The 115343-nt window shown below is 30.8% G+C and carries 102 protein-coding genes and 2 tRNA genes (2 of these 104 only partly in view); 64 read left to right on the plus strand and 40 right to left on the minus strand.

Going from position 1 to position 115343, the window contains the following annotated elements:
- From ABNT61_RS06525 to ABNT61_RS06535, 3 genes are all read left to right on the plus strand, one after another.
- Positions 1-197: the 3' portion of a tetratricopeptide repeat protein gene (locus ABNT61_RS06525; protein WP_348745296.1), read on the plus strand. It extends 526 nt beyond the left edge of the window; 197 of the gene's 723 nt are visible here — the last part of the coding sequence; its start codon lies off the left edge, out of view; it ends in the stop codon at positions 195-197.
- A gap of 107 nt (positions 198-304) precedes the next feature.
- On the plus strand, positions 305-3127 hold the full coding sequence (gene uvrA, locus ABNT61_RS06530; protein ID WP_348745297.1) for an excinuclease ABC subunit UvrA: 2823 nt from the start codon (positions 305-307) through the stop codon (positions 3125-3127).
- Positions 3128-3284: 157 nt separating this feature from the next.
- Positions 3285-3560, plus strand: a complete 276-nt coding sequence (locus ABNT61_RS06535; protein WP_348745298.1) for a hypothetical protein — start codon at positions 3285-3287, stop codon at positions 3558-3560.
- 437 nt (positions 3561-3997) lie between these two features.
- On the opposite strand, the gene ABNT61_RS06540 is transcribed toward ABNT61_RS06535, so the two are convergent.
- Both ABNT61_RS06540 and ABNT61_RS06545 read right to left on the minus strand, forming a co-directional pair.
- Entirely contained in the window at positions 3998-4792 is a 795-nt protein-coding gene (locus tag ABNT61_RS06540) for a hypothetical protein (RefSeq protein WP_348745299.1), read from the minus strand.
- Entirely contained in the window at positions 4789-5349 is a 561-nt protein-coding gene (locus ABNT61_RS06545; RefSeq protein WP_348745300.1) for a sigma-70 family RNA polymerase sigma factor, read from the minus strand. The genes ABNT61_RS06540 and ABNT61_RS06545 overlap by 4 nt, the downstream gene beginning before the upstream one ends.
- 102 nt (positions 5350-5451) lie before the next feature.
- On the opposite strand from ABNT61_RS06545, the gene ABNT61_RS06550 reads away from it, so the two are divergent.
- From ABNT61_RS06550 to ABNT61_RS06570, 5 genes are all read left to right on the plus strand, one after another.
- Positions 5452-5853, plus strand: a complete 402-nt coding sequence (locus tag ABNT61_RS06550) for a hypothetical protein (protein ID WP_348745301.1) — start codon at positions 5452-5454, stop codon at positions 5851-5853.
- 66 nt (positions 5854-5919) lie between these two features.
- Entirely contained in the window at positions 5920-8556 is a 2637-nt protein-coding gene (locus tag ABNT61_RS06555; RefSeq protein ID WP_348745302.1) for a CHAT domain-containing tetratricopeptide repeat protein, read from the plus strand.
- A 534-nt stretch (positions 8557-9090) separates the two neighbouring features.
- Positions 9091-9798 (plus strand): TIGR00730 family Rossman fold protein, encoded by a 708-nt coding sequence (locus tag ABNT61_RS06560; protein ID WP_348713105.1) that lies wholly within the window; start codon positions 9091-9093, stop codon positions 9796-9798.
- A 110-nt stretch (positions 9799-9908) separates the two neighbouring features.
- Entirely contained in the window at positions 9909-12680 is a 2772-nt protein-coding gene (locus tag ABNT61_RS06565) for an aminopeptidase (RefSeq protein WP_348745303.1), read from the plus strand.
- Positions 12681-12798: 118 nt separating this feature from the next.
- Positions 12799-15252 (plus strand): thiamine pyrophosphate-dependent enzyme, encoded by a 2454-nt coding sequence (locus ABNT61_RS06570; protein ID WP_348745304.1) that lies wholly within the window; start codon positions 12799-12801, stop codon positions 15250-15252.
- A gap of 74 nt (positions 15253-15326) precedes the next feature.
- On the opposite strand, the gene ABNT61_RS06575 is transcribed toward ABNT61_RS06570, so the two are convergent.
- The gene (locus tag ABNT61_RS06575) at positions 15327-16088 is read right to left on the minus strand and encodes an SH3 domain-containing protein (protein ID WP_348745305.1); all 762 of its coding nucleotides are present in this window, start codon (positions 16086-16088) and stop codon (positions 15327-15329) included.
- An 85-nt stretch (positions 16089-16173) separates the two neighbouring features.
- Positions 16174-17448, minus strand: coding sequence for a DUF2851 family protein (locus ABNT61_RS06580; protein ID WP_348745306.1), 1275 nt, complete (start codon positions 17446-17448; stop codon positions 16174-16176).
- A gap of 208 nt (positions 17449-17656) precedes the next feature.
- Between ABNT61_RS06580 and ABNT61_RS06585 the strand changes: the two genes are divergently transcribed.
- The 11 genes from ABNT61_RS06585 to ABNT61_RS06635 all read left to right on the plus strand — a co-directional run bounded on the left by ABNT61_RS06585 (position 17657) and on the right by ABNT61_RS06635 (position 29788).
- Positions 17657-18289 carry an NAD(P)H-dependent oxidoreductase gene (locus tag ABNT61_RS06585; RefSeq protein WP_348724277.1) on the plus strand — a complete coding sequence of 211 codons (633 nt, stop codon included), beginning with the start codon at positions 17657-17659 and terminating at the stop codon, positions 18287-18289.
- 96 nt (positions 18290-18385) lie between these two features.
- Positions 18386-19819: a sodium:solute symporter gene (locus ABNT61_RS06590; RefSeq protein WP_348745307.1), complete on the plus strand. Its 1434-nt coding sequence runs from the start codon at positions 18386-18388 to the stop codon at positions 19817-19819.
- A gap of 3 nt (positions 19820-19822) precedes the next feature.
- Positions 19823-22114 carry a tetratricopeptide repeat protein gene (locus tag ABNT61_RS06595; protein ID WP_348745308.1) on the plus strand — a complete coding sequence of 764 codons (2292 nt, stop codon included), beginning with the start codon at positions 19823-19825 and terminating at the stop codon, positions 22112-22114.
- Between the two features lie 4 nt (positions 22115-22118).
- Entirely contained in the window at positions 22119-24458 is a 2340-nt protein-coding gene (locus ABNT61_RS06600; protein WP_348745309.1) for a tetratricopeptide repeat protein, read from the plus strand.
- Between the two features lie 3 nt (positions 24459-24461).
- Positions 24462-24845, plus strand: a complete 384-nt coding sequence (locus ABNT61_RS06605; RefSeq protein WP_348745310.1) for a hypothetical protein — start codon at positions 24462-24464, stop codon at positions 24843-24845.
- The gene (locus ABNT61_RS06610) at positions 24842-26434 is read left to right on the plus strand and encodes a GMC oxidoreductase (RefSeq protein WP_348745311.1); all 1593 of its coding nucleotides are present in this window, start codon (positions 24842-24844) and stop codon (positions 26432-26434) included. Before ABNT61_RS06605 ends, ABNT61_RS06610 begins: the two co-directional genes overlap by 4 nt.
- Entirely contained in the window at positions 26427-27287 is an 861-nt protein-coding gene (locus tag ABNT61_RS06615) for an NAD(P)-dependent oxidoreductase (RefSeq protein WP_348745312.1), read from the plus strand. The genes ABNT61_RS06610 and ABNT61_RS06615 overlap by 8 nt, the downstream gene beginning before the upstream one ends.
- A gap of 12 nt (positions 27288-27299) precedes the next feature.
- Entirely contained in the window at positions 27300-28181 is an 882-nt protein-coding gene (locus ABNT61_RS06620) for a glycosyltransferase family 2 protein (protein ID WP_348745313.1), read from the plus strand.
- 14 nt (positions 28182-28195) lie between these two features.
- Entirely contained in the window at positions 28196-28696 is a 501-nt protein-coding gene (locus ABNT61_RS06625) for a cupin domain-containing protein (RefSeq protein ID WP_348713093.1), read from the plus strand.
- 105 nt (positions 28697-28801) lie between these two features.
- Positions 28802-29242, plus strand: coding sequence for a hypothetical protein (locus ABNT61_RS06630; RefSeq protein ID WP_348745314.1), 441 nt, complete (start codon positions 28802-28804; stop codon positions 29240-29242).
- Between the two features lie 69 nt (positions 29243-29311).
- Positions 29312-29788, plus strand: a complete 477-nt coding sequence (locus ABNT61_RS06635; protein WP_348745315.1) for a hypothetical protein — start codon at positions 29312-29314, stop codon at positions 29786-29788.
- 18 nt (positions 29789-29806) lie between these two features.
- Here the strand turns inward: ABNT61_RS06635 and ABNT61_RS06640 are convergent, their stop codons facing one another.
- The 3 genes from ABNT61_RS06640 to ABNT61_RS06650 all read right to left on the minus strand — a co-directional run bounded on the left by ABNT61_RS06640 (position 29807) and on the right by ABNT61_RS06650 (position 31083).
- Positions 29807-30064, minus strand: a complete 258-nt coding sequence (locus tag ABNT61_RS06640; RefSeq protein ID WP_348745316.1) for a DUF6952 family protein — start codon at positions 30062-30064, stop codon at positions 29807-29809.
- Positions 30065-30066: 2 nt separating this feature from the next.
- Positions 30067-30375 carry a thioredoxin family protein gene (locus tag ABNT61_RS06645; RefSeq protein WP_348713089.1) on the minus strand — a complete coding sequence of 103 codons (309 nt, stop codon included), beginning with the start codon at positions 30373-30375 and terminating at the stop codon, positions 30067-30069.
- 66 nt (positions 30376-30441) lie between these two features.
- Positions 30442-31083, minus strand: a complete 642-nt coding sequence (locus ABNT61_RS06650; RefSeq protein ID WP_132795762.1) for a peroxiredoxin — start codon at positions 31081-31083, stop codon at positions 30442-30444.
- Between the two features lie 291 nt (positions 31084-31374).
- Here ABNT61_RS06650 and katG point away from each other — a divergent pair, with 291 nt between their 5' ends.
- Positions 31375-33576, plus strand: a complete 2202-nt coding sequence (katG, locus tag ABNT61_RS06655) for a catalase/peroxidase HPI (protein ID WP_348745317.1) — start codon at positions 31375-31377, stop codon at positions 33574-33576.
- A gap of 57 nt (positions 33577-33633) precedes the next feature.
- Here katG and ABNT61_RS06660 read toward each other — a convergent pair whose 3' ends face one another.
- Positions 33634-34089 carry a hypothetical protein gene (locus ABNT61_RS06660; RefSeq protein WP_348745318.1) on the minus strand — a complete coding sequence of 152 codons (456 nt, stop codon included), beginning with the start codon at positions 34087-34089 and terminating at the stop codon, positions 33634-33636.
- 38 nt (positions 34090-34127) lie between these two features.
- Positions 34128-34598 (minus strand): hypothetical protein, encoded by a 471-nt coding sequence (locus tag ABNT61_RS06665; protein WP_348745319.1) that lies wholly within the window; start codon positions 34596-34598, stop codon positions 34128-34130.
- Positions 34599-34746: 148 nt separating this feature from the next.
- Between ABNT61_RS06665 and ABNT61_RS06670 the strand changes: the two genes are divergently transcribed.
- The 7 genes from ABNT61_RS06670 to ABNT61_RS06700 all read left to right on the plus strand — a co-directional run bounded on the left by ABNT61_RS06670 (position 34747) and on the right by ABNT61_RS06700 (position 40014).
- Positions 34747-35061 carry a cation transporter gene (locus ABNT61_RS06670; RefSeq protein ID WP_348742674.1) on the plus strand — a complete coding sequence of 105 codons (315 nt, stop codon included), beginning with the start codon at positions 34747-34749 and terminating at the stop codon, positions 35059-35061.
- A gap of 7 nt (positions 35062-35068) precedes the next feature.
- A complete protein-coding gene (locus ABNT61_RS06675; protein WP_348745320.1) occupies positions 35069-35572 on the plus strand; it encodes a DUF6702 family protein in 504 nt (167 codons plus the stop codon).
- 9 nt (positions 35573-35581) lie between these two features.
- Positions 35582-36163 carry a HupE/UreJ family protein gene (locus tag ABNT61_RS06680; RefSeq protein ID WP_348713077.1) on the plus strand — a complete coding sequence of 194 codons (582 nt, stop codon included), beginning with the start codon at positions 35582-35584 and terminating at the stop codon, positions 36161-36163.
- Between the two features lie 219 nt (positions 36164-36382).
- On the plus strand, positions 36383-37585 hold the full coding sequence (locus ABNT61_RS06685; protein WP_348742671.1) for a GTP-binding protein: 1203 nt from the start codon (positions 36383-36385) through the stop codon (positions 37583-37585).
- 17 nt (positions 37586-37602) lie between these two features.
- Positions 37603-38232 (plus strand): ABC transporter ATP-binding protein, encoded by a 630-nt coding sequence (locus ABNT61_RS06690; protein ID WP_348713073.1) that lies wholly within the window; start codon positions 37603-37605, stop codon positions 38230-38232.
- Entirely contained in the window at positions 38232-39587 is a 1356-nt protein-coding gene (locus ABNT61_RS06695; protein WP_348745321.1) for an ABC transporter permease, read from the plus strand. Before ABNT61_RS06690 ends, ABNT61_RS06695 begins: the two co-directional genes overlap by 1 nt.
- Positions 39577-40014 carry a hypothetical protein gene (locus ABNT61_RS06700; protein WP_348745322.1) on the plus strand — a complete coding sequence of 146 codons (438 nt, stop codon included), beginning with the start codon at positions 39577-39579 and terminating at the stop codon, positions 40012-40014. The genes ABNT61_RS06695 and ABNT61_RS06700 overlap by 11 nt, the downstream gene beginning before the upstream one ends.
- Before the next feature lie 47 nt (positions 40015-40061).
- Here the strand turns inward: ABNT61_RS06700 and ABNT61_RS06705 are convergent, their stop codons facing one another.
- The 6 genes from ABNT61_RS06705 to ABNT61_RS06730 form a co-directional block, all read right to left on the minus strand.
- The gene (locus ABNT61_RS06705) at positions 40062-41363 is read right to left on the minus strand and encodes a WG repeat-containing protein (protein WP_348745323.1); all 1302 of its coding nucleotides are present in this window, start codon (positions 41361-41363) and stop codon (positions 40062-40064) included.
- 29 nt (positions 41364-41392) lie between these two features.
- A complete protein-coding gene (locus tag ABNT61_RS06710; RefSeq protein ID WP_348745324.1) occupies positions 41393-42556 on the minus strand; it encodes a sigma-54 dependent transcriptional regulator in 1164 nt (387 codons plus the stop codon).
- Positions 42557-42648: 92 nt separating this feature from the next.
- Entirely contained in the window at positions 42649-43299 is a 651-nt protein-coding gene (locus ABNT61_RS06715; RefSeq protein ID WP_348745325.1) for a hypothetical protein, read from the minus strand.
- A gap of 76 nt (positions 43300-43375) precedes the next feature.
- Positions 43376-44098, minus strand: coding sequence for a mechanosensitive ion channel family protein (locus ABNT61_RS06720; RefSeq protein WP_348745326.1), 723 nt, complete (start codon positions 44096-44098; stop codon positions 43376-43378).
- A 124-nt stretch (positions 44099-44222) separates the two neighbouring features.
- Positions 44223-45551, minus strand: a complete 1329-nt coding sequence (locus tag ABNT61_RS06725) for an ABC transporter permease (RefSeq protein ID WP_348713067.1) — start codon at positions 45549-45551, stop codon at positions 44223-44225.
- A gap of 4 nt (positions 45552-45555) precedes the next feature.
- The gene (locus tag ABNT61_RS06730) at positions 45556-46485 is read right to left on the minus strand and encodes an ABC transporter ATP-binding protein (RefSeq protein ID WP_348745327.1); all 930 of its coding nucleotides are present in this window, start codon (positions 46483-46485) and stop codon (positions 45556-45558) included.
- Positions 46486-46774: 289 nt separating this feature from the next.
- Here ABNT61_RS06730 and ABNT61_RS06735 point away from each other — a divergent pair, with 289 nt between their 5' ends.
- The 7 genes from ABNT61_RS06735 (at position 46775) to ABNT61_RS06765 (ending at position 56364) form a co-directional block, all read left to right on the plus strand.
- Entirely contained in the window at positions 46775-47233 is a 459-nt protein-coding gene (locus tag ABNT61_RS06735; protein WP_348713065.1) for a MarR family winged helix-turn-helix transcriptional regulator, read from the plus strand.
- A 21-nt stretch (positions 47234-47254) separates the two neighbouring features.
- Positions 47255-49663, plus strand: a complete 2409-nt coding sequence (locus ABNT61_RS06740) for a 3-hydroxyacyl-CoA dehydrogenase/enoyl-CoA hydratase family protein (protein WP_348745328.1) — start codon at positions 47255-47257, stop codon at positions 49661-49663.
- 3 nt (positions 49664-49666) lie between these two features.
- A complete protein-coding gene (locus tag ABNT61_RS06745; RefSeq protein ID WP_348713063.1) occupies positions 49667-50857 on the plus strand; it encodes an acetyl-CoA C-acyltransferase in 1191 nt (396 codons plus the stop codon).
- A gap of 31 nt (positions 50858-50888) precedes the next feature.
- Positions 50889-52700, plus strand: a complete 1812-nt coding sequence (locus ABNT61_RS06750; RefSeq protein WP_348745329.1) for an acyl-CoA dehydrogenase family protein — start codon at positions 50889-50891, stop codon at positions 52698-52700.
- 164 nt (positions 52701-52864) lie between these two features.
- The gene (locus ABNT61_RS06755; protein WP_348745330.1) at positions 52865-53368 is read left to right on the plus strand and encodes a hypothetical protein; all 504 of its coding nucleotides are present in this window, start codon (positions 52865-52867) and stop codon (positions 53366-53368) included.
- 7 nt (positions 53369-53375) lie between these two features.
- The gene (locus ABNT61_RS06760) at positions 53376-54122 is read left to right on the plus strand and encodes a LytTR family transcriptional regulator DNA-binding domain-containing protein (protein WP_348745331.1); all 747 of its coding nucleotides are present in this window, start codon (positions 53376-53378) and stop codon (positions 54120-54122) included.
- A 145-nt stretch (positions 54123-54267) separates the two neighbouring features.
- Positions 54268-56364: a DUF2306 domain-containing protein gene (locus ABNT61_RS06765; RefSeq protein ID WP_348745332.1), complete on the plus strand. Its 2097-nt coding sequence runs from the start codon at positions 54268-54270 to the stop codon at positions 56362-56364.
- Positions 56365-56453: 89 nt separating this feature from the next.
- Here ABNT61_RS06765 and ABNT61_RS06770 read toward each other — a convergent pair whose 3' ends face one another.
- Entirely contained in the window at positions 56454-56909 is a 456-nt protein-coding gene (locus tag ABNT61_RS06770; RefSeq protein WP_348745333.1) for an Lrp/AsnC family transcriptional regulator, read from the minus strand.
- 165 nt (positions 56910-57074) lie between these two features.
- Between ABNT61_RS06770 and ABNT61_RS06775 the strand changes: the two genes are divergently transcribed.
- The 3 genes from ABNT61_RS06775 (at position 57075) to ABNT61_RS06785 (ending at position 60352) form a co-directional block, all read left to right on the plus strand.
- Entirely contained in the window at positions 57075-58217 is a 1143-nt protein-coding gene (locus ABNT61_RS06775; protein ID WP_348724226.1) for a histidine decarboxylase, read from the plus strand.
- Between the two features lie 280 nt (positions 58218-58497).
- On the plus strand, positions 58498-59466 hold the full coding sequence (locus ABNT61_RS06780) for a helix-turn-helix transcriptional regulator (RefSeq protein ID WP_348745334.1): 969 nt from the start codon (positions 58498-58500) through the stop codon (positions 59464-59466).
- A 49-nt stretch (positions 59467-59515) separates the two neighbouring features.
- Positions 59516-60352: a type II CAAX endopeptidase family protein gene (locus ABNT61_RS06785; RefSeq protein ID WP_348745335.1), complete on the plus strand. Its 837-nt coding sequence runs from the start codon at positions 59516-59518 to the stop codon at positions 60350-60352.
- A 70-nt stretch (positions 60353-60422) separates the two neighbouring features.
- Here the strand turns inward: ABNT61_RS06785 and ABNT61_RS06790 are convergent, their stop codons facing one another.
- From ABNT61_RS06790 to trxB, 5 genes are all read right to left on the minus strand, one after another.
- Positions 60423-61244, minus strand: coding sequence for a DUF4097 family beta strand repeat-containing protein (locus ABNT61_RS06790; RefSeq protein WP_348745336.1), 822 nt, complete (start codon positions 61242-61244; stop codon positions 60423-60425).
- Between the two features lie 4 nt (positions 61245-61248).
- A complete protein-coding gene (locus ABNT61_RS06795) occupies positions 61249-62163 on the minus strand; it encodes a hypothetical protein (protein ID WP_348745337.1) in 915 nt (304 codons plus the stop codon).
- Positions 62164-62254: 91 nt separating this feature from the next.
- Complete coding sequence (locus ABNT61_RS06800; RefSeq protein WP_348745338.1) at positions 62255-63046, minus strand: HEAT repeat domain-containing protein; 792 nt, start codon at positions 63044-63046, stop codon at positions 62255-62257.
- Between the two features lie 4 nt (positions 63047-63050).
- On the minus strand, positions 63051-63599 hold the full coding sequence (locus ABNT61_RS06805) for an RNA polymerase sigma factor (protein WP_348742656.1): 549 nt from the start codon (positions 63597-63599) through the stop codon (positions 63051-63053).
- Positions 63600-63756: 157 nt separating this feature from the next.
- Positions 63757-64704, minus strand: a complete 948-nt coding sequence (gene trxB / locus ABNT61_RS06810; protein WP_348713050.1) for a thioredoxin-disulfide reductase — start codon at positions 64702-64704, stop codon at positions 63757-63759.
- Positions 64705-64857: 153 nt separating this feature from the next.
- Between trxB and ABNT61_RS06815 the strand changes: the two genes are divergently transcribed.
- From ABNT61_RS06815 to ABNT61_RS06910, 20 genes are all read left to right on the plus strand, one after another.
- Positions 64858-64932, plus strand: a tRNA-Pro gene (locus tag ABNT61_RS06815).
- A gap of 354 nt (positions 64933-65286) precedes the next feature.
- Positions 65287-65511 carry a hypothetical protein gene (locus ABNT61_RS06820; RefSeq protein WP_348713049.1) on the plus strand — a complete coding sequence of 75 codons (225 nt, stop codon included), beginning with the start codon at positions 65287-65289 and terminating at the stop codon, positions 65509-65511.
- A 40-nt stretch (positions 65512-65551) separates the two neighbouring features.
- Positions 65552-66025 (plus strand): glutathione peroxidase, encoded by a 474-nt coding sequence (locus ABNT61_RS06825; RefSeq protein WP_348745339.1) that lies wholly within the window; start codon positions 65552-65554, stop codon positions 66023-66025.
- 68 nt (positions 66026-66093) lie between these two features.
- Complete coding sequence (locus ABNT61_RS06830) at positions 66094-66483, plus strand: TspO/MBR family protein (protein WP_412766934.1); 390 nt, start codon at positions 66094-66096, stop codon at positions 66481-66483.
- Position 66484: 1 nt separating this feature from the next.
- Entirely contained in the window at positions 66485-66952 is a 468-nt protein-coding gene (locus ABNT61_RS06835; protein WP_348713045.1) for an SRPBCC family protein, read from the plus strand.
- Positions 66945-68243, plus strand: a complete 1299-nt coding sequence (locus ABNT61_RS06840) for a deoxyribodipyrimidine photo-lyase (protein ID WP_348745341.1) — start codon at positions 66945-66947, stop codon at positions 68241-68243. The genes ABNT61_RS06835 and ABNT61_RS06840 overlap by 8 nt, the downstream gene beginning before the upstream one ends.
- 156 nt (positions 68244-68399) lie before the next feature.
- Positions 68400-69230, plus strand: a complete 831-nt coding sequence (locus ABNT61_RS06845) for a universal stress protein (protein ID WP_348745342.1) — start codon at positions 68400-68402, stop codon at positions 69228-69230.
- A gap of 76 nt (positions 69231-69306) precedes the next feature.
- A tRNA-Thr gene (locus ABNT61_RS06850) sits at positions 69307-69380 on the plus strand.
- A gap of 90 nt (positions 69381-69470) precedes the next feature.
- Positions 69471-70076, plus strand: a complete 606-nt coding sequence (gene udk / locus ABNT61_RS06855) for a uridine kinase (RefSeq protein WP_348713349.1) — start codon at positions 69471-69473, stop codon at positions 70074-70076.
- 2 nt (positions 70077-70078) lie between these two features.
- Entirely contained in the window at positions 70079-70396 is a 318-nt protein-coding gene (locus ABNT61_RS06860; protein WP_348713041.1) for an FtsB family cell division protein, read from the plus strand.
- Positions 70396-71742, plus strand: coding sequence for a methylmalonyl-CoA mutase subunit beta (locus ABNT61_RS06865; protein WP_348745343.1), 1347 nt, complete (start codon positions 70396-70398; stop codon positions 71740-71742). The genes ABNT61_RS06860 and ABNT61_RS06865 overlap by 1 nt, the downstream gene beginning before the upstream one ends.
- Positions 71735-72415 carry a hypothetical protein gene (locus ABNT61_RS06870; protein ID WP_348745344.1) on the plus strand — a complete coding sequence of 227 codons (681 nt, stop codon included), beginning with the start codon at positions 71735-71737 and terminating at the stop codon, positions 72413-72415. The genes ABNT61_RS06865 and ABNT61_RS06870 overlap by 8 nt, the downstream gene beginning before the upstream one ends.
- 34 nt (positions 72416-72449) lie before the next feature.
- Positions 72450-73070 carry a hypothetical protein gene (locus ABNT61_RS06875; RefSeq protein WP_348745345.1) on the plus strand — a complete coding sequence of 207 codons (621 nt, stop codon included), beginning with the start codon at positions 72450-72452 and terminating at the stop codon, positions 73068-73070.
- Entirely contained in the window at positions 73063-75126 is a 2064-nt protein-coding gene (gene scpA, locus ABNT61_RS06880; RefSeq protein WP_348745346.1) for a methylmalonyl-CoA mutase, read from the plus strand. Before ABNT61_RS06875 ends, scpA begins: the two co-directional genes overlap by 8 nt.
- A 2-nt stretch (positions 75127-75128) precedes the next feature.
- A complete protein-coding gene (locus ABNT61_RS06885; RefSeq protein WP_348745347.1) occupies positions 75129-76007 on the plus strand; it encodes a phosphatidylserine decarboxylase in 879 nt (292 codons plus the stop codon).
- A 108-nt stretch (positions 76008-76115) separates the two neighbouring features.
- Complete coding sequence (ccsA, locus tag ABNT61_RS06890; protein WP_348745348.1) at positions 76116-79271, plus strand: cytochrome c biogenesis protein CcsA; 3156 nt, start codon at positions 76116-76118, stop codon at positions 79269-79271.
- A 49-nt stretch (positions 79272-79320) separates the two neighbouring features.
- On the plus strand, positions 79321-79836 hold the full coding sequence (locus ABNT61_RS06895) for a DUF2892 domain-containing protein (RefSeq protein ID WP_348745349.1): 516 nt from the start codon (positions 79321-79323) through the stop codon (positions 79834-79836).
- Positions 79837-79892: 56 nt separating this feature from the next.
- On the plus strand, positions 79893-81794 hold the full coding sequence (locus tag ABNT61_RS06900; protein ID WP_348745350.1) for a nucleoside-diphosphate sugar epimerase/dehydratase: 1902 nt from the start codon (positions 79893-79895) through the stop codon (positions 81792-81794).
- A 28-nt stretch (positions 81795-81822) separates the two neighbouring features.
- The gene (locus tag ABNT61_RS06905; RefSeq protein ID WP_348745351.1) at positions 81823-82593 is read left to right on the plus strand and encodes a polysaccharide biosynthesis/export family protein; all 771 of its coding nucleotides are present in this window, start codon (positions 81823-81825) and stop codon (positions 82591-82593) included.
- Between the two features lie 10 nt (positions 82594-82603).
- Positions 82604-85015, plus strand: a complete 2412-nt coding sequence (locus ABNT61_RS06910; RefSeq protein ID WP_348745352.1) for a polysaccharide biosynthesis tyrosine autokinase — start codon at positions 82604-82606, stop codon at positions 85013-85015.
- A 33-nt stretch (positions 85016-85048) separates the two neighbouring features.
- Here ABNT61_RS06910 and ABNT61_RS06915 read toward each other — a convergent pair whose 3' ends face one another.
- Positions 85049-85786, minus strand: a complete 738-nt coding sequence (locus ABNT61_RS06915; protein ID WP_348745353.1) for a tyrosine-protein phosphatase — start codon at positions 85784-85786, stop codon at positions 85049-85051.
- Positions 85787-85930: 144 nt separating this feature from the next.
- On the opposite strand from ABNT61_RS06915, the gene ABNT61_RS06920 reads away from it, so the two are divergent.
- Positions 85931-86782 (plus strand): N-acetylglucosamine kinase, encoded by an 852-nt coding sequence (locus ABNT61_RS06920; RefSeq protein WP_348745354.1) that lies wholly within the window; start codon positions 85931-85933, stop codon positions 86780-86782.
- Here ABNT61_RS06920 and ABNT61_RS06925 read toward each other — a convergent pair.
- Both ABNT61_RS06925 and gldJ read right to left on the minus strand, forming a co-directional pair.
- A complete protein-coding gene (locus ABNT61_RS06925) occupies positions 86775-88034 on the minus strand; it encodes a UDP-N-acetylmuramoyl-tripeptide--D-alanyl-D-alanine ligase (RefSeq protein WP_348745355.1) in 1260 nt (419 codons plus the stop codon). The genes ABNT61_RS06920 and ABNT61_RS06925 overlap by 8 nt on opposite strands.
- 83 nt (positions 88035-88117) lie before the next feature.
- Positions 88118-89824, minus strand: a complete 1707-nt coding sequence (gene gldJ / locus ABNT61_RS06930) for a gliding motility lipoprotein GldJ (RefSeq protein WP_348745356.1) — start codon at positions 89822-89824, stop codon at positions 88118-88120.
- 184 nt (positions 89825-90008) lie between these two features.
- On the opposite strand from gldJ, the gene porU reads away from it, so the two are divergent.
- From porU to ABNT61_RS06960, 6 genes are all read left to right on the plus strand, one after another.
- Entirely contained in the window at positions 90009-93389 is a 3381-nt protein-coding gene (porU, locus tag ABNT61_RS06935) for a type IX secretion system sortase PorU (protein ID WP_348745357.1), read from the plus strand.
- A 39-nt stretch (positions 93390-93428) separates the two neighbouring features.
- On the plus strand, positions 93429-94511 hold the full coding sequence (gene porV, locus ABNT61_RS06940; protein WP_348745358.1) for a type IX secretion system outer membrane channel protein PorV: 1083 nt from the start codon (positions 93429-93431) through the stop codon (positions 94509-94511).
- 73 nt (positions 94512-94584) lie between these two features.
- Positions 94585-95067 carry a cytidine deaminase gene (gene cdd, locus ABNT61_RS06945; protein ID WP_348745359.1) on the plus strand — a complete coding sequence of 161 codons (483 nt, stop codon included), beginning with the start codon at positions 94585-94587 and terminating at the stop codon, positions 95065-95067.
- A gap of 228 nt (positions 95068-95295) precedes the next feature.
- A complete protein-coding gene (locus ABNT61_RS06950) occupies positions 95296-96357 on the plus strand; it encodes a ketoacyl-ACP synthase III (protein WP_348745360.1) in 1062 nt (353 codons plus the stop codon).
- A 48-nt stretch (positions 96358-96405) separates the two neighbouring features.
- Positions 96406-97941 (plus strand): glutamine-hydrolyzing GMP synthase, encoded by a 1536-nt coding sequence (guaA, locus tag ABNT61_RS06955; protein ID WP_348713021.1) that lies wholly within the window; start codon positions 96406-96408, stop codon positions 97939-97941.
- Positions 97942-97979: 38 nt separating this feature from the next.
- Complete coding sequence (locus ABNT61_RS06960) at positions 97980-99848, plus strand: LysM peptidoglycan-binding domain-containing protein (protein ID WP_348745361.1); 1869 nt, start codon at positions 97980-97982, stop codon at positions 99846-99848.
- Positions 99849-99908: 60 nt separating this feature from the next.
- Here the strand turns inward: ABNT61_RS06960 and rfbB are convergent, their stop codons facing one another.
- The 16 genes from rfbB to ABNT61_RS07040 form a co-directional block, all read right to left on the minus strand.
- The gene (gene rfbB / locus ABNT61_RS06965) at positions 99909-100958 is read right to left on the minus strand and encodes a dTDP-glucose 4,6-dehydratase (RefSeq protein WP_348745362.1); all 1050 of its coding nucleotides are present in this window, start codon (positions 100956-100958) and stop codon (positions 99909-99911) included.
- A 4-nt stretch (positions 100959-100962) separates the two neighbouring features.
- Positions 100963-101814 carry a dTDP-4-dehydrorhamnose reductase gene (gene rfbD / locus ABNT61_RS06970; RefSeq protein WP_348745363.1) on the minus strand — a complete coding sequence of 284 codons (852 nt, stop codon included), beginning with the start codon at positions 101812-101814 and terminating at the stop codon, positions 100963-100965.
- Between the two features lies 1 nt (position 101815).
- Positions 101816-102370 carry a dTDP-4-dehydrorhamnose 3,5-epimerase gene (gene rfbC / locus ABNT61_RS06975; protein ID WP_348745364.1) on the minus strand — a complete coding sequence of 185 codons (555 nt, stop codon included), beginning with the start codon at positions 102368-102370 and terminating at the stop codon, positions 101816-101818.
- 2 nt (positions 102371-102372) lie between these two features.
- Positions 102373-103248, minus strand: a complete 876-nt coding sequence (gene rfbA / locus ABNT61_RS06980; RefSeq protein ID WP_348745365.1) for a glucose-1-phosphate thymidylyltransferase RfbA — start codon at positions 103246-103248, stop codon at positions 102373-102375.
- Positions 103249-103310: 62 nt separating this feature from the next.
- The gene (locus tag ABNT61_RS06985; RefSeq protein ID WP_348745366.1) at positions 103311-103862 is read right to left on the minus strand and encodes a sugar transferase; all 552 of its coding nucleotides are present in this window, start codon (positions 103860-103862) and stop codon (positions 103311-103313) included.
- A gap of 10 nt (positions 103863-103872) precedes the next feature.
- Positions 103873-104796, minus strand: a complete 924-nt coding sequence (locus ABNT61_RS06990; protein ID WP_348745367.1) for an NAD-dependent epimerase/dehydratase family protein — start codon at positions 104794-104796, stop codon at positions 103873-103875.
- On the minus strand, positions 104789-105967 hold the full coding sequence (locus tag ABNT61_RS06995; RefSeq protein ID WP_348745368.1) for a glycosyltransferase family 4 protein: 1179 nt from the start codon (positions 105965-105967) through the stop codon (positions 104789-104791). The genes ABNT61_RS06990 and ABNT61_RS06995 overlap by 8 nt, the downstream gene beginning before the upstream one ends.
- Positions 105968-105969: 2 nt before the next feature.
- Positions 105970-107553 carry an alginate lyase family protein gene (locus ABNT61_RS07000; RefSeq protein WP_348745369.1) on the minus strand — a complete coding sequence of 528 codons (1584 nt, stop codon included), beginning with the start codon at positions 107551-107553 and terminating at the stop codon, positions 105970-105972.
- On the minus strand, positions 107535-109655 hold the full coding sequence (locus ABNT61_RS07005; RefSeq protein ID WP_348745370.1) for a bi-domain-containing oxidoreductase: 2121 nt from the start codon (positions 109653-109655) through the stop codon (positions 107535-107537). The genes ABNT61_RS07000 and ABNT61_RS07005 overlap by 19 nt, the downstream gene beginning before the upstream one ends.
- Before the next feature lie 35 nt (positions 109656-109690).
- The gene (locus ABNT61_RS07010) at positions 109691-110452 is read right to left on the minus strand and encodes an AglZ/HisF2 family acetamidino modification protein (RefSeq protein ID WP_348742623.1); all 762 of its coding nucleotides are present in this window, start codon (positions 110450-110452) and stop codon (positions 109691-109693) included.
- The gene (hisH, locus tag ABNT61_RS07015; protein WP_348745371.1) at positions 110445-111068 is read right to left on the minus strand and encodes an imidazole glycerol phosphate synthase subunit HisH; all 624 of its coding nucleotides are present in this window, start codon (positions 111066-111068) and stop codon (positions 110445-110447) included. The genes ABNT61_RS07010 and hisH overlap by 8 nt, the downstream gene beginning before the upstream one ends.
- Positions 111065-112201 (minus strand): N-acetyl sugar amidotransferase, encoded by a 1137-nt coding sequence (locus ABNT61_RS07020; protein WP_348745372.1) that lies wholly within the window; start codon positions 112199-112201, stop codon positions 111065-111067. Before ABNT61_RS07020 ends, hisH begins: the two co-directional genes overlap by 4 nt.
- Before the next feature lie 3 nt (positions 112202-112204).
- Positions 112205-113356, minus strand: a complete 1152-nt coding sequence (locus ABNT61_RS07025; protein ID WP_348745373.1) for a glycosyltransferase family 4 protein — start codon at positions 113354-113356, stop codon at positions 112205-112207.
- Between the two features lie 5 nt (positions 113357-113361).
- A complete protein-coding gene (locus tag ABNT61_RS07030; RefSeq protein WP_348745374.1) occupies positions 113362-113967 on the minus strand; it encodes a CatB-related O-acetyltransferase in 606 nt (201 codons plus the stop codon).
- An 11-nt stretch (positions 113968-113978) separates the two neighbouring features.
- Positions 113979-115115, minus strand: coding sequence for an EpsG family protein (locus ABNT61_RS07035; protein WP_348745375.1), 1137 nt, complete (start codon positions 115113-115115; stop codon positions 113979-113981).
- Positions 115115-115343, minus strand: partial view of a glycosyltransferase gene (locus tag ABNT61_RS07040; protein ID WP_348745376.1) — the end only. The gene runs 935 nt beyond the window's last position; 229 of the gene's 1164 nt are visible here — the last part of the coding sequence; its start codon lies off the right edge, out of view; it ends in the stop codon at positions 115115-115117. Before ABNT61_RS07040 ends, ABNT61_RS07035 begins: the two co-directional genes overlap by 1 nt.

The raw sequence follows: 115343 nt of genomic DNA on the forward strand, positions 1-115343 counted from the left end.
TTGAAGAAGCAGATCAAATTTTATCCGGTTTATCTTCAGGTAAATCTAGCTATACAACAAATGCTATTTGGTATTTAGCACTCAGTAAATTAAAACAAGAAAAATATAGTGACTGTAAGTTACTTTTAGAAAAACTTCCGAAAGAGTTTAAACATTATAAAAACGCACAAAAACTCTTAAAAAACCTGCCAGAATAACTTCTTGCTTATAAATATTAACAAATAGGAAAAAAGCTTGTTTACAAATCACTATGGAATAATAAATTCTATTTGGTAACTTTGCTTTTTTGTGTAAAATCCTAACCTTGAAAGAGCAAGAATTCATTGAAGTATACGGAGCCAGAGCTCACAACTTAAAAAACATTGACGTTAAAATTCCTCGTGAAAAACTAGTAGTTATTACTGGTTTAAGTGGAAGTGGTAAATCATCTTTAGCTTTTGATACTATATATGCAGAAGGCCAAAGAAGATATATTGAAACTTTTTCCGCGTATGCGCGTCAATTTTTAGGTGGTTTAGAGCGACCAGATGTAGATAAAATTGAAGGATTATCTCCTGTTATTTCAATAGAACAAAAAACCACAAATAAAAGTCCGCGTTCCACAGTAGGAACAATTACTGAAATTTATGATTTCTTGCGTTTACTTTTTGCTCGTGCTTCTGATGCATATTCCTACAATACAGGAGAAAAAATGGTAAGTTATTCTGATGATCAGATTAAAGAACTTATTTTAAAGGATTTCGAGGGTAAACGAATTGCAGTTTTAGCTCCATTAATTAAATCTAGAAAAGGACATTACCGAGAGTTATTCGAGCAAATTTCAAAACAAGGATTTTTACGTGTTCGTGTTGACGGTGAAATTCGAGAGATCGAAAAAGGTATGAAATTAGATCGATATAAAACCCACGATATCGAGGTCGTTATTGATCGATTGGTTGTTGATGAAAATTCAGACAAACGCTTAGAAGAAACTATTAAAACTGCCCTATATACAGGTGATAACATTCTAATGGTTATTGATGTTGATGATGAAAAACCTAGATATTTCAGTAGAGAATTAATGTGTCCTACAACTGGAATTGCATATCCAAATCCAGAACCTAATACATTTTCTTTCAACTCGCCAAAAGGTGCTTGTGATAAATGTAATGGATTAGGAACTACAAACGAAGTAAACTTAAACAAGGTGATTCCTGACGATTCAATTTCTATTAAAAATGGAGGAATTGTGCCGTTGGGTGAACAAAAAAGCAGTTGGATTTTCAAGCAATTGCAAACTATTGCAGAACGCTATAAATTTAAATTAACAGATCCTATAGCTGATATTCCTAAAGAAGCATTAGAAGTAATTCTTCATGGAGGAAAAGAGTCTTTTAAAATTCAGTCCAAAGCAGCTGGAGTTACACGAAATTATCAAATCGATTTTGAAGGAATTGTTTCTTTTATTGAGAATCAATATAAAAATACTGATAGTTCTTCTATTAAGAGATGGGCAAAAGGTTTCATGGATGAAATTAAATGTTCTTCTTGTAATGGAAAACGATTAAAAAAAGAAGCTTTACATTTTAAATTCACTGGGAAAAACATCAGCGATTTAGCACAAATGGATGTTACTGAATTGGCTAGTTGGTTTTCTAATATCGAAGAGAAAATGTCTAAGAAGCAAGTTTCGATTGCTTCAGAAATCCTAAAAGAAATTAGAACCAGAATTCAGTTTTTATTAGATGTTGGATTAGATTATTTAACTCTCGATCGTACATCTAAATCTCTTTCAGGTGGAGAAGCTCAACGTATTCGTTTAGCAACTCAAATCGGTTCTCAATTAGTTGGTGTGCTATATATTTTAGATGAACCAAGTATTGGTTTACATCAAAGAGATAATCAGAAGTTAATCGATTCTTTAATCAAATTACGAGATGTTGGAAACTCTGTATTAGTTGTGGAACACGATGAAGACATGATTAAAAACGCTGACTATGTTTTAGACATTGGTCCAGGTGCAGGAAGACATGGAGGTGAAATTGTAAGTATTGGAAGTTTTGATGAAATCATCAATCAAACTACGCTAACAACTGATTATTTATCAAAAAGAAAAGCTATTGAAGTTCCTAAAAAACGAAGAGCTGGAAATGGCAAAAAAATAAAACTAACCGGTGCGAGTGGAAATAACTTAAAAGATGTTTCTGTTGAATTTCCTTTAGGGAAAATGATTTGTGTTACAGGTGTTTCTGGAAGTGGAAAATCTACTTTAATTAATGAAACCCTATACCCTATTTTGAACGCACATATTTATAGAGGCGTTAAAGAACCAATGCCTTATAAAAAAATAACTGGTTTAGAACATATCGACAAAGTAATTGATATCGACCAGTCTCCAATTGGTAGAACACCAAGATCAAATCCAGCAACATATACCGGAGTTTTTAGCGAAATTCGAAGTCTATTTTCGAAAACACCAGAAGCTGCAATTCGTGGATATAAACCAGGAAGATTCAGTTTTAATGTTAAAGGAGGAAGATGTGAAACTTGTCAAGGTGGTGGAGTTCGAGTTATAGAAATGAACTTTTTACCCGATGTTCATGTTGAATGTGAAACCTGTCAAGGAAAACGATTCAATAGAGAAACTTTAGAAATACGATATAAAGGAAAATCTATTTCAGATGTTTTAGAAATGACCATCAATCAAGCTGTTGAATTCTTTGAACATATTCCGAAAATCTACAGAAAATTAAAAACCATACAAGATGTTGGTTTAGGTTATATTACTTTAGGACAACAATCAACTACACTTTCAGGAGGAGAAGCACAACGAATTAAATTAGCTTCTGAACTTTCTAAAAGAGATACTGGAAATACATTCTACATTTTAGATGAACCAACTACTGGATTACACTTTGAAGACATCCGTGTATTAATGGAAGTTTTAAATAAGTTAGTTGATAAAGGGAATACAGTTTTAATTATTGAACACAACTTGGATGTTATCAAACTAGCAGATTATATTATTGATGTAGGTATGGAAGGAGGAAAAGGTGGTGGACAAATTGTAACTACAGGATCTCCTGAAAAGGTTGCAAAGCATAAAACAAGTTATACAGCAAAGTTTTTGAAAAAAGAGCTAAAATAAATTTAAATCTTTAACATTATTTTAAGAATTCTTGTGTGAAAATCTCAATATTTTCACACCATTGCAATATATTTCATTTTTTAGCTAAAAGAGACATATATCTTTGAGTGTCTATAAATATTCGGGGGAATATTAACTATCATTTAATTACATAAAAATGAAAAAATCAATTTTAAGCTTTGGAAAAGCAATTAACAGAAAAGATCAGAAAAATATTTTTGGAGGAGGGGATCCTAAAATAGTGGATGGAGTTTTGACTGTCGAAACACCATTCGTTAGACTTGGCCCTGGAGCTCCTGGTTTACCTGATGGCGGTGGTGATAGCAATCTAACTTGTTCAAGCATGCCACAAAACACATGTATTTCTACACCTGGTTGTGTATGGTATGGGTGTTACTGTGAGACTTCTGCGCCTCATATTGCGCCTTGTTAAACAATTTATAATTCAATATACAGAAAAGGAAAGATGTATCTTTCCTTTTTTTTGTTTTTAAATCACTCTCTATCATTTTGTTAACATAAAAACATGTTTTTTTTCATAAATGATGGTAACAATTTCAAAGTAATAGGAACATCATAGTAAATAAGGCTTTCATATAGTTCTTCAATATACTAGAAAGCAATTTATTTTAAATATTTTTTTCTCATTTCGCTTTATGTGAAATCAAAAAAATTGCTATGATGAGAAAACCATGAAAGAAAATTCATGAAAAAGAACCTTATAACTATTTATTATTGGGGAATTTTAAAAGAATAGTTAAACGCGAAGGGAAGGTTACATGAAGAAGTAAATCAGTAAGATATAGAAATCTTACCATGAAAAAAAGCAGTAACTGAGTTACTGCTTTTCTTTTATTTTGAAGGAAATCATTATAATTTCCCTAAAAGTTCTTCTGCTTTAGGAGTATTGAATAAGGATTTTTCAACAATATTCTTAAGCTCCTTTTTAGCTTGTTCAACCTTATTAGCTTTGATATACACCAAACTCTTGTACCAATACGCTTTTTCTGAATCAATTAAATCACTTGATTCCAATTCATTTAAAACTTCGATTGCTTTATCAAAATTCCCTAACTCAGATTCGGCCATTGCTATATAAATATATACGCCACTTACATTCTTATTGGAATATAGTATCTCATCAAAAGTAGAAGCTGCTTTTTCATAATTCTTTTCTTTAAAGAATTTTTCAGCCATTACTAGTTTTTCTTTATTATCCACCGAACCTCTTTCTGCAAATGACGGTAAGTTGTTCAAATCCGCATAAGTAGTGTATAATGTATTTGTATCTAAAACCGATGGTGAAAGTATAGGTCTAAGCGTAAAAAAACTAATAACCACCGCTGCAGCAATTCCTGTAAGTAAACGAATTATTCTACCTCTACTTTCTTTAGAATTTATTGAAGCTTTTTTGATGACTTCCTTAAGGTTCTGAATTTCCTCACTTTTAAACAAAGCCTCATACTCATCTGTCTCTTTAGAGTCAATTGTGTTCACAAAACTCCAATCTTCTTCATTCAAAGATTCAAACAATTGTTTTTCTAATAAGTATTGCTCCTTAAATTCCGAGTCGAATTTAATTCTTTCTAGGAAAGATGTTCTTTCTTCATCAGAAAGTTCATTCCTTAAAAAGTTCTCGATTAATATGTCGTCTTCTAAATTCATAGTTCGCGTAATGAATTAAATCGTTGATCTTGTTTAATTAATTCTGTCAGTTTCTTTTTACATTTAAAAACACGCTGACGAACAACCGTTTCCGAAGTATACTCGGTATTGGCTACAATTTCTGCATAAGGGGTTTTTGCAAAAAATAAGGATAGGATCATTTTACAATTTTCAGTAATTCTATCCAGCATTTCAATAAACAATTCTTGCCTTTTTTGTTCTATAATGGCATTTGCATTGTCTTTTGCTTCACTTACCAGTTCAACCACTTCACTATTTGTTACCCGTTTTTTATGCGTATTTAATTCTCTACGCCATAAATTCTTACAAACGGTAAATAAAAAACCATCAAACGAGGTGTTTATTTGTATTCCATCCTTTTTATGACGAACAGCAATTTGCAATAAAGCCTTTTGAAAAATATCCTCTGCATCTTCGGCATTTCCCTTGTTTTGTACTATAAATCGTTTTACTTGTTTAAAGTTGACATCATATATTTTAGATATCACTTTGGAGTCTCCATTAACAAGTGCATCGAGGTAAAAATTTCCATCCATAAAACACAATTGTAGAGCAAAAATAAAATTTTCTATTTTTGCGCGGGTAACATTTTAGTTTTTTCATTACTAAGATTCAAGGAACATATAAAAATTTAAATTATGAAATTATTAAAATTAGTATTAATCGCGTTAGTAACTGTAGGGATTTACTCTTTTACAACAGTTGAAAAAACAAAAGACCAGCCGATTGATAAAGTTGAGAAAGTATCACAATATGATGGGTGTTTTACTTTAATTTATAACCCTAGAACTACACCAGAAGAAAGACGTCTAGCAAGATTATGGGTTAAATACACCTATGAAATACAATTGTCTCACCTTAAAGAAACATCTTTAGTAAATCGAAAAATCCAAGAAAAGTGGGATTTTATCAATATTCGAACTAGAGTAGAAGTTCAAGACGAGGATGAAGATAAAGAAGATGATTGGAAAAATGCAAATGCATATTTGCACAGTTATTCTATTGGTTGCGAAAATTCTTTAACTCATATTTTTGAATAACAAAAAAAATTGACCAAGCAAACTAAGAATAATATTTTCATTTTGTTCTGTTTAGTTCATATTACTATGAAATTGACAGGACAAAATGACTTTAACTATAATTTAAAAACAACTTCGAATAAACTAGTTCCAGAAAAAACTGCCGATAGTGTTATTAATCAAGCTCATTTGGATAATACAACTAAATTAAAAAAAGCTTTTGAACTATCAAGAATATATTACAAGCAAGGTAATTATGCTTTAGCTATCAAATATGCTAAAATCCAAAACAAATTATCTTTACAAAATAAGATCGTTTTATTTCCTAATCATTATCATAACTCATTTTACTTAATAGGTAAGTATTACATGAAATCAAGGAAATTGGACTCTGCGATTATCTATTATAAAAAAGCATTAGAGTTAAATTTTTATCCAAAAAAAGTAGCTCAATCTTTTTGTCAATTAGCGAACTGTTATAGAATGAAAGGTGAATTACACAAATCTCTTAAGTACTACGGCAAAGGAATTGATTCCCTAATTAAATATAATAGAAAGCGAAGTAGTATACAACATATCATAAACTTATCATCCACCTGCAATCAGATAAAATCGCTCGAAAGTGCGCAGTTAGGCTTATTCTATTTGAAAAAATGCGATAGTTTAATAGATACAGATGAATCTCTTATTCACTTGAGAGACCCAGTTAATCTATCTAAAGGTATTCTTTATACATTACCCTCAAACCGTAACTACAAAAAAGCTTCAAGTTTCTATAGAATAACGTTAAAAAATTACTTAAAATACGGCACAAAGAAACAAATTAGTCTAATCTATTTGAATTTAGGTGAATTGTATTTGAAAGAAAGAAAGGATAGTGCCATTTACTTTCTAAATAAAAGTCTTGAAGAAATCAAAAGCCTGAAAGGAAAGGATTTAATAAACATCAATTCGGAAATATATAGAAATATATCAAATTACAATATTCGCAATAATAAATTTAATGAAGCACTAAATAATATAAACAACTCCCTTAGAAGTAGTTTTGGAATTCATATAGTTAAGAATTTAGTCTTAAATAATTATCATTTTGAAAATGTAGTATCTAGAAAAAATGTGATTTTAGCTTATAAAGGAAAAGTTGAAATTCTAAATTTGTTGTACAATAAGACTAAAGATTCCAAATATTTAAAAGAGTCTATTGAAACGGTTAATACTTGTGATGCCTTTATTAATTATACAATTCAAAACAGTACAGAAATCAATACCAAGTTCTTGTGGAGAGATGATGTATCAGAAATATATAACTACGGTGTATTAGCAGCTTACAATTTGAATGATCATGAGTTATTAAATTCTATCATAGAGAAAAACAAAGCTTTTTTGTTGACTCAAAGTATTAAAGAGAATAATTCCGAGATTTCATTACCCTACGATGTAAAACAACAACTAAAAACATATAAAAGCTCTATATTTTATCTCGAAGAAAAATCTACTTCTCAAAAACAAAAAGACTCCTTATTTAATATTAAACTCGAATTTGAGCGATTTAAAGATTCAATAACTGTTCTATATCCAGAACACTTTTCAAAAAGGAATAATATTCAACCTTTAGCTCTTGAAAACATTAAAACCAATTTAGATTCAAAATCTGTTATACTATCTTATCATTTAGACAGAAACAACAATAATTTATTTGGATTATGTACTTCCAAAACCGGTAATTATTCTTTTAAAAAGGAAATAGATTCAACATTTTACAAATTAGTTGAAAATTATAAACTACTAATCTCAAAACCGCTTACTCAAAAATCTGAATTGCAAGAATTCTACACAACCTCAAATTCTTTGTATAGCTTTCTTTTCCCTACTAAAGAATCAAAACAATTCATTGAAAAGAAAAACATAATCGTTATTGCCAATGATATTTTACAAAACATTCCTTTTGAAGCTTTAAACACCAATACTTCTAATGTAAAATATTTAATAGAAGACCATAATATTAGTTATGCTTATTCAGCATCATTCTTAGAATTCAACAACGCTATTAATCGTGAAACTTCAAAAAATCTAGCTGCTTACGCTCCTATTACTTTTGCAAATCAAAAATCACTAGAAGCAACGAAATCGGAAGTCAACACAATCCAAAACCAAATTGACAGTGATCTTTTCACCTCAACTAATGCAACTAAAAACAATTTCTTAACCAATAGTGGAGATTATAAAATCTTACATTTGGCAACTCATGCCAGTTCTTCTAATAATCCTGCTATTTACTTTTCTAAAGACACATTAAAGTTGCATGAATTGTATACACATAAAACAAATGCTGATTTGGTTGTGTTAAGTGCCTGTGAAACGAATTTGGGAGAAATCAAAAAAGGAGAAGGTGTATTTAGTCTATCTAGAGGATTCTTCTATTCCGGAGCTAAATCTGTAATTTCTTCTTTATGGAATGTGAATGATGTTTCCACATCTAGTATAATGAAAGATTTTTATACTAATCTTGATCATCATCAATCAAAATCTGAAGCACTAAATAATGCCAAACGTAAATATTTAAAAGAACATTCTCTTTCTGAGAAATCGCCTTATTATTGGGCTTCTTTCGTTCTTATTGGAGATATTTCTCCTACCTATCCATCAACGTCTTATATTTTCTATTTACTAGGCTTTGTAGCCTTTGTTTCAATTTTTTTATTTTTTTTCAAAAAAAGAGGGTAACGTTTTACCAACTCGTGAACAGTAGTGTAAATAATCGATAATCAAAAGTTATTAATTGTTTGAATTGCTATACGTTCGAATACATGCTATGAAAAATGAACGTTTAAAATCAATAATGGTTTAATGTATTGACCTTGAAAAACCATTATCTATAATAAGGTCGGGGGAAAATTTATGAAAAAGTAAGGGTAGTAAGAGTTGGGAGGCTCTTATTCGGAGAAAAGCAGCAACTTCAGTTACTGCTTTTTCTTTTTAGTAAAACTCCTTTAATAATCATTACTAATTGAACCTAAGAATCATAAAGCTCAATTATAGACAACTCAAAACCCACGCCTTAACAACTCACTAGCAATAAGTTAAGGTTTATTAAAATATTTTCTATCCATAAATAAATTTGATTTCTAAAAAAAGACGTAAATTAGCAGGCTTCTTTTTTATCATTTTAAAGAAAATTTACTCAAATTAAAATTTTAAAAAGAAGAATAATATTGAAAATAAACGCTCGGATTTAAGAGCTAAAAAATAAAGATTATTATGACAAACGATGATAGAAAAATCCGTGAGAAACTCCAACAAAAAACTTGGAATGAAATAAAAACAAATGACTCTTGGGCTATTTTTAAAATTATGGCTGAGTTTGTTGACGGATATGAACGCTTGAGTAAAATTGGACCTTGTGTATCAATTTTTGGTTCTGCAAGAACAAAACCAGATCATAAATATTATAAACTAGCTGAAGAAGTTGCTTATCAACTTACTCAAAATGGATTTGGTGTAATTACTGGTGGTGGACCAGGAATTATGGAAGCTGGTAACAAAGGAGCAAACAGAGGAAAAGGAACTTCTGTTGGTTTAAATATTGAGCTTCCATTCGAACAACATGATAACCCATGGATTGATCCAGGAAAAAGTTTAGATTTCGATTATTTCTTTGTTCGTAAAGTAATGTTTGTAAAGTACTCTCAAGGATTTGTTGTTATGCCTGGAGGTTTTGGTACTTTAGATGAACTTTTTGAAGCAATCACTTTAATTCAAACTCATAAAATTGGTCGTTTCCCAATTGTACTTGTTGGTAAAAAATTCTGGGGCGGTTTATTAGACTGGATTAAAAACACATTATTAGAAGAAGGAAATATTAGCGAAGGAGATTTAAAATTATTCCGAGTTGTTGATACAGCTGAGGAAGCCGTTGAGCATTTTAATAAGTTCTATGCGAAATATCAATTAAAGCCAAACTTTTAGTTAAATAAAAAAATAAAGTTATCTTTCGACTCGTTGTTTAAAACAACGAGTTTTTTATTTTGAAGATATACAAAGTACTACATATTATCCTCCTAATTCTTCCTCTTTGCTTGGTATCTCAAGAACATAAGATTAAGATTAAGGCACAATTAGACACGTTACATCATACTTTAGATATTGAACAAAAAATTATCTATCACAACAAATCCAAAACAAATCTTCAAGATATTTATCTGCATAACTGGGCTAATAGTTTTAAAGGAAATGAAACTCCACTTGGAAAACGTTTAGTTGAAGATTATAAAAAAGATTTTTATTTCTCTGATGATAATGAAAGAGGATATTCTAAAATTCATTCTTTACAAAGTAAAAATCAAGATCTCGATGCTCAAGAAGTAAGAGGACAAGACGACGTAATTCAAATTCAACTTAACTCTCCTTTACAACCAAATGATAGTATTGAAATTGAAGCAAAGTATACGGTTAAAATTCCTAAAGCAAAATTCACAGGATACGGAAGAACTAAAAACGGTTATCATCTGCGATTTTGGTATTTAACTCCAGCTGTTTTTTACAAAGATTGGCAGTTGATGAGCAATCTGAATATGGATGACTTGTTCGAAGATGTTGCTAATTTCACCATGGAAGTAATTATTCCTGATAATTTTCACCTACAAAGTAACTTATACCAGTACAAAAACTCCAAAGGAAACCTAAGTGATTACTATTTAGTAGGAAACGAGCGTAAAGACATAATTTTAAACATTAGTAAAAATGCTAAACGTTTTAAAACTTTTCAAGCCAAAAACACCATAATTAAAACAGATATTTATAATAGTCGGATTGACAATAAAGCTTCCAATGATATTATAAAAAGACAAATAAAATTTATAGAAAACTATATCGGTAAAAACCCTCACACCGAAATTTTAGTAGACGCTAATACAGTAAATAAAAACTCCTTACGAGATTTATACGGTATTCCTGATTGGTTAAAACCTTATCCTGAAAACTTCAAATGGGAAACTAGATTCTTTAAAGCATTAACAAGTAAATATATTGATGATGTTTTATTGTTGAATAAAAGAAATGACTATTGGCTTACTGAAGGAATACAAACCTTTTTAATGATGGAATACATTAATAAGTATTATCCTGACGTAACTGTATTCGGTCGATTTTCTAATCTATGGGGATTCCGAAAATATAACTTAGCCAAACTCAAACAAAACGATAAGTATCCTTTTCTGTATCAATTTAGTGCTCGTCGATTTTTCGATCAGCCTTTAACAACTCGAGCAGATTCTTTATCAAACTTTAATCGAAAAGTAATTAGTCCATATAAAGCTGGATTAGGAATGCGTTACTTACAAGATTTTATCGGAGATAATAACTTGACTAACTCCTTTAAAGAATTCTATAGAAATCATAGATTAAAAGTAACTACCTCAAAAGAATTTGAGTCGATCATTTCGAAAAACACAGAGAAGGATTTAAAATGGTTTTTTAACGATTATATTAAAACCAGTAAAAAAATTGATTATAAGATTAAGAAAGTAGACTTCTTAAAATCAGAAGATTCTATTGCCGTAACTATCAAGAATAAGAGAAATATAACCGCACCAGTTTCTTTGTACACCGTTAAAGACAAGCAGATAAAATCTAAAATTTGGATCACCGATGTTGATAGTACTAAAACAGTAAAAATAAAAGCGAATGATTTTGATAAACTCGCTTTGAACTATGAACAAATTTATCCTGAATACAATTCTTTAAATAATTTCAAAAATATCAATAACTCATTAATAAGTAAACCGATTCAATTCCGTTTTCTTAAAGATATTGAAGATCCGTATTATAACCAGGTCTTTTTCAATCCGAATGTAAAGTACAACTTATATGATGGAGTTATCCTAGGAGTTAATTTTAATAACAGACCTGTAATCAAACATAACTTTGAATTTAGCGTAACACCAAACTACGCTTTTAAAAGTCAAAACTTAACAGGGTCTTTCTCTTTTGCTTATGATCAGTTTTTTGAAAAGACAAAGATTTATAAAATAAGATATGGTATAGCAGGAAGTAACTTCCACTATGCGCCAGAATTATCATACAATACAATTTATCCTTTTGTAAGTATTCAATTTAAAAGAAATACATTACGAGATGTAGGAACAAAATCAATACTATCAAGAATTGTATATGTAAATAGAGAAATTCAACCCTCGCAACAAGTTATAGAAAGTGATAGATATAGTGTTGTAAACTTTAGATACATCTATAGTCAACCGAATGTAATTAGAAGATTACAATATGCTGTTAACGCAGAACTTGGTAATAACTTCACAAAACTTTCTACAGATATTCGATACTTAAAGTTTTTTGATGAACAACGTAGCTTTAACCTAAGGTTTTTTGGAGGAGTTTTTCTAAGTAATAATTCTGTAGGCGATTATTTCAGTTTTGGATTAAACCGAAGTTCAGATTACTTATTCGAACAAAACTTATTTGGACGTTCAGAAAACCGTGGATTATTTAGTCAACAGTTTGTGATTTCTGATGGTGGATTTAAATCATTTTTCGATCAACCCACTTTTGCCAATCAATTAATGTTATCTGCAAATACAAGTGTTAGTATGTGGAGATGGGTTGAACTCTACAACGATGCTGCTATTTTAAAAAGCAAAAATCAAAATCCACGCTTCTTTTATGAAAACGGAGTTCGACTTAATTTTATCCCAAATATCTTAGAATTATACTTCCCAGTTTATACAAATGAAGGTTTTGAAGTAACTGATTCTGCGTATCCTACGAAAATTCGCTTTGTAATTACCTCAAGCTTAGACAGAATTTACAATTTTATCCGCAGAGGATTATTATAAAAAATTCAACAAAAACTCTAAAAAACCCATTTTTTTACGATTTTATCAAAAAAAACATCGATTTTTAAAATTCATTTAAAAAAACTATCTTTGTTGCAGACCAACAAAAAGTTTATTTATGAGCCAAAGTGTAGAAATTTCTAATTCACAAAAATTATCATTTGAAGACTTTAAAAATGAAGTATTAAATGATTACAAAATTGCCAGATTAAGTAGAGAATGTAGTTTGCTTGGAAGAAGAGAAGTTTTAACTGGTAAAGCTAAATTTGGAATTTTTGGTGATGGTAAAGAAGTTCCACAATTAGCAATGGCAAAAGCCTTTAAAAATGGTGACTTTAGATCAGGATATTATCGTGATCAAACTTTTATGATGGCCATTGGCGAATTAACTGCACAACAATTTTTTGCAGGATTATATGCACATACAGATATTGCACAAGAGCCAATGTCTGCAGGTAGACAAATGGGTGGTCATTTTGCTACACACTCTTTAGATGAAAATGGAAATTGGAAAAATTTAACTGCTCAAAAGAATTCTTCTTCTGATATTTCTCCAACAGCAGGACAAATGCCTAGATTATTAGGTTTAGCTCAGGCTTCTAAAATTTATAGAAATGTTGAAGAATTAAAGGATGCTACTAATTTTTCTAATAAAGGAAATGAAGTAGCATGGGGAACTATTGGAAATGCTAGTACAAGTGAAGGATTGTTTTTTGAAACAATTAATGCTGCCGGAGTATTACAAGTACCAATGGTAATGAGTGTTTGGGATGATGAGTATGGAATTTCTGTTCATGCAAGACATCAAACTACTAAAGAAAGTATTTCTGAAATTTTAAAAGGTTTCCAAAGAGAGAAAGGAACTAACGGTTACGAGATATTTGTTGTGAATGGTTGGGATTACGTACAGTTAATTGATACTTACAACAAAGCTGCAGAAATTGCAAGAGAACAACACGTACCTGTGTTAATACATGTTAAAGAATTAACTCAACCTCAAGGACACTCTACTTCAGGTTCTCATGAAAGATATAAATCAAAAGAACGTTTAGAGTGGGAAAAAGAGTTTGATTGTATTGCTCAAATGAGACAATGGATTCTTGAATTTGAGTTAACTGACGAACAAGGAGATGTTTTACGCTTTGTTGAAAACGAGGAAGAGTTAACAGCTTTAGATAAGTCAATCAAGAAAGAAGTTAGTACTGCGAAACGTAATGCTTGGAATAGTTTTATCAATGAAATTAAGTCTGAAGTAATTACTGCTACTACTCTATTAGATAAAGTTGCTGCTAAAAGTAGTAACGGAACATTTATCACAAAATATAAAAATGATCTTTCGGCTATTTCAGAGCCAATTAGAAAAGATATTTTAAGTGCTTGTAGAAAAGTTTTACGCTTAATTCGTGATGAGAATTTCGCCGAGAAAATCGAATTACAAAACTTTATCAAGGAAAGCATTAAAACTGCTTACGATAAGTATTCTTCTCACTTATTAAATGACGCAGATAACTCAGTTGTAAATTCTGAAGAAGTTAAACCAACATACGATAACGAGAAAAACATTGTAGATGCTAGAGTTATTATGCGTGATAACTTCGAAGCAATTCTTGAAAAGCATCCTGAAGTTTTAGTATTTGGTGAAGACGCTGGATATATTGGAGATGTGAACCAAGGATTAGAAGGTTTACAAGAAAAATTTGGTGAATTAAGAGTTTCAGATACAGGAATTAGAGAAGCTACAATTTTAGGTCAAGGAATTGGAATGGCAATGAGAGGATTACGTCCTATTGCTGAAATTCAATACTTAGATTATTTATTATATGCTTTACAAATAATGAGTGACGATTTAGCAACACTTCGTTACAGAACTTATGGTAAGCAAAAGGCTCCTTTAATTATTCGTACTCGTGGTCACCGTTTAGAAGGAATTTGGCATGCTGGTTCTCCAATGGGAGGAATTATAAATAATGTTCGTGGTATTCACGTTTTAGTACCAAGAAACATGACTAAAGCTGCTGGTTTCTATAACACTTTATTAGAAGGTGATGATCCTGCTTTAGTTGTTGAATGTTTAAATGGTTACCGTTTAAAAGAAGAATTACCGAATAACCTTGGTGAGTTTAAAACTCCAATTGGAGAGGTAGAAGTAATTAAAGAAGGAACAGATATTACAATTTTATCGTACGGATCAACTTTACGTTTGGTTGAGGAAGCCGCAAGAGATTTACAACAAGTAGGAATTAATGTTGAAATTGTTGATGCGCAAAGTTTACTTCCTTTTGATAAAAATCATGATACAGTAAAGTCTTTAGCTAAAACAAATAGATTATTAGTTGTTGATGAAGATGTACCTGGTGGAGCTTCAGCTTATTTACTTCAAGAAGTTCTTGAAAATCAAAATGGATATGTACATTTAGATAGTAAGCCACAAACTTTAAGTGCAAAAGCACACAGACCAGCTTATGGAACTGATGGAGATTATTTCTCTAAACCATCTGCAGAAGATATATTTGAGAAAGTGTATGAGATTATGCACGAAGCTAATCCAACTGAATTTAAGAGTTTATACTAAATTAGATAACTCATAAAAATAAAAAAAGCCAGTTTTTAAAACTGGCTTTTACTTTTTATAGAAATAAGCAATTCTTATTCTTCTACTTTTACATCCTGAACATCGATTTCTTTGTTCTTAGATTCATAATCTCGGATTTTATCTTTGATTAAATCCATGAAAGAAGCTCCAGCAAAATCTGTATTATCAACAATTTCTTGTAAAGCTTTAATTCTATCAGTCATAGTTTCTTTTGCAATTGCTTGACCTGCAAACTTTGCTACAGCAATATCAACTGACTTTTCAGAAATATTAGCAGCTTTTACCCATACCTCTTCGATATATTTTCCTTCTGCTCTTTTACCCTTTACTTGAGCCCAATCATCTTGAGTAGCAACTACTGCAATAATATCCATTGGACTGTATTTAGTATCAGTTTTAGTTAATAAATCAGGGCGCTTATATACATTAGCATCTTGTAACATTACTCCTACTTTACTGTTAACAGCTAAAAAAGTAGAACGCGACCATCCTTCTTTACCATCAATTAACTTGATTTTAAAATACTCTTTTTTAGAAACAGAATCCAATGTAGACTCGCCTGTGAAATAAACCTTCTCTCCTAAACTCATAGAAGTAACCCACTTCCCTTTTGCGTTTGGTGTTTCTCTAACAGATAATTTGTCTAAAACACAAATAGCATCTCCGCTTTTGTCTTCAGCTTCTGTAGTCGAAGTTTCCTCAGTTTTAACTTCAGTTGATTGTTCTTCAGTAGTTTTGTCTGATTTTCCACCTTCTGCTTTACAGCTTACAAACATTGTTGAAAGTGAAACGATAGCAATGATTATTTTTTTCATTTTAAATTGATTTTGATAACAAATATATAATTAAATAATTAAGTTAATTTTTAGCAAAATGTAAAGTTTTCCAGTTCTTTTGTTCTTATTGAGCCTTTACTAACTTATCACCAATTGCGCAATCTAAACATCTTTTGGCATCACAATACCTATTTTTTAATTGTAATAAAGATTGAGAAGTATAACTATTATCACACCTAACTCTAAGTTTCTCAAAATTACTGATTATCGAATTTCTCTCTGGTTTTAATGACTTCACTAAACTCAATAACTCTTCTTCTTTCAGAATTCCCTTACTTTTAAAATAAACGTATTTTAACGGAATAATTGTATTTATAATTACCAAGTCTATAAATGATTTTGACAACTTTTTAGAGGACTTCTTGGATTCTTTTTCAAAGGTGTAATGGGATTTCCAAAACAGGTGAACTTTAATATCAAAAAGGTCATAAAAAAAATCAACATTATCGCTTTTTAATACTTCAGCAAATAAATTCTGATGTTTACTGTATAAAGCTGATAACTGAGCAACTCTAATCGTAGGAAAATTACTGGGTCTCATTCTAAAGAATTGAAAATACTCTTTTTTTAGAGGTTTCAATTGATACTTATGCTTCAGATATTGATATTCATTTTTTAAATTCTTGTAAAAGAAAATATCTACATCATCTTTCAAAAATCCTCCCTGACCAAATAATAAAGCAGAAATTTCAACTTCTTTATGTCTAACCTTCCGTAAAACGGAAAAACTAAAAGATTGAGATAGTTTTAAAAATGCTTCGCTATTTACTTTAAGACCAAAATTCTTAGCTAACATTTGAAATAAAACAGCCTCATAATCATTATTGGTTCTACTCAATAATTCTAGTATAAACTTAGATTTTTGTTCTAATCGTTCAAAGAACAATCGTTCTATCCAATTTTCTAATGTAAAAGAATTTACTTTAGAAATTTGTTTTCCACAAGGAATCCAGTTTGAATTTTGGTAGACCAAAGATTGATAGTTCTTTAAAATATTTCCATCGACTTTATCATTCAATTCTAGCGTTGGAATAGGCTTATTATTTTTCATAAACACCTCTGCATCGTTTTCCCAAACTACATGCAATATAACAGCATCATAATTAGAATCCGTTTCATGTTGATGTACATACCAATCAGAAGATTTTACATGTATTTCAATATTACCATACCATAATTGATTATCAATTTGAATTTTAGCATTTAAGAAATCAGGTCCAGAATTTGTATTGTATACTCCACAGTTTATGATAGTAATTTTTTCATTTTCGGTGGAATATAATTTGGTTTGATGCAACAGTTTATACTGCCACACATAGTGCAGAAATTTTTCTTTCATAGCTTTTTTTTCTTCAATTTTTTCCAGGTCAATTTATAAAAAAAATGTTAAACCTAATCCTTATTAAAACTAGGTATAACTCATTATCAAATCATCTTAAGAGAGTTACCTATTGGGTAAGATTTTACATATCGTCGTATAAGTTTTTTCAATAGTTAACTTCTTTTAAAACCTGTATATATACTTAATTTTGTCTCAAATTAGATCAATGAATACAATTGAAAGTTTACAATGGCGATATGCTGTTAAAAAATTTGACGAAAATAAATCCTTAACTGAAGAGCAAATAACAACACTAAAAGAAGCTTTTAATTTAACTGCAACTTCTTACGGTTTGCAGCCAATTACATTAGTGGTTGTTCAGAATAAAGAAATTCAAAAGCAATTAGTTGAACATAGTTGGAATCAACAACAAGTATTGCAAGCCTCTCATGTTTTAGTATTATGTATCCCAGCAGAATATACTGAAAGAGAAGTAGAACATTATTTTAATCTTGTAAAAGAAATAAGAAACACTCCAGATGAAATTTTAAATCCGTTTAAAGAATTTCTTATGGGTAGTTTCAAACAAAAATCACAAGAAGAATTATACGCTTGGAATAAGAATCAAGCCTACATCGCATTAGGAAATTTAATGACGGTTTGTGCTTTAGAAAAAATAGATTCTTGTCCGATGGAAGGGTTTGTTCCTGAAAAATATGATGAAGTTTTAGATCTTGCTTCAAAAAATTTAAGATCTGTATTAGTAATGCCAGTAGGATATAGAGCTGAAGATGACTTTATGAAAGACTTGAAAAAAGTTCGTAAAGAGACAGATGAAACGGTATTACATATTAGCTAAGACTTAATTGGGGGATTATGTATATAAGGGCGTTGATAACTGAAATTATCTTCAGCCCTTTTTTTATTTTATATTAGTGGCAGAAAAAATTATTAGATGCAACCACTATATATTTTACTTCTTATTATTGGATACTTCAGTGTATTAGTTTTAATCTCTTATATCACAGGAAAATCCGCAAATAATCAAACCTTTTTTAAAGCCAATAATTCATCACCTTGGTACTTAGTTGCCTTCGGAATGATTGGTGCTTCTTTATCTGGAGTTACCTTTATTTCTGTTCCTGGATGGATAGAAGCTCAACAAATGAGCTATATGCAAATGGTTTTAGGATATATTGTTGGTTATGCTGTAATCGGGTTAGTATTACTTCCACTCTACTATAAATTAAACCTGACTTCTATTTACACCTACTTAGAAGATAGATTTGGAAAATCATCATATAAAACTGGAGCTTCTTTCTTTTTAATTTCAAGAATCATTGGAGCTGCTTTTAGATTATTTTTAGTTGCAAACGTTTTACAACTTATTCTTTTTGATGCCTACGGAATTCCTTTTTGGGTGACGGTTACGATAACTATTCTATTAATTTGGTTATACACTTTTAAAGGAGGAATAAAAACAATTGTTTGGACAGATACTTTGCAAACTTTATTCATGTTGATTGCTGTTGGAGTTTGTATTATAATGATAAAAGATGCCCTAGAAATTGATAGCTTGTTGGGTTATATCTCGGAAAACAAACTATCAAAAGTTTTCTTTTTTGAAGATGTAAATGCTGGAAACTACTTTTGGAAGCAATTTTTCTCTGGAGCTTTTATTGCAATTGTAATGACAGGTTTAGATCAGGATATGATGCAAAAAAACCTAACCTGTAGAAATTTAAAAGATGCTCAGAAAAACATGTTTTGGTTCACCATTGTTTTAGTGATTGTAAACTTTTTCTTCTTAGCCTTAGGGGTATTACTAACTGATTACGCTACTGCAAACGAAATCAATGCACATAAAGACAATTTATTTCCAACAATAGCTATGAGTGGTGAATTAGGATTAGCCACTTCTCTATTCTTTTTACTTGGATTAATAGCAGCAGCGTATTCTAGTGCTGATAGTGCTTTAACTTCATTAACAACTTCTTTTAGTATTGACATTTTGGAAATTGATAAAAAAGATAACGAAGAAGAGAAAGAACAAACAAGAAAGAAAATTCATATTCTATTTTCATTAATACTTATTGCGACTATTCTAATATTTAAATATTTTATTGCAGACGCTAGTGTAATCGCTAAGATATTTCAGTTTGCTGGTTATACTTACGGACCATTATTAGGATTATATGCTTTTGGCTTATTCACAAAACTTAATGTTAAAGATAAATTGGTTCCTATAATTTGTATCCTTGCTCCTATCCTTACATTTTTAATTAGTACTTATACAAAAAAGAGCTTAGGTTTTGATTTTGGATTTTTCGTACTAATTTTAAACGGAGCATTAACATTTTTAGGCTTATATTTAATCAAAAGAAAATAATAAATGACGAGTAAAAATCTTCGTTTTATTGGACTTAGTTTGCTTACAATAGTAACACTAGCAATTGTGTATTCAGGTCATTTTGATAATGGGTTTTACTTCGATGATAAGCATACCATCGTAAATAATAACTCCATAAAAACGATTGAGATTGTAGACTTCTTCACTGATTCAAAAACATTCAGTTCGTTACCAGGAAATCAAACGTATCGACCATTAACTACTTTGGAAAACGCAACGGATTATGTTATCGGAGGAGGATTAAATCCTAAAGTATTTCACTCTCATATTTTTACTATTTATATATTTCTTGGAATAGCAATTTACTTCCTAGCTTTACTTCTTTTAAGAAGAAATCAATCCTCAAATTACAACCAATATATCGCTTTACTCATAAGCGCTATGTTTTGTTTTTTATGTGCAAATACACAAACTGTAAATTATATTATTCAAAGAGCAGAAATTACAGCTGCTTTATTCGTTGTACTAGGCTTAATTTTTTATATCCATAATGGATTTTTACGAAAGACATATTTATATTTAATTTTTCCTTTCATTGGTTTCTTTGCCAAGGAAATGGCTTTTATTTTTCCTTTTTTACTTTTTGTTTATATACTCATACTAGAAGAAAAGGTTTATATATTCAATTTAAAATCATCAGAAAATATAAAAGGAATACTAAATACCATCAAAAAGACAGTTCCTGCTTTCGCTGTAATGTTCTTGTTTTATTTCTTGGTGTACAAACCTGCCGTTGCAAACAATTATGTTACTGCAAATAGTAGCGCATTTAACTACTTTATAACGCAACCTATGGCAATTGCGCATTATATGGTTTCGTATTTTTTTCCTTATAATCTATCTCTAGATTCTGACTGGACAGCATATGGATCTATAGCTGATTATAGAGTAATTCTTGGTTTTTTAATCCATTTTGTGATTTTATTTTTTACCCTAAAAGTTAGTAACAAAAAAAACTTGCGCTTATTCTCCTTTGGAATTCTTTGGTTTTACGTAGCACTAATTCCTAGTTCCTCTATCATTCCTTTGTCAGAGGTAATGAATAATCATAGAGCTTTTTTAGCTTACATAGGATTAACTATTGCAGTAGTTTCTATACTTTACAATCTTTACATAAAACTTCAAAACAACAGTTCAATAAAAAAAGTTAATCTTTTAGTTTATGCTTTTCTTTTTATTTTCTTCAGTGGAAATATTTATGGAATCATTGAACGAAATAAAGTTTGGGATAATGAATATTCATTATGGAAAGACAACGCCATTAAAAGTCCTAATAATGGTAGAGGATTAATGAATTTAGGAGTGATATTAATGAGAAATGGTAAGTTTGATGAAGCAGAAAAAAACTTTAAAAAAGCTATAAAAATAGTTCCAAACTATCACTACTTGCATGTTAATCTGGCTATAATAGAAAATCAAAAAGGAAATACAATTGAAGCAGAAAAGTATTTAAAACAGGCAGAAAATATAAAATCTGATTACATGACTTTATACTTTTATGCTGATTTTCTAAAAAAGAACAATAGACTGAAAGAAGCTGAGCAAAAATTATTGAATTCAATAAGACTTTCTGATACCTATCCGAAAAGTTTACATTTACTTTTAGATATTTATCAGGAAACGAAACAATACGAAAAACTTAAAAACCTCAGCGAGGCAATACTTCTAAAAGACCCTACTAACAAAAAGGCGTTAACATCTTTAGATAATGTAAAAGGCAAACTAAAAGAGATTAACAGCTTAAAAGCTAAAATTAAATCAGATCCAAGCTCTGAGGATTATTTAAACCTAAGTCTATTGTATTACAATTCTAAGAACTATAAAGAAGCTAAAAAAGCTAGTTTAGAAGCTCTCAAATTAAATCCTAATTATGCCGAAGCATATAATAATCTTGGAATTGCTAACTTTATGCTGAACGATTATAATGGAGCCCTTAATGCTTACACTAAAGCTATAGAATTAAAACCTGATTATACTTTAGCGAAAAATAACCTTTTGAATACTGAAAACTCAAAATCTAAAATGAGAGATTTTCATATTAATGAAAGTTTAGTTTTTTACAATAATGGTAATTATAAGGAATGTATTAACTCAGCTAAAAAATCAATTGAGATTGAACCAACTTCTGTAGCATACAATAATATATGCACAGCATATAATCAATTAGAAAAATATAAAGAAGCTCTGAAAGCTTGTGAAAAAGCACTTCTTCTGAATAAAAATAACAAAACTGCACAAGGGAATCTCAATTTCGCCAAGAATAAATTAAAGTAATAGAATGATTCAACGATTTTTAAAACTTTCACCAATTAAATTATTAGGATTCTTAATCATTTTAATAATTCTTGCTTATTCTAATCATTTTAATAATAGTTTTAACCTTGATGATAAACACACCATTTCCTTGAACGAAGCATTAGGTGATTTTGACATCAAAGCTTATTTTACAGATGCTGGTACTTTTAGCGCTTATCCTGCTCATAAGGTTTATAGACCAGTTACAACCTTAGAAAACGCTATAGATTATAATATAGCTGGAGGACTTTCTCCAATTCCTTTTCATATTCACATATTACTTGTTTTTATTGGCACTTGTATATTAATATATCTACTAACTAATACTATCCTAAAACATTACTTTAATTACTCAGAGTATCATGCCAAGGTATTTTCCTTTTGCGTTGTAGCATTTTTTGGATTAGCTAAAGCAAATTCCGAAACTGTAAATTATATTATTCAAAGAGCAGAAATAACCTCTGCTTTTTTTATTCTTTTAGGGTTACTAACCTACATTAAGGGAGGTATATGGAAATCAAAATATTTGTATTTAATTTTTCCCATAATGGGTTTTATGTCTAAAGAAATGGGTTTTGTATTTGCTCCCCTCCTTTTTATTTACATTATATTATTTGAAGAAAACATTGAAACGAAATCAATAGCTAAGAAAAGTGAGTTACTGAAAATATTCTCAGCAATTAAGAAAGTTTTACCGGCATTTATAATTACTGTGCTATACTACTTTTTTTATAAGTATATGAGTAATCTGTATCACGGTAGTGACAAAACTTATGAATATTTCATTACCCAACCTATGGTAATCTCTTATTATTTATATAGTTATTTTTTCCCTTTCGACTTGTCTACTATTCCAGACTGGAAATTATATCCAAGCATATTTAATTATAAAAGTATAATAGGTTTTCTTATAATATTCTTTTTCTTATTCATTATTGTAATTACATCTTTTAAGAAAAAAACAAAATTAATTGCATTTGGTCTATCTTGGTTTTTCATTAGTCTCTTACCATCTTCCTCTATAATTGCTTTTGCTGAAACCGCTAATTCTCATAGGGCTTTTATACCTTATATAGGATTAACTATTGCTTTTATCGCTAGCTTAAATGTATTAAGACAATATCTTTTACAGTTTTATGCAAAAGAAGTTATTACAAAAATTGGATTCACACTTTTTTCTATATTAATTCTAACTAATGCTTATGGAACTTATCAAAGGAATAAAGTTTGGCTTAGTTATGAATCTTTATGGCTGGAAATTTTTAAGGACAATCCTACAGAACAAACAGCTTCAAATAATGTTGCTAAAATTCACATGAAAAAAGGTGAATTTGCTAAGGCGAAAGAACTCCTGACAAAAGGTATAAAGTCAAATCCTTATTATTCTTCTTTTTATATAAACCTAGCTATTATTCTGAACATTGAAGGCAATATTGTTGAAGCAGAAAAGAATTTTATAAAGGCTACCACTTTAAAGCATAGTTTGTATGAAAACCCCGAAGCATATTATCAATATGGTAAATTTCTTTTCAAACACCATCGATTAAATGAAGCTATTAAAATTTTAGAAATCGCAATTCAAAAGTCGCCTCCTGGTTTTCCTATAAAAAACAGCGAAGAGTTATTAATGGAGGCTTATCACAAGACAGAAAGTTGGGATAAATTACAACAATCAGTATCAAAATCTAAAAACTCAAAATTGATAGATCGGTACACTTCTATTGTAAAGGACAAAAAAACGATATTCAAAATTGAATTAGAACAAATTAACAAACAACCTAGTAAAGAAAGCTATCTCCAATTAAGCATAAAAAACATTAAAATTAAAAAATACAAAGAAGCGATTACTGCCGCTAAAAAGGCGTTAGAATTAGATAACAACTACAGTGTTGCATACAATAACATGGGGTTTGCCTATTTTTCGTTGAATAACTTTGACTGGGCGATACAAGCTTACAATAGGGCTATCAAAATTAACCCAAACTATGTCTTAGCAAAAAACAATTTGAATATTGCTATTGCTTACAAAGACACTTTTGAAAATCCGTTCAACACACCCAAATCGTTATATCTAAATGAGGAGGATTATATTAAAATTGGTTTACTAAATTATAGCAAAGGACAATACCAATATTGTATTCAAAATAATGTAAAATCAATAGAAATCAAACCTACATCTATTGCTTACAATAATATTTGCACCTGTTATAATCAGTTAAAAGAATTTAAAAAAGCAGAAGAAGCTTGTAAAAAAGCTATTGATTTAAACCCTAATAATAACTTGGCTAAAAACAACTTAAAAGTAGCTATAGAAAACAAATAAAGAATGTCTAGTGAATTCAATAAAATAGCTAATTATCTCTTCAGTATTGATAATGTTCCTGTTGAATTAGGAATGCATTATGAAAAGGCAATACAAGAAAAGAACACACAACTTTCTGGTTATGAACAAAAGGCCTGGAATAGAATGTTAAAAAGTAAATTTTTTTTCGGTATTTACGATAGTGGTTTTAGCCTTTCACAACCCGATTCTAATGTTCGAAAAAAGATTTTTATTGCTTTAGCTATATTGGAAGCAAACGAACATTATCACAAGTACTTTATAAATGAAAAATCATTGTTAAGTGATTTTTTACAACTAACTTATAAAGTTCCATTAGCGCTTATTCAAGCATTATTAGGAATTATTTTAATCCGATTCAAACTATGATGAATACCTCTAAAATATTTGATTATATCGTAGTTGGATCTGGATGTACCGGAGTTCAATCTGCACAAACACTTTTAGAAAATGGTGCTCAAGTATTAATGTTGGATGTTGGAAATGAAGATGAATCTGGTATTAACTTTCCTAATAAAAATTTTCTAAATATTCGTAAGGAAAATACAAATCAAACGGAATTATTTTTAGGTAAAAATTATATCGGTATTCCTTGGGGTGAATTAAAACCTGGTTACCATCTTACTCCTTCTAGAAAATATGTTATTAGAGATACTGAAGAGCTAGCTCCTTATACATCGAACGAATTTGAAGTATTCGAAAGTTTTGCAAAAGGAGGATTAGGAACTGCTTGGGGAACTGGTTCTTATTTATTTACGAAAGAAGAATTAGAAAAATCGGGATTATCTCCAGATGAAATGGATTCAGCCTATAAAACAATGTTTGAAAGGATTGGAATCACCGAAGGGAATCATGCCAATAATTATCCTGAAGAAGTTCCACTTGAAACCGACAAGAGCATTCAAAAAATTCAAAAATCATATCATAAAAACCAGAAATATTTCAATACCAAAGAAATTCACTTAAAACGTACTCCTTTAGCTGTAATTAGTTCACCAAAAGAAAATAGAAAAGCGTATGAGTATAATGATATGGATTTTTGGCACGACAACAATAAATCAGCCTATAGACCTTGGATTACACTTAATGAGCTTAAAAACAATAAGAACTTTTCATATGTAAACAATGCATATGTCTATGGATATAAAGAGGTAGAAAATCAGATAGAAGTTACAATCATTCATACAAAAACTCAAGAAAAAGTAGTTTATTTCTGTAAAAAACTAATGTTAGGAGCTTCGGTATTTGGAACAACTAGAATCGTGCTTAGGTCAACAAATAATTATAACAAGAAACTAAGTTTATTATGTAACTCCTACTTCTATATTCCTTGTATTAATCTAAAAATGTTAGGTAAACTTAACTCAAAAAAGAAAATAGGTTTATCTCAACTCACCTTATATATCAAAAATAAAAAGCATTTAGAGATCGCTAATTTCTTTACTTATAGATCTCTTTTACTCTTTAAACTGGTGAAAGAATCTCCTTTGAATATTAAGGTCTCGCGTTTATTATTTAAGTTTTTGCATTCGAGTATTGTTATTGTTGGATTTCATATTTCCAAAACTCAAAATCATACAGATCAACTTATTCTAGAAAAAGATGACACAACAATTACGAATGATAAACTACGGTTCATTACCACTGAAAACAACGAAGAAAAGACTCAGGAAAAAGGACTGATAAAGCGTCTAAAAAAAATACTTTTTAAATTAAAATGTATTCCTTTAAAAGTAATTCAAACACCCAAAGGTTCTAGTATACATTATGCAGGAACATTACCTTTTTCGAATGATGAAAAACCACTAACAACGAATTTAAATGGTAAACTTTCTGGAAGCAATAATGTTTATATTATAGATGCTTCTTCCTTTACATTTTTACCAGCAAAGGGTGTTACCTTAACGGCAATGGCAAATGCGCATCGTGTTAGTTTAAAATCACTAGAAAATGACTAAAAAAATTATTATTACAGGAACTTCCGGATATGTTGGCAAAGCATTACTGGAACATTTTTCTAGTTTAGAAAATTACTTCATCTATGCGTTTCAAAGAAAAATACCAAAAGAGACAACTAAAAATGTTTCTTATGTAGAATATCACTTAGAACAAGAGTTAAACGATTCTGATTTTAAAGATATTGATATCCTAATTCATTGTGCATACAAACCTCTTTTATCAAATAATGAAGAGGATATCAATTTTAGCGGAACAAAAAAGTTAATTGAAAAGTGTAGAACTCATAATATTAAAATCATTTTTCTCTCAACGGTTTCAGCACAAGAACATATAACTTCAAGATATGCTGTTTCTAAAATGAGTATTGAAAAGTTATTAGATATACAAAAAGATGTAATACTGAAATTAGGATTGGTAATTGGTAATGGTGGATTATTTATGAAGATGTTTTCTTTCATCAAAAAAATACCATTTGTACCAATATTCGATAATGGTGTTCAAAAGTTACAATACATTAGTTTAATTGATGTATGTAAAATATGTTCTTTGATAATCGACGATTTTAAAGTGGGAAATTATGTTATTGTAAAAAAAGAAACACTTACCATGAAACTATTCTATAAGAAAATAGCCAATCATCTAGGTAAAAAACGTTTCTTTATAAGTATTTCAACTTCATTTTTGTTAAGATTATTAGGTTTCACACAGTCAATCGGATTAAAACTCCCTGTTTCTACAGAAAACTTAAAAGGATTAAAAAACATGACTTCATTACCTCAACATTTAATTACAGAAATTACTGATGCAGATTTGAGAGATTTTGATGAAAGTTTACTTACTTTTAAGAAATAATTCAATCATTACATGGAGTTATCAATTGTTATTCCAGCTTACAACGAAAGCGAAAGTATAGAACCAGTATTAAATTCAATCAAAGAGTTTATACAAAATAGACCTTACGAGGTTATTATTGTAAATGATGGTTCAAAAGATAATTCATTATCTATTTTACAAAAATTGAATAGTAGTAATTGGTTTACTATTGTGAATAACAAAGTAAACAAGGGTTATGGAGGAGCCATTAAAGAAGGAATTAAGAAAGCTAAAAGTGAATTTGTTGTAACCATTGATGCTGATGGTCAACACAACCTAGAAGATATTGACAAGCTATTTCATAAACTAAAAGAAGAAGATGCTGATATGATTGTTGGCGCAAGAGACGACAATGCTTCTAGTTTATATCGAAGAGTTGGAAAAAACCTAATACGTTTTATTGCTAAAAAACTAATGCCTATTCATATTAGAGATCTAAACTCGGGTATGAAAGTTTACAATACAAAATTGGCAAAGAAATACATGAGTCATTGTCCTAACTCAATGGCTTACAGTGATACGATTACGTTATTTTTTATACAAACTAGAAACCTTGTTATTGAAGAACCTATAAGTATCAATCAAAGAATAGCAGGAGAAAGTACCATAAATTACAAAACAGCAATTACTACAGTTATTGAAATAGTGAATCTAGTAATGCTATTTAATCCTTTGAAAATATTTTTCCGAATAGGTATTCCAACAATTTTGTTAGGTATTATTTGGGGACTTTTCCGTTGGTTTGTTGTACGAGACGGATTAAGTACTGGTGCTTTACTTGCAATTATTACAGGACTACTTTTATTATTTCTTGGTCTAATTGCTGAGTCTATCCGAAAATTAAGAATGTCATTATTAGAATCTGAAGAATAAACAACTACAATTTAATGAATCAAAAAGATATTATCGAAAAATTCAATCTTCAAAAACATCCTGAAGGTGGTTATTTCAAAGAAACTTATCGCAGTACTGGAAGTATTAAGAATGAGAATTTAGGTTCCATTTTCGAAGGTGATCGTAACTTTTCTACTGGAATTTATTTCTTATTAACTTCAGATAGTTTTTCGGCATTTCATAAAATTAATCAAGATGAAATGTGGCATTTCTACGCTGGAACAACATTAAAACTACATATGATTTCACCTGATGGAGATTATTCTTATGTTTTAATTGGAAATGATATTATTAACAATGAAGTTCCTCAATTTGTAGTTCCTGCTCAATATTGGTTTGCCGCAGAAGTTGTTAAAGAAAGCTCTTTTTCTTTTACGGGATGTACTGTTGCTCCTGGATTTGATTTTAAAGACTTTGTGTTACCCGAAAGAAAAACCTTGATTGAAATTTTCCCTCAGCATGCTGAAATTATAACTCGACTTACGCATTCCTAGTCTCACGGTTTTATTACTCTATTTATTTTATCTAATTGTTTAGGTTGGTATATTTTTTGATTCATAAATGATATCAAATTATAATACTAAATAACCTAAACTACTATGATTAAGAAATTCATTTACATTACTTTTTTACTTTTTTGTGCTAATGTTTTAACTGCACAAAAGATAAAATTACTCAATGGTAACGTGTATTTAAATAACGAAGTAATTATGAAATATGAAAGACGAAATTTTAATTCAGAATTAAAACTATTCTCTCTAGATACCAATGAAGAGATTGCTGATTTTGTTGAATATAGCAGTAGAATTCATATTAATGGAGGATTTAAAAAACTTTATTTCACTAAACAAAACTTCAAAATTGAATCTACTCGATTAAAATCTCGCGGATGGAAATACACTATTAAAGTTCTTCTTGAAGAAAATGTCATTAGTTCTAAAGGAAAAATAGTTCCTAAAAACTTTAAGAGATTCTCTGATAAATACCACGAAAATTTAAACGAAATGATTGATGTTATACAAACTCCAAATTGTAATTAAAATATTCAATCATATTTAACGCAACCTTTTAAACCAGTTTTCATCTTTTTAGTATAAAATCAATTAAAAATGAAAATTCGTATTTATTCAACTATCGGTCTTATTTCAATTTTATTAGCAACTTTAATGATGAGCTGTTCTAATGAAGATGAGATTTTTAATAACTCAAAATTAGAAGGATATTGGAAAGTGGTCTATTATATTGAAAACGGAAATAAAATTACTACAGAGGATCATCCAACTTGGCCAGAGTTTAATAATGGTGAAATTACTCTAAACTTCATGCATTCTGATGTGGAAAATAATAGAGGGAGTATTTCAGGAAAGACAGTTACGAATAGTATAAATGGAACTTACACCATAAAGGAAAACAATAAGATAAGTTTCTCAGTGTTTACAACACTAATAAATGAACCTGAATGGACGAAATTGTTTAAAATAAATCAAGTTGAAAATTACGCAATGGGAAATCATCAATTACTATTGAATTATGATAATACTTCTATCGTTTTAGAAAGGATAAGTTTTGTAAATAAAAAATCCTAAGTTTAAAACTTAGGATTTTTATTTATCTATAGAACCCAATACACGCCCCATAAACTTATTAAGAGCTTCTTTCTTTGGTGTTCCTTCTTTCACCATTTTATCAACTTCAAGAGCTCCGTACATATTGGAAATCAATTCTCCAATAACATCGAGTTCTTCATCCTTTAATGATGGAACTTCAGTTAAAGCTTCTAAAGTTTCAATGGTCTCAATAATATAATCTTGATCATTCTCCTCTATAAAAGATGTCAAGTGTTTTATAACAGGTAATTTCATAGTTAAATTACTTCGCTTACTAATTCTTTTAAAACATCAAACTTATTTGTTTGAACTTGGTTTACAAATTTACCATCAACAAAAGTTGCGAAAGTTGGTAAATTATCTACCGTTGCTAATTGTCTGCTTTCTGGAAACTTCTCAGCATCCGCAAGAATGAAAGAAACGTTCTCATTTTCTGTAGCTAACTTTTTGAATTTAGGCTTCATAATTCTACAGTTTCCACACCATGTTGCAGAATATTGTACAACTACTTTCTTGTTTTCAGCTACGATATTCTCTAAATTATCTTGATTTAATTCTTGTACCATAATTAAAATTGATTGTTAAAAAGAAAAAGCACAGAAAACTGTGCTTTCCCTATTTGTATCTATAAATTAGTTTACAGCTAAGTACTCAGCAGTTGCTTTAGCATTAGGTTGCATTGCAGCTTTACCTTCTTCCCAGTTTGCTGGACATACTTCACCTTTTTCTTGTACGTGAGTATAAGCATCGATTAAACGTAAGTATTCATTCACGTTACGTCCGATTGGCATGTGGTTTACTCCTTCGTGTACAACTGTACCTTCTTCGTCAATAATATATGTAGCTCTGTACGTTACGTTATCTCCTTCTACTTGAACAGTTCCAGTAGCCTCATCGTAAGTCTCGTTAGAAATATCTAAAATTCCTAAAATAGAAGATAAGTTTCTGTTGCTATCAGCTAATAATGGATAAGTAACTCCTTCGATTCCTCCATTATCTTTAGATTGGTTTAACCAAGCAAAGTGTACTTCTGGAGTATCACATGAAGCTCCGATTACGATAGTGTTTCTTTTTTCGAACTCTGGTAATGCAGCTTGAAAAGCATGTAATTCCGTAGGACATACGAAAGTAAAATCTTTTGGATACCAAAATAATACTACTTTCTTCTTGTTATTTACTGCTTCTTCTAAAACATTTAACTTAAACGTATCTCCCATTTCGTTCATTGCGTCTACGTTTAAATTTGGAAATTTCTTACCAACTAATGTTGCCATTCTTTAATTTTTTAAATTGAGTTAATATTTACATTGTTCTTCAAAAACAGCTGCAAAAGTATAGTCTTAGAATTATATTTCAAGACAAATTCTACATGAAATACTTATCTCATCATAAGAAAATTCAATACCATCGAATCCGCATTTATTGTATCTTTATAAGAGACTATAAAACAACCAAATAAACCACTTGAATAGCTTTAAACTATTTTAAAATAAAATATATAGATAAAAACAATTCATGGTTTTATTGTAGTTTTGAAGCACGAACTAACATAAAATTCTATAACAATGAATCACAGTAACAACCACTCAGGCGATATCTCTAAATGTCCTTTTCACAGCGCACAAAAAAAACCTGCTGGAGGAGGAACTACGAATAGAGATTGGTGGCCGAATGAATTAAAATTAAATATACTAAGACAAAATGCTACAAAGAACGATCCTATGGGAGAAGACTTTAATTATGCAGAAGCATTTAATAGTATAGATTACGCAGCATTAAAACAAGATGTTATTGATTTAATGACAGATTCTCAAGATTGGTGGCCTGCAGATTATGGTCATTATGGAGGATTCATGATTCGTATGGCTTGGCACAGTGCAGGAACTTATCGTGTTGGTGATGGTAGAGGTGGCGCTGGTTCAGGAACTCATCGTTTTGCTCCGTTAAATAGCTGGCCAGATAATGGTAATTTAGATAAAGCACGATTATTACTTTGGCCTGTAAAGAAGAAATACGGAAATAAAATTTCTTGGGCAGATTTAATGATTTTAGCAGGTAACTGCGCCCTTGAATCTATGGGATTCAAAACTTTTGGATTCGCTGGAGGAAGAGAAGATGTTTGGGAGCCAGAACAAGATATTTACTGGGGAAGTGAAAACCAATGGTTAGGTAATGATGATCGTTATGATACAAGTGATGGTGAATTAGAAGGTCATTTAGGTGCGGTTCATATGGGATTAATTTATGTAAACCCAGAAGGACCAAATGGAGAACCAGATCCATTAAAATCTGCACATGACATCAAGATTACCTTTGGAAGAATGGCAATGAACGATGAAGAAACCGTAGCATTAGTTGCGGGAGGTCATACATTTGGTAAAGCTCATGGAGCGGCTGATCCTGATAAATACGTTGGTGTTGAACCACATGGAGCTTCTATCGAACAAATGAGTACAGGATGGAAAAACTCATATCAAAGTGGAGTTTTAGATGATACAATTACTAGTGGATTAGAAGGTGCATGGACACCAAATCCTACACAATGGGATCATGATTATTTCGATGTATTATTAAACTACGACTGGGAATTAACTAAAAGTCCAGCCGGAGCTCATCAGTGGACTCCTACTGCAGCTTCAAATGCAAGAATGGCTCCAAAAGCAGGAAACGCTAATGAAAAACAAGCTTTAATGATGTCTACTGCAGATATGGCTTTAAAAATGGATCCTGTTTACCGTGAAATATCTGAACGTTTCCATAAAGATCATGCCGCTTTCGAAGATGCATTTGCAAGAGCTTGGTTTAAATTAACGCATCGTGATATGGGCCCAATCGATCGTTATTTAGGACCTGAAGTTCCGAGTGAAGAATTAATCTGGCAAGACCCAATTCCAAAAGTAAATTACACTTTAAGTGCTTCTGATATTGATTCGTTAAAGAAAATGATTGGCGCTTCTGGATTAACAGTTTCTGAATTAGTAAAAACAGCTTGGGCTTCTGCCTCTACATTTAGAGGATCAGACAAGCGTGGTGGTGCAAACGGAGCAAGAATTCGACTAGAGCCACAAAGAAACTGGGAAGTAAATAATCCTGCTGAATTAAATAAAGTATTAACAGTTTTAGAAGGAATTCAAAAAGAATTTAGTGGAACTGTATCCATAGCAGATTTAATTGTACTTGCTGGTAATGTTGGTGTTGAAGAAGCGGCAAGAAAAGCTGGTCATGATATTACTGTTCCATTTTCTCAAGGAAGAGGTGATGCATCTCAAGAACAAACAGATTTAGAATCATTCAGCCATTTAGAACCTTTAGCAGATGGGTTTAGAAATTATATGAGTCCAAAATTAGCTAATGTGGCTGCTGAAGATTTACTTGTGGATCGTGCAAACTTACTTACACTTTCTATTCCTGAAATGACAGTTTTAGTTGGAGGATTAAGAGTTTTAGGGGCCAACTATGATGGATCTAATCATGGTGTATTTACAGATAACGTTGGAAGTTTAACAAATGATTTCTTCAGTAATATTTTAGATTTCTCAATTACTTGGAGTGCTACTTCTTCAGAAGAAACTGCTTTTGACGGTAGAGATAGAAAAACATTTGCTACGAAATTTACGGGTACTAGAGCAGATTTAATTTTTGGTTCAAATACGGAATTAAGAGCTATTTGTGAAGTTTACGGTGCCAATGACGGGCAACAACGCTTCGTAAATGATTTTGTAAAAGCTTGGAGCAAAGTAATGGACTTAGATCGATTTGATTTGTAGATCTTAAAGTCAAATATCATTATAAAGATAAAATGTCGGAGAAATCTCCGACATTTTTCAATTCAAACTAAAAAAATCATGTGGAAAAACATGTTCTACATCAGTGAAGACACTTTCACTTTTATCGTAAATTTTCCCACTTACTTTTATTGGATCAAGTCCTGACTTATCCAAAATTTCCTGAATTTCCTTTATCTTACTTCTAAGATAACCATTCAGTAATGAGTCTTGACAATAGGACGATTGCCAAAACACATTTTTAAAATTTCTTTGTATTTCAATGGAATCATAAATTTCATTCACTCCTTTTATCTGAGAAAACTCTTTATCCCCAATTGCATCAAGAATGATTCTATTGTCATTAGAGATTACAATTCGTACTTCTGAAATACTTTTATTAACGATTAGATCTTTTAAAGAATCTATTACCTTATCATTAAGTTGAATAGCATTTCCCAGTGAAGTATAAAAATAATTCTCTGAATTAGATGAATGATTTATGATACACTCCATTGCGTCTGTTGGACACACGAAATACAAAGGTTTTTGCATTATACTGCAGGAATAGTGTAAGGAAAAGACGAATGGTGTACATCTATTTTTAATGCTCCATCAACCGACTTATAACCAAAGGTATACTCAACTTTTGCTTCATTTCCATCCAAATCAGTAAAAAAATAATTACCCATTGCAATCGCTCGGTCTCCTTCTAATATAATATCAGAATTTTCAAACCTTACTTTAGTCCATGGCTGAATTGCAAACCCTTTATCTTCATTACATGCTCTTTTATCACCTGCAATGAAATAGGATTCTGCATGCTTTTTGGCTGGTCTAAACTGCTCGATAGCACACTTTGTAGGTTTGAATAATACTGTACCTTTATCAAAGTAATAAAGTTTATCTAAAAATGCGCTAGTAAAGTCTTCACATTCTGATCTCTCTTCTTTCAAAGATCCTATTTTCACAACTCCATTTCCCCATTCCTTTTGGGCCTCTAATACTTGTTCTTTTGTTATCATTTTTAAAGTTATTGGTTTTAAATTTTAATAAATATTAATTGATACAATTTAATTAATGCCACACAGTTGCAAAATAATAAATTTCTTTATAGCAACAAAGTTGCGTTTTAAATGATTTTTATATATTTGAACAGGAAACAAACCGAAAATGAAGAAAAACCTTGTAGCAATATTACTTTTACTCTCCTTTCTTTTTATTTCATGTAATAGAATTAAACCAGAAGAAAGAGTTTTAAATACTAGTGAGAATGATGCCGTATTAGTTGTGAGTATTCCAAAAGCACAATGCGCCAATTGTCAAAAAGTTGTTGAAGGAGGTCTTCAGGATTTTAATGGAGTTAAACAATCCATACTTAATCTTCATACCAAAGAAATATCGGTAGTTTATAATCCGACTTTAATTTCTTCGGATAATCTAGAAAAAAAAGTAAATGAACTTGCCGCTAATATTCCATGTAAATAAGACTATCATGAGACAGAAGTTATCCATAGCATTCTTATTTTTAGTTGTACTTTCTTTAACCTCATTTACACATCCACTAAAAGCAACTTCGTCACTTATCGCCTTTAATGCAGACAGTAAAACTATTAAAGTTGAATGTAAGGTATTTGTTGATGATTTCCTTTCGAGTTTAGGAAGAGACATGAATGTAAACAGATTAACGAAAAAGGACAAATCTGTTATTGAAAAATATTTTGATAATAATTATATCATCAAAGTTAATGGAAAGAAGAATCCATTGAAGTTCGATTCATCTGAATACAGTGAGTCTTTTAATTTATTAACGATAACATTTCAAGAGAGTAATTTGAATTTAAAAAAGGGAGACAAACTGCTTGTTACAAACACATTATTATTTGATGAGTTTGGTTTTTTGCAGTCGAATCGCATGGAATTGAGGTTCCCTCCTTTTTTCAAAGAGGCATATTTCGAAAGCACAAAAGTTAAAGACTCTTTTATTCACACCTTTTAATATTTATTAATGAACAATTTTAGTACTTTTTTTAATAGCGGATGGCATCATATTGTAGACATAAATGCTTATGATCATTTATTATTTGTCATGACATTATGTGCCGCTTTCAAATTAAAAGAATGGAAACAAATATTAATTATTATAACAGCATTCACTATCGGACATAGTGTAACTTTAATCGTGAGTTCCCTAGGCTTTATTCCGGATAATCCAAAAGTTATTGATTTATTAATACCTTTTACCATTATGATTACTGCCATTAGTAACATAAAAAACTATGGTAAAGAAGGTGTATTTTCAAATAGAAACGTAAAATATATTATTGCTTTAGTATTTGGATTAATTCATGGATTAGCCTTTGCGTCTAACTTTAAAGTAATGATGTTTAGCGATAATATTATAAAACCTTTATTCGCCTTTAATTTAGGTATTGAAGTAGGACAATTATTCATTGTAGCATTATTCATGCTGGCTTTATATATATATTCTAAATTCTTGAAAGGAGAACATTTAAAATGGAATGTCTTTGTTTCTGGTGCGGGATTTGGAATTGCAGCAACTATTTTTATAGGAGCGCTTCAACAATAAGAACCTATCTATTATATTAAAATAAAAATCAACCAATCAATCTAAAAATGTCTCTACACCTTCGGGTTACGAGGCATTTTTTCTTTCTAACTTATAGTTTTGTTAAATAAAAAGCAACTTAGTAGCAATAATGTAAATTATAGCTAAATTTGTCAATTTTAAGTTTTATTATAGTTATATAAAAGACCGACTAAAATCAATAAACATCAATTATTTACAATGAAAAAATTACCTGTTACCGTATTAAGTGGTTTCCTTGGCGCAGGAAAAACAACTTTACTAAATCATATTTTACACAATAAACAAGGTTTAAAAGTAGCCGTAATTGTGAATGACATGAGTGAAGTAAACATTGATGCTCAATTTATAGAAAGCGAAAATACACTTTCAAGAACTGAAGAAAAATTAGTTGAAATGTCTAATGGCTGTATCTGTTGTACACTACGCGAAGATTTAATGGTAGAAGTAGAACGATTAGCTGCTCAAAATAAATTTGACTATTTAATTATAGAAAGTACTGGAATTAGTGAACCAATTCCTGTGGCACAAACTTTTAGTTTTGAAAGTGAAGATGGTAATATTGATTTAAGTCGTTTTAGTTATGTAGATACTATGGTAACTGTAGTTGACGCATTTAACTTCTTAAAAGACTTTTCAAGTTCTGATTATTTAGTTACAAGAGAGTTGACCAATATTGAAGGTGATGATAGAACTATTGTAAATCTACTTACCGATCAAATAGAATTTGCTAATGTAATCCTACTTAATAAAACAGATTTAGTTTCTAAGGAAAACCTTGAGGAATTGAAAGCAATAATTCAAAAATTAAATCCAGAAGCTAAGATAATTATGACGGATCATTCGAATGTAGATTTGAATGAAGTTATAAACACCAATCTTTTTGATTATGAGAAAGCGGAAGCTTCTGCGGGTTGGATTAAAGAGTTAGAAAACGAACATACACCAGAAACAGAAGAATATGGTATCGGCTCTTTTGTTTTTAGAAGTACTAAACCATTTCACCCAGAACGTTTTTTACAGTATCTTAACCAAAAATTTCCTCAAAACATCATTAGAAGCAAGGGATTATTCTGGTTAGCATCTCGAAAAAATCAAGCTTTAATATGGAGTTCTGCAGGTGGATCATGTAAGGCAGATAATGCTGGAGTTTGGTGGGCAAGTATGCCTTTTGCTGAACGAATTAATTATGCTGCATTCATGGAAAACCGGGAACAAATCGAAGGAAATTGGGATACAGAATTTGGTGACCGAAAAATAGAACTTGTTTTTATTGGTCAAGGAATCCAAAAAGAAGAAATGATTGATGATTTAAATGATTGCTTACTCACAGATGAGGAAGTAGAATTATGGAAAACTCAATTATTCCCGCAAGAAGATCAATGGCCAATTCAATATGCCTAATTAAAGTAAAATTATAAATGATTCGAACCGAAAATCTAACTTTTCAATATCAAAGTACATCTAAAGAATTTAAATTCCCAGATATAAACATTGATCAAAATAATGATTTATTGATTTTAGGAAAATCTGGAATTGGTAAAACAACATTTTTACATTTATTGGCAGGATTACTTAAACCTCAAAATGGAAAAGTAATTATTGACAATACCGAAACTCAATTGTTATCAAATGCCAAATTAGATAAATTTAGAGGACAAAACATTGGGTTAGTTTTTCAAAAGAAACATGCGATACAGTCACTAACTGTATATAAAAACTTACAAGCTAGATTATTCTTCAGCGGCTCTAAATCTTCTGATTCAGATATCGATTCATTATTAGATCAGCTTGATATCTTGGCTCAAAAACATCAAAAAGTAAATGAACTAAGTGAAGGACAGTTGCAAAGATTAAGTATTGCTATGGCTGTAATTCATAAACCAAAAATTTTATTAGCTGATGAACCAACTTCAAGTTTAGATGATGAAACTTGTAAAATTGTAATTGACCTTTTAAAAACTCAGGCTAAACGAACAGAAGCAAACCTGATTGTTATTACTCATGACCAAAGAATAAAGTCATTCTTCCAAAACCAAATTACGTTATGATGAATGTATGGAAGATTAGTTTAGAGAATATAAAATCTAAACCACTATATACCTTTTTAAGTGTTTTTACACTAGCACTCAGTATTGCCTTACTTTTAGGAATACAACAATTGAAGTCATCTTTTAAGTATCAAACCGAGAATAATTTAGGGGGAATAGATTTAGTTTTAGGTGCAAAAGGTAGTCCGTTGCAATTAGTACTCGCTTCCATTTTACATATGGATGACCCAACAGGAAACATTAAGTACTCTGAAGCCAAAAAGGTCGCCAAAAATAGGATGATTAAAACTGCAGTACCTATTTCTTATGGTGATAACTTTAAAGGTTACAGAATTGTTGGGACTACGAATGAATTCCTTTCTTTATACGATGCTAAAATTAGTAACGGTAAAGGAGTTCAAAAGAGTTTAGACGCTATAATTGGAGCAACTGTTGCTGAAAAACTCGGTCTATCTGTTGGCGACACTTTTTTAAGTTCTCATGGTTTAGTTGAAAATGATATTGATGTGCATGACGATAAGTTCACTGTTGTTGGTATTTTAGAACCAACCTATAAAGTCATTGACAGATTAATTGTTACAAAACTTGAAAGTATTTGGGATGTACATGCCCATCATGACCATGAAGAAGAATCTCATTCTGAACATAAGAATGATGAGAAACATGACGACCACGCTGAGGAACAACATGCCGATGAACATCACGATCATGACGAACATAAGGATCATGACCATGATAAAAACGAAAGTCATGGAAATCACGAAGAACATGCTGATGAACATCATGATCATGAAGAACACAATGAAAATCGAGAAATAACCTCACTGTTAATTTCATTTAAAACTCCTCGAGCACTTTTAACTTTACCTAGAAGAATTAACGATCAAACTAATATGCAAGCCGCACTACCAAAGTTTGAGCTTGATAAATTATACTCGTATACTGGAATTGGTTTCAAAACCATAACATGGATAGCCTACTTAATCTTGTTGATTTCAGGAATGATCATTTTTATTAGTCTATATAAAATGGTAAAAGAACGCTCTTTTGATTTAGCACTTTTAAGAACTTTTGGAGCAAGTAACTTTCAATTGATAAAATTAGTTACTTATGAAGGACTTATGATAGTTTTATCTGCTTTTGTTTTAGGGTTTGGATTAATAAAAATATTACTTCATTTTCTATTTCAATACATGCAGACAGATTATTTAAAAGGTGTTTTACAACCACTAAGCTTTAATGAAATAGTTCCTACAGCAGTATTGGTATTAATAATTATCTTTGTATCGATTGCGGTAGCCATTTACCCAATTTTAAAAATGAAAGTTTCAACAATTTTGAGTAATGAGAAATAGTATTCTACTTATATGCTTTTTGGTTTCATCTGTAATGTCTTTTGGACAAAAAGATGTTACTTGGGATGATTTATCAGATGTAAAATTCACCAATAAGTATTTTCCAAAATATGAAGAGTATTATTTGCATCCTGAGTTTGCTGAATCTATAAAAGCGTTAAACGGAGAGAGAATTACTATAAAAGGATACTTTTTAAGTTTAGACCCTAAAGGACAAATTTACATTCTTTCTAAAGGGCCTATGGCTTCTTGTTATTTTTGTGGAGTTGGCGGTCCAGAAACTGCCATAGAACTTTTGTTTCCTAAAAAACAAAATTATAAGACAGATACTATAGTAAGTGTTACAGGAACTTTATCATTGAATGATTCAGATGTCGATCATTTTAATTATATCCTATCCAACTGCACTGTTACCGTAATAAAATAAATAGTATTATTTTAATTCATAGAAGATAATTATGTTTTCAGAATTTATTATTCCCCAATTAATTCTTCTACTTCAGGTTCTTCTGCTTTCTTAATTCTTTTTCTTTTATTATCCTTATTTACTACGTATTTGTAATTATTATCCTCAACTACAGCAACTCCATCATAAAATCTTCTAACATCTCTGTATATCAATGGTATTACCACTTCGCCTTTTTTATTGATAAATCCCCATTTATCTCCAACATAATGTGCTTTAGAAGATTGAAAATTTCGCTTACCGTAAGCAGCTAAACCATTAAAAAAAGGAGTAATACAACCCACAAACTTAAAATCTATAATGGTTTCATTTTTAGAGTTTATATATCCCCATTTTCCATTCTTTACTACAGGTGCTACTTCTTCTGAAAAAGAATCTGCTTCATCATATTGTAACTCTATTACTATTTCTCCTTTCTTATTTATAAAACCGTATTTACCATTCTTAGCAACATATGCTAACCCTTCATTAAAATACCCTATTTCGTCATAAATAGTAGGACATATTACATCTAAATTCTTATTAAGAAGCCCTATCTTACCTTCTTTTTTTACATAATATATCTTGGCCTTTGTTTTTATATTATGCTCATAAAAAAAACTATGCTTATAACTCATATCATCATATACTGCATCGACAACAAAATTTCCTTTTTTATTAATTAAACCATACTTGTTTTTCACTCGAACTACGGCATATCCATCTTTAAAATCATTTGCATAAGAATATGAAGCTTTAATAATTTCTTTCCCCTTTTTATTTAAAAATCCGTATTTACTATTTACCTTAAAAGAACATATATCAGAATTAAAATTACCATCAATATAGTCATAAACAAACTCTGTTATTCTTTTACCTCTTTTATTAAGTAAAGCATATTTATCATTCTTTTCTACAATAAACAAACTACCCTTATCTATCAAGATTATATTATTGTATAATGGCTTTATTAAAACCTTACCTTTAATATTTACCAAGCCATACTTATCATTTTTTTTAAACATGTATACTTCTGAAGAAAATGTATAACTTAAATCCTCATATTTAGCAGGTAAAACATGTTTACCTTTCATATCTAAAACTCCATGTTTATTATTTAATTTAAAAATAGAATATTCACCTTTAAATCTCTGAGGAAATCCACCTAACTCTTCATATACAGGTTGAATAATAGTATCTAAATTAGCATTAAAATACCCCTTCTTACCATTTAATTCAAAAACATTAATACTATAATTAAGTTGAGAAACAACATAAACTGGGCTTAAAAGTATCCCTATTAAAAGGATATTAAATCTCTTTTTTAACATTATTAAAATATTTTTTTCTAGGTAACTATTTACTTACTAGCAAATAGTTTCACATCATTATCTGAAACTGTTTTTTCACCAAGAATTATTAATCGTTCTACCACATTCCGTAATTCTCTAATGTTTCCAGTCCAGTCATATTCTTGTAATAATTTTATTGCTTTATCCGAAAAATCTTTCTTTGGAGTTCCTTGTTCCTGAGCAATTTTATTCGCGAAGAAATCCACTAATAACGGAATATCATCTCTCCTATCATTTAATGCAGGAACTTTAATAAGTATTACTGCCAATCTATGATATAAATCTTCTCTAAATCTTCCTTCAGCGATTTCCTTTTTTAAATCTTTATTTGTTGCTGCAACTACGCGAACATTTACCTTAATATCTTTATCTGAACCTACTCTCTGAATTTTGTTCTCTTGTAATGCTCTTAATACTTTAGCTTGAGCAGACAAACTCATATCTCCTATTTCATCAAGGAATATTGTTCCTGCATTTGCAGCTTCAAACTTACCTGCTCTATCTTTATTCGCTCCGGTAAAACTACCTTTTACATGACCAAACAATTCACTTTCAATCAACTCAGCTGGAATAGCCGCACAGTTAACCTCAATCATTGGTGCTTTTGCTCTTTCAGACTTTTCATGTAACCAATGCGCTACTAATTCTTTACCTGTTCCATTCGGACCTGTAATTAGCACACGTGCATCTGTAGCAGCAACTTTTTCAATAATATCTTTAATATGAGTAATCGCATCACTTTCACCAATCATTTCATAGTTCTTACTCACCTTCTTTTTTAATCGCTTATTTTCTACGACTAACTCTTTTCTATCAAGTGCATTTCGAACTGTATTTAACAATCGATTTAAATCTGGTGGTTTTGAAATATAATCGAAAGCTCCAAGGCGCATTGTATTTACCGCCGTATCTAAATCTCCATGACCAGAAATCATTACGACTGGAATTTCCGGCTTTAATTTTCTAGCTTTTTCAAGTACCTCTACTCCATCCATCTTCGGCATTTTAATATCACACAACACTAAGTCGTAGTCATTATTTTTTATAGCCTCAATTCCAGCCAATCCATCTTCAGCTTCCTCTACTTGATAGCTATCACTTTCTTCGGAAATAATTTTTTTTAATACTCTACGAATTGCAGATTCGTCTTCTATGATTAATATTTTACTCATCTATATTAAGATTGTTTGATTCTTGATTCATTTATACTAATGATATCATATTTTATGCCATAAGTAAATTTCTAAAATATGTTTCATTAAAATTAGTCTTTATAACTTAAAGAATAAAAATAAGTTTGGGAATTATTATCGTTTGAAACAAATTGAAAGAAGATTTCTCCATCTTTAAGATAATAATCTTTAATGTCGAAATTAGCCAAATCAAACCATACTACTTTATGAGTAACCCTATTGAAGTAATAAAAAATTCCCTCGCCATAATAATTTGATACAACTAAATATTCGTTCTTGTTAATCAATGCCGGAACGTCAGGAAAAGAATAAACTTCCTTCTTGTCTACGTTTACAACAACACTATCCCAAGTTTCATAACCAGATACAAGAAAAAATAAATGATTACTATATTCACTAACCGATTCAACAAATTGGCAATCTCGATCATCCAATTTAGACATATAATTGTAGATTAATATGTCTTTATTTCTACCCTTAATAAGGATGGAATCTTTTGAATAAATGTCAAACATATCAGAGTCGAAACTACCTAAAGTCTTAATTAAGCTCTGCTTTTTAGGAAAGTAGTGATAATCTTTAAATATCTCTTCTATTTTTAAAGTTAGATTTGACCTCTTATCTAGAAAGTCTTTCTCTGAAATAACTTTTAAATATTTTAATACATTATCTGATGTAGATAAAAAGATTGGTTCCTTATCCTGAGCCAGAAGATTTTTCAAACAAAAAACGAATAAAATCAACACCAACTTTTGGACATTATCCTTTCTCATAATTTTTCTAACGTAATTTTTTGAATTATTCCTTTATGACATGAACATCTCTCTGAGGAAAAGGAATAGTAATATTGTTTTCTCGGAATAGTTCATCAATTCTAAAGCGTAAATCGCTTTTAATCATAGCAAGTTGGAAACTATTATAAATACTAAAAACCAACTCAAAATCCAATGAACTATCTCCAAAATTTTCGAATAAGACAAATGGAGCTGGATGCGTTAAGATACTTTTATGTTCTTTAGCAACTTGTAGCAATATTTTTTTCACTAATTGCGTATCGGATCCGTATGCAACACCAACACTAACATAATCTTTAGTAACACTTCCGTTTTGAGTCCAGTTATATAAACTATTCTTCAAATACATATGATTTGGAATAATCAAAACTTTGTTGTCAATAGTAACTGCTCTTGTGGTTCTCAGTTTTATTTCTTCTACTCTTCCAATCTTTTTATCAATCTCAATATAATCTCCAACATGAACACTCTGATCCATAATAATGAAAATTCCTGAAATTATATCTTGGAAAAACGTTTGTAATGCCAAACCAACACCAATCAATAATGCCGTTGACGCCGCAAAAATTGCTGTGATTTGAATTCCTGAACTTTGAAGTGTAATCAGAAAGATAATTATGTAGAGTAACCATTTTCCAAATGAAAAAACGGTATCAAACTTATTTTTATCCTCCTCTTGAAGTTTCTTTTGTATGTATCTTCTAAATAACTTTAACAAAAAAGACACTATTAATATAACCACAAAAAGTATCAGCAAAGATTTCACGCTGATACTTATGTGATCATTATATCTAAAAGAATAATTTAAAATTTTATTTAATTGCTCCATTATCAGTTATAAACTAATACGATTAAGAACTATAACGGATCCATTTCCATAAGTCCTTGTAATTAGCTTTTTTACCATACATTAAAATTCCAACTCTATAAATCTTAGCTGCAATCCATACGGCACTGATAAAAGTAACTATTAAAATTAAAAGAGACAATGCTATTTCCCACCAAGCAACTCCAAATGGAACTCTCATTAACATTACAATTGGCGAAGTAAATGGTATGTAAGAGAAAATTACAGAAATTGGTCCATGAGGATCATTAATTACGGTAAAGAACCCAACATAAACACCTAATATTAATGGTAACATTATTGGCGTCATAAACTGTTGTGTATCTGTTTCATTATCCACAGCAGCACCAATTGCAGCAAACAATGAACTGTATAACATATAACCTCCAAAGAAATAAAAGATGAATAAAATGAACATTTTTAATAATGGAAGTGCTAATACTCCCTGAATTAATCGTTCTATTTTCCCTCCACCTCCGGCGGCTTGCTTCATCGCTTCCATTTGTTCTGGAGAAACTCTTGCAGATTGCATTTCAGTCATATCAATTCCGAAAACTAGAGGTAAGACCATGCTTAAAATAAAAATGATAATTCCCCAAACAAAGAATTGCACCAATCCTGCAGATGCATTTCCAATAATTTTACCCAGCATCAACTGAAATGGTTTTACTGAAGACACAATTACTTCGATAATTCTACTCGTTTTTTCTTCTATAACGCTTCTCATTACTGAAGTTCCGTATATTAAAACGAACATGAATAATAAATATCCAGCTGCTCCACCAGCAATAATACTTGCCACGTTTTTAGCCTTAGACGATTCTTCACCAGAAAAATTAAACATCTTAATATCAGAAGAAATTCTCGCTGCTTTTATTTTTGCTAAATCAATTCCGAACTGAGTAAGTTTTAAGTTTTTTAATCTTCTTTCAATTTTCCCTTCGATCTCTCCCATTACAGATAATCCAGGTGAATCTTTAGAATAAAACTCAATTGATTTTGCTAATAACTCTAAACTGTCTTTTTTAGGAATAATTAAAGCTCCGTAATAATTTCCTTCTTCAACTTTCTTTTTGGTCTCCTCTACTCCTAGTTTAGTATAGTCTTCATAAACTACAGTTTTAGAATCTTTAAAAGTCTCCTTTGTAAAAATTCCTGACTCGTCTACAAAAACAATCTTTTTAATTTTCTCGTCATTCTTTTTCATAAGGAAGTAAACTAATGCTCCCATACCTACCATTAATAACGGACTTAAGAATGTCATAATAATGAATGACTTGTTTTTTACTTTCGCAAGAAACTCACGTTGTATAATTAGTTTTAACTTGTCCATAACTTTATTGGTTTTTATTTACTGCTTGAATAAAAATATCATTAGCACTAGGTACTAATTCTACAAAATGATTTACCTCTCCTTTCTCTGTTAAATATGATAAAAGATCATTCGATGTTTTACCATTTACTAATTTAACTTTCAGTTTTAAACCTTCATTTAACGATTTAAAATCAGCAGGATGTACTTCATAACTCTGTCTTAATTGTTCTTGAATTAAAGCAGGATCATCAGTTTTTAAACCAACCTCAAAGACATTTGTTCTATACTGTCTTTTAATATCTTCAAGTTTACCTTCTAATATTTTGTTAGATTTATGGATTAATGCAATATGATCACACATTTCCTCAACACTTTCCATTCTGTGCGTTGAAAAAATTATTGTTGCTCCCTCATCTCTTAATTGTAAAATTTCCTTGGCAATTAATTGCGCGTTAATAGGATCAAATCCAGAAAATGGTTCATCAAATATCAACAACTTAGGTGTGTGCAAAACTGTTACAACAAATTGTACTTTTTGCGCCATACCTTTAGAAAGTTCTTCAATCTTCTTATTCCACCATGCTCCAATATCAAATTTCTCAAACCAATACTTCAACTTCTTTTTAGCATCGGACTTACTCATACCTTTTAATTGAGCTAAATACAATGCTTGTTCTCCTACCTTCATTGATTTATACAAACCTCTTTCTTCTGGTAAGTAACCAATATTTGCAATATGTTTAGGTGCTAATTTTTCTCCATCTAAAATTACTTCACCACTATCTGGCATTGTAATTTGATTGATAATTCTAATTAATGATGTTTTTCCCGCTCCGTTTGGACCCAATAATCCAAAAACGCTCCCTTTAGGAATGTGCATAGAAACATCATTTAATGCGGTATAATCTCCATAACGTTTTACCACATTATTAATTTCTAATAAGTTATTCATAGGCTAAGTTGATTTTTTAGTTGTAAACAGTCTTGTTTACAAACATACATACTTTTCAAATGATTAGTATAAATAGACTGAAAGATGTTACATAAAGACTCAAAATAAAAATCAGTACGATTTTACAATTATCTAAAAAAATTGCTAATACCTTAAAAATACAAGAGTTATAATCCCATAATCTCAATTTTCTGTATTAATTAATTGTTAATATTTATTATGCATGCATAATTTTTTTTCAATTTACTATGCATGCATAATAAATTTCTGTATATTTGGAATCGCTAATATGGATAAAAGTAAAACAATAGATCATCAATTAAGAGCAACATGGCAAGCTGTCGCTAAAATGTATAATGAGCAAGCCTCAAAACATGATAGTACGATGGCAATGGCATTTGTGTTACTTAATATAGACTTCGAAGAAGGAACTCCTTCTACCGCATTAGGACCTTTAATGGGAATGGAACCAACTAGTCTTTCTAGGATATTAAAATCTATGGAAGACAAAGGATTAATCGTAAGAGTAAAAAATCCTGATGATGGAAGAAGTGTAATTATAAAGCTTACAGAATTCGGTAAAGAGAAAAGAGAAATCTCTAAAGGACACGTTTTTCAGTTTAATAACAAAATACGTGAGAGTCTTACCGAAAACGAAATAAATTCATTTTTTAAAGTAACCGAAATCATAAACAAACTTATAGCCGACAAACAGATATATGATGATATGTCGTCAAAGGCTGTATAAAAAATCAAACCTATTCAAGTAATGAGCAAAAGAAGAATTAAAAAAGTAGCAATTATTGGATCTGGAATTATGGGATCTGGAATTGCTTGTCACTTTGCGAATATCGGTGTTGACGTATTACTTTTGGATATCGTTCCAAGAGAATTAACGGACAAGGAAAAAGCAAAAGGACTAACTTTAGAAGACAAAGCTGTTCGTAATCGTTTAGTAAACGATGCTTTAACAGCTTCTTTGAAGTCTAAACCATCTCCTATCTACAACAAGAAATTCGCAGATAGAATTACAACTGGTAATATTGATGACGATTTACATAAGATTAAAGATGTAGATTGGGTAATGGAAGTTGTTGTTGAACGTTTAGATATCAAGCAAAGCGTATTTGAAAAGGTAGAAAAATATCGTACTCCAGGTACTATTATTTCTTCTAACACTTCAGGAATTCCTATTAAGTTTATGAACGAAGGTCGTAGTGAAGACTTCAGAAAGCATTTTGCAGTTACTCACTTCTTCAACCCTCCTCGTTACTTAAAATTATTTGAAGTTGTTCCAGGACCAGATTGTAAACAAGAAGTTACTGATTTCTTAATGGAATATGGAGATAAGTTCTTAGGTAAAACTTCAGTTTTAGCAAAGGATACTCCTGCATTTATTGGAAACCGTATTGGTATCTTCGGAATTCAATCTTTATTCCACCAAGTAAAAGAATTAGGTTTAACTGTAGAAGAAGTTGATAAATTAACTGGACCAGTAATCGGTCGTCCAAAATCAGCTACTTTCCGTACTGTAGATGTTGTAGGATTAGATACTTTAGTGCACGTTGCTAATGGTATTTATGAAAACTGTCCTAATGACGAAGCTCACGACTTATTTAAGTTACCAGATTTCATCAATACAATGATGGAAAACAAATGGTTAGGAAGTAAGACTAAACAAGGTTTCTATAAAAAAACTGTAAATGCAGAAGGTAAAAAAGAGATCTTAACTCTTGATTTAGATACGATGGAATATCGTTCTAAGAAAAGAGCCTCTTTCGCTACTTTAGAATTAACGAAAACGATTGACAAACCAATTGATAGATTCAAAGTATTAGTTGGTGGTAAAGATAAAGCGGGTGAATTCTACCGTAAGAACTTTGCAGCAATGTTTGCTTATGTTCAAAATAGAATTCCTGAAATTTCAGATGAACTATACAGAATTGATGATGCCATGAAAGCTGGATTTGGATGGGAAAATGGACCATTCGAAATTTGGGATGCTGTAGGTGTTGAAAAAGGTATCGAATTAATGAAAGCTGAAGGTAAAGAACCTGCTGCTTGGGTAACTGAAATGGTTGCTAAAGGAGAAACTGCTTTCTATACTGTTAAAGACGGTGCTACATATTATTATGATGTAAATGAAAAGGCTCAAGTTAAAAAACCTGGACAAGATTCATTCATTATTTTAGATAACATTAGAAAATCTAACGAAGTATTCAAAAACTCAGGAGTTGTAATTGAAGATTTAGGAGACGGAATCTTAAACTGTGAGTTCCAATCGAAAATGAATACTATCGGTGGAGATGTTTTAGCTGGATTAAACAAAGCAGTTGATTTAGCTGAAAAAGATTTTGAAGGATTAGTAGTAGGAAATCAAGGTGCTAACTTCTCTGTAGGAGCAAACATCGGTATGATTTTCATGATGGCTGTTGAACAAGAGTATGATGAGTTAAACATGGCTATCAAATACTTCCAAGATACAATGATGCGTATGCGTTATTCTTCTATTCCAGTTATTGCTGCACCTCATGGAATGGCTTTAGGTGGAGGATGTGAATTATCATTACACGCGGATAAAGTTGTAGCTGCTGCTGAAACTTACATGGGATTAGTAGAATTTGGTGTTGGAGTTATCCCTGGTGGTGGTGGATCAAAAGAAATGGCTTTAAGAGCGTCTGATACATTCCGTAAAGGTGATGTTCAATTAAACGTTTTACAAGAGTATTTCTTAACTATCGGTATGGCTAAAGTATCTACCTCTGCTTATGAAGCTTTTGATTTAGGTTTATTACAACAAGGAAAAGATGTTGTTGTTGTAAATAGAGATCGTCAAATTGCAGAAGCTAAGAAACATGCATTATTATTAGCTGATGCTGGTTATACACAACCAGTTGACCGTAAAGATGTATTAGTACTTGGTAAACAAGCTTTAGGTGCATTTATGGTAGCTACTGACTCTATGAAAGCAAGTAAGTTTATCTCTGAACACGATCAAAAGATTGCTAACAAACTAGCTTATGTAATGGCTGGTGGAGATTTATCAGAACCAACAAAAGTTTCTGAACAGTATTTATTAGACATTGAGCGTGAAGCGTTCTTAAGTCTAACTACAGAACGTAAAACATTAGAGCGTATTCAGCACATGTTAAAAACTGGTAAACCATTAAGAAACTAAACAATGAAAACAGCATATATAGTAAAAGGATATAGAACTGCCGTAGGAAAGTCAAAAAGAGGTGGTTTTAGATTTAAAAGAGCAGATGAATTAGCTGCTGAGACAATTCAATACATGATGGGAAAACTTCCTGAGTTTGACGTAAAGCGTATTGATGATGTAATTGTAGGAAATGCAATGCCAGAAGGATCTCAAGGATTAAACATGGCACGTATCATTTCATTAATTGGACTAGATTCTGTTGATGTACCAGGTGTTACTGTAAATCGTTTTTGTTCGTCAGGATTAGAAACTATTGGAATGGCTGTTGCAAAAATTCAATCTGGAATGGCAGAATGTATTATTGCAGGTGGTGCGGAAAGTATGACTTCTGTTCCTATGACAGGTTTCAAACCAGAATTAAACTATAATATTGTTAATGCTGGTCATGAAGATTATTACTGGGGAATGGGAAATACTGCTGAAGCTGTTGCTCAAGAGTATAACATTTCTCGTGCAGATCAAGATGAATTTGCTTTAAATTCTCACTTAAAAGCATTAAAAGCACAATCTGAAGATCGTTTCCAAGATCAAATCGTTCCTATCGAAGTTGAAGAAACTTATGTTGATGGAAACGGTAAAAAAGCAACTCGTAAGTTTACCGTAACTAAAGATGAAGGACCTCGTAAAGGTTCTACAATAGAAGGATTACAAAGATTACGTCCTGTATTTGCTGCAAACGGATCTGTTACTGCAGGTAACTCTTCACAAACTAGTGATGGTGCTGCATTTGTAATGGTAATGAGCGAAGACATGGTTAAAGAATTAAACTTAGAACCAATTGCTAGAATGGTAAGTTATGCTGCTGCTGGTGTACCACCAAGAATTATGGGAATAGGACCAGTTGCTGCAATTCCAAAAGCATTAAAGCAAGCAGGATTACAACAAAATGATATTGACTTAATCGAATTGAACGAAGCATTTGCTTCTCAATCGTTAGCAGTAATAAGAGAGTTAGGATTAAATCCTGATATCATCAACGTAAATGGAGGAGCTATTGCTTTAGGTCACCCGTTAGGTTGTACAGGAGCGAAGTTATCAGTACAGTTATTTGATGAAATGCGCAAGCGTGAAATGAAGAACAAGTACGGTATGGTAACTATGTGTGTAGGTACTGGTCAAGGAGCTGCTGGTATTTTTGAATTTTTAAACTAACATTTCAAACGAAACAAAAAAATTATTAAAGATGGCTGAAACATTAAATAAAGATATCATAAGAGGAGGACAGTTTTTAGTAAAAGAAACTAAATGTGAAGATGTATTTACTCCTGAAGATTTTTCTGAAGAGCAAACAATGATGAGAGACGCAGTTATGGAGTTCAATGATCGTGAGATCATTCCTCACAAAACTCGTTTCGAAGCTAAAGATTATGCATTAACAGAAGAAACTATGCGTAAAGCTGGTGAATTAGGATTCTTAGGAGTTGCTGTTCCTGAAGCTTACGGAGGATTAGGAATGGGGTTTGTTTCTACAATGTTAACTTGTGATTATATCTCTAGTGGAACAGGTTCATTTAGTACTGCTTTTGGTGCGCATACAGGAATTGGTACTATGCCAATTACATTATACGGTACTGAAGAACAAAAGCAAAAATATGTACCAGCTTTAGCAATGGGTGAAAGATTTGGAGCTTATTGTTTAACTGAGCCAGGTGCAGGATCTGATGCTAACTCTGGTAAAACTACTGCTGAGTTAACTGAAGATGGTAAACACTATAAAATTAACGGACAAAAAATGTGGATCTCAAATGCAGGATTTGCTGAGATTTTCATCGTTTTTGCTCGTATCGAAGATGATAAAAACATTACTGGATTTATTTTAGAATATGACAAGGACAATCCAAACGGAGTAACTTTAGGTGAAGAAGAGCACAAATTAGGTATTAGAGCTTCTTCTACTCGTCAAGTATTCTTCAATGATACTTTAATTCCAGTTGAAAACATGTTATCTGAGCGTGGTGGTGGATTTAAAATTGCGATGAACGCATTAAACGTTGGTCGTATTAAATTAGCTGCTGCTTGTTTAGATTCTCAAAGAAGAGTTATTACTGATGCAGTAAAATATGCAAACGAGCGTAAGCAGTTTAAAACTCCTATCGCTGAATTCGGAGCTATTAAAATGAAGTTAGCTGAAATGGCTGCTAACGCATACGCTGGAGAATCTGCTTCTTATAGAGCTGCAAAGAATATTGAAGACAGAATCGCTATTCGTGAATCTGAAGGGAATTCTCACCAAGAAGCTGAGTTAAAAGGTGTTGAGGAATTCGCTATCGAATGTTCTATCTTAAAAGTAGCTGTTTCCGAAGATATTCAAAACTGTGCTGACGAAGGTATCCAAATTTATGGAGGTATGGGATTCTCTGAAGAAACTCCAATGGAAGCTGCATGGAGAGATGCTCGTATTGCTCGTATCTATGAAGGAACAAACGAAATTAACCGTATGTTATCTGTAGGTATGTTAGTTAAAAAAGCAATGAAAGGTCATGTTGATTTATTAGGACCTGCAACTGCTGTAGGAAATGAATTAATGGGTATTCCTTCTTTTGACGCTCCAGATTTTTCTGAGTTATTCTCTGAAGAAAAAGATATTATCGCTCGTTTAAAGAAAGTATTCTTAATGGTAGCTGGTTCTGCAGTTCAAAAGTTTGGTCCTGCTTTAGAGCAACACCAACAATTATTAACTGCTGCTTCTAACATTTTAATTGAGATTTATATGGCTGAATCTACAATTTTAAGAACAGAAAAGAACGTAAAGCGTTTTGGTGAAGATGCTCAAAAAGAGCAAATAGCTATGGCTAAATTATACTTATACAATGCTGTTGAAATCATTACTCGTAGTGGTAGAGAAGGAATTATTTCTTTTGCTGAAGGAGATGAGCAACGTATGATGTTAATGGGATTAAAGCGTTTTACTAAGTATACTAACTACCCTAACGTAGTGGAGTTACGTAATATTATCGCAGAAAAGTTAAAAGCAGAAAATAAATACTGCTTCTAAAAAAATATAAAACTGCTTTCGAACTCATTAGAAAGCAGTTTGAAAAAAAATTTCTTCAACTTTTATAGGTTTTAGAATTTAGTTGTTTGTTTAGAGATCACTGATTCACTTCAGTGATCTTTTTTTGTAAAAAAGAATTACTTTAGTACTACCAAATAAAGAATATGAAAAAACTGACTTCCCTACTCGTCCTAATCTCTTTAATCGTTCTTAGTTCTTGTGATGATTGTATGAAAACAATAACGATTCCACAATTTTATTTTTTTAACGGACAATCTTACAGTAGAGATATAGCACAGGAAGTTCCATGTGATTTTCCGGACCCAACCGAGCCTGAATTAATTGAACCTCCACTGCTAGGAAATTTTTCATACGAAGTCATCAACTTTACTTTCACTCCAGATACAGGATACAATTCTTTTAAATTAGAGTTTGAGGTTAAACTTAACAACGGAAATAATTTTGATGTTACCGGAATTCCAATCTTTACATTGAAAAACGACGATGTTACAGTTTCTGGTTCATATGACAATAATTTAATTAATTCATGTAATCAAATTTCTGCTAATTCAGAATGTACTGTAACATATTCGGCAGAAGAATCGTTTGATATAGCAATGGTTAATTCAATTGAATTAATTAATGTCGAATATCTATTAACTAATTAAATTATTAATGAAAGTAAAATTAAATCCATCAATTGAACATCACACACTAGTTGCTATTGTTTTAATGATTTGGGCATTCTTATTTGGGATTTTAGCACGTCCATTTGAGCATGGTTACATGGATTTAAAAATTTGGCTAAAAGTAAGTGCAATCTTTAGTATTGCTTTTTTCGCTAGTTATTTTTGTATTGCTATTCTTCAGAATAAAATCTACAACTACATAAGGAAATGGAGCATTGTTTATGAAGCTTGTACGTATATAATTTTGTTCTTCATTTATACACTACTTACCTTCTACCTTTATAGAAGTTCTTTAATAAATGGGATTTATAATTTCAATGAATTCTTTTTCGAAATAAGTATCAACATTATTTTTATTGTTACTCCGATTGTAATCGTTGCTCGCAAATACACGTTGAAACTAATGGTTAAAACAGAAGAAAAGAACATTACCATAAAAGGTGATAATAAATTAGATGTTCTTAAAATTAAACCTTCAAATCTAATTTGTATTTCCAACGCTCAAAATTACGTAGAGATTTATTATCTGGAAGGTGACCAATTAAAAACTAAACTTCTTCGAAGTTCTTTAAAGAAACTTCTGACTGATTTCGACTTTCTAATACAGGTACATCGTTCTCATTTAATTAATCCAGATCACTTTCAATCTTGGAAAGATTCAAATACAATAGAGCTTTCTAAAATAGAATTACCAGTTTCAAAAAGTTATAAAAACAACGTTTTACACCTCTAAATTTTATACCAAAAAACAACTATTTCATACCTAAGCTATTTTTTTTAACCTAAAAAAGGGTTCTTTATACCGCTTTCCAATTCTATATAATCTAACATTTTTTTTGCCACTATTTTTCGATCATTAAACTTTAAAAAAGGAACAAATGAAAAGATTAATTGGTATAGTTCTAATCAACTTTTGTCTATTTATAGGTATTACCAGACCCTTAAAGTATCTACTGGCTGATGGACCTATTGATTCACTTGCTATGAAACCCGAAGAAGTACTCAATAGTTTAACTTATAAAATTGCTTTTTACATACACATTATTACTGGGGGAATTGCTTTGTTAATTGGTTGGATTCAATTTGTGAAAAGAATTAGAACAAAATATCCAAAATTGCATCGAACTATCGGAAAAATTTATGTCGGTTCTATTCTAATAAGTAGTCCTTTTGCATTTTACATTAGCTTTTTCGTAAGAGGTGGATTACCTACAGAAATTGGATTCACTTTTGGATCATTAATCTGGGTTACTGCAACCTATTTAGGTTATCGCGCCATTCGAAAAGGCAATTTAGCTGGACATATTGAATATATAACCTATAGCTATGCTGGAACTTTTGCTGCGGTAACTTTACGTTTATGGTTACCTCTACTTATTTCATATTTTGGTAACTTTAACACCGCCTATGGAATATCTGTTTGGTTAAGCTGGATTCCAAATGTCTTAATCGCTTACCTAATAATCCACAAAAAAGAAAGTATGTTATATTATTATAAAAAATATAGAATTGAAGCTGTTCTTAAGGGAACTGCGGGAATCGTTCTTGTATTTTTTATGCTCTCATATACTAGCGTTCAAACTTGGTTTTACAAAAAACCATCGTTCGAAGGAAAAGCTTTAGAAAGACAAAACAATCTTTCAAACTCCTATTTTTCTAAAGAAAAATTTATTGAAATTGAGGAATACCTAAAAGAAGAATCTGAAACTACAAGTATGATAGTTTTGGAAAATGGAAAGGTTGTTTATGAGTATGGTGATATTTCAGAAGTTTACAACATAAAAGATTCTAAAACGGGGATTATAAGTTTACTTCTAGGTAAATATTTAAAAGAACAAGATTTAAATACAACTATTGAAAGTAATAATATAAATGAGTATTATGGATTACTTCCAATTGAAAAAAATGCTAAAGTAAAACATCTACTCACCTCTACATCAGGAGTGTTTTATTTAAAAAATGAGCGAGCATATTATACGAATCGTACAATAAGAGAAAGAGGAAAAGTTGAACCTGGTGAATATTTCATGTTTAACAATTGGGATTATAACGTTGCTAGTTACTTATTAGAAAAAAAATCTGGAAATAGCTTTGCAAAGGCACTCGAAGATCAATTGGCAATTCCACTGGGTTTTGAGGATTGGAATATTGCAAATCAAAAGGTAATTTTCAATAAGAAAAAGTCGAAGTTTGGAACTCAAGAAATTCATATTTCAACAAGAGATATGGCTAAAATCGGACAATTATTACTCCAAAAAGGATCTTGGAATGGCAAACAAATCATATCGAAAGATTGGATTGAAAAAACGACCTCTACCTCTATTCCAATGGATACTTTAAATTCTAGGCTTGGCAGAGATACATCTAGTCCTCTGCAACAATCGTATGGTTATTTATGGTGGCTCTTTGAACGCTTTTATGATAATCCAGATTTTGAAGGAGCTTTTACGTCATGGGATGAATCTGGCCAATTTATTACTGTTATCCCTAAAAGAAATGTTGTTGTAGCTCATAAAACCAAATTAGACTATTTAACTCATACTCAATTATCAGAACGCACAAAACTTCCTTCTTGGAAATACTGGTGGATTCTTAGAAAATTAATGCTCAACAGAAAATCTATTGCAGAATTTGCGAAAGAAGAAACCTTAGAGGAAGTCATTGAGTTTATAAAAACTGAATACAATAAAGAATCTGAATACGCCATTTCTGAAAGACTGATTAACGAATACGCATTATCTCTAGCGGAAGAAAACAAACATGAAGATGCCGTAAAGTTTTATGAATTGAATCTTCAACTTTATCCCGGACGTGGCTATTATACACATAGAATTTATAATTATCTAGGACAAAGTTTATTTGCATTAGACAGAAAAAAAGAAGCGTTAAAAGCGTTTGAAACTTCATTGGAATGGAATTCAGATAACCCAACAGCGACTAAAATGATCAAAGAATTAAAATCATATTCCAATTAACATAGGAATATCAATTTATCAATATTAGATTTGTTCACACTCAATGGTAATACTACAGGCACTGTCTGTAGTATTATTCTTTTTTAACGTTATCCCAAATTATAAGAAGTAGATTCTTTAAATGAATCTAAAACAAAAGAACTATGAATTGTAGAAATTCCCTCAACAACTGAAAGTTTCTCATTAATGAAAACTTGAAAACTATTCATATCGTTAACGGCAACTTTAATTAAAAAATCAAAATTACCAGAAACATGGTGGCATTCCATTACGGAAGACAGATTAAACATTTTTTGCTTAAATTCATCTATCAAACTCTTCTGATGTTTAAATAGGGTGATTTGACAATACGCGATAATTTGTTTTCCGATAATTTCACGATCAACCAGAGCAACATATTTCTTAATTACACCACTCTTCTCCAATCTCTTTATTCTTTCATACGTTGGAGTAACTGACAATCCAATTTTTGTAGCAATCTCCTTCGTGTTTTGCTTTGCATTATTCTGTAATTCACTTACTATTTTTCTATCAATTGCATCCATAATTAGAAGATATTTCTAAAAAACCAGCAACAACTTATACAAAAAAGAACAATCACTGATTTAAAACATTAAAAATAGATTATTTTTCCTTTTTATCATATTTAATAGTTTATAATTCTACAAAAATATACATTTGCGAAAATTTTATTTCATAGAACAATGAAGATGGATATTACTTTAAATGATCGTTTAAGTAACTTATTAGATAATGTAAAAAATGCACGTGATTCCTTTTTAGGATACCCTGTATCAAAAGATTTTGATTACTCACCATTGTATGATTTCTTACAATATCCTATTAACAATTTGGGGGATCCTTTTGAAGATAGTACGTACAAAGTACATACACATGAAATAGAGCGTGAAGTTGTAGATTTTTTCGCAAAGCTTTTTAGAGCTAACCCAAAAGATTATTGGGGATATGTTACCAACGGTGGATCTGAAAGTAACTTATACGGTTTGTACATCGCTAGAGAAATGTATCCAAAAGCAATGGTGTATTACTCTGAATCTACACATTATAGTGTTAAGAAGAACATTCATTTATTAAATATTCCAAGTATCGTAATTCGTTCGCAGGAAAATGGAGAAATTGATTATGAAGATTTAGAAGACACTTTACGTTTCAACAGACACAAACCTGCTATTATTTTAGCAACTCATGGAACAACCATGAAAGAAGCTAAGGATGATGTTTCTACAATTAAAGGAATCTTAAAAAAATTAGCAATCCAAGATCATTATATACATTGTGATGGAGCGTTATCTGGAACGTTTGGTGCTTTTACAGAACCTCGCAGCCCATTCGATTTTCTTGATGGCGCAGATAGCATTTCTATAAGTGGACATAAATTTATTGGTTCTCCTATTCCAGCTGGAGTCATTGTTACGAAACGGTCATTAAGGGATCGAGTATCAAAAGGAATTTCGTACATCGGATCTTTAGACACAACTATTACAGGTTCACGAAACGGTCATAGTCCATTATTTTTGTGGTATGCTATTCAAAAAATGGGAGTTGAAGGATTAAAAGCTCGCTATGAACATAGTTTAGAAGTAGCAAATTATTGTCGTGAGCAATTACAAAACATTGGTATCAATGCATGGAGTAATCCGGGATCGATTACTGTTGTATTTCCAAAAGTCACAGATCAGTTAAAAAACAAGTGGCAATTGGCAACAGAAGATGATATTACGCACATTATTTGTATGCCTAATGTTACTAAAGCTCAAATTGATTTATTTATTGAAGATGTAAAAACTGAAATGGAAACAGCGCCATTAGAAGAGGAATTAATGTATTATTAAGTATTAACATATCATAAAATCACCACATTGAAAGACCACTATAAAAGTGGTCTTTTTTTATACATACTACTTACCTTAAAGATTATATTTGCTTTTACTGAAGACTAATACTAATCCATTGAAAGAATTCTTTTTATTTATACTCTACTCTGGAATAACACTAAATGTTTTATTGATTTTTTTAGTTCTCAATAGAATCAAAAAACAACCTATTAATAAAGTTCTAGTATTAATTCTTTCTTGTTTGCTGATCCTGTTTTTAATGTTTGCATTTAATTACATGGATAACAAGAAGGTTACCCGTTTATTAGTTCCTGTAGGAAGTATAATTTATATGGCATTAGGCCCAATGCTTCTTCATTACATTAAATCTGTTTATGAAAATTTGGATTTCAAAAAGCTATATAAAAGCTTAATTCCTTTTTTCATCGCAATTCTAATTTATAGTATTCCTTCTTACTTCCTAGAAACAATAGACTCAAAAAATGAACTTTCCTTAGTATATCTAATTTTTATTGTTCCTTTTTTAGGATGGTTATATTTCATTTATTGCTTGTACCAATGCTTTCAAATTCTAAAAAAATATAGACTCGAAGTTCGTAACAATTACTCTTTCACAAAAAACATAGATTTAAAATGGCTTTCCATCTGGGTAAATGGTTTCATTATATTCATTTTTGTTGATCTTATCTCAGGAGGAGTGCTACTTACCAATACTTCTTTCAAGTTCATATTGATATTAAATCTAACCTATTTAACTTCTTTAATTTGGTATATGGGATACTACGGTTTAAATCAAACACAAGTCTTTTTATTTCAAGAAATATCTCAAAAACCTGCTAAACCTCAGCAAAAACAAATAACTCAAGATTTAGAAAGTTTAAAAAAATTAGAAGATAAATTTGAACTATTGTTCACCCAAAATCTACTTTTTAAAGAGCAGAACTTAACCTTACTTCAAACAGCAAAAGAACTAGAAATCTCTGATAAGAAACTTTCCAATTTTTTAAACAGTCATTTGCAAACCACTTTTTATGACTATGTAAATTCTCATAGAATTGAGTATTTCAAAAAAAGTATACAGAACGGAAAATCAAATCATCTTACTTTACTAGCAATTGCTTTTGATTCTGGATTTAATTCAAAAGCAACATTCAATAGAGTATTTAAACAAAAAGAAGGAATGACACCTTTTCAATTCAAAAAACAATTTGAAAAAGGTCTCACTGCATCCAATGAGGCGATTTAAGCCTTATTTATCAATTGTTTTGCTCAAAATTTAAATGAGTAAACAATTTATGAATACCACAATCAACATTAACACAGAACGAAAACACAATTTCAAAAAAGCTAAAAAATTCACTCTTTTTGTATTAGGGATTTCATGGGCAATTGGATTTACAATGCATGCTACTCTAAAAAATTCCAATATTATTTTCAAAGCGATTTTTGAACTAAGCTTGGCAGTAATGCCTGCTATTATTGCTTTTATTTTAAACAAACGAGAAGGAGGAAATTGGACATCACTACGTTTTATTAAACCTTCTTTTAAAAGTATAGCTTTAGCCATCCTTATTCCTTTAATTTATGTCATCGTAGATTTCTATTTACAAATACATTTAGGAATTCGAACGTCACCAGATTGGACTGTATTTGGATCTACATTAAAATTGTTTACAACTTTAACAGTAGGATTTATTGTAATGGTGATATTGGTTATGGGTGAAGAAATTGGTTGGAGAGGATACCTACAAGAGAAACTATTTTCAGCTTTTGGAGAATTGAAAGGTGTATTTCTATTAGGAATTATATGGGGAATTTGGCATTTACCAATTGCTATTAATGGTTATCTTTTCCCAAGTTATCCTTACATCGAAGCTTTCATCACTTATCCACTTGCATGCATCGCGTTTTCTTTAATTATTGCCTATATCGGATTTAATAGGTATTCAATTTTTATTGCTGCCGTTTTGCATGCTGCAAATAACCATTTCAAAGCAAGTTTAATTGCGACCACAGAAGTTATTGATGAATTCAATTACATGCTAATCAGTAATTTTATTTGTGTCGATTTGATTTTAATTTTCGGATTACTGTATTGGAAAAAACTTAAAACAAATACTAAAAACACATAGTGGGAAGATTGCAAAAAAAGCTGCAGATTTAAACATCTACAGCTTTTTTTTATTTCTTTTTCAAATCTATCTAGTTTGATCTTATAATCACATCTCCATTATAATTTTTGAAAACAATTTCCTGTCCTCCCCCATTTATAGCACCGGTAATCCATTTTTCAACCTTTAATCGATATCCATTATCTCTATTTTCACTCTTAGTAAAATTAGATTTTGCTGGCTTCATTTTTAAATCAAAGTCGGTATAAATTTCTCCTCTTTCAGATTTAATTTTCACATCTGCTTTCATTGCCTTTGGAAAAGTAATATCAATATCGCCATTTAAACTACTAAATGCCATCGGTATACCTGGATCAACCTTAATAAAGTTTACTGTAATATCTCTATTCAAAGCGTCAGCTATTACCGCTCCACTAATATCTTTTAATGTAATTTTCCCATTTGCATTACTGATATCCATATGACCATTTACATTCTCCACATAAATTTCTCCACTGTTATAGGTTGATAATTTTAAAGAAAAGTTCTTAGGAATTTCAATTTCAAAATCTGTTATTCCATTTCTATCGGAATCTATATCAATAGCATTATTAAATTCTTTTACACTGAAATCCAATCCTTCATTCGAAATACGTTTTAATCCTTCTAATTTCTTATTTGACTTTCTTCTTTTACCATATCTCCTCTTCTCCGACCTTAGTATTGCTTTTACAATTACTTCTTTAGTATTTGAGCCTTTAACTCGAATTCCTCCATTAAGAATTTTCACTTTTAAAAATCCGGGTTTTGAAGGATCTGTTAATGGAACCTTTACTGTTTCTTGTGCCGATACGCTAATTCCGATTAACATAATCAAGCTAAAAATTACTGCTTTTATATTCTTACTTTTCATACTATTATCTTTTAACAATTGCATCTCCGTTTAACTGATCGAAATGTAAATGAACATCTCCACTCCCTATTTTAAAATGCTTCTGTGAATCTATTTTATATTTTACTCCTTTTTTCTTACGCTTCGTTAATTTTACAACTTTAGGTACTGTATTCTCCACTGGGAAATTAGTATAGAATTTACCATTCATTGTCTTATAACTAATTACTGCATCTAACCCATCTTTAAACTTTATATTTATGTCGCCGTTCAAAGACCTGTACCAGCTTTCTTCTGTTGGATTTTGAGCATAGGTAATATTAATGTCTTTATTCAATGCATTTACATCTGTTTTACCTGAAACATTCTTTAAATCAATTGGTCCATTAATGTTATGTGCTATCAATAATTTTCCGTGAACATTCTCTACAACAACCTCACCTTTATTTATTGCCTTAACATCTATACTAGTATTCTTAGGAATCTTGATTTTAAAATCCAAACGATATTTATACATACGTTTCTTTCTGTGTTTATAACTTCGTCTTGAACTATAATTAAATTCTCTATGTTCAAATATTCCGGTTTCTAAATCAAAATGTGAATATGGAGAACTCAAATAAGCATAAATAGCTTCTTCTTTCTGAGCAGTTTTTACTCCTATTTCTTGTTTTCCTCTTTCCAGCTCTTCTTGAGTGTCTGCATACACTTGTTTAACAACTTCTAGTATTACTTTTGATCCATTATATCCTTCTACCTCAATAGATCCATATACATTATCCACAACTAAAATATTATCAGAACTGTTTGTTGTAAACTGTAATTCTTTCTGAATAATTTCTTTACTATTTAATTTTTTATCCGAGTAATATTCTTGAGCATAATTATAATTACTGATACTTATGGCAATGACTACTAATATGATTTTTATAAACTTCATGACTTAACTTTTTTGATGAATGACTTGATTTTCTTTTCAGTAAAAAGCGACCTAGGACTTGCCAATTACATCAAAACTTTATAACTCTTACTTATATAATACGTTCTATACTCTCTTCCATTTTTTGTTTTACACTTTCATTTGTATCCTCTTCATCGATCAATTTCTCAAATGATTTTATAGCTTCTTTTTCTTGAAGTAATACCATTAAATCGGCTAATGCTATTTGTACTAATGGTGATTCTTGTTTTAAAATTGAAGCAATTAGCCCTTCTCTAACAAGCGGAATATGAGTATAATTCCCTAAAGCTTCAATGGCAGAAAGTCTCACATTTACATTCTCATCGTTATTCAATGTTTTGAATAAGGCCTGCAAAATGGTTTCTGTTACTTTACTTAATTTATTAACCTCACTTACTGCTTGTAATCTTTTATTTGCGGAAGGTTGATCTAATAAAGTTAATACCAATTGAGAGCGAACCGTTTCTGCTTCTTGTTTAACTTTTTGAATATTTGAACCTTCTAAATGAGATGTATTATTCAATCCTTTTCCTAAGAAAAAACCTACAGTTAAAATTGTTAATGAGTATGCTACTTTCTTAAACAAGCTTCCTAAAAGGACCTTTTCAATTTTATTCGCAAAAGAGATTTTTTCTTTCTTAGCTGTTTCAGCATTCAGCATGGTATAAAATTTTATGTCCATTGCTGCTGTAGGTTCTGGAACGTCATCGTACATATTCTCTAAAAATAAACTTGCTTCTTCAAGTTCTTTAATATGTTCAGGATGATCTTTTACAAAATTTTCAATCTCTTTTTGTTTGGCCTCTGATAGATTTCCCAACACATAGTCTGTAAGTACTTCTTTAAATTCTTTATACTCCATCTTTCTATCTTTTTTCTAAGGTTAAATAAATTTCTTTTAATTCGTTTAATGCTCTATGAACTCGAGTTCTAGCGTTTCCTTCTGTGCATCCAACAATTTCTCCTAATTCTTTATACTTTAACTCTTTCAGCTTGCTTAACACAATGAGCTCTTTCTTTTTTGCTGGTAATTGATTTAGTGCAGTTTTTAACAAGTTCACCTTCTCTGATTGTTCAATATTTCTTTCAATACTATCAACCATAAAAACTTCATTAACCTCATCTAAATCAGATGTTCTATTTTTTGTACTTGCCTTAAATTGATCATAATAAACATTGCGTGCTATTCTAAATATCCAAGACAGAAAATTACTTTCTTCTGTATATGTATGTTTATACTTCATCACTCTTATGAACACATTCTGCACAAGATCTTCTGATAAACTGGCATCTTTACTCATTTGATAGAAAAAACCAAACAATCGTTTTTTATATCGTTCGTAAAGTAAACCTAACGTATGGCTTTCACCAGATTTAACTTTTAGCATTAAGGCACTATCCGATAGTGTATTCAATTTCTTAAAGTATTAATTAGTTGTTTCTATTCAGATTAACTTGATTATTTTCTATGTGTTACAAAATAGTACAGATTTTTTTTCAAAAAAATTAAATCATAAAAAAAAGAGACTACCTAAGTAATCTCTTTTAATATAATTTATTTCTAAGAATTGTCTATTCTAAAGCTCCTAAATAACGTTCTGCATCTAAAGCAGCCATACAACCAGTACCAGCAGCAGTTACAGCTTGACGATATTCTTTGTCTTGAACATCTCCCGCAGCAAACACCCCCGGAACATTAGTTTTAGTTGATTTACCATCTGTAATCAAATATCCTGTATCATCCATAGTTAATACTCCTTTGAATAACTCAGTATTTGGAGTATGACCAATTGCGATAAATACTCCAGTAACAGGAATATCATGTTTATCTCCAGATTGGTTGTTTACAGCTCTTACACCTTCAACTACATTATCACCTAAAACTTCGTCAATTTCAGTATTAAATAACACTTCAATATTTTCAGTTTTGTTTACTCTATGTTGCATTGCTTTAGAAGCTCTCATGTAGTCTTTACGAACTAACATTGTAACTTTACTACAAATATTTGCTAAGTAAGTTGCTTCCTCTGCAGCCGTATCACCAGCTCCAACAACCACAACATCTTGCCCTTTATAGAAGAAACCATCACATGTTGCACATGCAGAAACTCCTCCACCAATTAAGCGTTGTTCGCTTTCTAAACCTAAATATTTCGCAGTTGCACCTGTTGAAATAATAACAGTTTCAGCTTCTAACTCAGTAGTTTCATCTACTACTACTTTATGAATACCTCCAACCTCTTCAGAAAAATCTACCTTAGTAACCATTCCAAAACGTACTTCAGTACCAAAACGTTCAGCTTGGTTTTTTAAATCTTCCATCATTGCGGTACCATCCGTACCATTTGGATATCCAGGAAAATTATCAACTTCAGTAGTTGTTGTTAATTGACCTCCCATTTGCATTCCTGTATACATTACAGGTTTCATATCTGCCCTAGCTGCATATATAGCCGCTGTATAACCAGCTGGTCCAGATCCAATTATTAAACATTTAATTCTTTCTACAGTATTTGACATTGGGTATTATTTTAATCGAAGTACAAATGTAATTTTTTTTTAAAAACTACAACTCCTTTATAAATATCTTTTATCAATCATGAAATAATCAAAAATAATTTTCGAATGAGATCAATATATTTAAAAAAACATATATATTTGCAGTCCGAAAAACGGGGTGTAGCGTAGCCCGGTCATCGCGCCTGCTTTGGGAGCAGGAGGTCGCAGGTTCGAATCCTGCCACCCCGACGAAAAACTGTTGATTCTTCGATCAACAGTTTTTTTATGTCTAATTCTCAGATAATCGTTTTGTTAAGGTTAGGTTTTTGTTAAAAACATCTTAATTTCACTACATTTTTTGGTTTTGTTTAATTTTTTTGTAATTTTGATAAACAAAACAATGGTTCATAAAAAAAAATAATCATTATATTGTATAAAACAATGGATTATGTATGGCCAAATATGAAAGTTATATATACATTTGTTGCCCCAAGATTCACAATTAGACCCTATCTAGTGAAAGTACTTAAGGATTTACACGTCTAATTTTACGATTTAATAGCCCAAATTAAATGGGTGTAACTTTATAATTATTGATTAGTTATGACATTAATAGAAAAAGCAACAGAATTCGAGAACAGAAAATTCAAGTTTATCACAACTAGTGATAGAATTTTAGCGTCTAGAGAAGCAAAAGCTTTAATCTTAGAAATTAATGAAGAATACAAAAAAAGTAAAGACAGTAATCTTATGGAAATAATGAAAAGATTAACTGTTGTTAAACAACGTATTGAGAAAAGATTAAAGGGTAAACCTTTAACGGCTTAAATTAAATTAAACTACCCCACGATTTAGTGGTTTTTTAAAAATGTCTGTCCACCAAGTTAAAATAAATAGCCTTCAAGGTAAAGAAATATCATTTTCTGAATTTGAAGGAAAGAAAATCTTATTTGTAAATGTAGCTTCAAAATGTGGTTTTACCCCGCAATACAAAGAGTTACAACAATTGCAAAATGACTTTCAAGATTCTCTAGTTATTATTGGAGTTCCTTGCAATCAATTTGGAGGACAAGAACCTGGCAACTCAGAAGAAATTCAAGAATTTTGCTCTATAAATTATGGAGTAACTTTCCCTATTACAGAGAAAATAAAAGTTAAAGGAGCTGAAAAGCATCAGTTATACGCTTACTTAACCGATAAGAAGTTAAACGGTAAGAAAAACTCATCTGTAAAATGGAACTTTCAAAAATATTTGGTTGATGAAAAAGGTAATCTCATTGATTATTGGTATTCACTAACCAAACCAACCAGTAAAAAAATCACTAAATACTTAACCTCTTGAATAAACTAAAATTTACACTCTTATTTCTTCTTATTAACTTCTCTGCTTTATGGATAGGCAGTTTTTTAATGGGTGAAGGACCAACCGATCAATGGTATCAATCTCTTAACAAAGCTCCTTGGACACCTCCAGGTTGGGTTTTCGGTGCGGCATGGACATTTATTATGATTTGCTTTTCCATATATCTCGGATACCTTTTTAGCATATCGAATACCAAAACTGTAAAAATTACATTCTTAATTCAACTCTTACTTAATATAAGTTGGAACTTCATTTTCTTTAATCAAAAACTAGTTGCATTAGGCGTAGTTGTATTAATATTACTGATTATCACTCTACTTTATTTCTTCGTTAATCTGAGTACAGACATAAAGAAAGTTAGACTATTATTATTACCGTACATAATTTGGCTTTGTATAGCCACCTCATTGAATCTTTATATTCTAATCCATAATTAAAATGAAAATATACCGTCTTCACAAAAAACAAAATCTACCGATAACAATTGATGAAGCATGGGAATTTCTTTCGAGTCCAAAAAATTTAAAAACAATTACTCCTGATTATATGAGTTTCCATATTCTTTCGGGAGCAGAGAAAGAAATGTATCCTGGTCAAATCATACAATATATTGTAACACCAATTTTAGGCATTAAAACCAAATGGGTTACGGAAATCACCCATGTAGTTGACAAAAAATATTTTGTTGATGAACAACGTTTTGGACCGTATGCCTTATGGCATCATAAACACTTCATTAACCCGATTGAAGGAGGTGTTGAAATGGAGGATATAATTGACTATAAAGTTCCTATGGGAATATTAGGTCAATTGGTTCACCCCTTTCTGGTAAAACCGAAACTAGAAGAGATTTTTGAATATAGACAAAAAAAATTAATAGAACTATTTGGACAATACAATGGATAAGATATCTATTTTCTGGTTTAGAAGAGATTTAAGAATTCATGACAACCATGGATTATTCCAAGCTCTACAAAACTCTACTAAGGTTTTACCAATTTTTATTTTTGATGAAAATATACTAGACAAATTACCTAAGAGCGATGCACGAGTTGAGTTTATCCACAATCAACTGCATCAAATAAACTTGGAATTACAAAAAATTGGCAGTGGTTTAAAAGTATTTCATGGAAAGCCTTTAGAAATTTTCAAACAACTAATTTTTAAATATGAAGTAAACTCAGTTTTCGCAAATAGAGATTATGAACCTTATGCTTTATCAAGAGATAAGTCAGTTTTTGAGTTTTTAAAAGAGAATCACATTGAATTTAAAGGATACAAAGATCATGTTATCTTTGAAAAGGATGAGATCACCAAAGATGACGGTTTACCTTATAAAGTATACACACCATATTCTAAAAAATGGTTAAGTACTTTTAAAGATGAACAATCTGATAGTTTTCCCTCGGAAAACTTTTCTCAAAACTTCATAAAACTTGAGGATAACGAACTTCTAACGTTAGAAGGAATTGGATTTACCAGTTCTCCAATTAAAGTACCTGAATATAAAATCACATCTACTTTGATTGATGAATATGAGGCAAAGCGTAATTTCCCAGCGATAAATGCAACTTCTAAACTTGGAATTCATTTAAGATTTGGTACCATCTCAGTTCGACAAGCTGTTACTGAAGCTAGAAAAAGTGAGAACATAACGTTTCTGAAAGAATTAATTTGGCGTGAGTTTTTCATGCAAATTCTTTGGCACTATCCACACACAGTTACAAAAGCATTCAAACCTAAATATGATACTATAGCATGGCGAAATAACAAAGAAGACTTTGAGAGATGGTGTAAAGGAGAAACAGGATATCCTTTAGTAGATGCAGGAATGCGAGAACTGAATCAGACCGGCTTTATGCATAACAGAGTTAGAATGCTAGTTGGAAGCTTTTTATGCAAACATTTACTTATAGATTGGCGCTGGGGAGAAGCTTATTTTGCTGAAAAACTCTTAGATTTCGAACTAGCAAGTAATGTAGGAAACTGGCAATGGGTTGCAGGTTGTGGTGTTGATGCCGCTCCATATTTTAGAATATTCAATCCAACAACTCAAATACAAAAATTCGACAAACAACTTGGGTATATTAAAAAATGGGTTCCTGAATTTCAAGAACTCACCTACCCTAAACAATTGGTAGAACATAAATTCGCCAGAGAAAGATGTCTCGAAACATATAAAGCTGCTCTAAACTAAGTTTAGAGCTTTTTTTTGACCTTATAGAATTGTTCTTCTAATCAACAGAAAAGCGTATTTAGACATCATATAATCGCAAGTTTCTAGCTCTAAAACTGGACTTTCTCCCTTTTTTTTCGTAAATTATAAAAGTGTAACATTCTAAAATCCAATAACATGAAGAGAGTTTTAGTACCCGTAGATTTTTCCAACCAATCTGAAAACGCACTTATAACCGCTGCTAATTTCGCTAAGAAATTTGACTTTGAACTTGTTATTTTACACATGCTTGAAATTTCAAATGCTGTAGTTACAAATAATGTCACTACTAAAGAAACCATTTTTTATTTAAAGCTTATTGAAAAGAAACTTAACGAGTTTCTAGACAAAGATTATTTGAGAGACATTAAAATCACACCTATCATTAAGCACTATAAAATATTCAGTGAATTAAATGAATTATACGAAGAAGAGAAAATTACATTTGTAATGATGGGATCTCAAGGTGCAACAGGATTTAAAGAACTTTTTATTGGTTCTAACGCACAAAAAGTAATTCGTAACTCTGATGTTCCTGTATTAGTTATAAAGAATAAACCAATGCATACTTTTGAAAATGCAATTTTTGCATGTGACTTCTCAGAAGATTCTATTGACGCATACAAGAAAGCAAGAAAATTTGCCAAACGCATTAACTGTAAAATGAAAATGGTTTATGTAAACACACCTTCTAAATCATTTAAAAGTTCTGCAGAAATGCGTGAAATTGTAAGAGAATTCTTTGAAAAAGCAGGTACAAGTGCTCATCATATAAAAGATGTCCAATACATTTCTGACTATACCATAGAATCGGGAATTATAAATTTTGCAAAAAATCATAATGCTGATATTATTGCTATGGCCACCCATGGTAGAAAAGGGCTAGCTCATTTTTTTGATGGTAGTATTACTGAGGATGTGGCTAATCATTCACCACTTCCAGTGTTGTCTTTTAAGATCGAATCATAGATAATTTTAAAAAAATTAAAAAAATATTTGCCAGTAATAAAAATCATACTATATTTGCCACGCTTTAAACGCAACAGCCGATATAGCTCAGCTGGCTAGAGCAGCTGATTTGTAATCAGCAGGTCGTGGGTTCGAGTCCCTCTATCGGCTCAAAAAAAGAAAAAAGACATCAGAAATGATGTCTTTTTTTATGCCCTATTTTTTCTAAATTTGCTCACATATAAAACAACAATGAAAAATATCTTTATCATAGGAATCGCAGGAGGTACTGGAAGTGGAAAAACCACTGTTGTAAATCAAATTATAAACGAGTTACCACCTGATGAAGTTTGTGTAATTTCTCAAGACTCTTATTACAATGCTACTGACAATTTAACTTATGATCAAAGATCAAAAATTAATTTCGATCACCCACGCGCTATTGATTTTGAACTTTTAGTTGAGCATTTAAAACAATTAAAAAATTCCGAAATCATAGAACAACCTGTGTATTCGTTTGTTACACATAACAGAACGAAAGACACCATAAAAACGCATCCGAGGAAAGTAGTTATTGTAGAAGGAATTCTTATCTTTAACAATAAGGAATTACGTGATCTTTGTGATATAAAAGTATTTGTTCATGCAGATGCTGATGAGAGATTGATACGAAGAGTGAAAAGAGACATTACAGAGAGAGGAAGAGATATTAATGAAGTATTAACGAGATATCAAGATACGTTAAAACCAATGCATCAGGAATTCATTGAACCGACTAAGAATTTTGCGGATATCATCATTCCAAATGATCGTTATAATACTGTTGCCATTGATGTTGTAAGATCTGTAATTAGCGAACGTTTATAAGAATGAACTTAAAATCAGTACAAAACAAACCTCTTTTTAAAGTAATAACTAATATTTATGTTATTATACTAACGGTTTTTGTAGTCTGGATGCTTTTCTTCGACGAAAACTCTTACCTAACACACAGGGAGTTCGATAAAGAAATTAAAGAATTAGAAACCTGGATTGATTATCATAAAAAGAAAACAGCTCAGGATAAACAAACTATAAAAAATCTTCAGGATTCATTGGAGCTTGAGCGATTTGCGAGAGAAAAGTATTTAATGAAAAAGAAAGACGAAGATATTTATATAATTGAATTTGATACGATAAAAAAATAATGGGAGCATATTTATTTGATGAGTTTGAAGGTATTTCTGAAAAAGCTTGGAAACAAAAAATACAAGCAGATCTTAAAGGCTTAGATTACAACGATACACTTTTATGGCATACCACTGAAGGTATCACAGTTAAACCTTTTTACACCAAAGAAGATCGTTCGCATCAAGAAATAGCATTACCAAAAAATAACTTCAACATTTGTCAATCTATTTTTATTGATAACGAAGTTGTTGCAAATAAATTAGCAACCGATACAATAAACAGAGGTGCAACCGCTATTGAATTTGTAGCTGACAAAGAATTTAATTACGAAAAGACTCTTCGAAACATTGATGCTACTTTAATCAAAATTTACTTCAAACTTAATTTCTTAGACGCTGCATTTATCAAAAAACTAGTCGCGTTTATAAATTCCTCAAATTGCTACATCAATGTGGATATTATTGGGAATCTAGCTAAAACAGGAAACTGGTTTAAAAACCTAAACGCAGATCACAAAGAATTAGAATCAATTATTGATTTAAGAAATTCTTTAGCTGTAAACTCTTCGGTTTATCAAAATGCAGGAGCTAATTCAGTGCAACAAATTGCTTATAGTTTAGCTCATGCTAATGAGTATTTAAACCATTTCGGTGGAGAAATAGCAGATAAAATTCATTTTAACTTTTCAGTAAGCACAAACTACTTCTTCGAAATTGCTAAACTAAGAGCGTTTAGATTACTGTGGAATTCTCTATTAAAAGAATACGATGTTTCCGAAAAGGAAGCTCATATTTTTACACAACCTACACTAAGAAATAAAACTCTTTACGATTATAACACCAATATGCTTAGAACAACTTCTGAATGTATGAGTGCTATTTTAGGAGGAGCAAATACAATTTCAAATGTTTCTTATGATGAAATCTTCCACAAATCAAATGAGTTTGGAGAACGTATTTCGAGAAATCAACTATTAATATTGAAAGAAGAGAGTGGTTTTCAAAACTCACAACATTTCGCAGACGGAAGTTACTACATCGAAAATATAACTGATCAACTTGCAGAAAAAGCTTTAGAAGTTTTTAAGAGTATAGAAGAAGGTGGTGGTTTTTTGAAACAATTGAAGGAAGGAATTATCCAGAGAAAGATTAATGAATCTGCACAAAAAGAACAAGATCTCTTTGATAAAGGAGAATTAGTTTTACTAGGAACAAATAAGATTCAAAATGAGAAGGATAAAATGAAGAACGACTTAGAGCTCTTTCCTTTTGTTAAAAAACGTTCTGAAAAAACTTTAATACAACCTATAATCGCAAAAAGACTAGCTGAACAAATAGAACAAGAACGTCTAGATAATGAGTAAAAACATCATTCTTTTTATTTTCATGTTTTGTACAAATTCTTTGGTTTTTGCACAGGATGACTTCTATGGATCATTTGGAGATAGAGAAGATGATAAATTAATTCTTGAAATGGTATCGCATTTTGAGAAAACACTTTGTGATTATTACAATATTCAACCTAACAAATCTTCGAACGCTTTTAAAAAGTACATAGAAGATATTTCAAAAGAAGACTTAAAGTTTGCTACGTTTTTAGCAAAATTAACTAACGACAAGAGCTTGAATTTATTAAAAGAATCACATGATGAATTATTCGAATATGTTTGGATTAAAAGTTCAGACAACAGACATAAGTTATCTTCATTAAGCTTTACTCCGTTCACTCCCGAACAAATTAAGGCTTTTGAAGATGAAGAGTATTTCAATGAATTTGTAGAGAAGATTCAAGCGCAGGAATTCGTATACATTCTGAATTATGAAGAGACTTTTGGAGATAAAATAATTCAAGAAAGCAAAAACCAAAACATTAAAGATTTCATTATCACGTTTAGAGAAAATTATATTAATCATCCGTTATTAATAGCTCCTTTACTAAACTTAACCGATGAAGAATATGAAAATCAAGCCGTAAAAACCTTTATTGCATTTGAGTTTTTTTACACATGCTTAAATTCAAAAGTAGCATATGAGTAAATACAGATACATATTATTTTTTACTCTTTGCTATATGACTATTTATTCGCAAAGTGAATCTCCTTTAGAGCAAAGTAGAAATGACATCATCCAATCAATGACAGATGTCTTTGAAAATACAATTTGTGATTATTATAAGATTGAAACTAAAAATTCTCATGAAGCTATTAAACTATTCTTAACTGATTCAGGAGAAGATTTTAAAGACTATAATAAATTCAAAAAAATCGTTACTCCAAAAGCAACGGAGAAACTAAATCAATCTCTAACTGAATTAAGAGATTATATTTGGATTACAAAAAAGCAACGAAGAAAAAAATCTGGTCGTTTAGGACTTGAAGAATTTGATGAAACAACTTTATCTCAAATGACTCCAAGAACTATAAGATATTATAAAAAAATGCAAAGTAACGATAACGATTTAGTTTTGAACTACTTTGACAAATTCTCGGAAAAACTAATGTTAGAATCTAATAATGAAGATATTATTGATTTAATTTTAACATTCAGAGAAGTTCCTAACGATTATCCTTCAATAATTGCTTTAGCTTTGAAGGATTTAACGGAAAAAGATTTTAAAAATAGTTCAGTAAAGACATTTATAGCTTTTGAACTGTATTATTCTTATTTAAACTTACAACTACAAGATGAGTAGAAAAGATATATCAAATATTAAACTAGAGAAGAAATCATCATCAACAAACAAAAGTTTACAACATGAAGATTTCATCGCTGGTATTGCTCCCAATTTAAGAGGACCTTATTCTACAATGTATGTTAGAAGACCTTGGACAATTAGACAATATGCAGGATTTTCTACAGCAGAAGAAAGTAATGCTTTTTATAGAAGAAATTTAGCAGCTGGACAAAAAGGACTATCCGTAGCATTCGATTTAGCAACACATAGAGGATACGATTCAGATCACGAAAGAGTTCAAGGAGATGTTGGAAAAGCTGGAGTAGCTATTGATTCTGTTGAGGACATGAAAGTTCTTTTCGATCAGATTCCTTTAGATAAAATGTCCGTTTCCATGACAATGAATGGAGCGGTTTTACCAATTTTAGCTTTTTACATAATTGCAGCGGAAGAACAAGGTGTAGCTCCAGAATTATTATCTGGAACCATACAAAATGATATTCTTAAAGAGTTCATGGTTCGTAACACCTATATTTATCCACCTACTCCATCAATGAAAATTATTGCTGATATTTTTGAATATACTAGTAATAATATGCCTAAGTTCAATTCAATTTCGATCTCTGGATATCATATGCAAGAAGCTGGAGCAACACCAGAAATCGAATTAGCCTACACTTTAGCAGATGGTTTAGAATACATTAAAACCGGATTGGCCGCAGGTATGGACATCGACACCTTCGCTCCTCGCCTATCTTTCTTCTGGGCAATTGGAATGGACCATTTTAGAGAAATTGCAAAAATGCGTGCCGCTAGAATGTTATGGGCAAAACTTGTAAAACAATTCAATCCAAAAAACCCTAAATCCCTAGCTTTAAGGACACACTGTCAAACCAGTGGTTGGAGTTTAACAGAGCAAGATCCTTTTAATAATGTTGCAAGAACAACTATCGAAGCGATGGCTGCTGCATTTGGTGGAACACAAAGTTTACACACAAATGCTTTAGATGAAGCTATAGCATTACCTACTGATTTCTCTGCTCGTATTGCGAGAAATACTCAGATTTATCTTCAACAAGAAACACACATAACAAAAACCGTAGATCCTTGGGCGGGTAGTTACCATCTTGAACAATTAACCGAGGAAATTGCCAACAAAGCTTGGGAATTAATTCAAGAAACAGAAGAACTTGGAGGAATGACAAAAGCAATTGAAAAAGGAATTCCTAAAATGCGTATTGAAGAAGCTGCTGCGATAAAGCAAGCTAGAATCGATAGCGGACAAGATATAATTGTTGGAGTAAATAAATATCAACTAGAACAAGAAGATCCATTACACATTTTAGAAGTTGATAATGAAGCCGTAAGAAAATCTCAAATTGAGCGTTTGGAAGATTTAAAAGCAAAAAGGAATTCTAGTAATGTTGAACAATCTTTAGCAGATTTAACAGATTGTGCAAAAACAGGTAATGGAAATTTACTAGATTTAGCAGTAAAAGCTGCAAGAAACAGAGCTTCGTTAGGAGAAATTTCTGATGCCTTAGAAGCTGTATTCGGAAGACATAAAGCAGTTCATAAAACAATATCTGGAGTGTATAGTAAAGAAATTAAAGACGATTCATTATTCAAAAAAGCAAGTGAGTTAGCTGATAAATTTGCTGAACTTGAAGGACGAAGACCAAGAATAATGATTGCTAAATTAGGACAAGATGGACATGACAGAGGAGCAAAAGTAGTTGCTACAGGTTATGCTGATTTAGGTTTTGATGTTGATGTTGGTCCTTTATTTCAAACACCAAAAGAAGCTTCAAAACAAGCTATTGAAAATGATGTCCATATTATTGGTATCTCCTCTTTAGCAGCTGGACATAAAACATTAGTTCCTCAGGTAATTGAAGAATTAAAAAATTATGGTCGAGAAGATATTATGGTAATTGTAGGTGGTGTAATTCCTGCTCAAGATTATCAGTTTTTATTCGATGCTGGAGCCGTTGGAGTTTTTGGTCCTGGAACCAAAATTGCACAAGCAGCAATTGACATGCTTGAGATTTTAATTGATAGTACAGAAGAATAATTATGCAAATAAAATTCATCAACAGACAAACAGGAGAAACGCAAACAGAAACTCCACCAGGAGAAGGTTTCTTGAAAATGCTGTACAATAATCCTTTTGGAAAATTAGCGCTACTACCTTTAGTGAAACGTAAATTCTTATCTGAATGGTATGGTAGAAAAATGGATAAACCATCTTCTGTTTCTAAAATTCAAAAATTTGTTGATGATTTAAATATTGATATTAATGAAGCAGAAAAAAAGATAAATGATTTTATTTCTTTTAACGACTTTTTCTACAGAAAATTAAAACCAGAAGCAAGACCAATTGAAGAAGGATTCGTTTCTCCGGGAGATGGAAAATTACTTGCTTTTGAAAATGTTACAGATGTACATAATTTCTTTATAAAAGGAAGAAAATTTACTCTTGAAGAATTTCTAGCCAATAAAGAATTAGCACAAACTTATAAAAACGCTTCACTACTTATTTTAAGATTAGCTCCAAACGATTATCATAGATATCATTTCCCTTATGAAGGAACACCTTCTGAAATGGTTAAAATTAAAGGAGACTATTTATCTGTTTCACCATATGCCTTAGCAGGAAATTTTACAAAAGTATTTTGTGAAAATAAAAGAGAGTATTGCATCCTTGAAACAAAAGATAAAGGAAACATTATCCTAGCTCCTGTTGGAGCTACCATGGTTGGTAGTATAATTCAAACGTATACAGCTAACAAACCCTTAAATAAAGGAGATGAAATGGGGTATTTTGCTTTCGGAGGCTCAACTATTGTAGTTCTTATTGATAAGAACAAGATCAAAATTGATCAAGATATACTCAACAACACTAAAAACAGAATTGAAACATTCGTAAAAATGGGTGAGAAAATTGGGCAGTAGAATTGCCTTAATTTTAACTTAATCTAAACATCAAAAAACAGTTAATTTCTAAAGTTAATTCCTCTAACTTTCCGTAAATTTGCACAGTTTTTATCTACTCATTTTACAATGAAAAAAATCTTAAATATACTTTACTCCACTCGTTTAATGGCTGTCCTATTTATTGTTTTTGCTGCAGCCATGGGAATCGCAACTTTTATAGAAAATGATTTTGGAACTCAGACTGCCAAAAAACTAGTTTATAACGCATGGTGGTTCGAGTTAATAATGTTGTTTTTTGTAATCAACTTTTTTGGAAATATTTTCAGGTATCGCTTGTTGAGAAAAGAAAAATGGACTGTTTTTATGTTTCATATTGCTTTTCTTTTCATTTTAATTGGAGCTGGAATTACCCGCTACATTGGATATGAAGGAATGATGATTATTGACGAAGGAGAAACAACGAATACATTTTTATCTGAAACAAATTACTTAAATGTTATCATTGATGATAATGCCTCGCAAAAAGCCTACGAAGAAAAACTTCTACTTTCTGCTTGGGGTAAAAATTCGTCTGAATTTTCTTTTGTATTCCAACCCAATAAAAACAAACCAAAGCATGAAGTAAATTTTAAACTTGTTGACTTCATTCCTTGGGCAGAGAAAAAATTAATTTTAGATGAAAACGGTGTTGAATATTTACATTTTGTAGAAAGTTCAAGTGGTACAAGACACGATCATTATATAAAAAGAGGAACAATTCAAAACATTCATAACATTCTAGTTGGTTTTGATGCTCCAAATAGAAATGCTACTATTAACCTTTTTTATGTTGACGGAAGTTTAAAAATGACCTCTAAACAAGATGGAAATTGGTTAAGAATGGCTGATCAAAAACAAGGGAAAATTGTAAAAGATAGTGTTCAACATTTTCAATATACAACTTTACATTCTCTTAACGGTTTTCAATTTGTAGTTCCGAAACCTGCAGAGAAAGGAGAAATGAAAACGGTAAGAGGAAAGAAAGACAATAAGAAATTTGACATTGTAATCTTCGATGTTACTACTAACGGAAAAACTGAACGCGTTGAGTTTTCAGGTGGACAGTTTAACACTAAAGGAAAAAAAGAATTCTCTATAGATAATTTAAATTTTAGAGCTTGGTACGGAGCAAAATTACTTCAAACTCCATTTAGTATAAAACTGAATGATTTCCAATTAGAAAAATATCCTGGTTCCGAAAGTGCTTCTTCTTATGCAAGCGAAGTAACTGTAGTTGATAAAAATGAATCTTTTGATTACCGAATTTTTATGAACCATATTCTAGACCATAAAGGATACAAATTTTTCCAAGCAAGTTATCAGAATGCTGGAGAGGCTATTGAACAAACTCATTTATCTGTAAATCATGATTTCTGGGGTACTTTTATAACTTATATTGGATACTCATTATTATATATAGGATTGATTTCTTCATTATTTGCAAAATACACTCGTTTTGACGATTTAAAGAAAGGTCTAGTTAAAATTAGAAAAAAGAAAGCTGCTTTATTTATTCCTCTTTTTCTTCTTTCAACCGTTTGTTTAGCTCAACATAGTGCTCATGGAAACAATACCGACAACAGGTTAAGTGAACAGAAAGTTGATAGTATTCTTAAAGCTAATTTAGTGTCAGTTGAACATGCTGAAAAATTCAGTCATTTAGTAATCCAGGATGCAGGAGGTAGAATGAAACCTGCGCATACTTTTGCTTCTGAATTAGTAAGAAAAGTAGCTCAAACAGATAAGTTCAACGACATGACTCCGAGTCAAGTTTTACTCTCTATTACTGAGAATCCTACTTTTTGGTTACAAGTTCCATTTATTTACTTAGAAGAAGGTAATTCTGAAATTAGAAAAATTCTAGGATTGAGTAAAGAAAGTACTCATGCTCGTTTTATAGATTTCTACGATGCTCAAGGAAACTCTAAGATTGGAAACTTAGTTATAGAAGCGCAAAAGAAGAAAATTCAAAATAAGTTTGAGAAAGACCTAGTAAAAATTGAACGAAGAATCTGGTTACTTTCTCAAGCATTAGGTGGTGGAATTTTAAAGATTTTCCCAATTCCAGGGAATGAAGAAAACAAATGGGTTTCTCAACCAGAAACTGCAACTGCTGGATTCAGAGCTACAGACTCTGTTTTTGTTAGACAGTCATTACCTGTTTACATGCAATTACTTCAAAAATCAAAAAAATCAGGAGACTATACTGAAGCCAATCAAATTCTAGACGGAATTAAAAAGTTCCAAAACAAATATGGATCAGAAGTTATGCCATCAGATGACAAAGTAAATCTCGAAATAGCATACAACAAGATTAATATTTTTACAAAGTTATTCTTACTATATGGACTCTTCGGTTTCTTATTAATTGCTGCTGTAATCTTAAATATTTTCTCTCAGAAAAAATATGTGGGCTACATTGTAAAAGGTTTAATAGCCATTATTATAATGTTATTCATTTTCCACACTTTAGGATTGTTATCCCGATGGTATATTAGCGGAAACGCCCCTTGGAGTAATGCATATGAGAGTATCATATATGTGGCGTGGGCCACTATGCTTTTTGGGCTATACTTAGGAAGAAAATCTTCTTTAACTATTGGAGCTGCAACTTTTGTGTCTTGCGTAATTTTAATGATTGCGTTAGGTAATTGGTTAGATCCAGAAATTGCAAACCTTCAGCCAGTATTGAATTCATGGTGGTTACTTGTTCATGTTTCTATTATTGTAGCTAGTTACGGCCCATTTTCACTAGGTATGGTATTGGGTGTAGTTTCATTAATACTAATGATTTTCACTACGGATAAGAATAAAAAGAAAATGGAAACCAACATAAAAGAACTTACTATTATTAATGAGATGTCTTTAACAGTTGGTCTAGTCATGCTAACCGTTGGTAACTTTTTAGGTGGAATGTGGGCTAACGAAAGTTGGGGAAGATATTGGGGCTGGGACCCAAAAGAAACATGGGCTTTAATTTCTATTATGATTTATGCCTTTGTTCTTCACATGAGACTCATCCCAGGTTTACGAAGCAAATACACATTTAACTTGTGGTCTGTAATCGCTTATGCTTCAATTATGATGACGTATTTCGGAGTTAACTTTTATTTAGCAGGATTACATTCATATGCTAGTGGTGATAGAGTAATAACACCTAGTTCCGTATATTATTCTGTAGCTTTTGTAGCTATTATTGGATTATTCGCATGGTTTAAGCACAAAAAACTATATCGCAATTAAGCCGATTAGGTTTAAAAATGTACATTTGCCAATCAAATAAAAAACAACTATGTTCAATAAAAATATAAAACTAATTCTAGCAGTATTAACAGCAGCATGGGCTGTTTATGAATTTTCACAAGGACATATAGGTAATGGTCTTGCAATTTTATTACTTACTGGTATTTTTATTTTATTTTATTTTAAAAATGAATTCATTTTACTTGCCTTTTTACAATTAAGAAAGCAAAACTTTGAAGGAGCTAAAAATTGGCTAGCCTATATTAAAAATCCAGAAGCTGCTTTAACTGTTAAACAACAAGGTTATTATAACTACCTACATGGTATTATGCTTTCTCAAACTAACATTACTCAAGCAGAGAAATTTTTAAAAAAAGCTGTTAAGTTAGGTTTATCTATGGATCACGATTTGGCAATGGCCAAATTACAATTAGCTGGAATAGCTATGACGAAAAGAAGAAAAAGGGAAGCTACAACATTAATGAATGAAGCTAAGAAGTTAGATAAGCATGGAATGTTAAAAGAACAACTACAAATGTTAAAACAACAAATGAAGAAGATTTAACTTCTAATTTGGTTTAAACAATATATTGTATCTTTATCCTGGTTTGACTCTGAAAAATGATTAGAAACTTTCTTTTAAAAGCTTTAAACAGGCACGCCTCACATTGGGTAGTGCTATTAATTGACACTCTTCTTGTTGCATTATCTTTCATTTTAGCTTACACCGTAAGATTTAATGCATCTTTAAATTTTAATACTGGAAATCTTGCTTATCAAATCCCATTTGTATCGTTTATATTTCTTGTGTGCTTTTGGTTTGTAGGCTCAAATAGAGGAATTATCAGACATACTGGTACAAGAGACGCTTTTAATGTTTTTATAGGAGTTACCATCGCATCTATGAGTATTATCTTTATAGTTGCAATTAATAATGTATACGAGGTTTTGCCTTCTTACACAATTCCCAAAACCATAATTCTTATACATTATTTTATTACAGTTTTTGTCCTAATTGTAAGTCGATTCATATTTAAAGCATTTTATGAAATTATTTCTTCAGAGTTAAAAGACATAACTAATGTAATGATTTATGGTGCTGGAGATTCTGGTTTGATTACATACGGAGCTCTTAATAGAGATACAAAAAACAATTATGAAGTAATTGGATTTATTGACGATGATAGGAATAAGGTCGGGAAAAAAATAGATAGAGTAAAAATTTACCATAGATCTGAGATTGACAAGAAATTCATTGAGAAAAAAGAAGTTGACGAGATCATTTTCTCCATTCAGAATATAAAATCAGAAAGACTATTATTTTTAACAGATAAAACTCTAGAACTTGGAGTAAAGCCTAAAATAGTTCCACCTTTATCTAATTGGATTGGTGGGGATTTTGAAGCTAATCAAATTAAACAAGTAAAAATTGAAGATTTACTAGATCGTAAACCTATATCTATTGATAATCCAATAGTAAAGCGTGACGTTAATAATAAAGTTGTTTTAGTAACTGGTGCTGCTGGTTCTATTGGAAGTGAAATATCACGCCAAATAAGTAAATATAATCATAAACATCTTATTTTAGTTGATCAGGCAGAATCTCCCTTATACGAAATTCAACAAGAATTAGTGCGTCAGGGTATCGAGAATTTCACATCTATTGTAGCCGATGTTCGTGACATCCAAAGAATGGAATCAGTTTTCGAAGAATTTAAACCTAACAAAGTCTATCATGCAGCGGCCTATAAACATGTCCCTTTAATGGAAGACAGCCCTTATGAAGCAATAAAAATAAATGTAGGTGGTACTAAAATTATAGCAGATTTATCTATTAAATACAATGTTGAAAGGTTTGTTATGGTTTCGACTGATAAAGCAGTTAACCCCACAAATGTTATGGGAGCTACGAAAAGAGTCGCTGAAATGTATATATCTTGTCTTAGTTCAAAATCTAATACAACAAAATTTACTACAACTCGTTTTGGAAATGTATTAGGTTCTAATGGCTCTGTAATACCTTTATTTAAAAAACAAATAGAAGCTGGTGGTCCTCTAACAGTTACTCACAAGAATATTACGAGATATTTTATGACAATACCTGAAGCTTGTCAGTTAGTTCTAGAGGCTGGTACTATGGGAGATGGAGGTGAAATCTACATTTTTGATATGGGTAAATCTGTAAAGATTTTTGATATTGCAAAACGAATGATACACCTTTCTGGGTTAAAATATCCAGAAGACATCGATATTAAAATTACAGGTTTAAGACCAGGCGAAAAACTTTATGAAGAATTATTAGCCAATGGTGAAAATACAACACCGACCTATCATGAGAAAATAATGATTGCCAAGAATCAAAAAATAGACACTAATCTATTCAAATCAAAAATAGAACAATTGTGTATTGAAAACATTAAAAATGACAATGGTTTATCCGTTAAATTACTCAAAGAAATAGTACCTGAGTACAAATCAAATAATTCTGTTTACGAAAAACTAGATGTTCAAAAAACAAATTAAATTGATTACTTTCGCAAAAAATTTACACATGCAAAAAGCAAAAATAATTCTCCTAATACTTGTTACAATTAGCATTACTTCTTGTGTTTCTAAAAAGAACATAACCTATTTTCAAAATGACGCTATAGAACAAGCCAAAGTATCCAATTCTTATAAAACGGTATTTAAGCCAGATGATTTGTTACAGATAACAGTATCAGCTGTAGATTTCGAAACTGTTAAACCGTTCAACTTACCTGCTGTAAGCTTTGCTACAACTACTGATCGAGCTATTGGAACCCCTCAACAACAAACTTATCTCATCGATAATGAAGGTAACATAGATTTCCCTGTTATTGGTAAACTTAAAATTGGAGGACTTACGAGACAAGAAACTATTACCTTACTAAAAAATAAGCTAGATCCTGATTATGTAAAAAATCCAACTATAAATATTAGAATTGCAAACTATACCATTACTGTTTTAGGCGATGTAAGGAAACCTGGTACATATACAATACCTAATGAACGTATAACAATTCTAGAAGCAATTGGTTTAGCTGGTGATTTAAACATTACAGGTAAAAGAAATACAGTGAAAGTATTTAGAGAGATTGATGGAAAGAAAAAACAATTTGATATTGATTTAAGATCAAATAAAATATTTACGTCTCCTGTTTATTATCTTCAACAGAATGATTTGGTATATGTAGATCCTAATAAATCATCATCTCAAGATGCTGCCTTCAATCGAAATACAGGGCTTTTCGTATCTATAGGATCCATAATAGTTTCTTTAATCGCCGTATTAACAAGATAAATTCTCTTCAATGAATATCAATATTAATAAACCACAAATAGAAGAGCATGAAACCATTAATATAAGAGCTGAATTAGAGAAGTATCTTATTCACTGGAAATGGTTTGTATTAGGTATGATAGTCAGTTTAGCACTAGCATTCTTATATTTAAGGTATAGCACACCCAAGTTTACAGCTTCTTCAAAAATAATGATTAAGGATAATAAAAAATCCGGAATATCAGCAGAATTAGAAGCCTTTAAAGATTTGGGAATAGTTGGTGCGGGATCAAGTAACAACCCTGATAATGAGATTGAAATATTAAAGTCCAGAAAAATTTTACGTAAAGTTGTAAAGAAATTAAATCTTAATGTAAAATATATCTCAGAAGGACGAGTTAAGAATTCTGAAATTTATAATAAAACTCCTGTTTTATTTAATCTTTCAGATTCATTATTCTTTTCAAAAAATAGTAAATCTTTCTCTTTTTCAGTTTTAATTAAAAATGAAAATCAATTTGATATTTTTGATATTGAAGGTAACCTCATCAAAGAGAATTTAAATTTTGATGAAAAATTTAATCTAACTCTACAACACTATTCTAACACCTTTAATTTAGAAAGTATATCACTACTGAAAACACCATTTTTTAACAATGAATATGTAAATAATAAGATTATCATTAATATTTATTCTGACAACTTAATTATAGATGGTCTTATTAATAGTGTCGCTATTGCTCCTATAAATAAGAATTCAAGTGTTCTTAAACTTTCTTTACAATCATCGGTTCTTCAAAAAGCGGAAGATGTATTAGATGAATTAGTTCACCAATATAATCTTGACGCAAAAAATGATAAAAGCGAAGTTTCAAGAAAAACTGTTGAATTCATTAATGAAAGATTAGACAACGTTGGTGGAGAATTAGCTATCGTAGATGATAATGTCAAAAACTTCAAAAAGAAAAATCGTGTGACTGATATTCAATCCGAAGCACAATTAGTTCTTGAGACAAGTACTTTAAACAAACAAAAATTAATTGATGCCAATATTCAGTTAAGTATTGTAAAATCTTTAAAAGAGGAACTATCAAAATCAGAAGATATTCTTCCTGTTAACTTAGGATTACAGGATCCTAATGTTGCTAGATACATTTCCGATTATAATCAATTATTAAGTAAAAAAAGGCGTTTACTCAAAAGTGCTGGAGAGAAGAACTCTATAATTGTAGAAATTCAAGAGAATATTAATAGTATTAGAAAAAGTTTAGAAAACAGTCTTGAAAATCAACAAAGATCTATTCAATTAAACGTTAATAATTTAGTTAGTGAGGCAAATAGATTCAACTCAAAAATTTCCTCTATCCCATCAAAAGAAAGAGAATTTTTAGACATTGCAAGGCAACAAGAAATAATTGCTGGATTATACACATATTTATTGAAGAAAAAAGAAGAAACAGCTATATCACTCGCTGTTACTGTTCCTAACGCCAAAATTATAGATAAAGCCTATGGATCAGGCGTTCCAGTTTCTCCTAAAAAACGTATTATATTTCTCGGAGCTTTAGTTTTAGGATTAATTATTCCTTTCATTATAATATATTTAAGAGATTTACTTGACACTAAAGTCCATACTAAAAAGGATATTCAAGATTTAACTTCGGTTCCTTTTATAGGTGATATTCCTCATTCAGAAACAAAGGAAAAGATAGTAGTTGGAACAGATGCAAGATCGAGTGCAGCTGAAGCATTTAGATTAGTTAGGACTAACTTAGACTTTATGCTAACTGGAAATGAAAAATCTAATCAAGGAAAGACTATATTCATTACTTCAACTACAAGTGGTGAAGGAAAATCTTTTATCTCTATAAATTTATCAGCCACATTAGCTTTATCAGGTAAGAAAGTTATTCTGGTAGGAATGGATTTAAGGGCGCCAAAAGTAACAGAATATTTAAACATCCCAGAGCGAAAAGGGATAACGAACTATATTACGAATAATGACATATCAATAGATTCTTTGAAATTTAGAGTTCCTGAATTAAAAGATCTTGATATAATTGCATCTGGTGTAATTCCTCCAAACCCTGCTGAGTTGTTAATGTCACCTAGAATAGATGAGTTATTTGAAACATTAAGAAATGATTATGATTATGTTCTTGTTGATACAGCACCAGTTAATTTAGTAACAGACACTTTATTAATTTCTAAATATGCTGATGTTTTCTTATATGTTAGTAGAGCAAATTATTTAGATAAACGATTATTAGCCGTGCCTGATACATTATATAGAGAAAATAAACTTCCAAACATGGCAATAATACTTAACGATACCGATATGAAACGTGGATATGGTTATGGATACGGTTATGGTTATGGCTATGGGTATGGTAATATTCAAGAGGAAAATAATAAACCTTGGTACAAAAAGTTATTTAGTTAAAATAAAAAAGGAGCTTAAGAAGCTCCTTTTTTATTAGTAGAATTTTGAATTATTCTTAATTAATCCCTCTATATTCTTCTTTATTTTTTTTGTTCCTATCTTTTCTAATAATCGTAAATGATTTTTATGATGCGTATCAGTTCCGACAAAATCGTATAAATTCTCTTTCAGTAATTTCTCAGCGGTTTTCTTCACACTCGTACCATACTGTTCAGTTAAAGACAGTAAATTCAACTGAAATAAACAACCCGCTTTTTTTAATTTATAATAACTTTGAAAATCATTATGGTAAAAATTGTATCGTTCTGGATGAGCTAAAACAGGTTTATACCCTTTTAACTGAATTTCAAAAAGAATATCATAAAGGTTAATAGGAGCATTAAAATATGACATCTCAACTAATATTATATTATCCTTTAACGGAAGTATATCGTTTTTCTCTAATCGTTCAGAAAACCGCTCATCCATCATATATTCAGCCGCAGCATCAATCCTAACATCATTAAAGCCTCTCTCTTTAAGTACTTCCCTCACTTCTTCAAGTTTGTTCTTAATCGTTTCTGTTGAATTAGGATAAACATCTCCTAATACATGAGGTGTTGTAATAAAGTTTTTAATTCCGAAAGAATGCATCTTAGTGATTAAGGCTATGGAGTCCTCAATGTTCTTAGCACCATCATCAATACCCGGTAACAAATGAGAATGTATATCTACAAATAAATCACCAAAAATTTCATTCAGTGGAATCGTCTTTTCTTTAAAGAAAAACATAATTATCAATTTTCTTACTAAACAAAATTACTGTTTTTTACACAAAAATCTACTTTATTTATTTCGAAAACGATTGAGTTTTATCAAGCTATTGTATAAGATAAATTGAAAATATATATTTGAATAACTCAATGAATTATAGAGATGATTTTAATAGCAGACGGCGGGTCTACAAAAGCAGATTGGATTGCTTTAGACAAAAATAGAAATGAAGTATTTAGAGCAAGAACATTAGGTTTAAACCCTGCGGTTGTTCCTAGTGAAGAACTCAATAATCGTATCGTGAATATGTTTCAGCTTATCAACATAAAAGATGAAGTTGAAGAAATACATTTTTACGGTGCGGGATGTGGTACACCTAAACCTGTTCAGATACTTCATGATGTTATGAAAGGTATTTTTACAAATGCTTCAATACATATAGCTGAAGATATGCTTGCAGCAGTTTACGCTGCTTCTGGAACCAACCCATCTATTGTCTGCATTCTTGGAACCGGATCAAACAGCTGTTACTTTAACGGTTCAGAAATGGAAATGTTAACCGCATCATTAGGTTATTCTATAATGGATGAAGCAAGTGGAAATTATTTCGGAAGACTTTTAATTAGAGATTATTACTACAACAAAATGCCTAAGCAAATTGCTAAAAGCTTTGAAAGTGAATTCAATTTAGATGCTGACTATATCAAAATGAATTTGTATAGAAAGCCTAATCCAAATATGTACTTAGCAACGTTTGCAAAATTCATGTTTGAATTCAAAAATGAAAAATACATTAAAAAGCTGATTAGGAAAGGATTTCAAGAGTTTTTCAAATATAGAATACTTCCTTATAAAAAGGATAATTCAACTCCAATCTATTTCATTGGCTCAATAGCATATTATTTCAAAGAAACTTTAGAAAAAGTAGCTAATAAACATGATTTAAGCGTAACCGGTATAATTCAACGCCCAATCGATAATCTTCTTGAATATCACAAAGAAAATATCAATTAATAAAATCCAAACAGCGTTCTAGAGCCATTCCTCTAGAACCTTTTATTAATATTTTACTTTCATTCATTGGATTGTTTTGTAAATAGGATTTAACATCTTCAAACTCCTTAAATTTAAGTGCAGAAGTAATTTTAACGCTGTTAAAATTATTTCCAACTAACATCACTTTAGTTATATGAAGGTCTTCGCTCAGTAAAGCTATATTCTGATGTTCAACATCACTATCCTTACCTAATTCAAACATGTCGCCCAGAATAACAACTTTATTTTCACCAGAGAGTTTATCAAAGTTCTCTAACGCTGCTTTCATACTTGTTGGGTTCGCATTATAAGCATCAAGAATTATTTCATTAGATCCTCTCTTTATGACTTGGGATCTGTTATTCTTAGGAACATAACTCTCAATAGCTTCTTTAATATCATCCAATTGAACATTAAAATACTGACCTATAGTTATAGCTGCTGCAATATTATTATAATTGTATTGCCCTAATAAATTACTTTGAATAATTTCATCTTTATAACTCAGACTCACAAATGGATTGGCTGATATAAACTCAACTGATTCAGCAAAAAATATTTGATTTGCTTCTTTAGATTTCTCCATCTGAATTTTATCCTCCTGATTAACCACAACTTTACCATTTGATTTTATGACAAAACCATACAATTCAGACTTCGCTTCAATAACTCCTTGAACAGAACCAAAACCTTCCAAATGAGCCTTACCGAAATTTGTAATATATCCCACAGAAGGTTCTGAAATCTCAGATAATAATTTGATCTCACCATGATGGTTTGCTCCCATTTCCACAATACCAACCTCAGTTTTAGGATTCATTGATAATAACGTCAATGGCACTCCGATATGATTATTCAAATTACCCAAAGTAGCCGTAGTGTTATATTTTTTACTTAGTACCGCATTAATAACCTCTTTTGTGGTTGTTTTTCCATTACTACCAGTTAAACCAACGATAGGAATACCTAATTCCCTGCGATGATAATTTGCTAAGTTCTGAAGTGTCTTCAGTACATTTTTTACCAGAATAATCTTTTCATTCGTCGCATACTCCTCTTCATCTATAACGGCATACGATGCTCCTTTCTTAATTGCTTCTTCGGCAAATTTGTTCCCATTAAAATTTTCACCTTTTAAAGCGAAAAATATAGTTCCCTTTCTAATTTTTCGTGTATCCGTATCAACTAAATACTTCTCCCTGTATAAACGGTAAAGCTCTTTTATTTCCATATTGTAAAAATAAAAAACCTCACTGAAATCAGCGAGGTTTTATTAATGTGCATTTTTTATAATACACATAAAATAACTTAATATTATCTCCTTGAATAAATATATCTCGGAGTTGCTGTCTTCTTTTGGTTTCTAACCATAGGTCCAACTTTGTCCGTAGCACATCTAAATCCAATATAATTCGTTGAAATGTATTCTGGGAAATATCTTCTCTGAGCAGGATCTAACCAGTACTCTCTATCTGCCCAAGAACCACCTTTGTAAACTCTAGTTTTATTACTAATTAAAGTTCTTCTTGTTTTCTTATCATACTCTAATTTAGACACAACGTTTCCTAAAGAATCTCTTTCGCTTTCCGGTCTAATTGGTGAATTATACATTCTTGGACTTCCTGCTAACTGATCCTCTTCTAAATTAAAGAACTTCGAAGACTTTTGATCACCATCATTTAAATCTGAATTATCAGCGAATGAATAATTTCTTCTCATGTAAGTATCATCCTTAGTAATAGGAATGTATCTAAATGATCCCGGTAATGCCTTTGGCATAACCTTCCCATTTACAAGAGTATCCAACTCTACTTGACTATCATCAACGATAACAACTTTTCCGTCTTGATCAATCAATTTCTTTGTAAAGATGTTACCTCTAAAATAGTTAAAGTCATTTGCTTCAGAATCAACTAATGGACGATAAACATCTGATACCCATTCCGCTACATTTCCAGACATATCGTATAATCCAAATGCATTAGGAGGGTAACTTCTTACAGCATTAGGGATATCAGCACCATCACTACTCCAACCAGCAATACCACTATAATTTCCTTTTCCCTGCTTAAAGTTAGCCAACTGATCTCCTCTTTGAGATTTAGATCTGTTTCTTGTATATTTTCCTGACCAAGCATATTTCTTTCTACCACGGATATTGTTATATTCTCTGTTCTCAAAAATCGCTTTCGCAGCGTACTCCCACTCTACTTCAGTAGGTAGTCTAAATTTTTGTGATAAGATACCATCCGAAGACGTAACTTGTCTACCCGTAAATGCACCTTTAACAGGTTTTGGGTCTCCTTTTTTTCTTGGAACTGGTATACCTCTTTTATATATTGTAGAATCACCATCAAACAATGCATATGGTTGATCTAAATATACATCAGTATCAAAATTATTTTTCCCTTTAAACTTTAAAGAATCTTCCTTAAAGATATTAGTTATCACACCTTTATCCATTAAGATCTTTAAATTTACTGCATTTGTTCTCCATTTACAGTATTCGTTTGCTTGTAACCATGTTACACCAACTACTGGATATTCAGAATATGCTGGATGTCTTAAATAACTTTCTGATAATAAGTTCGTGTTCCCTAATCCCTTTCTCCAAACTAAAGTATCTGGAAGGATTGAAGGATAAATATGTTTAAATTGTGGGTCTTCCGGAGGAAATACATCTTTCGTGTATTGTAAGAATAAACCATATTCAGCATTAGTAACCTCAGCTTCATCCATGTAAAATGAACGAACGTGCATTTGTTTTGGAGTTGTATTCCAATCAAACATTACATCATCTTGTACCAATCCCATAGTATAGGTACCACCTTCAATGTGTACCATACCTGGAGGTACGTTACCATCTTTAAATTCTCCTTTTAAATAATTTCCATAGCTAGGATCGTTAAAGTTCCACCCAGTTAAAGATGAAGAACTAGAACCTCTTCTTGAACTCTGGCAAGAAGATAAAACAACTAAGGAAATGATTAGAAAGCTAAATAACTTAAATGTACTTTTCATGTATTTACTTAATTTTAGGGTCTGGCAATTTACAACATTTATCATTTAATACGAATATATAAATATAATAATTTTATATTATGTTAGAAATACTCTTAGTTAACGATTGTTTTTTCATTTTATTATAAGTAATCTTGCAAAAGATATACTAATGTAGTAACCATATCGTTATCTAATTGAATTTATGAAAAGACTTCTACTCCTTCTTATATTATTTTTAAGTTTTTCCAGTACTAGTCAAACTTCAAACACTGTACTTTCTAACGGTACATGGTATAAATTTGCAATTGACACTACAGGAGTTTTCAGAATAAATGCCGAATTCTTGCGCAATTTAGGATTAAATCCGAATTCTATTGATCCTAGAAACATAAAAATTTACGGTAATGGTGGTAAAACCCTTCCTGAATTAGCTTCAGACTTCAGATATAATGATTTACAAGAAAATTCAATATTTGTTAGCGGTGAAGCCGATGGTAGTTTTGATAGTAACGATTATGTTTTATTCTACGGAATTGGCCCACATAGTTGGTCTGTAGATATTCCAAATGAAACAGCATCACACGTTCAAAACATATATACGGATCAAGCATTCTATTTCATAACGGTTGCTGATACTCCTGGGAAAAGAATTACTAATCAAGCTGTACTAACTGGAACTTCAACAACTACCATCAATACTTATGATGATTATATTTTTTACGAAAAGGAAAATGTAAGTTTACTTGCCGTTGGTCGATTATGGTTCGGGGAAAACTTTTCAGTTAATCGAACTCAAGATTTCAATCTTCCATTTCCTAATGCCGCATCCGGAAATCCTATAACAGTTAAAGTAACTGCAGCATCACAATCCACTACAGCTTCAAATATGAATATCACTGTAAATGGTTTTAATGCTCCAACAATCGGTTTCCCTCCTGTTTCAAACTCAACATCATCAGGACTAGCAAGATATGGACAAAGCACATCACTGGTAAATTCAGCCAATACAATCTCAGTTCAGTTAGATTATAATAACAATGGAAATCCTTCAGCTAGAGCGTTTTTAGACTATATTGAGGTTATTGGTAAGAAAAATCTAACCTCATCTGGACAACAATTTACGTTTAGAAGTTTTGCAGAGGCTAAAGCTACGGGAATAGTAGACTACACTATTGGAAACGCTACTGAAATATTCAGAGTTTGGAATGTTACAGATCCTATTAATATTACCAATGTAGAAAACGAATCTGCTTCAAATTCTAATTTTATTTTTAAATCAAACGGAGGTAATTTAAACGAATATGTTGTAGTTAATGAAAATGACTATTATACACCAACTCAAATACAAGATCGTAGAGTAGCTAATCAAAACATACACGCTTTAACCGACATTGATTATCTTGTTATTACCAATAGCGAACTATTTAATGAAGCACAACGTTTAGCTGATTATCATCAAAATAATTCTGGTTTTAATTCTAGAGTAGTATTACTTTCAGAAATATATAATGAATTCGCATCAGGTAGTCCAGATGTTACTGGAATTAGAGATTTCATCAAATACCTGTACGACAATTCCGCATCAAACAAACTACAATATGTTTGCTTTTTTGGTGATTCATCATATGATTATAAAGATCGTATTTCTGGAAATAATAACGTAATGCCAACATTCCATGCTACTCAAAGTTTTGATTTGGTTTCATCTTATGTTACCGATGATTATTTTGTAATGATTGATGATACTGATGGAAGAATGTTAGGAAATGATAATATTGATATCAGTTCAGGTAGAATTCCTGTTACCACGGTTCAGCAAGCAAACAATGTTGTAAATAAAATTTTAAGTTATTACAATACATCTTCATTCGGAGATTGGAGAAATACCGTGACACTTGTTGCTGATGATATAGATGTAACTACAGACGCAACCTTACAATCAGGTTTAGAAGAAGTTGCAGATAGCATTAAAAAATACAAACCTATATTTAATGTAAATAAAATCTATGCTGATGCTTTTAGACAGGAAAATTCTTCTGGTGGTGAACGATATCCTCAAGTAAAAAACGCAATTACGAACACTATTGAAAAAGGAACCTTAGTATTTGATTATTTTGGACATGGTGGTGAAGACGGTTTAGCAGCAGAAAGGGTATTAGAAATTCCTCAAATACAAGAATTCAATAATAGTAATTTACCTTTATTTATTACTGTTACTTGTGAATTCTCAAGATTTGATAACCCTTTGAGAGATACCGCTGGAGAACAATTATTTCTCAATCCTAATGGTGGAGCCGTAAGTATGATTACTACCACGAGAGATGTTTTTATTTCTTTAGGAGAAGCCTTTAATAAAGAACTCACAAAATATGTTCTAGATTTTGATAACGCCGATGATGCCATTGCCAAAAACCTAATCAAAACTAAGAACGAAACAACGAGTAGCCAGCGATTTTTCATCTACTATTTCGGAGATCCAGCGATGAAACTTGCTATACCAAAACCCGATATACGTATTAGTAGAGTAAATGATGTTCCCATTACACAGCCTATAGATACATTAAAAGCGCTTTCAAGAATTAAAATTGACGGAATTGTTACCGATAATTCAGGCACTCCTTTAAACAATTTTAATGGAACAGTATTTACAACCATCTTTGATAAACCAATTGATAAAACAACTTTAGATAATGATGGTTTTGGAATCATAAATACATTCGATTCTCAAGAAAGTAAGATTTTTCGCGGAAAATCATCAGCTCAAAATGGAAACTTTAGTTTTGAATTTATCGTGCCAAAAGATATTAAAATTACTTACGGTAATGCTAAGTTTAGTTTTTATGCAGAAAACCAGGAAATTGATAAATCTGGTATTAATTTAGATGTTGTTGTAGGAGGAATTAATGATAACGCTCCGGAAGATTTAATTGGACCAGACATTCAATTATTTATGAATGATGAGTCATTTATTGATGGAGGGACCACCAACAGCTCTCCTAATCTAATTATAAAGCTTTCAGATATTAGTGGTATTAATACATCAATAACCGCTGTTGATCATGATATTGTAGCTATTTTAGATGATAATCAATCCGAACCGATCATACTCAATGATTTTTACGAAACAGAACTTGATGATTTTACTAAAGGAATTGTTAATTATCAATTACGAGATCTAACAGTTGGTACACATACAATAAAAATAAAAGCTTGGGATACATATAATAATTCATCTGAAGCTACGTTAACTTTTGAGGTTGTGAGTGATACTAAATTACTCTTAGAAAATGTTTTGAACTATCCAAACCCTTTCACTAATTATACGGAGTTTTGGTTTAATCACAACAAACCGAATGAACCATTAGAAGTTCAGGTTCAAGTATTTACTATTTCAGGGAAATTGGTTAAAACCATTAACGAAACAGTACAGACAACAGGTGGACTATCAAGATCAATTAATTGGAATGGTTTAGATGATTTCGGAAATAAAATAGGGAAAGGTGTATACTTATATAAACTAAAAGTAAGATCAACAGTAAGTAACCTTTCCTCCGAAAAATACGAGAAGCTCGTTATACTATAATAAAATTATATATTTGCCAAAACAATGTTAAAATTAAAAATGAAAAAATTTATACTACTGACACTATTAATTGGGTTAGGTTTTAAAGCCACTGCCCAATCTAAAGCTATTACAACATCGCTTCCTTTCTTGTTAATCACATCAGATGCAAGAGCGGGTGGTATGGGAGATATTGGAGTTGCAACTTCTTCAGATGCTTTCTCTTTATTTCATAATCCAGCTAAAATAGCATTCAATGAAAGTAAATTAAGTATTGGGGCAAACTACGTACCTTGGTTACGTAATCTAACTGATGATATTTTCGCAGGAAATTTATCTTTAGTAAATAGGTTTAGTGAAAATAGTGCTTGGGGAGTTGATTTAAAATATTTCTCTTTAGGAAGAATTGAACTTACAGATGATATTGGATTACCAACTGGTTTTAAAAACCCAACTGAATTTGCTTTATCCGGATATTACTCTTTAAAATTAAGCGAGCGTTTTTCTATGGGAGTTGGTTTAAAATATATTAACTCTAATTTAGATGTTGATGATTCTTTAGAAGCCGTTAACTCGTTTGCTGTAGATATTTCAGCATACTACCAATCTGACGAAGAAAATTATGGAACTTTCAACGGACGTTACCGTATTGGTGTTAACGTTGCAAACATAGGACCGAAAGTAGAATACACGCCAGGTGAAGAAAACTTTATTCCAACTATTGGTAAATTAGGAGGTGGGTTTGACTTTATCTTCGATGACTATAATACTTTAGGCGTTAATGTAGAGTTTAGAAAATTACTAGTACCTTCTAGTGGTACTGCTTCTTCAAGAGGTTGGTTTGAAGGAATGTTCACTTCTTTAGGAGATAGAGATTTTAGTGAAGAATTAAAAGAGGTAAATTGGTCATTAGGTGCCGAATATATGTACAACAATGCATTCGCAGTTAGAGCAGGTTACTTTAATGAGAGTGAAATTAAAGGAAACAGAAAGTTTTTCACTATGGGTGCTGGTTTTACAGCTCAAGCTTTTTCTGTTGATTTATCATACTTAATTAATACATCGGATGTAAACAATCCATTAGAAAACACATTACGTTTTTCTTTAGCGTTTGACATCGGTGAAATTTATGAAGACTATTAATATTGTTTTTTAGTATATTAGTAAAAAATTAAAAGCAGTCTTTTGAGACTGCTTTTTTTGACTCTTAATTTTTATGAAAGAAATAGATTTTTCTTTAAAAGCAAAAATGTTTGATTCTGTTTCAGAACTTTCTCAAGATGAACAGAATTTAATGGATAAAGCTATAGAAGCAAGAAATAACGCTTATGCTCCTTACTCTAAATTTCAAGTTGGAGCTTCAATACTTTTAGATAATGGTGTAATTGTTACAGGGAATAATCAGGAGAATGCTGCTTATCCATCAGGAATGTGTGCAGAGCGTGTTGCTATCTGGAGTGCTGGAGCACAATATCCAAATATGATTGTTAAAAAAATTGCTATTACAGCTGCTTCTTCTGAAATTGAAGTTAAAAATCCAGTTGGTCCTTGTGGAGCATGTCGTCAAGCTTTATATGAATATGAATTCAATCAAAAAGAACCTATAGAAATTATTTTCATGGGAGAAACGGGCAAAATTATTAAAGTAACATCTTTAGCTTCTCTCCTACCTTTTTCTTTTGACAGCTCTTATTTATAGAATTTAAATAATTCAAAAAATTAAGGTTTTAAATTAAAATAATGCATTTATCAAAAGGAACCCGGTTTCATATTCGTATTTTTAACCTCTAAATTTTAAGAATATTGAAATTAACACGTATTGAAATTTCAATATTCGTAAAAATAAAAGATCCGATTGATAATTAATAGGTTATACACACTAAATCCTTTTTATTTGTTGTTATAGTAGGCCCTAACATTTATTTAGATGACAGCAGAAATAATTGGTACTGGAAGTTACATTCCAAACATTAAGAAGGAAAATAAACAATTTAGTGGTAATAGATTTTTAAATGCCGATGGTTCATCATTTGGATCTAATAATACGGTTATTATTGAAAAATTTAAAACAATTACTGGAATTGAAGAAAGACGATATGCAGAAGATCATTTTAACGCTTCAGATTTAGGTTATCTTGCCGCTGAGAAGGCTATTGAAAATGCCGGTATCAATTCAGAAGACATAGACTATATCATCTTTGCTCATAATTTCGGAGATGTTAAAAACAATGCTATACAGAGTGATATCTTACCTAGTTTAGCTACACGTGTTAAGCATTTACTTAAAATTGACAATCCAAATTGCGTTGCTTATGACATTTTATTTGGTTGTCCTGGTTGGATAGAAGGTGTTATTCAAGCGAAAGCATTCATTAAAGCAGAAATAGCAAAAACTGTTTTGGTTATTGGTTCTGAAACTCTATCGAGAGTTATAGATAAACATGATAGAGATTCAATGATTTATAGTGACGGAGCAGGCGCATGTATTGTTCAGGCTTCTAACAAAACTGAAAGTGGTATTTTAAGTCATGCTTCGCAAACGTTTGCGAAGAAAGAAGCTTATCACCTTTTCTTCGGAAACTCATACGACAAAAACGAAGATCCTAACGTACGTTATATAAAAATGTATGGTAGAAAAATTTATGAATTTGCTTTAACTCATGTTCCTAACGCAATGAAAATTGCCTTAGATAAAAGTAATGTTGATATATCAGAAGTAAAAAAAGTATTCATTCATCAAGCCAATGAGAAGATGGATGAAGCTATAATAAAACGTTTTTACAGACTTTATAAAAAACCTGTACCTGAGTTTATTATGCCTATGAGTATTCATAAATTAGGAAACAGTTCAGTCGCTACAGTACCTACTTTATTGGATTTGGTTTTAAATAATAAAATCGAAAATCATACAGTAGAAAAAGGGGATGTAATTATCCTAGCGTCAGTTGGAGCAGGTATGAATATTAACGCAATTGTTTATCGTTATTAAAATCTAAAAAATAAGGGCAAAAATAAAATCAAACTATTATTTTTGCGGATGCAACAACACAACGTACTTATTTTAGATTTCGGTTCGCAGTACACGCAATTAATTGCGCGCCGTGTAAGAGAGTTAAATATTTATTGTGAAATTCATCCTTACAATAAAATTCCAGAAAACTTAGACAATTTTAAAGCAGTGATTTTATCCGGTAGTCCATACTCAGTAAGATCAGAAGAAGCACCGCATCCAGATTTATCAGGAATTAGAGGAAAGAAACCTCTTCTTGCTGTATGTTACGGAGCACAATATTTAGCGCACTTTTCAGGAGGTTTAGTAGCACCATCTAATACTAGAGAATATGGTAGAGCTAATTTATCTTTTGTTAAAGATGGAGAAAACTTCTTTAAAAATATATCTACAGGAAGTCAAGTTTGGATGAGTCATTCAGATACGATTAAAAACTTACCTGAAAATGGAGTTTTATTAGCAAGTACTCATGACGTAGAAAATGCCGCATATAAAATTGAAGGCGAAACTACTTATGCTATTCAATTCCACCCAGAAGTATATCATTCAACTGATGGTACACAATTATTGAAAAACTTCTTAGTTGATATCGCCGAATTAGAGCAAAACTGGACTCCAAACTCATTTGTGGAATCTACTGTGAATGGTCTAAAGGAGAAATTAGGTGATGATCGTGTAATTTTAGGTCTTTCAGGAGGTGTAGATTCAACAGTTGCTGGTGTACTTTTACACAAAGCAATTGGACAAAACTTACATTGTATTTTCGTTAATAATGGATTATTAAGAAAAAATGAGTACGAAAGTGTACTTAAGCAATACGAAGGAATGGGATTAAACGTTAAAGGTGTAGACGCATCTGAACGTTTTTTATCAGCTTTAGAAGGAATAAGTGATCCTGAAACGAAAAGAAAAACCATAGGACGCATCTTTATTGAAGTGTTTGATGATGAAGCAGCGAAAGTTGAAAACGCGAAATGGCTAGCTCAAGGAACAATATACCCTGATGTAATTGAATCAGTTTCTGTAAATGGAGGACCTTCTGCTACAATTAAGAGTCATCATAATGTAGGTGGATTACCTGACTTTATGAAACTAAAAGTAGTTGAACCATTACGTATGATTTTTAAAGATGAAGTAAGACGTGTTGGAGCCTCTATGGGAATTGATAAGGAGTTATTAGGAAGACATCCGTTTCCTGGACCGGGATTAGCAATTCGAATTTTAGGAGATATCACTTCAGAAAAAGTTCGTATTTTGCAGGAAGTAGATGCTATTTTTATAGACGGATTAAAGGAAAGCGGTTTATACAATAGTGTTTGGCAAGCAGGAGCTATTTTATTACCTGTCAACTCAGTAGGAGTTATGGGGGATGAAAGAACTTATGAAAAAGTAGTAGCATTAAGAGCTGTTGAAAGTACTGATGGAATGACCGCTGATTGGGTAAATTTACCTTATGAGTTTTTACAAAAAACATCAAATAAAATTATAAATAACGTTAAAGGTGTAAATAGAGTAGTTTATGACATTAGCTCTAAACCACCTGCAACAATTGAGTGGGAATAAATTCATAAACATTTCGTTTTTGGTTTAATAAAAGTTATATGAGTAAAATAAAATTTTGGGCTATCACATGTGTTTTAGCAATTCTAGTTTCTTGTAGTCAACAGAAAAGATACATCTCTTATAAAGTTAAAGAGGGAGAATCTATGAGAGATATTGCAGAACGAATTAATGTTAAAACTGAAGATTTAGAAAGACTAAATCCAGATGTTGGAGACAATCCTGCAGCTAATAGCACAATCGTAATTCCTAATCCAGAATTTAAAAAGACTATACCTTTAATTCAGGAAACTGATGAAGATAAAGGTGAAGTTACAGAAACTGATAATACACAAGATGAACCAACTACAGAGGAGGATAAAGTGAAAACAGCACCTGATTCTACTCAAATCGTAAGAACAGTGTATGAGTACAAAACTCATATTGTACAACCTGGTGAAACGGTTTATCGATTAACTAAAACTTATAATATATCCAAAAGTGAGTTAATAAAACTGAATCCTGAATTTCCAAAAATTAAGGACAATCTTTTAAGTGTTGGACAAGAACTAAAGGTAAAAGTTGCCGAGAAAAAGGTAATTTATATATCCAGAGAAGAAGACCTTAAAAACCATGTTACTCATACGGTTAAACCAAAAGAAACTATTTATAGTTTAACTCGTTTTTATAATATCACAAAAGAGGAACTAATGAATTTAAATCCTGAGTTCCCAGAGTTAAAAGATAATAGTTTATCTATTGGTCAAATATTAAGAATTCGACCTTTAGAAGAAGAGTTAACAACAGATAGTAGTTCAATTTATATTGATACAATTGCTGTAACAGATCCTATAAAAGTTGCTTTCTTACTTCCATTTAAAGCTCGTGAGTATGATACTATAGCTTCGGAAGATATTTTTGATGTAAGAAAATCTAGTAGCAGTGCGAGAGTTGCAAATATGGTTACTGATTTTTATTTAGGAGCTGAAATGGCTTTAGACTCAATCAAAGCTAATGGTATTAACGTTGATGTTTCGGTTTTCGATACTGGAAACAGAGGTAAATTAGTTGAGAAAATTCTAAAAGACGATAAGCTTGATGATAAGGATGTAATAATAGGTCCATTTTATTCAAATCAAGTTGAAAAAGTCGCAGAAGACGTAAATAGTCCTGTTGTTTTCCCTCACTTTTCAAAAAGTCAGGATGATTTTTCTTCTTCTAGAATAATAAAATCAGCTCCAGATAAAGAAACTCATAGTAATTTCTTAATTCAGTATTTGAATGAAATATACAATGGTGAAACAATTTTTATTGTTAGTGACGGAAAGGAGCAATCGAATGAGCAGTTAGAATATCTGGAAAAGGAGTTTAAGAAAAACGACTCTATTAAAAATATTTTTACTTTAAAACCAGAAAAAGGGTATATAAAGAAAGAACGATTCACAGATAACATGAAACCTAACGTTCATAACTGGGTAATATTAACATCTGACGTAAAGTCTCATATTGCTGATGCTATCAATAGTATGGTTGTCCTTCCCGAAGATGTAAGTGCGCAAGTATTTACCATAGATAAAACGGCAGCTTTTGATGGAATTAACAACAATACCTTAGCTAGAATAGGTTTTACTTTTGTTACAGATAATTTTTCAGATGAAAATGACAGCAACCTCCAAAGTTTCGTCCGAAAATATCGTAAGAGAAATAAGGATGTGCCTACCGAATATGCAATTAGAGGTTTTGATTTAACCTATGATGTATTGATTAGATTGGCTTCTGGTGAAGACTTAACTGATACTTATAAAGAAGGAGTATCAATGCGATTAGAAAACAAATTTGATTTTAGTAAAAAGTTATTTGGATCAACTAGTAATAATGGATTATTTATTGTTCGTTACAATAATGACCTAACTCTTGAGAGATTAAAATAGCACTACAATTAAACAACAAATAAATAAAAAGCCGATATAGTAATTATATCGGCTTTTTATTTATTTCTCATACATTTCCTTGTAATATTTTAAATAATCTCCACTGGTAACGTTTTTAACCCAGTCTTGATTATTTAGGTACCATTTTACAGTTTTCTCTATTCCTTCTTCAAACTGTAATGAAGGCTCCCATCCCAATTCATCTTTTAATTTTGTAGAGTCTATAGCATACCTGTAATCATGCCCTGCTCTGTCCTTCACAAAAGTTATTAATTTATCCGAAGTTCCTTGAGGATTACCTAAAAGTTTATCCACGGTTTTAATTAGAACTTTAACAAGGTCAATATTCTTCCATTCATTAAAACCACCAATATTATACGTATCTCCTAATTTCCCTTCATGAAAAATTAAATCTATGGCTCTAGCATGATCTTCTACAAACAACCAATCTCTTACATTCTTACCCTCACCATAAACCGGTAACTCTTTATTTGTACAAATATTATTTATAAAAAGAGGTATTAATTTTTCTGGAAATTGGAATGAACCATAATTGTTCGAACAATTCGAAATTACAATTGGTAATTTATATGTATCATGAAAAGATCTCACAAAATGATCAGAAGAAGCCTTAGATGCAGAATATGGAGAATGTGGATCATAAGCAGTTTTCTCAGTAAAAAAACCATCATCTCCTAAACTCCCATAAACCTCATCTGTAGAAACATGATAAAACAACTTACCTTTTAAATCATCATTCCAGTTTGTTTTTGCTGCTTGTAATAAACTTAAGGTTCCCATTACATTAGTTCTTGCGAATGATAAAGGATCTTTAATTGATCTATCAACATGAGATTCAGCAGCTAAATGTATAACACTATCAATTTTATATTGTTTAAAAATTGAATCAACAGTGTCAAAATCACAAATATCTGCCTTAACAAAAGTATAATTTTCTGATGTTTCGATATCTTTAAGGTTCTCCAAATTGCCTGCATACGTTAAAGCATCTAGATTAATAATATTTTTATCCGGATATTTATTTACAAATAATCGAACAACATGTGATCCAATAAAACCAGCACCTCCTGTAATTAATATGTTATTCATCTACTTAGTTTTGACAGTTATTTATACATTCTCTTAATGAATCTTTCCAAAATGGAATATTCAAATTAAAATCTTCCTTAATTCTTGAAGTATCCATTACTGAATAAAATGGTCTTTTAGCCAGAGTTTTATAATCATCGGATTTTATTGGTAATACCTCACAATCCAGATTTGCTATAGTCATGATTTCTTTCGCAAACTCAAACCAAGATGTAACTCCAGAGTTTGAATAATGATAAACTCTTTGTTTATCCGAAAAATCGTTCTCTACTAACTGTAAACAAACATTTGCTAAATCTCTAGCATATGTTGGAGAACCTATTTGATCTGATACCACTTTTAATTCTGATTTTTCTTTCCCTAATCTCATCATAGTTTTAACAAAATTACTTCCAAAACTAGAGTACAACCATGATGTTCTTATAATTATTCCAGGCACATTAGATGCCAAAAAAAACTTCTCTCCTATCCTTTTAGAGATTCCATAAGCGTTTATTGGATCAGTAGTATCTGTTTCCTTTAATGGCACATTAGCATTTCCATCAAAAACATAATCCGTAGAAATATGAATCATTTTTCCTTTATTCCCTAAGGCTAACACTAAATTCTCTACTCCTTGAGCATTGACTAAGTTTGCTCTTTCTAACTCCTCCTCCGCTTTATCAACAGCAGTATATGCTGCACAGTTAATGACGAAATCAATTTTATTATCTTTAATATAACTGTTTACCTTTTCCTGAATTGTTATATCTAATTGATTAGAGTTTTCGAAGAAGAAAGTATGCCTACTCTCTTTTGATTGATGTTGAATTTCTGTTCCTAATTGACCAGATGAACCTGTAACTAATATATTCATTTTAGTAAGTAAATTGGCTATCTAGATTTTCAAATACCTGAAGTACTTTATCTTTTTCAGAAAGTAAAACTTCTTCAGGATTAATTTGCCAATCAATGTTTAAACTAGCATCATTCCATAATATACCAGAGTCATGCTCTGGAGAATACCAATTATCAACTTTGTAAGAGAAAATCGCTTCTTCAGAAATTACTACAAATCCATGCGCAAAACCTCTAGGAACAAAAAGCTGCCTTTTATTATCTTCTGACAATTCAACTATTTCATATTCTCCATATGTTGGTGACCCTTTTCTGATATCAACAGCTACGTCTAATACTTTTCCTTTTATACACCTAACTAATTTTGCTTGAGCAAATGGCGGTTTTTGAAAATGTAATCCACGTAGCACTCCTCGGGACGATTTTGACTCGTTATCTTGAACAAAGTTTACTTCGTAAATATTCTTTTTGAACTCTTTATAATTAAATGATTCAAAAAAATAACCTCTATGATCTCCAAATACTTTTGGTTCTATAATAGTTAAATCAGGGATTTTAGTTTTAATAAAATTCATTGTTATTCTTGGACTAGGCTCAATAAATATTGTCCGTAATTATTCTTTTTAAGTGGTTCAGCTAATTTTCTAACCTGTTCTTTTGAAATATATCCCATATAGAGAGCTATTTCTTCCAAGCAGGCTACTTTAAGACCTTGTCTTTTCTCTATTGTTTCTATAAACTGGCCAGCTTCCATTAACGATTCATGAGTACCTGTATCCAACCAAGCGTAACCTCTGCCCATTAATTCTACTTTTAACTGGTCATTCTCTAAATAATATTGATTTACTGAAGTGATTTCAAGTTCGCCTCTCTCTGATGGTTTTACTTCTTTGGCTACTTTAATTACAGAATTCGGATAATAATACAAACCAACAACGGCATAATTAGATTTAGGGTTTTCTGGTTTTTCTATTATTGAAACAACATTTTCATTACTATCAAACTCAACTACACCATATCGTTCTGGATCTTTTACATAATATCCAAAAATAGTAGCTTTTCCTTCTTGTTGAACATTATGAATAGCTTTTTGAAATAACTCTGGTAAGCCATGGCCATAAAAAATATTATCACCAAGTAACATGCAAACATCATCATTTCCAATAAATTCTTCCCCGATAATAAATGCTTGTGCCAAGCCATCTGGCGAAGGTTGTTCAGCGTAACTTAACTGTATTCCCAAATCTTCACCTGTTCCCAATAATTTTTTGAAATTTGGCAAATCATAAGGAGTAGAAATTATTAAAATCTCCCTGATTCCAGATAACATTAGAACAGATAAAGGATAATAAATCATCGGTTTATCATATACCGGAAGTAATTGTTTTGATATGCCCTTTGTTATTGGATATAATCTAGTTCCTGATCCTCCAGCTAATATTATTCCTTTCATCTTAATAAATCTATAAAAGTCTAAATTAAAAAAAGTTAAGCTAGATACTCTATAATTTTAAACTATTCTTTAATTCTGTCTCCAGATCCTTTACCTCCAACCGTCGCTAAAATGTAGTGAAAGTATTTTTCTAAAGTAAGATTATCAAGCATTTCTGCATCTACTTTTGCCAATTTTTCTGGGGTTGACATGTCAATTTCATTGATTTGAGCTAGTCCTGTTATTCCAGGTAAATAGTTATATACGTTTCTTTTATCCCTCTCTTCAATTAACTCCTTTTGGTTAAACAAATTTGGTCTTGGCCCAACCAAACTCATGTCTCCCTTTAAAACATTAATCAACTGAGGGAGTTCATCGAGTTTTGATTTTCTCAAGAATGCTCCTAATTTTGTAACAGAACTACTACTTGCTAGATGTGTTGCGACAGATTTTGTATTCACCCCCATAGTTCTAAACTTCAATAAGGTGAATGGTTTTTGATTCTTCCCTACTCTTTCTTGTTTAAATATTGGCGATCCAGTGTCAAAAACTCCTAAAATGTAAACGATTAAGCCTATAGGCCATAAAACTAATATTCCAAACAACGAGAATATGAAATCAAAAAAACGTATCATTAATATAATCCTATTTAGTAAAACTTTTAATTGTCAAATGTATTCCTTCTTCTGCAGACAATGGTAGATTTTTCTTTAAAACTTCTTTAATTTTTTTATTAGAAACAACATAATTACCCGTTAATTTATGAATCTTCTCACTATTGATAGGAAAAGGTAAGACATCACCAACTTTTCCTAAAGTAGCTAACAAAAGCTTTGGTATATTTAAAATTTTAACCTCTTTATTTATCGCTTTTCCGATATTTAGAACTAAATCTTTTGTTGACAGCGGATAATCATCTGCAACATTATAAACTCCTGAAGGAACACTTTTATTTTCTAGTAATTCTTTGATTACAAAACACAAATTACTTACCGACAAAAAGGAACGTGAATTTTCGTATTTACCAAAAGGATATGGAATTCCTTTCGCTACAAAATTATAAAGTAGGTTTAAATTACCTTTATTATTTGGACCATGAATCATACATGGCCTTAAAATGTACACTCTTTTTTTACTAGGGATGTCTTTGTTTAGTATATAATTTTCAGCCGCTAATTTAGATTTTCCGTAAGCTGTAATTGGTTTAGGTGGTTGACTCTCTGTAAGCATAGTTTCAATTTCATCTGCAACAGCTTTAACAGAACTCATAAAAATAAAAACTTCACAATCGCTCTTTAAAAATTCATTATACACCCTTTTTGTTAGCTCAAAATTAATTTCAAAATATTCATTCTCTTGAGTAGTATTTTTCAAATCGTGAGCCTTACCCGCTAAATGTATAAAAGCTTTATTTGCGTTAAAAATTTCCTTATTCAAGACATCATAAGAAATTAATTTATCTGATATTCTCCTTGAAACTCCCTGAATTGTATAGTCTTTGTTTAAATAATTTAACAAGTTGGACCCAACAAATCCTGTTACACCACTAATTAAAACATTATTATTCATTTCCAAAGCTTATTATTGACTCACTCATTCTCCTATTAATCTCTAATCTACTGTAACTTTTCTTAAATTCTATCCTCTCCTCATTTTTATATACGAAATTCTTCAGACTATTATAGAGTTGATCTGCATTAGTTGGTTCAAATAAAATTAAGTTAGACATGTTTTCTTTTAAAAACTCTTTAGCATATCCATCTACACCAGCAATTATCGGTTTATTAAAAGTACCATATTCAAATAGTTTAGACGGTAATACTCGTTCAAATGCCTTATGTTTATTAAGATGTAAAAATAAATAGTCCGCTTTTTGGTAGTAGTTTATTAGCTCATTTCTACTAACGGGAGGAATCAATTCAACATTTTCTATATTATTAACTTTTAACTTCTTCTCTAATTTTTCTCTAGCACCACCATCACCAATGATTTGAAACTTGTGTGTTCCTAACAATCTCTTAGCTACATTAGGTATAATGAGATCTAACCCTTGGCCTTCTCCTATATTTCCACCGTATATTATTGTCTTAACCTCACTTTTCTTCTCCTCTCTTTTTTTATTTGGTAGAGATAAAAACAATTCATCAATACCATTGGTAAAAAAAGAATATTCAGCTTTTTTATAGTTTTCAAAATAACTCTTAAATCCTTTTGACACTAAGTTTATATGTCCAGCTCTACCAAAAGTATAATTTTCAATAGGTTTTAAAACAAAATTTAAGCCCATATTGATAATCTTATTCTTGTATAAATCTGTAATGGTTTCTCTAAAGATATCTCTAATGTCCAAATAAAGTTTCGCTTTTTTCTTTGTGGCAATTTTCGCTCCTAAATATGCCGTAAATAAACGAGATGAAGAAGCATAAACTAAATCATAACTTTTATCCTTTGTAAGACTTAAAGCTTTGAAATAAAACTCTTTATAAGATTTAATCTGACCAACAATTCCGCTTCCATGTTCAGGAATTGTAATTCTATTAACCACTACTCCTGCTTTAATTTCTTCTATGCCTTTGGCTTCTGCCTTAAAAGAATCATATCTATTTGGCTGAGTAGTAATTACATCAACTGTATCATCACTGTTCAAATGGTTTAAAAGTTCCTTAAGTAAGGAAGTGTTTCTGAAAGATCCTGCAGACAAATCTGGTTCAAAATAGAATGTTAAGAATAATATTTTCATAATTATATTTTGGTAATATGGGTCTCCAACTCACCGTTAAAAAACACCACTATTTTTTTCCCTTTTCTTGTTTTATTAAATCCTATACTAAAATCATAATCTTGAAAAACTACTTTATCAAATCTCCCATTAAAACTTAAAATCAAGTTATTCAGTTGTATCTCTGATTCAGTTCTTTCAATAATTTTCACATCCGGATGAAAATGTAAAACCATCTTTTTATCTAATAAAGATTTGCCTTCTAAAGAATCTTTTATTGTGAAGGTATTTTCGTTTAATTGAAATTGTCTTGAATGAATGATTCCTTCATTTTTATAACCATCATGTTTTGCGAAAATCTTATTTTCCTCTTCAATTACACCAAATACTTTCGCTCTTTTTGCTACTCTAAACCCTCCCCAAACTTGAGTTTGTTCTAAATTACCCAATTGCACAGTATTATGATAGTAAGTTCCTCGCTCTCTCTGTCTTCTCTCATTTTTTTCATAAGTAGAAACACCAGGATCAACAATTATTGGAATCTCTTGAGAATATAATTCAAAACTAAATGTGTCTGAATGAGCATGTCCTGGTTGGTAAGACGGTTGTATATTCCCAACATCCATAACAACTTCAAATTTCTCTGACTCAAATTTTCTGTAACCAGAATCAATCAACTTAATCTTACTCCATTTTAATCTTAAAGATTCAGCATAATCGAATAACTCATTTGAACTAGGAGCTATTCCAATAGAACTATCATTTAATAATGGGATATTACCGTTTTTATATGTGATGTTCGCTAACCATGATAACATATTGGAAGCTTTATCTTCTAAAAAAACTAATAAATTTTTATTATTAATTTTATCATTACGCCTAACTAATTGAATACAATCCAAAAGTCGTCCTAATAAAATCTGGTGATACATTGGAGAGAGTTCATAATGCGCTCCATCTTTAAGAATTTGTTCTTCTAATTCTGACTTTAAAATTTTTTGAGCTGTATTTAACAATCTTTCATCATTAAAATAATATCCTCCAAAAAGTAAAGAAAATCCATTTTCAAGTAAATGATTTCCCAAAAGATGATATTCTAAATTATCTAATAAAATTTGATAATGGTGATAAAGTGTTTCATCAATGATTTTATCTTTTATAGAATTCTTTGACAAAAATTTAACCCAATTAATTCCTCTTAATGAAATAACATAAGGTTCTTTACCATCTAATAATTCCGAATCTTGATTAATATAATCTTTAATTAACTCTAAACAAGAATCAACGGAAATATCCTTTTGATTTAAAAAGTCGAAATAATTTAAATTATAGGTCCATAATTTTCCGAATTCAGAATAATTCCAACTTATATTTTTCTTGAAACTCATTGGAATATTTAAAAACTTAAAATTATTAGTTCCTAAATAAGATTTATTATTAAAAATTTCGTCACTCCAAATTAAATCTATGGTTCGATCTATTTCTTTATTAGAATAAGATTTTTTAAAAAATCGATTACGTAATAAATAGTAAAGCCTGTAATAAACTTGAACAGGCTTTAAGTATTTAATTGTATGATATAACGTAATTATTTTACTTCTACCCATCTTCCTTCTTTCAAAGATTCAATAGCAGCAAAGGATGCTTTAGTTGTATTTACAATTTCTCCAAATGGTATGATTGATTCACCACCTGATTTTTGACTACGAATTAATTCATTAAATTGGTTATAATGACCTTTGTCTTGTTTAGAAGAGCACTTCGAGAATTTCTTAAATCCAAATCCTCTTAATTTTCTCCAATTATCCATAACTAAAGTTCTTTCCTGAGAATATACCTCAACCCTCTCCTTTGAGTAAGCTTTTGAACCATTAGCAAAATAATTAATAACTGCATTTGTACCATTTTCATACTTTAAAAGTATGCTCGCATTATCTGTATTTTCTTCTGGGTTAACTCCCATAGAATTCATGCAAACAGATTTTACTTTACTGCCAGCCAAATAAGTACATAGATCAATGTAGTGACAAGCCTCTCCAATTATTCTTCCTCCTCCTATTTCCATATCATGCACCCAAACATCTGAAGGAATAAATCCAGCATTCATTGTTGCTACAATATTCATTGGAGTGTTATCATTACCTAAAACTTTCTTCATTTGCTTTGCCAAAGGAGCAAATCGTCTATTGAATCCAACAGAAATTGAAACATTTCTAGAATTATATTCTTCTATAATCTCATCTAGTTCATCTCTATTTAAAGCTAATGGCTTTTCAACGAAAACACTTTTATCTGCTCTCAATGTTTCGAGTACCATTGACGCATGCATATTGTGTTTGGTTGTAATAAAAACTAAATCTGCCTCATTATCGCTGAGTATTTCTTTGTAATTAGTTGTTGAATTAGCAATACCATATTGTTTTGCCATTGTTGTAGATGACAAGCCTCCAGAACTAGCGATAAATTTTATATCCGCTTCTAATTTTTTAAGATTTGGTAAAATAGTAGCACTTGTAAAATTACCAGCTCCAACAATACCAATAACTCCTTTATTTCCACCAAACTCTTTTTCGTTTAACGTAACGGTGTTTTTAGGTTCTTCTGTAGAATTGTATTCTAAAATTGAGGCAATTGATTTTGATGAAGACATATCTCCATATATAGTTTCAAAATCCTTAAGAGGAACTTTCTCTGTTATTAACGGGTTAACATCTAATGAACCAACAGAAATAGCGTTTAGTACAGCTTCAAAGTTTCTCTTTTCTGTCCATCGAACATAACCTATTGGGTAATCGTTACCTTTTTGTTCATATTCTTCGTCATATCTTCCAGGGCCATAAGAACACGAAACTTGAAAAGATATCTCTTTATTATAAAAATCTGCTCTACTTATATCTAATCCTATTACACCTACAAGAACAACTCTACCAAGTTTTCGACACATTTGCGCCGATTGAGAGATAATTTCATTGCTCTTACTTGAAGCTGTAATAATAACTCCATCTGCTCCTACTCCATTAGTAAAAGTCTGAACAAATTTCACTTGATCTGTTCCTTCCGATGGATTTATTGCAGTTATTCCTTTTGACTTTGCTATTTTAATTTTTTCAGGATCAAAATCAAAGCCAATAACATTACACCCATTGGCTTTTAAAAGTTCTGCAGTTACTAAACCAATAAGTCCCAATCCTACAACTACAATTGTTTCTCCAAATGTAGGGTTTAGCAATCTAATTCCCTGTAAACCTATCGCACCAATTACTGTAAAAGCTGCTTCTTCATCTGATACATTATCTGGGATTTTTGCTACTAAATTTTTAGGCACTAATACATACTCGGCATGATTACCATTAGACGCAACTCGATCTCCAATTTTAAATTCTGAAACTCCTTTTCCTACTGCTACAACTTCTCCTACATTACAATATCCAAGAGGTAATGGTTGACCTAATTTATTAAAAACCGCATCTATTGTTGGTTTTAAACCATCGGTTTTTACCTTATCTAAGACCATTTTCACCTTATCAGGTTGTTGTTTCGCTTTTTGAATAAAATTGGCTTTACCAAATTCTACTAGCATTTTTTCAGTTCCAAGAGAAACTAATGATTTAGATGTTTTTATAAGTACGTGTCCTTTTTTTACCAAAGGAACAGGAACTTCCTCTAATATTGTATCACCTTTTTTAAGGTCTTGTATAATTTGTTTCATTATTTCTTTATTACTTAATCCAATTTTTTGAATTATTAGTACAGAGGCTTTCTTTCTTCTCTGTTTGGATAGTTTATTAGCACAGCTCTGTATTTTCCTTTAAATACAAAAAGACTTCCAGCTGCTGCGCCAATAACTTTAAATTTTGAAATTAGTTTCTTAACATCATCTAAACTGCCAGCCCCACCTAAAATGGTTAGAGGCATTTTACATAAATCACGAATTGTTTCTGCTAAATCCATATCATAACCTTTCATAACACCATCGTTATCAATAGAATTAATCACGATCTCTCCAACTCCAATATTATCCAACTCTTTAATAAGGTCCTTTAATTTCCATTTCGACTTTTTAGTTCCATTAATTGTATATATGTCATAGCCTCCAAAAAGTTTTCTTTTTTTAACATCTATTACAACTACAACACTTTGTGCCCCTACTACTTCGCCAATTTTAACACATAAATCAAGATTATCTAATGCTGCCGAAGAAAGTGCAACTTTTTCTGCACCTAAACTAATGATTTTTCTAGCTTGCTCAACAGTTGTTACGCCTCCTCCATAGCAAAAAGGCATTCGGCATTCCACAGCTAAATTTTTAATCATTTCGAAGTTTGGAGCTCTCTTCTCTTTAGATGCATCAATATCAAGAACCATTAATTCATCTACTTCTTTTTCATTAAAAATCTTTACAGCATTAATAGGATCACCAACATATTTAGCGTCTTTAAAATTTACTGTTTTCACCAATCCTTTATTATGAACTAACAAACATGGTATTATCCTAGATCTAAGCATACTCTAATTCTGCGAAATTTTTTAATAATTGTACTCCATTTCCATGACTCTTTTCTGGATGAAATTGCATTCCAAAAATATGATTATTATATATTGAAGAAGCGAACTCTATTCCATAATTACACTTGGATAAAATATGTTCTTCATTCTCGCATTCGAAATAATAACTATGTACAAAATAGAATCCAAAATCTTCATCTATGTTATTAAATATTGGATGGTTATTACTATTTTTTATAGTATTCCACCCCATATGAGGTAAATGAGGTTTATTCGGAATAGTTCTTTCATCAAATTTTTTAACATTACCTGGAATCCATCCCAATCCTTTTAGCTCTCCTTCATCACTTCCATTACCGAGTATTTGCATTCCAACACATATACCAAATACTGGAGTTTTTTTCTCAAGAACTAAATAATTAAGTTTTTCTTGAAGACCTGAATTAATCAGTTGCTGCATCGTTTCATCAAATGCACCTACACCTGGTAAAATTAGCTTTGATGCCTCTTCTAATTCATCTGGTTTACTAATAATTTTATGCGGAATATTTAGGTTTTTGAATATTGTAGCAATCGCGTAAATATTTCCAGATCCATAATCAACAATACCGATCATCTTTTACCTCCTTTTTCTAGTCCTAATGCTCTCATTACTTTAGCTCCTATATTATATATATTTTCTTGTGACTTATAATCTTTATATGTTTTGTTTGGAGCATCCATATATGACTGCAATTCTTCTACTGTTATTCCTAGCTTTGTTGCAATATATTCGAAATCTTGCGCAATGGTTTCTGGATCATATGCTGGTTTAGACAAAGCTTCTATAGCTTCTTCACGCGTCATTTGATTGGTTAGTATTAAACTTGAATATTGAACTTTCCTAGTGTCATATCCGAATTTTTTAGGTAACCAATAAGCCTCATAAAATCTTGTAAATCTAGATTCAAAATGTTTCTGAGGGTATTTTTGATATCCAAATTCATCAACTAATAGCTGCATTGCTTCATCTTTATTGTAAGGAACAAAGTCTAGGGGTCTAATTAATTTAATTCCTCTAACATATGGTAGATATATTTTATGCCATAAAATATTCGAAACAGGATAATCTTTCAATTTACCTGTACCGAATTTCTTATAAATATCCTTTAACTGTATAGAATCTGATTGATAGTACATCCACTCTAATGGATTTCTAACACATTCGGTAGAATAGTTTCCTCCAGTTAAGATGTATTTGATTTTATGCTTAGAAGCAAATTTATACATTGTTGCAAAGAATGCGTGGTCTTGTGGCACATCTACATGAGGTACTCCAGACTTAAAAAAAGCTAACTGTAAGTCTTTAATTTCTTCCCAATTAATTACTTCAGTATATAAATCTAATCCTAAACCATCTACTAATCTTTCTATATTATTAACAGCAATTTGAGAATTCCATCCTGCATCTACGTGAAATACTAAGGGTCTTAAACCATACTTTTTAACCATTACATATAATAAGTACGAACTATCAATTCCACCACTCATTCCCATTAAACAGTCAAAATCTTTACCTTCACCTTCCTTCTTTATTTTTGATATAATCCCTTCCAACTCCTTATGACCTCTTTCATCTGTATGCCATTTAGGTAAAATATCAGTGTAAAAAGTATTACAGTGGTCACAAACTCCATTTTCATCAAAAACTATTTTTGAATCTGTTGTGTCCATAACACAATTTGTACACATTTGATAATCTCTTTCCATCTTTTATATTTCTATTGCGTTTTTTGCTATTTCTGAATAAGCGAAATTACTTGGCCCTTTTTCTAAAGATTCCTTCTTTAAACCATCAAGCAACTCATTATTAGTCATTAACTCTTCTAATACAGATTTAATTTCATCTACATCACCTGTTTCTAAGAATATACAATTTCCACCTACATCGACATGTTCAATCCCCTTCCATCTCTTAAAAACACAAGGTAAACCAATTCCTACGGTTTGCTCCCACAAAACAGAATGAGTTCCGGGATAAACAGCCAAATCTCCTGCTAGTAATGTATTATAAATCTCAACAGAATTTAACCACCCGACAAATATAACATTCTTTAATTTTTCATAAGGTTTTATCAACTCTTTTGTTTCTTGATTGGGAACCCCAAAAACGACGAGAAAAAAATCTTCTCTATTTATCTCTTTAAAAGCTTCCAATAACCAATGAATTTTCTTTCTTTCGTCAATTTTACCTCCTGTTATAATTATTTGGCTATTTGTTGGAATATCATATTTTTTTCTAAATCTATTTTTGATACTTTCTTTATCATCTAAGTTGTATGCGGTATCGTCTGCTCCCAATCTTAAAAGTTCTATTTTACTTTTAGGAACACCATAAACCTCATTTAAAAACTCACATCTAATAGGCAATGTCCCGTAAAACTTACTAAGATGTGGTTCTATCTGTTGAATCATCCATTTATATAGAATTTTATGAAGTATATTTTTTGATACCCAACCTCTTCCACTGTTGATAAAATCAGTATGACAATCTGCGAATATTTTTACATCCGGATTTTTCTTTACGTAACTTTTAATTTCAAGTACACTAAGAAATTGTGCGTCATGTAGAAAAACAATATCGGGATTAAATTGTTGTAATATTTTTGATAGACCTTTATACTTTCTTAATTTTCTTCCAATGATACCTGGTAACCAACTTACATATGGTAATCTCGTTACTTCAATACCATTTTCATTTATATATGAAGATGGTTCTATGTATCCTAAATTCTTATTATCTACATATGTTTCTGTTGATGCAACAATTTTCACATCATGACCTTGAATTTTATGCAGCTTTGGTAAAATATTTTCTTGATAAGAATAATTATCAATATAAAAAGCTGCAAGACAGCAGTGCATTATTTTCATTTCTCGAGTGATTTTAAAAATAGAGTTGGATTCTTTATATGCTTTGCGGCTTCTTCTAATTTTTTATCGTCAAAATTCCACCATTCTACTTTTAATAACTTTTCTGAGATTTCTTCATCAAAACGATTTCTAATTTTTTTTGCAGGTATTCCGGCAACAATTGTATAAGGATCTACATCTTTTGTAACGACACTTCCCATTCCTATAACTGCTCCATGACCTATATTTACTCCTTGTTTTACTAAAACATTATTACCAATCCATACATCATTCCCTACAGTTATTTTTTGTGGTTCCTCTCTTTCAAATTCAGAAAATTTCTTACGGACACTATCTCTACCTTTATAAAATACTGGTGACATTCCAACCCAATCCACTGGATGCATACCTCCTCCCATGATGACATTATTGGCAATTGAAACAAAAGAACCAATATCACAGTTCACTATTTCACAATCATAACCACAGAATGAATGTTTATCCATACTTACGTTATAGATATTAGAACCAGATTCGATTTTAGAGGTTTTATGTATTGTAGAGTTTCTGATTGAACTACCTCTTAATTTTTTGATGATTTTTGACCACAAATATTGAATCATATGATTAGTTTTTATTGAAAGAATGTTAGATTATATGGATTACACATATTTGAACTCTTGTAAATTGAATATAGAAATAGAACAAAATATAAAACAACAACTCCGTTTAAAATTAGTTTATATCTTAAATTTCTTATTAGAAAATAATAAATCAATGCTAAAACCAAGGCTCTATTTATTAAAAAGAAATGATTGAATCTTCCTATCAATTGAAAATCGTAGAATACATTAAATGTTACTGCCCCTATGAAAAATAAAACAAAATATATTTTCACTTTTGGGAGCATCTCTATCACCTTATCACTAAATAGGATAATTAAAAGATTAATTCCAATCTTAAAATAAAAACCTAATCCCAACGCAGTATTCTGAGACTCCAATCTTCCTGAATCTATATATCTTACATACCTGTTTACAATACTAATTGAATCTCCTAAAAATAAAATAAACTTTCTTAAGAAACTTGAGAAAACTTCTACGTTCGCCAGTAAAACAGTAAATAAATATATAATTATCCACCATTTTTTATTGTATAACTTGTTAAAAGGCAAATAATATATTGGTATAAGAACTAATAAGCTTTTGTGAAAAAGTGAGCCTAAAAAAACATAAAGTATAAACTTTACCAAGTTCCTTTTAATAATGTATCTGATACTTATTAGCCAAAAACTTATAGCAGCAAATTGACGAACTCCATTCATAGACCAGAAAAAATATTCATCTGCAAACAAAAAGAATATAAACATTGGTAAAATTCTGGCATGAACACTTTTAAATATAAAAAACCAGCTTATATAAGCTACGATTGAAAACAAAACTTCATAACCAAAATTAAATTCGGAAATAAAATATGTTAAAATATAATAGCCATATTCATAATATTGACTACTAAATCCTTTATAAAGACTAAGTTTAAAATCATTAAAATCACTTACGTACCCTTCCCAATCCACACCAACAAAATATCGGTATCCAACGATAAAAGAAATAAATATCAATACAGATAAGTACTTAAAATCAATTTTTGTTTCTTCTAAAAATGTTATTTCGTCACTGATAGGTTTTCTTCTTCTAGCAAAACTTTTTGTACTAATAATCAAAGTGAATAGTAGTATCAAATAAACTGCATATGTAAAAAAATCAAACATTATAAAGCGCTATTATATAAATTCATATAGGTCTTACCTATTTCTGTCCAACTAAAATTATCTACTATTTCTTTAGAGTTTCTGATTATCTCCATATACTTATCATTTGGAAATTCTCTAATTAGCAATAGAAGCTCTTCTTCGAAGCTTGTTTCATTAGTTAAAATAGCCGATTCGTAATGCTCAAATACTCCGTCAATTCCAGTTCCAAAATGACCAACACATAAA

This window comes from Tenacibaculum sp. 190524A05c (assembly GCF_964036595.1).
GTDB lineage: Bacteria > Bacteroidota > Bacteroidia > Flavobacteriales > Flavobacteriaceae > Polaribacter > Polaribacter platacis.

Excerpts from the sequence above, each read along its gene's own strand:
- ABNT61_RS06830 (WP_412766934.1), top strand. The coding sequence starts at position 66,094 with ATGGGTGAAGGACCAACCGATCAATGGTATCAATCTCTTAACAAAGCT.
- ABNT61_RS06910 (WP_348745352.1), top strand. The coding sequence starts at position 82,604 with ATGAATATCAATATTAATAAACCACAAATAGAAGAGCATGAAACCATT.
- ABNT61_RS06635 (WP_348745315.1), top strand. The coding sequence starts at position 29,312 with ATGAAAATTCGTATTTATTCAACTATCGGTCTTATTTCAATTTTATTA.
- ABNT61_RS06650 (WP_132795762.1), bottom strand. The coding sequence starts at position 31,083 with ATGGCAACATTAGTTGGTAAGAAATTTCCAAATTTAAACGTAGACGCA.
- ABNT61_RS06875 (WP_348745345.1), top strand. The coding sequence starts at position 72,450 with ATGACTATTTATTCGCAAAGTGAATCTCCTTTAGAGCAAAGTAGAAAT.
- ABNT61_RS06700 (WP_348745322.1), top strand. The coding sequence starts at position 39,577 with ATGAGAAATAGTATTCTACTTATATGCTTTTTGGTTTCATCTGTAATG.
- ABNT61_RS06895 (WP_348745349.1), top strand. The coding sequence starts at position 79,321 with ATGTTCAATAAAAATATAAAACTAATTCTAGCAGTATTAACAGCAGCA.
- katG (WP_348745317.1), top strand. The coding sequence starts at position 31,375 with ATGAATCACAGTAACAACCACTCAGGCGATATCTCTAAATGTCCTTTT.
- ABNT61_RS06675 (WP_348745320.1), top strand. The coding sequence starts at position 35,069 with ATGAGACAGAAGTTATCCATAGCATTCTTATTTTTAGTTGTACTTTCT.
- ABNT61_RS07020 (WP_348745372.1), bottom strand. The coding sequence starts at position 112,201 with ATGGAAAGAGATTATCAAATGTGTACAAATTGTGTTATGGACACAACA.
- ABNT61_RS06760 (WP_348745331.1), top strand. The coding sequence starts at position 53,376 with ATGAAAGTAAAATTAAATCCATCAATTGAACATCACACACTAGTTGCT.
- ABNT61_RS06915 (WP_348745353.1), bottom strand. The coding sequence starts at position 85,786 with ATGTTTTTCTTTAAAGAAAAGACGATTCCACTGAATGAAATTTTTGGT.
- ABNT61_RS06990 (WP_348745367.1), bottom strand. The coding sequence starts at position 104,796 with ATGAATAATAATGTTTTAATTAGTGGTGTAACAGGATTTGTTGGGTCC.
- ABNT61_RS06775 (WP_348724226.1), top strand. The coding sequence starts at position 57,075 with ATGGATATTACTTTAAATGATCGTTTAAGTAACTTATTAGATAATGTA.
- ABNT61_RS06585 (WP_348724277.1), top strand. The coding sequence starts at position 17,657 with ATGAATACAATTGAAAGTTTACAATGGCGATATGCTGTTAAAAAATTT.
- ABNT61_RS06620 (WP_348745313.1), top strand. The coding sequence starts at position 27,300 with ATGGAGTTATCAATTGTTATTCCAGCTTACAACGAAAGCGAAAGTATA.
- ABNT61_RS06630 (WP_348745314.1), top strand. The coding sequence starts at position 28,802 with ATGATTAAGAAATTCATTTACATTACTTTTTTACTTTTTTGTGCTAAT.
- ABNT61_RS06570 (WP_348745304.1), top strand. The coding sequence starts at position 12,799 with ATGAGCCAAAGTGTAGAAATTTCTAATTCACAAAAATTATCATTTGAA.
- ABNT61_RS06640 (WP_348745316.1), bottom strand. The coding sequence starts at position 30,064 with ATGAAATTACCTGTTATAAAACACTTGACATCTTTTATAGAGGAGAAT.
- ABNT61_RS07035 (WP_348745375.1), bottom strand. The coding sequence starts at position 115,115 with ATGTTTGATTTTTTTACATATGCAGTTTATTTGATACTACTATTCACT.
- ABNT61_RS06555 (WP_348745302.1), top strand. The coding sequence starts at position 5,920 with ATGAAATTGACAGGACAAAATGACTTTAACTATAATTTAAAAACAACT.
- ABNT61_RS06725 (WP_348713067.1), bottom strand. The coding sequence starts at position 45,551 with ATGGACAAGTTAAAACTAATTATACAACGTGAGTTTCTTGCGAAAGTA.
- ABNT61_RS06615 (WP_348745312.1), top strand. The coding sequence starts at position 26,427 with ATGACTAAAAAAATTATTATTACAGGAACTTCCGGATATGTTGGCAAA.
- ABNT61_RS06820 (WP_348713049.1), top strand. The coding sequence starts at position 65,287 with ATGACATTAATAGAAAAAGCAACAGAATTCGAGAACAGAAAATTCAAG.
- ABNT61_RS06900 (WP_348745350.1), top strand. The coding sequence starts at position 79,893 with ATGATTAGAAACTTTCTTTTAAAAGCTTTAAACAGGCACGCCTCACAT.
- ABNT61_RS06790 (WP_348745336.1), bottom strand. The coding sequence starts at position 61,244 with ATGAAAAGTAAGAATATAAAAGCAGTAATTTTTAGCTTGATTATGTTA.
- ABNT61_RS06920 (WP_348745354.1), top strand. The coding sequence starts at position 85,931 with ATGATTTTAATAGCAGACGGCGGGTCTACAAAAGCAGATTGGATTGCT.
- ABNT61_RS06645 (WP_348713089.1), bottom strand. The coding sequence starts at position 30,375 with ATGGTACAAGAATTAAATCAAGATAATTTAGAGAATATCGTAGCTGAA.
- rfbC (WP_348745364.1), bottom strand. The coding sequence starts at position 102,370 with ATGAATTTTATTAAAACTAAAATCCCTGATTTAACTATTATAGAACCA.
- ABNT61_RS06560 (WP_348713105.1), top strand. The coding sequence starts at position 9,091 with ATGACAAACGATGATAGAAAAATCCGTGAGAAACTCCAACAAAAAACT.
- ABNT61_RS06735 (WP_348713065.1), top strand. The coding sequence starts at position 46,775 with ATGGATAAAAGTAAAACAATAGATCATCAATTAAGAGCAACATGGCAA.
- ABNT61_RS06600 (WP_348745309.1), top strand. The coding sequence starts at position 22,119 with ATGATTCAACGATTTTTAAAACTTTCACCAATTAAATTATTAGGATTC.
- gldJ (WP_348745356.1), bottom strand. The coding sequence starts at position 89,824 with ATGAAAAGTACATTTAAGTTATTTAGCTTTCTAATCATTTCCTTAGTT.
- ABNT61_RS06730 (WP_348745327.1), bottom strand. The coding sequence starts at position 46,485 with ATGAATAACTTATTAGAAATTAATAATGTGGTAAAACGTTATGGAGAT.
- rfbB (WP_348745362.1), bottom strand. The coding sequence starts at position 100,958 with ATGAATAACATATTAATTACAGGAGGTGCTGGTTTTATTGGATCACAT.
- ABNT61_RS06670 (WP_348742674.1), top strand. The coding sequence starts at position 34,747 with ATGAAGAAAAACCTTGTAGCAATATTACTTTTACTCTCCTTTCTTTTT.
- ABNT61_RS06960 (WP_348745361.1), top strand. The coding sequence starts at position 97,980 with ATGAGTAAAATAAAATTTTGGGCTATCACATGTGTTTTAGCAATTCTA.
- ABNT61_RS06740 (WP_348745328.1), top strand. The coding sequence starts at position 47,255 with ATGAGCAAAAGAAGAATTAAAAAAGTAGCAATTATTGGATCTGGAATT.
- ABNT61_RS06765 (WP_348745332.1), top strand. The coding sequence starts at position 54,268 with ATGAAAAGATTAATTGGTATAGTTCTAATCAACTTTTGTCTATTTATA.
- ABNT61_RS06905 (WP_348745351.1), top strand. The coding sequence starts at position 81,823 with ATGCAAAAAGCAAAAATAATTCTCCTAATACTTGTTACAATTAGCATT.
- porV (WP_348745358.1), top strand. The coding sequence starts at position 93,429 with ATGAAAAAATTTATACTACTGACACTATTAATTGGGTTAGGTTTTAAA.
- ABNT61_RS06865 (WP_348745343.1), top strand. The coding sequence starts at position 70,396 with ATGGGAGCATATTTATTTGATGAGTTTGAAGGTATTTCTGAAAAAGCT.
- ABNT61_RS07010 (WP_348742623.1), bottom strand. The coding sequence starts at position 110,452 with ATGCTTAGATCTAGGATAATACCATGTTTGTTAGTTCATAATAAAGGA.
- ABNT61_RS06840 (WP_348745341.1), top strand. The coding sequence starts at position 66,945 with ATGGATAAGATATCTATTTTCTGGTTTAGAAGAGATTTAAGAATTCAT.
- ABNT61_RS06885 (WP_348745347.1), top strand. The coding sequence starts at position 75,129 with ATGCAAATAAAATTCATCAACAGACAAACAGGAGAAACGCAAACAGAA.
- rfbA (WP_348745365.1), bottom strand. The coding sequence starts at position 103,248 with ATGAAAGGAATAATATTAGCTGGAGGATCAGGAACTAGATTATATCCA.
- ABNT61_RS06780 (WP_348745334.1), top strand. The coding sequence starts at position 58,498 with ATGGATAACAAGAAGGTTACCCGTTTATTAGTTCCTGTAGGAAGTATA.
- ABNT61_RS06755 (WP_348745330.1), top strand. The coding sequence starts at position 52,865 with ATGAAAAAACTGACTTCCCTACTCGTCCTAATCTCTTTAATCGTTCTT.
- ccsA (WP_348745348.1), top strand. The coding sequence starts at position 76,116 with ATGAAAAAAATCTTAAATATACTTTACTCCACTCGTTTAATGGCTGTC.
- ABNT61_RS06580 (WP_348745306.1), bottom strand. The coding sequence starts at position 17,448 with ATGAAAGAAAAATTTCTGCACTATGTGTGGCAGTATAAACTGTTGCAT.
- hisH (WP_348745371.1), bottom strand. The coding sequence starts at position 111,068 with ATGATCGGTATTGTTGATTATGGATCTGGAAATATTTACGCGATTGCT.
- cdd (WP_348745359.1), top strand. The coding sequence starts at position 94,585 with ATGAAAGAAATAGATTTTTCTTTAAAAGCAAAAATGTTTGATTCTGTT.
- ABNT61_RS06825 (WP_348745339.1), top strand. The coding sequence starts at position 65,552 with ATGTCTGTCCACCAAGTTAAAATAAATAGCCTTCAAGGTAAAGAAATA.
- ABNT61_RS06835 (WP_348713045.1), top strand. The coding sequence starts at position 66,485 with ATGAAAATATACCGTCTTCACAAAAAACAAAATCTACCGATAACAATT.
- guaA (WP_348713021.1), top strand. The coding sequence starts at position 96,406 with ATGCAACAACACAACGTACTTATTTTAGATTTCGGTTCGCAGTACACG.
- ABNT61_RS06590 (WP_348745307.1), top strand. The coding sequence starts at position 18,386 with ATGCAACCACTATATATTTTACTTCTTATTATTGGATACTTCAGTGTA.
- ABNT61_RS06595 (WP_348745308.1), top strand. The coding sequence starts at position 19,823 with ATGACGAGTAAAAATCTTCGTTTTATTGGACTTAGTTTGCTTACAATA.
- ABNT61_RS06845 (WP_348745342.1), top strand. The coding sequence starts at position 68,400 with ATGAAGAGAGTTTTAGTACCCGTAGATTTTTCCAACCAATCTGAAAAC.
- ABNT61_RS07025 (WP_348745373.1), bottom strand. The coding sequence starts at position 113,356 with ATGCACTGCTGTCTTGCAGCTTTTTATATTGATAATTATTCTTATCAA.
- ABNT61_RS06995 (WP_348745368.1), bottom strand. The coding sequence starts at position 105,967 with ATGAAAATATTATTCTTAACATTCTATTTTGAACCAGATTTGTCTGCA.
- ABNT61_RS06870 (WP_348745344.1), top strand. The coding sequence starts at position 71,735 with ATGAGTAAAAACATCATTCTTTTTATTTTCATGTTTTGTACAAATTCT.
- ABNT61_RS06795 (WP_348745337.1), bottom strand. The coding sequence starts at position 62,163 with ATGAAGTTTATAAAAATCATATTAGTAGTCATTGCCATAAGTATCAGT.
- ABNT61_RS06535 (WP_348745298.1), top strand. The coding sequence starts at position 3,285 with ATGAAAAAATCAATTTTAAGCTTTGGAAAAGCAATTAACAGAAAAGAT.
- ABNT61_RS06540 (WP_348745299.1), bottom strand. The coding sequence starts at position 4,792 with ATGAATTTAGAAGACGACATATTAATCGAGAACTTTTTAAGGAATGAA.
- ABNT61_RS06710 (WP_348745324.1), bottom strand. The coding sequence starts at position 42,556 with ATGAGTAAAATATTAATCATAGAAGACGAATCTGCAATTCGTAGAGTA.
- ABNT61_RS06705 (WP_348745323.1), bottom strand. The coding sequence starts at position 41,363 with ATGTTAAAAAAGAGATTTAATATCCTTTTAATAGGGATACTTTTAAGC.
- scpA (WP_348745346.1), top strand. The coding sequence starts at position 73,063 with ATGAGTAGAAAAGATATATCAAATATTAAACTAGAGAAGAAATCATCA.
- ABNT61_RS06770 (WP_348745333.1), bottom strand. The coding sequence starts at position 56,909 with ATGGATGCAATTGATAGAAAAATAGTAAGTGAATTACAGAATAATGCA.
- ABNT61_RS06550 (WP_348745301.1), top strand. The coding sequence starts at position 5,452 with ATGAAATTATTAAAATTAGTATTAATCGCGTTAGTAACTGTAGGGATT.
- ABNT61_RS06545 (WP_348745300.1), bottom strand. The coding sequence starts at position 5,349 with ATGGATGGAAATTTTTACCTCGATGCACTTGTTAATGGAGACTCCAAA.
- ABNT61_RS06690 (WP_348713073.1), top strand. The coding sequence starts at position 37,603 with ATGATTCGAACCGAAAATCTAACTTTTCAATATCAAAGTACATCTAAA.
- ABNT61_RS06625 (WP_348713093.1), top strand. The coding sequence starts at position 28,196 with ATGAATCAAAAAGATATTATCGAAAAATTCAATCTTCAAAAACATCCT.
- ABNT61_RS06750 (WP_348745329.1), top strand. The coding sequence starts at position 50,889 with ATGGCTGAAACATTAAATAAAGATATCATAAGAGGAGGACAGTTTTTA.
- ABNT61_RS06785 (WP_348745335.1), top strand. The coding sequence starts at position 59,516 with ATGAATACCACAATCAACATTAACACAGAACGAAAACACAATTTCAAA.
- ABNT61_RS07005 (WP_348745370.1), bottom strand. The coding sequence starts at position 109,655 with ATGAAACAAATTATACAAGACCTTAAAAAAGGTGATACAATATTAGAG.
- ABNT61_RS06610 (WP_348745311.1), top strand. The coding sequence starts at position 24,842 with ATGATGAATACCTCTAAAATATTTGATTATATCGTAGTTGGATCTGGA.
- ABNT61_RS07000 (WP_348745369.1), bottom strand. The coding sequence starts at position 107,553 with ATGGGTAGAAGTAAAATAATTACGTTATATCATACAATTAAATACTTA.
- porU (WP_348745357.1), top strand. The coding sequence starts at position 90,009 with ATGAAAAGACTTCTACTCCTTCTTATATTATTTTTAAGTTTTTCCAGT.
- ABNT61_RS06985 (WP_348745366.1), bottom strand. The coding sequence starts at position 103,862 with ATGATACGTTTTTTTGATTTCATATTCTCGTTGTTTGGAATATTAGTT.
- trxB (WP_348713050.1), bottom strand. The coding sequence starts at position 64,704 with ATGTCAAATACTGTAGAAAGAATTAAATGTTTAATAATTGGATCTGGA.
- ABNT61_RS06660 (WP_348745318.1), bottom strand. The coding sequence starts at position 34,089 with ATGGAGTGTATCATAAATCATTCATCTAATTCAGAGAATTATTTTTAT.
- ABNT61_RS06695 (WP_348745321.1), top strand. The coding sequence starts at position 38,232 with ATGAATGTATGGAAGATTAGTTTAGAGAATATAAAATCTAAACCACTA.
- ABNT61_RS06745 (WP_348713063.1), top strand. The coding sequence starts at position 49,667 with ATGAAAACAGCATATATAGTAAAAGGATATAGAACTGCCGTAGGAAAG.
- ABNT61_RS06665 (WP_348745319.1), bottom strand. The coding sequence starts at position 34,598 with ATGATAACAAAAGAACAAGTATTAGAGGCCCAAAAGGAATGGGGAAAT.
- ABNT61_RS06685 (WP_348742671.1), top strand. The coding sequence starts at position 36,383 with ATGAAAAAATTACCTGTTACCGTATTAAGTGGTTTCCTTGGCGCAGGA.
- ABNT61_RS06950 (WP_348745360.1), top strand. The coding sequence starts at position 95,296 with ATGACAGCAGAAATAATTGGTACTGGAAGTTACATTCCAAACATTAAG.
- rfbD (WP_348745363.1), bottom strand. The coding sequence starts at position 101,814 with ATGAATATATTAGTTACAGGTTCATCTGGTCAATTAGGAACAGAAATT.
- ABNT61_RS06925 (WP_348745355.1), bottom strand. The coding sequence starts at position 88,034 with ATGGAAATAAAAGAGCTTTACCGTTTATACAGGGAGAAGTATTTAGTT.
- ABNT61_RS06680 (WP_348713077.1), top strand. The coding sequence starts at position 35,582 with ATGAACAATTTTAGTACTTTTTTTAATAGCGGATGGCATCATATTGTA.
- ABNT61_RS06575 (WP_348745305.1), bottom strand. The coding sequence starts at position 16,088 with ATGAAAAAAATAATCATTGCTATCGTTTCACTTTCAACAATGTTTGTA.
- ABNT61_RS06860 (WP_348713041.1), top strand. The coding sequence starts at position 70,079 with ATGAACTTAAAATCAGTACAAAACAAACCTCTTTTTAAAGTAATAACT.
- ABNT61_RS06800 (WP_348745338.1), bottom strand. The coding sequence starts at position 63,046 with ATGGAGTATAAAGAATTTAAAGAAGTACTTACAGACTATGTGTTGGGA.
- ABNT61_RS07030 (WP_348745374.1), bottom strand. The coding sequence starts at position 113,967 with ATGATTCAATATTTGTGGTCAAAAATCATCAAAAAATTAAGAGGTAGT.
- ABNT61_RS06605 (WP_348745310.1), top strand. The coding sequence starts at position 24,462 with ATGTCTAGTGAATTCAATAAAATAGCTAATTATCTCTTCAGTATTGAT.